At 34.4% G+C, this 115,343-nt stretch carries 111 protein-coding genes, 1 tRNA gene and 1 other RNA gene (1 of these 113 running past the window's edge); 59 read left to right on the top strand and 54 right to left on the bottom strand.

What is annotated here, in order from left to right:
- Positions 1 to 354, bottom strand: the start of a protein-coding gene (locus tag K8344_RS08020; protein ID WP_237608263.1) for a magnesium chelatase. It extends 1,110 nt beyond the left edge of the window; 354 of the gene's 1,464 nt are visible here — the first part of the coding sequence; its start codon is at positions 352 to 354; the stop codon falls past the left edge of the window.
- 73 nt (positions 355 to 427) lie between these two features.
- Positions 428 to 1,549, bottom strand: a complete 1,122-nt coding sequence (locus tag K8344_RS08015; RefSeq protein WP_237608213.1) for a vWA domain-containing protein — start codon at positions 1,547 to 1,549, stop codon at positions 428 to 430.
- 177 nt (positions 1,550 to 1,726) lie between these two features.
- Between K8344_RS08015 and K8344_RS08010 the strand changes: the two genes are divergently transcribed.
- Together K8344_RS08010 and K8344_RS08005 are read left to right on the top strand one after the other, a co-directional pair.
- Entirely contained in the window at positions 1,727 to 2,941 is a 1,215-nt protein-coding gene (locus K8344_RS08010; protein ID WP_237608212.1) for a bifunctional alpha/beta hydrolase/OsmC family protein, read from the top strand.
- Between the two features lie 131 nt (positions 2,942 to 3,072).
- On the top strand, positions 3,073 to 3,657 hold the full coding sequence (locus tag K8344_RS08005; protein WP_237608211.1) for a superoxide dismutase family protein: 585 nt from the start codon (positions 3,073 to 3,075) through the stop codon (positions 3,655 to 3,657).
- Positions 3,658 to 3,751: 94 nt separating this feature from the next.
- On the opposite strand, the gene lpdA is transcribed toward K8344_RS08005, so the two are convergent.
- Positions 3,752 to 5,155, bottom strand: coding sequence for a dihydrolipoyl dehydrogenase (lpdA, locus tag K8344_RS08000; RefSeq protein WP_237608210.1), 1,404 nt, complete (start codon positions 5,153 to 5,155; stop codon positions 3,752 to 3,754).
- Between the two features lie 168 nt (positions 5,156 to 5,323).
- Here lpdA and K8344_RS07995 point away from each other — a divergent pair, with 168 nt between their 5' ends.
- From K8344_RS07995 to purB, 13 genes are all read left to right on the top strand, one after another.
- Positions 5,324 to 6,526, top strand: a complete 1,203-nt coding sequence (locus tag K8344_RS07995) for an aminotransferase class I/II-fold pyridoxal phosphate-dependent enzyme (RefSeq protein WP_237608209.1) — start codon at positions 5,324 to 5,326, stop codon at positions 6,524 to 6,526.
- Positions 6,527 to 6,637: 111 nt separating this feature from the next.
- Positions 6,638 to 8,131, top strand: coding sequence for a Na+/H+ antiporter NhaC (nhaC, locus tag K8344_RS07990; protein WP_237608208.1), 1,494 nt, complete (start codon positions 6,638 to 6,640; stop codon positions 8,129 to 8,131).
- Between the two features lie 151 nt (positions 8,132 to 8,282).
- A complete protein-coding gene (locus K8344_RS07985) occupies positions 8,283 to 8,918 on the top strand; it encodes a peroxiredoxin (protein WP_237608207.1) in 636 nt (211 codons plus the stop codon).
- A gap of 3 nt (positions 8,919 to 8,921) precedes the next feature.
- On the top strand, positions 8,922 to 9,236 hold the full coding sequence (locus K8344_RS07980) for a thioredoxin family protein (protein WP_139855707.1): 315 nt from the start codon (positions 8,922 to 8,924) through the stop codon (positions 9,234 to 9,236).
- Positions 9,217 to 9,465, top strand: a complete 249-nt coding sequence (locus K8344_RS07975) for a DUF6952 family protein (protein ID WP_237608206.1) — start codon at positions 9,217 to 9,219, stop codon at positions 9,463 to 9,465. The genes K8344_RS07980 and K8344_RS07975 overlap by 20 nt, the downstream gene beginning before the upstream one ends.
- A 181-nt stretch (positions 9,466 to 9,646) precedes the next feature.
- Positions 9,647 to 10,147, top strand: coding sequence for a thiol peroxidase (gene tpx, locus K8344_RS07970; RefSeq protein ID WP_237608205.1), 501 nt, complete (start codon positions 9,647 to 9,649; stop codon positions 10,145 to 10,147).
- Positions 10,147 to 10,506 carry a diacylglycerol kinase family protein gene (locus K8344_RS07965; RefSeq protein WP_237608204.1) on the top strand — a complete coding sequence of 120 codons (360 nt, stop codon included), beginning with the start codon at positions 10,147 to 10,149 and terminating at the stop codon, positions 10,504 to 10,506. The genes tpx and K8344_RS07965 overlap by 1 nt, the downstream gene beginning before the upstream one ends.
- Positions 10,507 to 10,666: 160 nt before the next feature.
- Positions 10,667 to 13,048 carry an FtsK/SpoIIIE family DNA translocase gene (locus K8344_RS07960; RefSeq protein ID WP_237608203.1) on the top strand — a complete coding sequence of 794 codons (2,382 nt, stop codon included), beginning with the start codon at positions 10,667 to 10,669 and terminating at the stop codon, positions 13,046 to 13,048.
- A 1-nt stretch (position 13,049) separates the two neighbouring features.
- Positions 13,050 to 13,688, top strand: coding sequence for an outer membrane lipoprotein periplasmic chaperone LolA1 (lolA1, locus tag K8344_RS07955; RefSeq protein ID WP_185098772.1), 639 nt, complete (start codon positions 13,050 to 13,052; stop codon positions 13,686 to 13,688).
- Between the two features lie 10 nt (positions 13,689 to 13,698).
- A complete protein-coding gene (locus K8344_RS07950) occupies positions 13,699 to 15,138 on the top strand; it encodes an LptF/LptG family permease (RefSeq protein WP_237608202.1) in 1,440 nt (479 codons plus the stop codon).
- Positions 15,139 to 15,252: 114 nt separating this feature from the next.
- A complete protein-coding gene (gene ribB / locus K8344_RS07945; protein ID WP_237608201.1) occupies positions 15,253 to 16,401 on the top strand; it encodes a 3,4-dihydroxy-2-butanone-4-phosphate synthase in 1,149 nt (382 codons plus the stop codon).
- A gap of 144 nt (positions 16,402 to 16,545) precedes the next feature.
- Positions 16,546 to 18,189 (top strand): acyl-CoA carboxylase subunit beta, encoded by a 1,644-nt coding sequence (locus tag K8344_RS07940; RefSeq protein ID WP_237608200.1) that lies wholly within the window; start codon positions 16,546 to 16,548, stop codon positions 18,187 to 18,189.
- Between the two features lie 197 nt (positions 18,190 to 18,386).
- Complete coding sequence (gene purB / locus K8344_RS07935) at positions 18,387 to 19,730, top strand: adenylosuccinate lyase (protein WP_237608199.1); 1,344 nt, start codon at positions 18,387 to 18,389, stop codon at positions 19,728 to 19,730.
- Between the two features lie 76 nt (positions 19,731 to 19,806).
- On the opposite strand, the gene K8344_RS07930 is transcribed toward purB, so the two are convergent.
- From K8344_RS07930 to K8344_RS07915, 4 genes are read right to left on the bottom strand one after another with little or no spacing between them, the layout of a single operon-like run.
- Positions 19,807 to 20,346 (bottom strand): DUF4252 domain-containing protein, encoded by a 540-nt coding sequence (locus K8344_RS07930; protein WP_237608198.1) that lies wholly within the window; start codon positions 20,344 to 20,346, stop codon positions 19,807 to 19,809.
- A gap of 1 nt (position 20,347) precedes the next feature.
- Positions 20,348 to 20,887 carry a DUF4252 domain-containing protein gene (locus tag K8344_RS07925; RefSeq protein ID WP_237608197.1) on the bottom strand — a complete coding sequence of 180 codons (540 nt, stop codon included), beginning with the start codon at positions 20,885 to 20,887 and terminating at the stop codon, positions 20,348 to 20,350.
- 41 nt (positions 20,888 to 20,928) lie between these two features.
- Positions 20,929 to 21,369, bottom strand: a complete 441-nt coding sequence (locus tag K8344_RS07920) for a hypothetical protein (protein ID WP_237608196.1) — start codon at positions 21,367 to 21,369, stop codon at positions 20,929 to 20,931.
- Entirely contained in the window at positions 21,356 to 21,862 is a 507-nt protein-coding gene (locus tag K8344_RS07915; protein WP_237608195.1) for an RNA polymerase sigma factor, read from the bottom strand. The genes K8344_RS07920 and K8344_RS07915 overlap by 14 nt, the downstream gene beginning before the upstream one ends.
- A 193-nt stretch (positions 21,863 to 22,055) precedes the next feature.
- On the opposite strand from K8344_RS07915, the gene K8344_RS07910 reads away from it, so the two are divergent.
- Positions 22,056 to 23,450 carry a S41 family peptidase gene (locus tag K8344_RS07910; protein WP_237608194.1) on the top strand — a complete coding sequence of 465 codons (1,395 nt, stop codon included), beginning with the start codon at positions 22,056 to 22,058 and terminating at the stop codon, positions 23,448 to 23,450.
- Positions 23,451 to 23,506: 56 nt separating this feature from the next.
- Here K8344_RS07910 and K8344_RS07905 read toward each other — a convergent pair whose 3' ends face one another.
- On the bottom strand, positions 23,507 to 23,704 hold the full coding sequence (locus tag K8344_RS07905) for a hypothetical protein (RefSeq protein WP_165149786.1): 198 nt from the start codon (positions 23,702 to 23,704) through the stop codon (positions 23,507 to 23,509).
- 189 nt (positions 23,705 to 23,893) lie between these two features.
- Positions 23,894 to 24,346, bottom strand: a complete 453-nt coding sequence (locus K8344_RS07900) for a DUF4442 domain-containing protein (protein ID WP_237608193.1) — start codon at positions 24,344 to 24,346, stop codon at positions 23,894 to 23,896.
- Between the two features lie 363 nt (positions 24,347 to 24,709).
- On the opposite strand from K8344_RS07900, the gene K8344_RS07895 reads away from it, so the two are divergent.
- From K8344_RS07895 to K8344_RS07875, 5 genes are all read left to right on the top strand, one after another.
- A complete protein-coding gene (locus K8344_RS07895) occupies positions 24,710 to 25,210 on the top strand; it encodes a DUF4870 domain-containing protein (protein ID WP_237608192.1) in 501 nt (166 codons plus the stop codon).
- Positions 25,211 to 25,376: 166 nt separating this feature from the next.
- Complete coding sequence (locus K8344_RS07890; protein WP_237608191.1) at positions 25,377 to 25,715, top strand: PadR family transcriptional regulator; 339 nt, start codon at positions 25,377 to 25,379, stop codon at positions 25,713 to 25,715.
- On the top strand, positions 25,712 to 27,406 hold the full coding sequence (locus K8344_RS07885; RefSeq protein WP_237608190.1) for a PspC domain-containing protein: 1,695 nt from the start codon (positions 25,712 to 25,714) through the stop codon (positions 27,404 to 27,406). The genes K8344_RS07890 and K8344_RS07885 overlap by 4 nt, the downstream gene beginning before the upstream one ends.
- A 50-nt stretch (positions 27,407 to 27,456) precedes the next feature.
- A complete protein-coding gene (locus K8344_RS07880; RefSeq protein WP_237608189.1) occupies positions 27,457 to 28,176 on the top strand; it encodes a head GIN domain-containing protein in 720 nt (239 codons plus the stop codon).
- 128 nt (positions 28,177 to 28,304) lie between these two features.
- On the top strand, positions 28,305 to 28,736 hold the full coding sequence (locus tag K8344_RS07875) for a hypothetical protein (protein WP_237608188.1): 432 nt from the start codon (positions 28,305 to 28,307) through the stop codon (positions 28,734 to 28,736).
- 72 nt (positions 28,737 to 28,808) lie between these two features.
- Here K8344_RS07875 and trxB read toward each other — a convergent pair whose 3' ends face one another.
- On the bottom strand, positions 28,809 to 29,780 hold the full coding sequence (gene trxB, locus K8344_RS07870) for a thioredoxin-disulfide reductase (RefSeq protein WP_237608187.1): 972 nt from the start codon (positions 29,778 to 29,780) through the stop codon (positions 28,809 to 28,811).
- A gap of 236 nt (positions 29,781 to 30,016) precedes the next feature.
- Between trxB and K8344_RS07865 the strand changes: the two genes are divergently transcribed.
- Positions 30,017 to 30,090: transfer RNA gene (locus K8344_RS07865), tRNA-Pro, on the top strand.
- Positions 30,091 to 30,176: 86 nt separating this feature from the next.
- On the opposite strand, the gene K8344_RS07860 is transcribed toward K8344_RS07865, so the two are convergent.
- Positions 30,177 to 30,464 (bottom strand): hypothetical protein, encoded by a 288-nt coding sequence (locus K8344_RS07860; protein WP_237608186.1) that lies wholly within the window; start codon positions 30,462 to 30,464, stop codon positions 30,177 to 30,179.
- A 648-nt stretch (positions 30,465 to 31,112) separates the two neighbouring features.
- Here K8344_RS07860 and K8344_RS07855 point away from each other — a divergent pair.
- From K8344_RS07855 to K8344_RS07840, 4 genes are all read left to right on the top strand, one after another.
- Positions 31,113 to 32,030: a DUF5996 family protein gene (locus K8344_RS07855; protein ID WP_237608185.1), complete on the top strand. Its 918-nt coding sequence runs from the start codon at positions 31,113 to 31,115 to the stop codon at positions 32,028 to 32,030.
- A 116-nt stretch (positions 32,031 to 32,146) separates the two neighbouring features.
- Positions 32,147 to 32,758 carry a trimeric intracellular cation channel family protein gene (locus tag K8344_RS07850; protein WP_237608184.1) on the top strand — a complete coding sequence of 204 codons (612 nt, stop codon included), beginning with the start codon at positions 32,147 to 32,149 and terminating at the stop codon, positions 32,756 to 32,758.
- 23 nt (positions 32,759 to 32,781) lie between these two features.
- Complete coding sequence (locus K8344_RS07845; RefSeq protein ID WP_237608183.1) at positions 32,782 to 33,099, top strand: GNAT family N-acetyltransferase; 318 nt, start codon at positions 32,782 to 32,784, stop codon at positions 33,097 to 33,099.
- Positions 33,100 to 33,523: 424 nt separating this feature from the next.
- Entirely contained in the window at positions 33,524 to 33,664 is a 141-nt protein-coding gene (locus tag K8344_RS07840; protein WP_237608182.1) for a hypothetical protein, read from the top strand.
- A gap of 8 nt (positions 33,665 to 33,672) precedes the next feature.
- Here K8344_RS07840 and K8344_RS07835 read toward each other — a convergent pair whose 3' ends face one another.
- On the bottom strand, positions 33,673 to 36,660 hold the full coding sequence (locus K8344_RS07835; RefSeq protein ID WP_237608181.1) for a DNA polymerase III subunit alpha: 2,988 nt from the start codon (positions 36,658 to 36,660) through the stop codon (positions 33,673 to 33,675).
- Entirely contained in the window at positions 36,661 to 37,875 is a 1,215-nt protein-coding gene (dinB, locus tag K8344_RS07830; RefSeq protein WP_237608180.1) for a DNA polymerase IV, read from the bottom strand.
- Between the two features lie 295 nt (positions 37,876 to 38,170).
- Between dinB and K8344_RS07825 the strand changes: the two genes are divergently transcribed.
- The 6 genes from K8344_RS07825 to K8344_RS07800 all read left to right on the top strand — a co-directional run bounded on the left by K8344_RS07825 (position 38,171) and on the right by K8344_RS07800 (position 42,474).
- Positions 38,171 to 38,713: a DUF4287 domain-containing protein gene (locus K8344_RS07825; protein WP_237608179.1), complete on the top strand. Its 543-nt coding sequence runs from the start codon at positions 38,171 to 38,173 to the stop codon at positions 38,711 to 38,713.
- Between the two features lie 244 nt (positions 38,714 to 38,957).
- Positions 38,958 to 39,446, top strand: coding sequence for a MepB family protein (locus K8344_RS07820; RefSeq protein ID WP_237608178.1), 489 nt, complete (start codon positions 38,958 to 38,960; stop codon positions 39,444 to 39,446).
- Between the two features lie 56 nt (positions 39,447 to 39,502).
- Positions 39,503 to 40,165, top strand: a complete 663-nt coding sequence (locus K8344_RS07815) for a hypothetical protein (RefSeq protein WP_237608177.1) — start codon at positions 39,503 to 39,505, stop codon at positions 40,163 to 40,165.
- Between the two features lie 95 nt (positions 40,166 to 40,260).
- Positions 40,261 to 40,467, top strand: a complete 207-nt coding sequence (locus K8344_RS07810) for a hypothetical protein (RefSeq protein WP_237608176.1) — start codon at positions 40,261 to 40,263, stop codon at positions 40,465 to 40,467.
- A 185-nt stretch (positions 40,468 to 40,652) separates the two neighbouring features.
- A complete protein-coding gene (locus tag K8344_RS07805; protein ID WP_237608175.1) occupies positions 40,653 to 42,041 on the top strand; it encodes an MATE family efflux transporter in 1,389 nt (462 codons plus the stop codon).
- Between the two features lie 223 nt (positions 42,042 to 42,264).
- Entirely contained in the window at positions 42,265 to 42,474 is a 210-nt protein-coding gene (locus tag K8344_RS07800) for a hypothetical protein (RefSeq protein WP_237608174.1), read from the top strand.
- Between the two features lie 99 nt (positions 42,475 to 42,573).
- On the opposite strand, the gene K8344_RS07795 is transcribed toward K8344_RS07800, so the two are convergent.
- From K8344_RS07795 to K8344_RS07785, 3 genes are all read right to left on the bottom strand, one after another.
- On the bottom strand, positions 42,574 to 43,062 hold the full coding sequence (locus K8344_RS07795; RefSeq protein ID WP_237608173.1) for an MgtC/SapB family protein: 489 nt from the start codon (positions 43,060 to 43,062) through the stop codon (positions 42,574 to 42,576).
- Between the two features lie 224 nt (positions 43,063 to 43,286).
- Positions 43,287 to 44,051, bottom strand: a complete 765-nt coding sequence (locus K8344_RS07790) for a CDP-alcohol phosphatidyltransferase family protein (RefSeq protein WP_237608172.1) — start codon at positions 44,049 to 44,051, stop codon at positions 43,287 to 43,289.
- A 94-nt stretch (positions 44,052 to 44,145) separates the two neighbouring features.
- Entirely contained in the window at positions 44,146 to 45,636 is a 1,491-nt protein-coding gene (locus K8344_RS07785; protein WP_237608171.1) for an aminotransferase-like domain-containing protein, read from the bottom strand.
- 86 nt (positions 45,637 to 45,722) lie between these two features.
- Between K8344_RS07785 and K8344_RS07780 the strand changes: the two genes are divergently transcribed.
- Positions 45,723 to 47,612 (top strand): TonB-dependent receptor plug domain-containing protein, encoded by a 1,890-nt coding sequence (locus K8344_RS07780; protein WP_237608170.1) that lies wholly within the window; start codon positions 45,723 to 45,725, stop codon positions 47,610 to 47,612.
- Positions 47,613 to 47,760: 148 nt separating this feature from the next.
- Here K8344_RS07780 and K8344_RS07775 read toward each other — a convergent pair whose 3' ends face one another.
- The 3 genes from K8344_RS07775 to K8344_RS07770 form a co-directional block, all read right to left on the bottom strand.
- Positions 47,761 to 49,056 carry a T9SS type A sorting domain-containing protein gene (locus K8344_RS07775; protein ID WP_237608169.1) on the bottom strand — a complete coding sequence of 432 codons (1,296 nt, stop codon included), beginning with the start codon at positions 49,054 to 49,056 and terminating at the stop codon, positions 47,761 to 47,763.
- 220 nt (positions 49,057 to 49,276) lie between these two features.
- Positions 49,277 to 49,654, bottom strand: a complete 378-nt coding sequence (locus tag K8344_RS14250; RefSeq protein ID WP_338144595.1) for a PQQ-dependent sugar dehydrogenase — start codon at positions 49,652 to 49,654, stop codon at positions 49,277 to 49,279.
- A 21-nt stretch (positions 49,655 to 49,675) separates the two neighbouring features.
- Positions 49,676 to 50,557 (bottom strand): PQQ-dependent sugar dehydrogenase, encoded by an 882-nt coding sequence (locus tag K8344_RS07770; protein WP_338144594.1) that lies wholly within the window; start codon positions 50,555 to 50,557, stop codon positions 49,676 to 49,678.
- 202 nt (positions 50,558 to 50,759) lie between these two features.
- Here K8344_RS07770 and K8344_RS07765 point away from each other — a divergent pair, with 202 nt between their 5' ends.
- Positions 50,760 to 53,111: a TonB-dependent receptor domain-containing protein gene (locus K8344_RS07765; protein WP_237608168.1), complete on the top strand. Its 2,352-nt coding sequence runs from the start codon at positions 50,760 to 50,762 to the stop codon at positions 53,109 to 53,111.
- On the opposite strand, the gene K8344_RS07760 is transcribed toward K8344_RS07765, so the two are convergent.
- The 5 genes from K8344_RS07760 to K8344_RS07740 form a co-directional block, all read right to left on the bottom strand.
- Positions 53,106 to 53,558 carry a methyltransferase family protein gene (locus tag K8344_RS07760; protein WP_237608167.1) on the bottom strand — a complete coding sequence of 151 codons (453 nt, stop codon included), beginning with the start codon at positions 53,556 to 53,558 and terminating at the stop codon, positions 53,106 to 53,108. The genes K8344_RS07765 and K8344_RS07760 overlap by 6 nt on opposite strands.
- An 89-nt stretch (positions 53,559 to 53,647) precedes the next feature.
- Positions 53,648 to 54,868, bottom strand: coding sequence for a metallophosphoesterase (locus K8344_RS07755; RefSeq protein ID WP_237608166.1), 1,221 nt, complete (start codon positions 54,866 to 54,868; stop codon positions 53,648 to 53,650).
- An 82-nt stretch (positions 54,869 to 54,950) separates the two neighbouring features.
- Positions 54,951 to 55,337: a hypothetical protein gene (locus K8344_RS07750; protein WP_237608165.1), complete on the bottom strand. Its 387-nt coding sequence runs from the start codon at positions 55,335 to 55,337 to the stop codon at positions 54,951 to 54,953.
- A 57-nt stretch (positions 55,338 to 55,394) separates the two neighbouring features.
- Complete coding sequence (locus K8344_RS07745; RefSeq protein ID WP_237608164.1) at positions 55,395 to 56,246, bottom strand: universal stress protein; 852 nt, start codon at positions 56,244 to 56,246, stop codon at positions 55,395 to 55,397.
- Positions 56,247 to 56,400: 154 nt separating this feature from the next.
- Positions 56,401 to 57,033, bottom strand: coding sequence for a YceI family protein (locus K8344_RS07740; protein WP_237608163.1), 633 nt, complete (start codon positions 57,031 to 57,033; stop codon positions 56,401 to 56,403).
- 128 nt (positions 57,034 to 57,161) lie between these two features.
- Between K8344_RS07740 and K8344_RS07735 the strand changes: the two genes are divergently transcribed.
- Positions 57,162 to 57,932, top strand: a complete 771-nt coding sequence (locus K8344_RS07735) for a patatin-like phospholipase family protein (RefSeq protein WP_237608162.1) — start codon at positions 57,162 to 57,164, stop codon at positions 57,930 to 57,932.
- Here K8344_RS07735 and K8344_RS07730 read toward each other — a convergent pair whose 3' ends face one another.
- The 5 genes from K8344_RS07730 to K8344_RS07710 all read right to left on the bottom strand — a co-directional run bounded on the left by K8344_RS07730 (position 57,933) and on the right by K8344_RS07710 (position 63,127).
- Positions 57,933 to 58,697, bottom strand: coding sequence for an exodeoxyribonuclease III (locus K8344_RS07730; RefSeq protein WP_237608161.1), 765 nt, complete (start codon positions 58,695 to 58,697; stop codon positions 57,933 to 57,935). It lies immediately after the preceding gene.
- A gap of 183 nt (positions 58,698 to 58,880) precedes the next feature.
- Positions 58,881 to 59,459, bottom strand: a complete 579-nt coding sequence (locus tag K8344_RS07725) for a porin family protein (RefSeq protein ID WP_237608160.1) — start codon at positions 59,457 to 59,459, stop codon at positions 58,881 to 58,883.
- A 115-nt stretch (positions 59,460 to 59,574) separates the two neighbouring features.
- Positions 59,575 to 61,116: an acyl-CoA carboxylase subunit beta gene (locus tag K8344_RS07720; RefSeq protein ID WP_237608159.1), complete on the bottom strand. Its 1,542-nt coding sequence runs from the start codon at positions 61,114 to 61,116 to the stop codon at positions 59,575 to 59,577.
- A gap of 81 nt (positions 61,117 to 61,197) precedes the next feature.
- Positions 61,198 to 62,637, bottom strand: a complete 1,440-nt coding sequence (gene accC, locus K8344_RS07715; RefSeq protein WP_237608262.1) for an acetyl-CoA carboxylase biotin carboxylase subunit — start codon at positions 62,635 to 62,637, stop codon at positions 61,198 to 61,200.
- Entirely contained in the window at positions 62,633 to 63,127 is a 495-nt protein-coding gene (locus K8344_RS07710) for a biotin/lipoyl-containing protein (RefSeq protein WP_237608158.1), read from the bottom strand. Before K8344_RS07710 ends, accC begins: the two co-directional genes overlap by 5 nt.
- A 116-nt stretch (positions 63,128 to 63,243) precedes the next feature.
- On the opposite strand from K8344_RS07710, the gene K8344_RS07705 reads away from it, so the two are divergent.
- Positions 63,244 to 64,362 carry a PQQ-dependent sugar dehydrogenase gene (locus K8344_RS07705; RefSeq protein WP_237608157.1) on the top strand — a complete coding sequence of 373 codons (1,119 nt, stop codon included), beginning with the start codon at positions 63,244 to 63,246 and terminating at the stop codon, positions 64,360 to 64,362.
- Positions 64,363 to 64,513: 151 nt separating this feature from the next.
- Here the strand turns inward: K8344_RS07705 and lepB are convergent, their stop codons facing one another.
- The 6 genes from lepB to K8344_RS07675 all read right to left on the bottom strand — a co-directional run bounded on the left by lepB (position 64,514) and on the right by K8344_RS07675 (position 70,248).
- The gene (lepB, locus tag K8344_RS07700) at positions 64,514 to 66,073 is read right to left on the bottom strand and encodes a signal peptidase I (RefSeq protein WP_237608156.1); all 1,560 of its coding nucleotides are present in this window, start codon (positions 66,071 to 66,073) and stop codon (positions 64,514 to 64,516) included.
- Positions 66,074 to 66,196: 123 nt separating this feature from the next.
- Positions 66,197 to 66,907, bottom strand: a complete 711-nt coding sequence (gene dapB / locus K8344_RS07695; RefSeq protein WP_237608155.1) for a 4-hydroxy-tetrahydrodipicolinate reductase — start codon at positions 66,905 to 66,907, stop codon at positions 66,197 to 66,199.
- Positions 66,908 to 66,934: 27 nt separating this feature from the next.
- Positions 66,935 to 67,411 (bottom strand): DUF5683 domain-containing protein, encoded by a 477-nt coding sequence (locus K8344_RS07690; protein WP_420908349.1) that lies wholly within the window; start codon positions 67,409 to 67,411, stop codon positions 66,935 to 66,937.
- A 91-nt stretch (positions 67,412 to 67,502) separates the two neighbouring features.
- Complete coding sequence (locus K8344_RS07685) at positions 67,503 to 68,402, bottom strand: ParB/RepB/Spo0J family partition protein (protein ID WP_237608153.1); 900 nt, start codon at positions 68,400 to 68,402, stop codon at positions 67,503 to 67,505.
- Entirely contained in the window at positions 68,403 to 69,173 is a 771-nt protein-coding gene (locus K8344_RS07680; RefSeq protein WP_237608152.1) for a ParA family protein, read from the bottom strand. It lies immediately after the preceding gene.
- 190 nt (positions 69,174 to 69,363) lie between these two features.
- Positions 69,364 to 70,248 carry an SDR family oxidoreductase gene (locus tag K8344_RS07675; RefSeq protein ID WP_237608151.1) on the bottom strand — a complete coding sequence of 295 codons (885 nt, stop codon included), beginning with the start codon at positions 70,246 to 70,248 and terminating at the stop codon, positions 69,364 to 69,366.
- A gap of 180 nt (positions 70,249 to 70,428) precedes the next feature.
- Here K8344_RS07675 and K8344_RS07670 point away from each other — a divergent pair, with 180 nt between their 5' ends.
- Positions 70,429 to 71,055 carry an SDR family oxidoreductase gene (locus K8344_RS07670; RefSeq protein WP_237608150.1) on the top strand — a complete coding sequence of 209 codons (627 nt, stop codon included), beginning with the start codon at positions 70,429 to 70,431 and terminating at the stop codon, positions 71,053 to 71,055.
- Between the two features lie 68 nt (positions 71,056 to 71,123).
- On the opposite strand, the gene K8344_RS07665 is transcribed toward K8344_RS07670, so the two are convergent.
- Entirely contained in the window at positions 71,124 to 71,807 is a 684-nt protein-coding gene (locus K8344_RS07665; RefSeq protein ID WP_237608149.1) for a 2'-5' RNA ligase family protein, read from the bottom strand.
- A 174-nt stretch (positions 71,808 to 71,981) separates the two neighbouring features.
- On the opposite strand from K8344_RS07665, the gene pheT reads away from it, so the two are divergent.
- Complete coding sequence (gene pheT, locus K8344_RS07660; protein WP_237608148.1) at positions 71,982 to 74,408, top strand: phenylalanine--tRNA ligase subunit beta; 2,427 nt, start codon at positions 71,982 to 71,984, stop codon at positions 74,406 to 74,408.
- Positions 74,409 to 74,426: 18 nt separating this feature from the next.
- On the opposite strand, the gene K8344_RS07655 is transcribed toward pheT, so the two are convergent.
- Entirely contained in the window at positions 74,427 to 75,005 is a 579-nt protein-coding gene (locus K8344_RS07655; RefSeq protein WP_237608147.1) for a fasciclin domain-containing protein, read from the bottom strand.
- A 153-nt stretch (positions 75,006 to 75,158) separates the two neighbouring features.
- Between K8344_RS07655 and K8344_RS07650 the strand changes: the two genes are divergently transcribed.
- The 3 genes from K8344_RS07650 to K8344_RS07640 all read left to right on the top strand — a co-directional run bounded on the left by K8344_RS07650 (position 75,159) and on the right by K8344_RS07640 (position 76,479).
- On the top strand, positions 75,159 to 75,878 hold the full coding sequence (locus tag K8344_RS07650; protein ID WP_338144593.1) for a hypothetical protein: 720 nt from the start codon (positions 75,159 to 75,161) through the stop codon (positions 75,876 to 75,878).
- 126 nt (positions 75,879 to 76,004) lie between these two features.
- Entirely contained in the window at positions 76,005 to 76,247 is a 243-nt protein-coding gene (locus K8344_RS07645; RefSeq protein WP_237608146.1) for a putative signal transducing protein, read from the top strand.
- Position 76,248: 1 nt separating this feature from the next.
- Positions 76,249 to 76,479 (top strand): DUF2007 domain-containing protein, encoded by a 231-nt coding sequence (locus K8344_RS07640; protein ID WP_237608145.1) that lies wholly within the window; start codon positions 76,249 to 76,251, stop codon positions 76,477 to 76,479.
- Positions 76,480 to 76,574: 95 nt separating this feature from the next.
- On the opposite strand, the gene K8344_RS07635 is transcribed toward K8344_RS07640, so the two are convergent.
- Complete coding sequence (locus tag K8344_RS07635; protein ID WP_237608144.1) at positions 76,575 to 78,200, bottom strand: ABC-F family ATP-binding cassette domain-containing protein; 1,626 nt, start codon at positions 78,198 to 78,200, stop codon at positions 76,575 to 76,577.
- A 143-nt stretch (positions 78,201 to 78,343) separates the two neighbouring features.
- Here K8344_RS07635 and K8344_RS07630 point away from each other — a divergent pair, with 143 nt between their 5' ends.
- Positions 78,344 to 79,732, top strand: a complete 1,389-nt coding sequence (locus tag K8344_RS07630; protein WP_237608143.1) for a TlpA family protein disulfide reductase — start codon at positions 78,344 to 78,346, stop codon at positions 79,730 to 79,732.
- Positions 79,733 to 79,819: 87 nt separating this feature from the next.
- Here the strand turns inward: K8344_RS07630 and fsa are convergent, their stop codons facing one another.
- The 4 genes from fsa to ffs all read right to left on the bottom strand — a co-directional run bounded on the left by fsa (position 79,820) and on the right by ffs (position 82,222).
- Positions 79,820 to 80,473 carry a fructose-6-phosphate aldolase gene (fsa, locus tag K8344_RS07625; RefSeq protein ID WP_139855162.1) on the bottom strand — a complete coding sequence of 218 codons (654 nt, stop codon included), beginning with the start codon at positions 80,471 to 80,473 and terminating at the stop codon, positions 79,820 to 79,822.
- 63 nt (positions 80,474 to 80,536) lie between these two features.
- Positions 80,537 to 81,103, bottom strand: a complete 567-nt coding sequence (locus tag K8344_RS07620; RefSeq protein ID WP_237608142.1) for a hypothetical protein — start codon at positions 81,101 to 81,103, stop codon at positions 80,537 to 80,539.
- 24 nt (positions 81,104 to 81,127) lie between these two features.
- Positions 81,128 to 81,934 carry an SDR family oxidoreductase gene (locus tag K8344_RS07615; RefSeq protein ID WP_237608141.1) on the bottom strand — a complete coding sequence of 269 codons (807 nt, stop codon included), beginning with the start codon at positions 81,932 to 81,934 and terminating at the stop codon, positions 81,128 to 81,130.
- A 189-nt stretch (positions 81,935 to 82,123) separates the two neighbouring features.
- Positions 82,124 to 82,222, bottom strand: an RNA gene (gene ffs, locus K8344_RS07610) — signal recognition particle sRNA small type.
- An 87-nt stretch (positions 82,223 to 82,309) separates the two neighbouring features.
- Between ffs and K8344_RS07605 the strand changes: the two genes are divergently transcribed.
- Both K8344_RS07605 and K8344_RS07600 read left to right on the top strand, forming a co-directional pair.
- Positions 82,310 to 83,353: a glutaminyl-peptide cyclotransferase gene (locus K8344_RS07605; protein ID WP_237608140.1), complete on the top strand. Its 1,044-nt coding sequence runs from the start codon at positions 82,310 to 82,312 to the stop codon at positions 83,351 to 83,353.
- 176 nt (positions 83,354 to 83,529) lie between these two features.
- Positions 83,530 to 85,059, top strand: coding sequence for a hypothetical protein (locus tag K8344_RS07600; RefSeq protein WP_237608139.1), 1,530 nt, complete (start codon positions 83,530 to 83,532; stop codon positions 85,057 to 85,059).
- A 76-nt stretch (positions 85,060 to 85,135) separates the two neighbouring features.
- Here the strand turns inward: K8344_RS07600 and K8344_RS07595 are convergent, their stop codons facing one another.
- The 3 genes from K8344_RS07595 to K8344_RS07585 all read right to left on the bottom strand — a co-directional run bounded on the left by K8344_RS07595 (position 85,136) and on the right by K8344_RS07585 (position 87,588).
- The gene (locus K8344_RS07595; protein ID WP_237608138.1) at positions 85,136 to 85,633 is read right to left on the bottom strand and encodes a lipocalin-like domain-containing protein; all 498 of its coding nucleotides are present in this window, start codon (positions 85,631 to 85,633) and stop codon (positions 85,136 to 85,138) included.
- A 29-nt stretch (positions 85,634 to 85,662) separates the two neighbouring features.
- Complete coding sequence (locus tag K8344_RS07590) at positions 85,663 to 86,142, bottom strand: nucleoside deaminase (protein WP_237608137.1); 480 nt, start codon at positions 86,140 to 86,142, stop codon at positions 85,663 to 85,665.
- 171 nt (positions 86,143 to 86,313) lie between these two features.
- Positions 86,314 to 87,588, bottom strand: coding sequence for a serine hydroxymethyltransferase (locus K8344_RS07585; RefSeq protein WP_237608136.1), 1,275 nt, complete (start codon positions 87,586 to 87,588; stop codon positions 86,314 to 86,316).
- A 285-nt stretch (positions 87,589 to 87,873) separates the two neighbouring features.
- On the opposite strand from K8344_RS07585, the gene fahA reads away from it, so the two are divergent.
- Together fahA and K8344_RS07575 are read left to right on the top strand one after the other, a co-directional pair.
- Positions 87,874 to 89,154: a fumarylacetoacetase gene (gene fahA / locus K8344_RS07580; RefSeq protein WP_237608135.1), complete on the top strand. Its 1,281-nt coding sequence runs from the start codon at positions 87,874 to 87,876 to the stop codon at positions 89,152 to 89,154.
- Positions 89,155 to 89,308: 154 nt separating this feature from the next.
- Entirely contained in the window at positions 89,309 to 90,490 is a 1,182-nt protein-coding gene (locus K8344_RS07575) for a hypothetical protein (protein ID WP_237608134.1), read from the top strand.
- Between the two features lie 29 nt (positions 90,491 to 90,519).
- On the opposite strand, the gene ytxJ is transcribed toward K8344_RS07575, so the two are convergent.
- Complete coding sequence (gene ytxJ, locus K8344_RS07570; RefSeq protein ID WP_237608133.1) at positions 90,520 to 90,912, bottom strand: bacillithiol system redox-active protein YtxJ; 393 nt, start codon at positions 90,910 to 90,912, stop codon at positions 90,520 to 90,522.
- A gap of 228 nt (positions 90,913 to 91,140) precedes the next feature.
- On the opposite strand from ytxJ, the gene clpB reads away from it, so the two are divergent.
- The gene (clpB, locus tag K8344_RS07565; protein WP_237608132.1) at positions 91,141 to 93,741 is read left to right on the top strand and encodes an ATP-dependent chaperone ClpB; all 2,601 of its coding nucleotides are present in this window, start codon (positions 91,141 to 91,143) and stop codon (positions 93,739 to 93,741) included.
- 674 nt (positions 93,742 to 94,415) lie between these two features.
- On the opposite strand, the gene K8344_RS07560 is transcribed toward clpB, so the two are convergent.
- Positions 94,416 to 94,601 carry a CsbD family protein gene (locus K8344_RS07560; protein WP_237608131.1) on the bottom strand — a complete coding sequence of 62 codons (186 nt, stop codon included), beginning with the start codon at positions 94,599 to 94,601 and terminating at the stop codon, positions 94,416 to 94,418.
- A gap of 158 nt (positions 94,602 to 94,759) precedes the next feature.
- Between K8344_RS07560 and K8344_RS07555 the strand changes: the two genes are divergently transcribed.
- From K8344_RS07555 to K8344_RS07535, 5 genes are all read left to right on the top strand, one after another.
- The gene (locus tag K8344_RS07555) at positions 94,760 to 95,314 is read left to right on the top strand and encodes a SixA phosphatase family protein (protein WP_237608130.1); all 555 of its coding nucleotides are present in this window, start codon (positions 94,760 to 94,762) and stop codon (positions 95,312 to 95,314) included.
- Between the two features lie 66 nt (positions 95,315 to 95,380).
- Positions 95,381 to 95,848, top strand: coding sequence for an SsrA-binding protein SmpB (smpB, locus tag K8344_RS07550; RefSeq protein ID WP_237608129.1), 468 nt, complete (start codon positions 95,381 to 95,383; stop codon positions 95,846 to 95,848).
- 134 nt (positions 95,849 to 95,982) lie between these two features.
- Positions 95,983 to 98,466: a DUF5686 and carboxypeptidase regulatory-like domain-containing protein gene (locus K8344_RS07545; RefSeq protein ID WP_237608128.1), complete on the top strand. Its 2,484-nt coding sequence runs from the start codon at positions 95,983 to 95,985 to the stop codon at positions 98,464 to 98,466.
- 105 nt (positions 98,467 to 98,571) lie between these two features.
- On the top strand, positions 98,572 to 99,345 hold the full coding sequence (locus K8344_RS07540; RefSeq protein WP_237608127.1) for a dienelactone hydrolase family protein: 774 nt from the start codon (positions 98,572 to 98,574) through the stop codon (positions 99,343 to 99,345).
- A 64-nt stretch (positions 99,346 to 99,409) separates the two neighbouring features.
- Complete coding sequence (locus tag K8344_RS07535; protein WP_237608126.1) at positions 99,410 to 99,928, top strand: GNAT family N-acetyltransferase; 519 nt, start codon at positions 99,410 to 99,412, stop codon at positions 99,926 to 99,928.
- On the opposite strand, the gene K8344_RS07530 is transcribed toward K8344_RS07535, so the two are convergent.
- Positions 99,925 to 100,566, bottom strand: coding sequence for a protein-L-isoaspartate(D-aspartate) O-methyltransferase (locus tag K8344_RS07530; RefSeq protein ID WP_237608125.1), 642 nt, complete (start codon positions 100,564 to 100,566; stop codon positions 99,925 to 99,927). The genes K8344_RS07535 and K8344_RS07530 overlap by 4 nt on opposite strands.
- Before the next feature lie 326 nt (positions 100,567 to 100,892).
- Between K8344_RS07530 and K8344_RS07525 the strand changes: the two genes are divergently transcribed.
- The 7 genes from K8344_RS07525 to miaA are packed head-to-tail and all read left to right on the top strand — an operon-like array spanning position 100,893 to position 107,990.
- The gene (locus K8344_RS07525) at positions 100,893 to 101,861 is read left to right on the top strand and encodes a Gfo/Idh/MocA family protein (protein WP_237608124.1); all 969 of its coding nucleotides are present in this window, start codon (positions 100,893 to 100,895) and stop codon (positions 101,859 to 101,861) included.
- A 43-nt stretch (positions 101,862 to 101,904) separates the two neighbouring features.
- Complete coding sequence (locus K8344_RS07520; RefSeq protein WP_237608123.1) at positions 101,905 to 102,795, top strand: 3-hydroxybutyryl-CoA dehydrogenase; 891 nt, start codon at positions 101,905 to 101,907, stop codon at positions 102,793 to 102,795.
- A gap of 46 nt (positions 102,796 to 102,841) precedes the next feature.
- The gene (locus K8344_RS07515; protein WP_237608122.1) at positions 102,842 to 104,080 is read left to right on the top strand and encodes a DUF1015 domain-containing protein; all 1,239 of its coding nucleotides are present in this window, start codon (positions 102,842 to 102,844) and stop codon (positions 104,078 to 104,080) included.
- A 44-nt stretch (positions 104,081 to 104,124) separates the two neighbouring features.
- Positions 104,125 to 104,778, top strand: a complete 654-nt coding sequence (locus K8344_RS07510; protein WP_237608121.1) for a YggS family pyridoxal phosphate-dependent enzyme — start codon at positions 104,125 to 104,127, stop codon at positions 104,776 to 104,778.
- Between the two features lie 35 nt (positions 104,779 to 104,813).
- Complete coding sequence (locus K8344_RS07505) at positions 104,814 to 106,196, top strand: exonuclease domain-containing protein (protein WP_237608120.1); 1,383 nt, start codon at positions 104,814 to 104,816, stop codon at positions 106,194 to 106,196.
- A 32-nt stretch (positions 106,197 to 106,228) separates the two neighbouring features.
- Complete coding sequence (locus K8344_RS07500; RefSeq protein ID WP_237608119.1) at positions 106,229 to 107,083, top strand: ion transporter; 855 nt, start codon at positions 106,229 to 106,231, stop codon at positions 107,081 to 107,083.
- Positions 107,070 to 107,990 carry a tRNA (adenosine(37)-N6)-dimethylallyltransferase MiaA gene (gene miaA, locus K8344_RS07495; protein ID WP_237608118.1) on the top strand — a complete coding sequence of 307 codons (921 nt, stop codon included), beginning with the start codon at positions 107,070 to 107,072 and terminating at the stop codon, positions 107,988 to 107,990. The genes K8344_RS07500 and miaA overlap by 14 nt, the downstream gene beginning before the upstream one ends.
- A 34-nt stretch (positions 107,991 to 108,024) precedes the next feature.
- On the opposite strand, the gene K8344_RS07490 is transcribed toward miaA, so the two are convergent.
- The 6 genes from K8344_RS07490 to K8344_RS07465 form a co-directional block, all read right to left on the bottom strand.
- Positions 108,025 to 108,741 (bottom strand): response regulator transcription factor, encoded by a 717-nt coding sequence (locus tag K8344_RS07490; protein WP_139855135.1) that lies wholly within the window; start codon positions 108,739 to 108,741, stop codon positions 108,025 to 108,027.
- A 4-nt stretch (positions 108,742 to 108,745) separates the two neighbouring features.
- A complete protein-coding gene (locus tag K8344_RS07485; protein WP_237608117.1) occupies positions 108,746 to 110,269 on the bottom strand; it encodes a sensor histidine kinase in 1,524 nt (507 codons plus the stop codon).
- A gap of 121 nt (positions 110,270 to 110,390) precedes the next feature.
- Positions 110,391 to 110,966, bottom strand: a complete 576-nt coding sequence (gene coaE / locus K8344_RS07480; protein WP_237608116.1) for a dephospho-CoA kinase — start codon at positions 110,964 to 110,966, stop codon at positions 110,391 to 110,393.
- A gap of 13 nt (positions 110,967 to 110,979) precedes the next feature.
- Positions 110,980 to 111,930 carry a CdaR family protein gene (locus tag K8344_RS07475; protein WP_237608115.1) on the bottom strand — a complete coding sequence of 317 codons (951 nt, stop codon included), beginning with the start codon at positions 111,928 to 111,930 and terminating at the stop codon, positions 110,980 to 110,982.
- A gap of 26 nt (positions 111,931 to 111,956) precedes the next feature.
- Positions 111,957 to 112,958, bottom strand: a complete 1,002-nt coding sequence (locus tag K8344_RS07470) for a glycosyltransferase family 2 protein (protein WP_237608114.1) — start codon at positions 112,956 to 112,958, stop codon at positions 111,957 to 111,959.
- A gap of 75 nt (positions 112,959 to 113,033) precedes the next feature.
- A partial coding sequence (locus K8344_RS07465; protein ID WP_237608113.1) for a T9SS type A sorting domain-containing protein occupies positions 113,034 to 115,343 on the bottom strand: 2,310 nt, incomplete at its 5' end.

Raw genomic sequence — 115,343 nt, 5'->3', positions numbered from 1 at the left:
CCCTTCTTCTTCAATTAAATTTTTAGCATATCGAGATATTGGGCTATAAGGATCGTCATTTACTTCGCTACCTTCCACAATAGGTATATACTCGTCTAATAGCCCAACCATTTGTCGCGCTAACCGCGTTTTCGCTTGTCCGCGTAATCCAAGAAGATTAATATTGTGTTTAGACAGTATAGCTCGTTCCAATGCTGGAATTACTGTCAATTCATATCCGTGAATTCCCACAAACGGACTTTCTTTCTTCATAATTTTTTGAAGAAGGTTTCTGCGTAATTCTTCCTTTACAGATTTTGATTCATAACCTGACTTTTGAAGGTCGCCTAATGTCTTTATTTTAGTAATATCTATATTCATATCTGTTCTTTCTTAAATTTTTAAACCAACTAGGTGCTTTCAATTCTACTTCTTGGAAATAGCCTTTTTATCTTATTCTTTTTCTTCTATTAGATTCATAATCACTAAAAATCATTTCTCCTAATCCTTTCAATCCTGTGTAAAATGCCTTCCCTTGGTTTGCTGCTGTAAAATGTTCAATAAACTGCATTAAATAGGGATCCTCAGCAATCATAAAGGTTGTTATTGGAATGTGAAGTTTCCTAGCCTGAGATGCCATTGCGTAACATTTATTAACGATATACCTATCTAAACCATTGCTATTTTTGTAATAACGCCCATCGGGAAGTCGTACACAGCTTGGTTTTCCGTCAGTTATCATAAATATCTGTTTATTAGTATTTCTTTTTCTTCGCAACAAATCCATTGCCAATTGCAATCCAGCAACTGTATTTGTATGGTAAGGACCTACATTTAAATAAGGCAAATCTTTAATTTGAATTGGCCAAGCATCATTTCCGAATACTAAAATATCCAAAGTATCTTTTGGGTAACGGGTTGTTATAAATTCGGATAAAGCCATTGCCACTTTTTTAGCGGGGGTGATTCTATCTTCTCCGTAAAGAATCATACTATGACTTATGTCTATCATTAATACAGTACTCATTTGGGTTTTGTACATCGTTTCTTCAACAACCAAATCGTTTTCAGACAGTGTAAATTCACCCAAACCGTGATTAATCTGAGCATTTTTAAAGCTCTCGGTCATTGAAATCTGTTCTAATGAGTCTCCAAATCGATAGGAGCGAAATTCTCCTGCTTGCTCATCTCCTCTCCCTGTTTGTTTGGTGCGGTGGTTTCCAGCGCCACTTTTTCGCAGTTTTCCAAAGATTTGCTCTAAAGCTCTCTTTCGAAGCGCTCTTTCAGTTTTATCGGTAATTGCTAAACCTCCTTTCCCATCCACTTTAATTTCTTCGCGTAAATAACCTTTCTTTTTAAGATCCTCCACAAAATCATTCAGGGTGTAGTCATCGGTAGTTAGTTTATATTCGTCATCCAATTGCTTTAACCACTCTAAAGCTTCATCAACATCCCCAGAAGTATGCGTTATTAATTCTTGGAATACATCTAAGAGCTTTTCGAAAGGAGACAGCTCTTTGGGCGTGTGCTTGGTGAAGACAAATCCGCTTTTAAATACTTTTTTGTTCATCTTATAAATGTAACAGATTTGTTATTTAAATAAAACAGGTAAACGTTAAACTAGCATTAAAACTATTAATGAACGCTGTTGAATTAATTTATGGAAACTTCTGTTTTTCCTTTATAAAATACTTAATTTTAAAGTTACATATTTTTACAATTTGTACTTTAATCAAAAACGATTTTTATGAATATCCATAAGGTATCTTTTACTAATAAAGATGAAGAGCAATTAGCAGGTCGTTTAGAACTACCATTAGATCAGAAGCCTCATAACTTTGTAATATTTGCGCATTGTTTTACGTGCACCAAAAACTTAACTGCTGTAAAAAATGTTGGTCGGGCACTAACGAATGAAGGATTCGGAGTGTTGCGATTTGATTTCACAGGTTTAGGTGAAAGCGAAGGAGATTTTGAGAATACCAACTTTTCAGGAAACGTTGACGATCTTATAGAAGCAGCCAACTTCTTAGAAAACAATTATCAAGCCCCTACGCTTATCATTGGCCATTCGCTTGGTGGAGCTGCGGCCATTTTTGCGGCTTCTAAACTTGAATCTATAAAAGCTGTTGCAGTTATCAATTCGCCAAGTGATCCATCGCACGTTATGCATTTATTAAAGGATAGCGAACAAGAAATAACTAGAAATGGAAAAGCTAAAGTTAATTTAGGCGGTGTAGATTTCACCATAAAAAAACAATTTCTAGACGATCTAGAAAACAACACTTTAAAAGATGTTGTAAGTGATCTTAGAAAAGCATTGTTAATTTTACATTCTCCACAAGATAACACAGTTGGTATTAAAAATGCTGAAAAAATTTACATCGCCGCTCATCATCCTAAAAGCTTTGTGTCATTAGATGGCGTAGATCATTTACTTTCGAAAAAAGAAGATTCTAAGTATGTAGGTGAAGTTATTGCTGGATGGGCTTCGCGATATGTAGAAATACCTTCTGCCAAAGAAATAAGGAGTAAAAGTAAGGTTGCTGCTAGTTTAGGACAAGACGAGAAGTTTACCACCAATTTAAAAGTTGGCGATCATTATTTAATAGCAGATGAACCAAAATCTTTCGGCGGAAACAACTTCGGTCCTTCGCCTTACGAATTTTTATCTGCAGGACTTGCTGCTTGTACAGTTATGACAATACATATGTATGCGAGAAGAAAAAATTGGGATGTAGGCAATGTTTCCGTGCATATAGACTACTCAAAAGAACACGCTATAGATTGTCAAGAATGCGAAAAAGATTCTTCAAAAATTGACACTTTTAAGCGTGAAATTAAATTGGTAGGGAATCTAACCGATGAGCAAAAAACGAAATTGATGCAAATTGCAGATAAATGCCCTGTTCATAAAACGCTTCATAGCAAAACACAAATTATTACTAAACTTGTAGAATAATGCTTAAATATTAGTAGAATTCCGTTATTCATAAAAACTGCTAAGATTTTTTTAAAATCTTGTTTGTAGGATGGCGAAATCTTACCTTTAATGATTAATTAATAATCAACACAAACTAAAAAACTTTTTAAATGAAAAAATTAGGACTATTACTTACAGCTTCAGCAATGATAGCTTTTGTAGGCTGTAAAAACGAAAAAAAAGATGCTGATTCTTTAGAGGAATTAACCGAATCGGTTGAAGTGGAAGAAGTAAAGGAAGCTCCAAAAACGCTATCGGTAATGATGGAGTCTAAAAGTGGAAGTAATGCTATTGGTCAGGTTGTCTTTACTGAAGAAAATGGAGTAGTAAAAATGGACGCAAAATTTGAAGGTTTAACTGAAGGTACTCACGCCATTCATATTCACGAAAAAGCAGACTGTAGTGCAGATGATGGAACTTCAACTGGAGGTCACTGGAACCCAACTCATCAAAGACACGGTAAGTGGGGAGATGCCGAAGGCTACCATAAAGGTGATATAGGAAATATGGTTGCTGATGCTAATGGGATGGCAAAAATTTCTATGGAAACTGACGAATGGTGTATTGGATGTGATGATGAAAACAAAAACATTGTTGGGAAAGCTATTATTGTTCACGATGGTGAAGACGATTTTGTTTCACAACCAACAGGTGATGCTGGTGGACGTGTTTCTTGTGGAGGAATTATTGAATAATCCACAATAAGTCATATAAAGCAAAAAAGCATCTTGAAATATTTCAAGATGCTTTTTTTTATGGTTACTCACCATTTATCGATATCCACTTTTTCTAAACGTGAATAGCTCTGTCATCAGTCGCGGCAAGTGCAGCTTCTTTTACTGCTTCGGCATACGTTGGGTGTGCGTGACTCATTCTAGCAATATCTTCTGCACTAGCGCGGAATTCCATAGCTACTACAGCTTCAGCAATTAAATCGGCCACTCTGGCTCCTACCATATGTACACCTAATACCTCATCTGTATTTTTATCTGATAGAATTTTCACAAAACCATCAATATCACCACTAGCACGGCTTCTTCCTAAGGCACGCATTGGGAATTGCCCAGCTTTGTATTCAACTTTAGCTTCTTTTAGCTGCTCTTCTGTTTTACCTACAGAAGCAACTTCCGGCCAGGTATAAACTACACCTGGGATTAAGTTGTAATTGATATGTGGTTTTTGACCCGCTATAATTTCAGCCACTAAGGTTCCTTCTTCTGAAGCTTTATGAGCTAACATTGCACCTCTAACAACATCACCAATAGCGTAAATGTTGCTAATGTTTGTTTGAAGTTGGTCGTTTACATCTATCATCCCACGCTCAGTAACTTTTACCCCAGCGTTTTCAGCTTTTAATCCATCTGTATAAGGTTTTCTTCCTACACAAACTAAGCAGTAATCACCTTTAAAGGTAACTTCTTTATCTTTCTTATCGGTTGCAGTAATTACAACTTCTTTTCCTTTTTTAGAAACATCAGAAACTTTATGAGAAAGGTAAAACTTAACCCCTTGTTTCTTCATTGCCTTTGTAAGCTCTTTACTTTGGGCAGCATCCATTGTAGGAATAATTCTGTCCATATACTCAATAACAGAAACTTCTGCACCTAAACGTCGATAAACTTGGCCTAATTCTAGACCAATTACTCCACCACCAATCACCACTAGGTGCTTTGGCACTTCCTTTAAGCTTAATGCTTCCGTTGAAGTAATTACTCTATCTTTATCTAACTTAATAAAAGGTAGCGTTGAAGGTTTACTTCCAGTAGCAATAATTGTATTTTTTGCTTCGATGGTTTCGGTTTTCTTACCCTTAGTTATATCGATATGAGTAGCGTCTTTAAAAGATCCCATTCCCGTATAAACATCGATTTTATTTTTATCCATCAAATACACGATCCCTTTGGTAGTTTGATCTACAACAGAGGCTTTGCGCTCGATCATTTTTTTGAAATTAAGCTTAATATCGCCAGGAATTTCAATTCCGTGATCTTCGAAGTGCTTCATAGCATCTTCGTAGTGATGTGAAGAGTCTAATAAGGCTTTACTAGGAATACAGCCAACGTTAAGGCAAGTACCTCCTAATACATCGTACTTTTCTATAATTGCGGTTTTCATACCCAATTGTGCGCAACGAATTGCTGCTACATAGCCACCAGGACCAGAACCTATTACTGCTACATCATATTTTGACATCTTGTATGTGTTTTTTATTTGAAGATGCAAAGGTACAATACTGCTTAATAGTTTAAAAGTTTAGCGGTTTAAAAGTTAAAGTTTTATCATTAAAAAGTAATTGCTTTTATAATTTGACCACTCCTATAAATTTTCGCAAATTTGTGAAACAACAATAAAAAGACAATCATGGCATTTAAACCAGCAGATAAAATTCAAGATTTACAATACTTTGGAGAATTTGGAGGCGTTAACCCCTCTATATCAGATTCATCTACATACACATTTCTTTCAGCAAAAACTATGTTCGATACCTTTGAAGGAAATGCAGACGGATGCTATCTTTATTCGCGACACACGAGTCCATCAAACTTATACCTAGGGCAAGCACTTGCTGCAATGGAAGGCACAGAAACAGCAAATGTTGCTGCAAGCGGAATGGGTGCTATCACCCCTGCATTACTACAACTGTGTAAAGCTGGAGACCATATAGTTGCTAGTCGTACAATTTACGGTGGGACTTATGCATTTCTTAAAAACTTTGCACCGAGACTAAATATTGAAACTTCTTTTGTAGATATTACTAAACTTGATCAGGTTGAGGCTGCAATTACTGAAAACACTAAAGTTCTTTACTGCGAAACAGTGAGCAACCCATTGTTGGAAGTTGCCGATATTGAAGGACTATCAAAAATTGCAAAAAAACACAACCTTCAACTATTAGTAGATAACACTTTTTCACCATTAAGCCTTTCTCCAGCAAAACTAGGAGCCGATGTTGTACTTCACAGTTTAACAAAATTCATAAATGGAAGTAGTGATACCATGGGTGGCGTTACTTGTGGTACTCAAGAATTTATCGATAGTTTACGAAATGTAAACGACGGTGCAAATATGCTTCTAGGTCCTGCAATGGATAGTTTTCGTGCTGCTTCAATTTTAAAAAACCTGAGAACACTTCATATAAGAATCAAGCAACATAGCGAAAACGCTTTGTATTTGGCTGAAAAATTTGAAGCTGACGGCTTAAAAACCGTATATCCAGGTTTAAAATCGCATTCAGGACACGAGCTTTTTACTAAAATGATGAACAAAGAATACGGCTATGGTGGAATGCTAACAGTTGACGCTGGCAGCATTGATAAAGCGAATGAATTAATGGAGTTAATGCAAGAGCGCAATCTTGGTTATTTAGCTGTAAGTCTAGGATTTTATAAAACATTGTTTAGCGCTCCTGGATCTTCTACTTCTTCTGAAATTCCAGAAGACGAACAAAAAGAAATGGGGTTAAGCGATGGATTAATTCGTTTTAGCATAGGTTTAGATAACGACATTGAACGCACCTACACTATGATGCGTGAGTGTATGGTTAAAGTTGGAATATTAAAGTAAAATCTTATTTGTTTATAATTTTGAAAAGGGAACAGACAATCTGTTCCCTTTTTTAATTTGCGTAAGTTTTTTCAAAATCGTAACATTACATTCCTAAAAATAAATCACACCATGCAAAACCAAGACACTAAGCCTACCGACCCCAAAAAAGAAGACGTTGTTGAAAATTTTGAATTAAATATATGGGAGGCTTTAATACCCGTATTTGCATTAATAATAATGCTTTTCTACAATGTATCTGTAGCTTATGGTGATGATGCTCTAAGTGGAAGTAACCAGTTTATACTCTTAATGGGAGGAGCTGTGGCTGCGATTGTTGGTTTCTTCAACAAAGTTAAGTTCGACCAAATGATAGAAGAAGTGGCTTCCAACATTAAATCGACTGCTGGGGCTATTTTAATTTTATTAATGGTTGGAGCATTGGCAGGAACTTGGTTAATTAGCGGGATAATCCCAACAATGATTTATTATGGACTACAGATATTAAACCCGACTATATTCCTAGCTTCTTGTATTATAATATGTGCCATTATTTCGGTGGCAACTGGAAGTAGTTGGACAACGTCTGCAACGGTAGGTATTGCCTTGATAGGTATTGCAGATGCTATGAACATTCCACTGGGAATGACGGCTGGGGCAATTCTTTCTGGATCTTATTTTGGAGATAAAATTTCACCTTTAAGTGATACTACCAACCTAGCTCCTGCTATGGCAGGAACAGATTTGTTTACTCATATTAGATATATGCTCTATACTACCGTTCCTACATTAACTGTAACTTTAATTGTATTTATAATATTAGGATTTAATATTGATACTTCCGGAACAGCAGATACACAAGCTATTTTAACGTCTGTAGAAAAGTCTATAAACGTAAGTCCGTGGTTGTTTGTAGTTCCAATCGCAGTAATTATTATGATTGTTAAAAAAACATCTCCACTTATTGCCCTATTAATTGGTTCCTTGCTTGGAGGGGTAGCCGCATTAATTTTTCAACCAGACATTGTAGCGTCTGTTGGAGGAGGAACTTCTTTAACTTTTGAATCTGGCTATAAAGGAATAATGAACGCAATAACCGTTGACAGTTCTATTGCTACAGACAATGAATCTTTAGAAGATTTATTTTCAGCCAAAGGAATGTCTGGCATGTTAAACACAGTATGGTTAATTATTTGTGCTATGACATTTGGGGGAATTATGGATGCCATTGGTGCGTTATCCGCAATTAGTAGAGCGTTGTTGAAGTTGTTTCACACTACCTTCGGACTTTTTGCAAGTACTGTTGCAAGCTGTTTGGCTATAAACCTAACAGCAAGTGATCAATATTTAGCAATTGTTGTTCCTGGCAAAATGTATGCTCAAGCATTTAAAGATAAAGGTCTTGCACCAGAAAACTTATCTAGAACTCTCGAGGATAGTGGTACTGTAACTTCTGTATTAATCCCTTGGAATACTTGTGGTGCATACCATAGTGAAGTTTTAGGTGTGGACACGCTTCATTATGCAGGATATGCTATTTTCAACTGGCTGAGTCCATTTACTACTTTGCTTTTTGCAGCATTCAGAATTAAAATCAGACAGTTAGCTACAACAGAAACCGCTTAATTCACTCATAGCTTTTTCTTATTGTTAAAATTTTAACCTATCGACAAAACCTATCGGATTATAAATTAATCCATTGAGTATTTCTATTAAATATTAAGGTAGTTCTTATCTTTGTAAAAGAAAATTATTAACCTTAATAAACAATAAAATTATGTCATTAGTAGGAAAAAATTTCCCAAACATCGCAGTAGACGCAATGAACGAAATGGGAGATACTTTTAAGTTAAATGTACTAGAAGAAGCAAAAAAGAACAACAAAAAAGTATTACTTTTCTGGTATCCAAAAGACTTTACGTTTGTTTGCCCAACTGAGATTCACTCTTTCCAGGAAGCGCTAAAACAATTTGAAGATAAAAACACAATGGTAATTGGTGCATCTTGTGATACTCCAGAAGTACATTTTGCTTGGTTAAACACTCCAAAAGATGAAGGTGGAATTGAAGGTGTTACTTACCCATTACTTGCAGATACTAATCGTAACCTATCTAACGCTTTAGGTATTCTTGATATCAAAAACGAAAAGTTCGATGAAGAAACTGGTCTTTACACAGTAGAAGGTGATAACGTAACTTACCGTGCAACTTACCTAATCGATGAGGAAGGAAAAGTTTTCCACGAAAGTGTAAACGATATGCCACTTGGTAGAAATGTAAACGAATACCTAAGATTAGTTGATGCTTATACTCACGTTCAGAAAAATGGTGAAGTATGTCCAGCAAACTGGGAAGAAGGTAAAGAAGCAATGGTCGCTAACCGCGAAGGAGTTGCTACATATTTAAGAAATTAAGATATGGTAGTAGAGCTAAAAGATGATAGCCTGCAGCAATTTGTTTCTGAAGAAAAGAACGTGATAGTTCAATATTCTGCAGGATGGTGTGGCAATTGTAGATTGATGAAGCCAAAATTTAAAAAATTGGCGACAGAAACTGAAGGTTACAAATTCGTTATGGTAGATGCTGAGAAGTTTCCTGAAAGCAGAAAGATGGCTAATGTGAATAATTTACCAACTTTCGCAACTTTCAAAAATGGCGAATTAGTAAACCAAGTTCAAACGAATAAAGTTGAACCTTTAAAGAGTCTTATAGATGAAGTTACCGGTAATTAGACATATTCAGCGAAACAATTCATCAGAACAGATTGAAAGCTGTATTGAAGTTTTAGAATCGTTTAGCGAATACAATAGGATTACAGATGAAGAATTGGACGTTATTGGAGAGCTTATCACTAACCTATGTGGTGCAGTAGAAGTTCATAAAATGATTGAAGATGGAATGCCTGAGCGCGAAGCTGCTAATGCATTTGCACAAAAAGTAATAGGCTCTATAGACCGATAACTTTACAGTTTAGAATTCCAATTAAGGCCGTCTATATTTTTGGACGGCCTTTTCTTTTGTATATAGCATAGTAAACACACCAAATTTAACAATCGATTAAAAAACTCTTTTCTTTAAGAACTTGTTGATAGATTAACAGAAAACGAATTCTTATCTTTATCCCTCATTTAAAAGAAATACTATGGCACATATAAAATTAGGTGGAAAGGACATCGAAACAATTGGAAGTCTACCACAAGTTGGAGATTCGGCTCCAGATTTTGAATTAACTTCAGAAGATTTAAGCGCTAAGAAGTTATCAGACTACAAAGGATCCCGAGTTGTAATGAACATCTTCCCGAGTATTGATACTAACGTTTGTGCTACCTCAGTAAGAAAGTTCAACGAAAAAGCTACAGGATTAGACAACACAAAGGTGTTGTGCATTTCAAAAGACCTTCCATTCGCTCATAAGCGTTTTGTAAGTGAAGAAGAATTGAGAAACGTTAACAACCTATCAGACTTTCGCACTGGAGAGTTTGGAAAGAAATATGGAGTAGAAATGACTACTGGCGCTTTAAAAGGTCTTCTTTCAAGAGCGGTTGTTGTTGTAGATGAAAAAGGAAAAGTAATCCATAGTCAACTAGTTCCAGAAATTGGAGAAGAACCAGATTATCTTTCTGCACTAAAAACACTTTTATAATGTGGCAAACCTTTTTAGGTAAACGCCTTAAAGGAGCTGGTTATGCTATAAAAGGTGCTTGTTTATTGCTTCGCACCGAACCAAGCATCCAAGTTCAAGCTACAATAGGGGTATTAATGACTATTGCAGGTTTCTATTTTGAAATTTCCACTACGGAGTGGATGTTTCAAGTTTTTGCGATAGGATTAGTTTTAGGTTTAGAGGGGCTAAATTCAGCAATTGAAGGAATCGCAGATTTTATTCACCCTAATTTTCACACCAAAATTGGCTTTATAAAAGATATTGCTGCGGGTGCAGTATTCTTTGCCGCAATTACGGCTGTAATTATAGGGTGTATTATTTATATACCGAAATTTTAAAAATTCAGATTAATTTCCTTTATTTTAGAAGTTTATACTCGCAAAAAGTATAAACTTCTAATCCTTAATATTTAAAAACGATTTTAAAATTTGAAGTTTACTTTTTAAAAATTACAAGTTCTATATTTGTATTTTTGCAATAAAGACAACTGTTCCATTAATGGCCAAGAAAAAGAAAAAAACCACCAAGACACCTCGTAAAAAAATAAGTTTTAAGTTATCTAAACAACAGAAAATAATTTTAGGTAGCTTTTTATTTTTGTTAGGGGTTGCTCTTTTAATTTCATTTACCTCGTATTTCTTTACTTGGAAAATTGATCAAAGCGAAATTGGTATATTTAACGAACGTGAACTTCAAACAGAAAACTTATTAAATAAGTTTGGAGCTAACATAGCTCACTTTTTTATTTATGACGGTTTTGGGATAGCTGCCTATTTCCTAGCCATTCTCATTGGTCTTACAGGGATATATTACTTCTTTGATTTTGCCAAAAAACAACTGCTAAGATTCTGGTTTTGGGGATTATTATTAATGTTATGGTTCTCCGTTTTCTTCGGTTTCTTTAATGAAAAAACAACACTCTTTAGTGGAATTATTGGTTTCGAGGCAAACGATTATTTGCAAGATTACTTAGGATTAATAGGAACTATATTAGTGATGACATTTATTGCTATCATCTATTTAGTTGTTCGTCTTAAACTTACTCCTGAAAAAGTAATTGGCGCAATTAAAAAGTCTAAAAATGAGGTAATTTCAGAATTCAAATCAACCGAAACTACGCCAAAAGCGAAGATTTCTGAAGAAGGCAAAAACACAAATACTTCTAATACAGAAGAAGTGTCAGAACCCACAGAAGAGGAAACTTTTGAGGTTGTTGAAAAACCAACTCCTACTCCACCCTCACCTTCTAAAGAAAAACTTATTTTAAAATCTGAAACAGAAGGAGATGTTGAAATGGAGGTCGAACAAGCAGCTGAAGAAGAAGAGGTAGACACTTTAAGTGAAAAGCTTGTAAAAGACTATGGGGAATTCGACCCAAGATTGGAATTGAGCAAATACAGGTTTCCAACGCTTGAGTTATTACGCGACCATACTATAGGCGGAGCAATTACCATAGACCAAGAAGAACTTGAAGAAAACAAGAATAGAATTGTAGAAACGCTAAATAATTATAAAATAGGTATTGCAAATATTAAAGCTACTGTTGGACCAACTGTAACGCTTTATGAAATTGTACCTGATGCTGGAGTTCGAATTTCTAAAATTAAAAACTTAGAGGACGATATTGCTCTTTCACTTTCTGCCTTAGGAATTAGAATTATTGCTCCTATTCCAGGACGCGGTACTATAGGTATTGAAGTTCCTAATAAAAACCCTAAAATAGTTTCAATGCGTTCTGTAATTGGATCGGCAAAATTTCAAAATGCTGAAATGGAATTGCCAATTGCTTTCGGAAAGACAATTAGCAACGAAACTTTTGTAGTTGACTTAGCAAAAATGCCTCACTTGCTTATGGCAGGGGCTACAGGGCAAGGTAAATCGGTTGGACTTAACGCAATTCTTACCTCCCTTTTATATAAGAAGCATCCAGCTGAAGTAAAATTTGTATTAGTAGATCCAAAAAAGGTTGAGCTTACCCTATTCAACAAAATTGAACGTCACTTTTTAGCGAAGCTTCCAGATTCAGAAGATGCAATTATTACCGATACAACTAAGGTTATCAATACATTAAATTCACTTTGTATTGAAATGGATGCTCGTTACGATTTGCTGAAGGATGCAATGGTGCGTAACATTAAAGAGTACAATACTAAATTCAAAAACAGAAAACTAAACCCTAATGACGGGCATAGATTTTTACCGTATATCGTATTAGTAATCGATGAGTTTGCAGATTTGATTATGACTGCAGGAAAAGAAGTTGAAACTCCTATCGCTCGACTTGCCCAATTAGCTCGTGCCGTTGGAATTCACTTAATTGTAGCTACACAACGACCATCTGTAAATGTTATTACTGGTATTATTAAAGCAAACTTCCCTGCGAGAATTGCTTTTAGAGTAACAAGTAAAATAGACTCCCGTACCATTCTAGATAATTCTGGAGCCGATCAGCTTATTGGGCGTGGCGATATGTTGTACACTCAAGGTAATGAGCTAACTCGTTTACAGTGTGCATTTGTTGATACACCAGAAGTAGATGATATTACAGATTTTATCGGTTCGCAAAAAGCATTTCCAGATGCACACCTACTTCCTGAGTACGTGGGAGAGGAAGGTGGCACAACTCTTGATAATGACATAAAGGATCGCGATAAACTGTTCCGTGAAGCAGCCGAAGTTCTTGTAATTGCACAGCAAGGTTCCGCCTCATTACTACAGCGAAAGCTAAAGTTAGGGTACAACAGAGCTGGTAGAATTATAGATCAATTAGAAGCGGCTGGAATTGTTGGCCCTTTTGAAGGCAGCAAAGCACGATCAGTTTTAGTTCCAACTATTGACGCATTAAATCAATTATTAGAAAACGAAACAAAAAATATCTAAAATGAAAAAATTAAGCATTATTCTAATAGCTCTTTTTATCACTACATTCACACAAGCACAGGACGCTAAATCTTTACTTAAAGAGGTTTCTGAAAAAGTGAAAAGCTATGATAACATAGCGATAGACTTCAAATACAACTTAAACAATTCAAAAGAAAATGTAAATCAAGATACTCGTGGTGACGTAACACTTCAAGGAGATAAATACGTTTTGAATATGTTGGGGACAACTCGAATTTTTGACGGTAAGAAAATATACACTATCGTTCCTGAAGATGAAGAAGTAACTATTTCTTCTTACAACCCGAAAGATGACAAGGAAGTTACTCCTTCAAAAATGTTGACTTTTTACGAAAATGGTTACACTTATAAAATGGATATTGTTCAAAATGTAAAAGGAAGAAAAATTCAATATGTAAAGTTGATGCCAATCGACTCTAATGCGGAAATTAAAAATATTCTGTTGGGGATTGATGTACAGACAAAACACATCTACAAATTGATACAAACAGACAATCAAGGAACAAAATACACCCTTACAGTAAATTCTTTTAAGACAAACCTACCTGTTTCAAAAACCTTATTTACTTTTGACGAGGCTAAATACAAAAAAGACGGCTACTACATCAACAACCTATAAGCCCTTATAAGTGAAGATACTTGACAGGTACATATTAGTAACATTTTTGAAGACGTTTATAAGCGTCTTCATTATTTTAATGTTCATTTTTGTACTACAAACCATTTGGCTCTACATTTCCGAACTTGCAGGTAAAGACCTTGACTTTTGGATTGTAATGAAGTTTCTTTGGTTTGTATCTCCACGATTAATACCCTTAGTGCTCCCACTTACTGTTTTGGTAACTTCCTTAATGGTTTTTGGGAGTTTTGCTGAAAAGTATGAGTTTGCCGCCATGAAATCTACTGGGATTTCTCTGCAGCGAGCTATGGGAAGTGTAATAGGTTTTATAGGAATTCTTGCTATTACTGCATTTTTCTTCGCTAACAATGTTATACCTTATTCCGAATATAAATGGCAAAATTTAAGACGAAATATTTCTCAGTTTAAACCATCTATGGTTATTGCTGAAGGACAATTTAGTCAGATTGGAGATTTGTTTAACATAAAGGTGGAAAAGAAAACTGGTGACCGTGGTCAATTTTTAGAAGATGTTGTAATACATAAGAAAAATGAAGATAGACCTACGGGTAACTTTACTGTTATTATTGCAAATAAGGGTGAGTTAGCAAGTGAAGAAGGAAGTAACACACTTTCCTTAATTCTGAAGGAAGGAAACTATTACGAAGAAATTCAATCAAAAAAACCTGCCACCAAAAAGAGACAACCTTTTGCTAAAAGCTACTTTGAAGAATACTCAATAAATATTGACCTTACCGAGTTGAATGAAAAAGATATTGATAAAGACAACAATATCGACAACCAGAATATGTATAACAGTAGCGAATTAAGAGTTGAAATAGATTCGCTTTCTAAGAGTTATTCAAAGGATATTGAATCGTACACTAAAAATATGTACTACCGCAGTGGAATTGAAAAATTCAATGATATTAAGGTTGACGACTCTTCTGTTCCTCCTGCTATTAATAGCATATTAGAAATTTACAATCCTACTCATCAACATCAAATTATAAAATTAGCTTTAAACAATGCCAAAGGCACTGTTCAAGCGATAGACGCGAAAAAGGTTGAATTCAGGAACAAAACAAAGCGACTTAATAAAACAGAAATAGCCTTACACGAAAAATATGTTTTAGGATTCGCCTGTATCATTCTCTTCTTTGTAGGTGCTCCGCTTGGTGCTATTATCCGAAAAGGTGGAATGGGACTGCCGATGGTTGTAGCTATTCTGCTATTTTTAACCTATCATTTTATTGGTATTTTTGCTAAAAATAGTGCTGAAGATGGAACGATGCACCCATTTATTGCTACTTGGTTAAGTACCGCAATTATGTTCCCATTAAGCATATGGCTAACCTATAGAGCTACTACTGATCAAGGGATATTCGACTTCGATTCATTTATTCAACGGATTGGACGTTTGTTCAATCTTGTTAAGAAAAAGAAGTAGGTTTTCAACCAGTTTCGTTAGGATTCACATCATTTTTAATCCGAATAAAGAATACCTCTTTCTCATGTTTAGTTATGGGCGTTTCCATTATCTTTGCACTCACAATTTTAAGCTATGATTTCTACAAATAAAGAAAATTCCATTCAACTCAACACTATAGAAGAAGCCATTGAGGATATCCGCAAGGGTAAAATAATTATTGTTGTTGATGATGAGAACAGAGAAAATGAAGGTGATTTTATTGCCGCTGCCGAAATGGTATCGCCAGAAATGATAAATTTTATGGCCACTCACGGTAGAGGGCTTATTTGCGCATCTTTAACTGAAGAAAGATGTAACGAACTTGAATTGAACATGATGGTTGAAAACAACACTGTTTTGCATCATACTCAATTTACAGTATCTGTAGATTTAATTGGCCATGGTTGTACTACAGGAATTTCGGTTCACGACAGAGCAAAAACCATCAAAGCTTTAGTAGATGAAAATACTAAGAGTCACGATTTAGGTAGGCCCGGACATATTTTTCCATTACGCGCTAAAGAAGGTGGTGTATTAAGAAGAACAGGTCACACCGAAGCTGCTATAGATTTAGCTAGACTTGCTGGCTTAAAACCTGCAGGGATTTTAGTTGAAATCTTAAATGAAGATGGTACAATGGCAAGACTTCCTCAACTTATGGAAGTTGCTAAAAAATTTGACTTAAAACTTATTTCTATTGAAGATTTAGTGAAGTACCGAATGGAACACGATTCTTTAATTGAGAAAAAAGAAGATTTTAAAATCAATACTAAGTTTGGAGAATTTAGACTTAGAGCTTACAAACAAACAACAAACGATCAAATACATATTGCACTTACCAAAGGAAACTGGAAAGAAAACGAACCTGTTTTGGTTAGAGTAAATGCTACCTTAGTTAACAGTGATATTCTAGGAACCTTAACCAACAATGCAGAGCAGAAATTGGATGACATGTTTAACGTGATTAACAAGGAAGGGAAAGGTGCTATTGTATTTATCAATCAGCAAAGCCAATCTTTAAACCTTTTAAGCCGTTTGAAGGATTTAAAAGAAAAACAAAAGCCAAATGAAATTGCTAAAGCTCCAAGAATTGAAATGGACAACAAAGATTTCGGAATTGGCGCACAGATTCTTCATGATTTAGGTATTCATAAAATTCGTTTGATTTCAAATAGCGAACAAACGAAACGTGTAGGAATGATTGGTTACGGTTTAGAAATCAAAGAATACGTTTCATACTAAACCTTTCATTTACATGAAACCAACAAATAGAGCTGTCCACCTATTTTAAAGTTCGTTTTCATTAAATTACTTCAAAATAAAGTTTTCAGAGTATTCAAAACATTTTAAAGGCATTTTGTATTTTAGCCAAAACACCAATTAATAATGGATTTAGACTTCAATAAAAACGAAGACCACAATAAACTACTGGTTTCAGATTTAAAAAATAAACTTGCCAAAGTTAAGCTTGGTGGGGGTAAAAAAAGAATAGAAAAACAACACGCTCAAGGTAAGTTGACTGCCCGCGAACGTATTGATTACCTCCTAGACCAAAACAGCCCAAGTATAGAAATTGGTGCATTTGTTGGTGATGAAATGTACGAGGAATACGGCGGCGCACCAAGTGCTGGAGTAGTTGTGAAAATTGGTTATGTAAAGAAAAAACAATGTATAGTTGTTGCCAATGATGCAACTGTAAAAGCTGGAGCTTGGTTCCCTATTACAGCTAAGAAAAACTTACGCGCACAAGAAATTGCAATAGAAAACAGACTTCCTATCATTTACTTAGTGGATAGTGCAGGAGTATTCCTACCAATGCAAGATGAAATTTTTCCAGACAAAGAGCATTTCGGCCGTATATTTAGAAACAATGCAGTAATGAGTAGCATGGGTATTACTCAAATTTCTGCTGTTATGGGAAGTTGCGTTGCTGGTGGTGCTTACCTTCCAATTATGAGTGATGAAGCTTTAATCGTGGATAAAACAGGTAGTATCTTTTTGGCAGGAAGTTATCTTGTAAAAGCTGCTATAGGCGAAAGCATCGATAACGAAACTTTGGGTGGTGCTACTACTCACTGTGAAATTAGTGGAGTTACAGATTACAAGATGAAAGATGATAAAGAAGCTTTAGACACTATTAAAAATATTATGTCTAAAATTGGTTCTTTTGAAAAAGCTGGATTTAATCGCGAAAAAGCTGTAAAACCAAAAGAAAACCCTCAAGATATATACGGTATTTTACCTAAGTCTAGAAGTGAACAATACGATATGCGTGAAATCATTAAACGTCTTGTAGACGATAGTGAATTTCAAGAATACAAAGAAGGCTACGGACAAACCATCTTAACCGGATACGCAAGAATTGATGGTTGGGCAGTAGGTATAGTGGCTAACCAACGAACTTTGGTGAAAACTACAAAAGCTAAAACTAAACCTAGCGAAATGCAGTTTGGTGGAGTTATATATAGTGATAGTGCAGATAAAGCAACTCGTTTTATCGCTAACTGCAACCAAAAGAAAATTCCATTAGTTTTCTTACAAGACGTAACAGGATTTATGGTTGGTAGTAAAAGCGAACATGGCGGAATTATTAAAGATGGCGCCAAAATGGTTAATGCTGTAAGTAACAGTGTTGTTCCTAAGTTTACCATAGTAATAGGAAATAGTTACGGTGCAGGAAACTACGCCATGTGTGGAAAAGCTTACGACCCTCGATTAATTGTTGCTTGGCCTAGTGCTGAATTAGCAGTAATGAGTGGTAATAGTGCAGCAAAAGTACTTTTACAAATTGAAACCGCTTCACTAAAAAAACAAGGAAAAGAAATTACAGAAGAAGTAGAAAAAGAGCTTTACGATAAAATAAAAGCGCGTTACGACAAGCAAATTTCTCCTTATTACGCAGCTGCGAGATTGTGGACAGATGCTGTAATCGATCCTTTAGATACAAGAAAATGGATTTCTATGGGAATTGAAGCAGCAGACCACTCACCTATTACAAAACCATTTAATCTTGGAGTTCTTCAAGTGTAAAAGTCTAGTTTAATTACAGTAATAAACTTTACAAACATTATGGCTCCGATTCGTAAAAAACTGAATCGGAGTCTTTTATTTATATAAATAACAGCCAAGTGAACTTTTATCCTTTAATTTAAAGAATCTTAATAGATAATCTCACACCAAAAACATGCTTGCATTTTGTATATTTGCAACTTAAATTTTTTGAACCTATGAATTTCAAGGCACTACAAGCTATTTCACCTATAGACGGTAGATATACCAATCAAACATCTAGTCTTATTCCTTATTTCTCAGAAGAGGCGCTGATTCGTTATCGCGTACTTATTGAAATTGAATATTTTATCGCGTTAGTTGAATTAGATCTACCGCAACTAAAAGATTTTGATAGATCTCTTTTTAATAAACTTCGTGCCCTTTATAAAGATTTTTCGGTTGAAGATGCCCTAAAAATTAAGGAGACAGAGAAAGTAACAAACCACGATGTAAAAGCTGTTGAATATTTTATAAAAGAAAAATTTGATAATCTAAACCTTCAAGAATATAAAGAGTTTATTCATTTTGGACTAACCTCTCAAGATATAAACAACACTGCTATTCCGCTTTCTATTAAAGATGCGATTGTAGAGGCCTATACTCCACTTTTAAATGAATTGTTAGACAACCTTAAAAAACTAGCTAAAGAATGGGCAGATGTGCCTATGCTTGCCCGGACTCATGGACAAGCAGCTTCACCTACTCGCTTAGGAAAAGAACTAGATGTTTTTGTTGTTCGAATTGAAGAGCAGTTCGAAATTCTAAAGAATATTAAAAACGCCGCTAAATTTGGTGGTGCTACAGGAAATTACAATGCTCATAAAGTAGCATACCCAAATACAGATTGGCTTTCTTTTGGAAAAAAATTGGTTCAAGATACTCTTGGCTTACACCATTCTTTCCCAACCACTCAAATTGAGCACTATGACCATATGGCTGGGCTATTTGATTGTTTAAAGCGAATTAATACCATAATTATCGATTTGGACAGAGACATCTGGACTTATGTATCTATGGATTACTTCAAACAAAAAATTAAAGAAGGTGAAGTGGGAAGTAGCGCAATGCCACATAAAGTAAACCCAATCGATTTTGAAAATAGCGAAGGAAACTTAGGAATTGCAAACGCAATTTTTGAACACCTTGCAGCTAAATTACCTGTTAGTAGACTTCAGCGTGACTTGACCGACAGCACTGTGTTGCGCAATGTTGGCGTTCCTTTAGGACATACTTTTATCGCATTTAAATCTACACTTAAGGGTCTAAATAAGTTATTACTGAACGAACCTAAGTTTAAACAGGATTTAGAAAACAATTGGGCTGTAGTAGCTGAAGCGATTCAAACAATTTTAAGACGTGAGGGGTACCCCAACCCTTATGAGGCATTAAAAGGATTGACACGTACCAACGAACAAATAAATAAAGATTCTATGGCCAACTTTATAGAAACCTTAGATGTTCCTGAAAGCGTTAAAGAAGAGATGAGACAAATTACTCCAAGTAACTATACTGGAATTTAATATTCTACTTATAAAAGTAAAAAGGCTTCATCACAATTGCGATGAAGCCTTTTTAGCTTTATCAACCTACTGAAAATTAGTCTTTAAATATTTCACCTAAACCGCTAAACTTCGAAAAGTCTAAATCATTTTTATCAGCTCCTTTCACAAGTTTAAAAATTTCATCCGGACGCATATCATCCCCTAGAATTCTCAAAACCGCAAATCCACGATTGTCGTCGCTTGCAAAAACAATTAATTCATTAATAGCATCTTCTTCCCCAGTAAATTTTATAGTTGCATCCCACTGATCGTTATTAAATCTCGCAAGCTCCTTATATTGATCTTGGCGAAGAATTTGTTTAACCTCAATACGTTCACTTTCATAATTTACAGAATCACCACTAGATAAGGGATACGCTACAATATTTACTTTCTTAATTGTACTTAAAGTCTTTTTCTCTTCATCGGTAAAAGTGTTCTCCTTTCCTTGTAATAAACTTGCTGCAAGATCCATCTTTACAAAAAGTTCATCGTCTTGCTTTTCTACAAAGTATTTCTGAAGTGATTTTTCCGAGCACGAAACCAGAGTTAAGGCAACCAAAATTATAGATAGTGAATATTTAAGATATTTCATATTATTGTTTTTTAGCTTTATCAAGATCTTTCAATAATTCACTTCCAGGAACTTTTAAATCCTGCGTAAGTTTTGAAATTCTTTTTAAATCGATATTTCCAGTTATACTCATAATTACAGTAGTAGGTTTGCCATCTACCACTCCGTCAAGGTTCATTAGAAGTTCGCTAACATAGTTTTCATTTTGTCCTTCTTTGCTATAGAATTTCACATTTGTTCCTTCATCTTTTACACGCATAAGCTCACCTAGATTTTTTGAGCTACTTATGTACTTCGCAACAGTTTCATTCATCTTTTTTGCCGTTGCTGGATTTTCGGTGGTATAGATTTTAATATAGTCTAAATCGTTAACCATTTTTAAATACGCCTGAGCTTCTGGATCGCTTGAGTCTAAATCCATTTTACTCAATAATTTAAACATGTTTTTAGTTACAATTACAGATGTAACATTTTTCTCATCCTCTAAAAAGTCGAATGCATTTTGAGCTCCCGAAATAAATGGCGCAATAACTAGCGCTATTAATATTGCTGTTTTTTTCATAGTATATTTATTTTCGATTGTTGTTTCAAATTGTTTATCGTTTATTCAAATACTTTATCTTTTGCATTGCCAAATTGATTTACTAACGTAAGTCGCTCTGCGCCTTTATTAAGATTTTGTGAAAGAAGCAACATTGCTTTTTTACTCTCTTCAAAAGCAGCTAAAGCTTCTTTTTCTTCAGGTGTTAACTCATTGGATTGAGAAAAATAAACTCCTCCAACCAAAAAGGATAAAACCAATATTGCTACAGCTATATATTTCAAGTTTGTAAATGCCGCTGTTTCAGGTTTTGGCAAATTAATCTCTTGCTGAAAACGCTCCTTATGAGCTGCCTCTATACCTACAAAAATCGGTTTGTATTGAAGCAAATGTGTTGGCACATTTTCATTGAGAAAATAATCTCTAAGAATTTTCTCATCTTTTAAATTTGTTTCACCTTCAAAATAGGCATCAAGTAACTGTTCTATCTTAGCCAATTCCATAGTTATATTTTTTAATCATCAAATTTCTAACCTTTTTTCGAGCTCGGGATAATGCTACCCTAATTGCTGTTTCGTTGCTGTCCAATATCTTCGCTATTTCTGAAAATTCAAGTTGCTCAACATCGCGTAACTGAATAACAATTCGCTCTTGTTCTGGTAGATCTTCAAGAATTTTCAAAACCATAGCTACACCTTCATTTGCTTCTAAGTTACGCTCAATATTTCCACTTGTAGGAAAATTGGTGTGCACTAACTTCAAATTTGAAGCTTGTTTCGACTTCAACCTATCCAAACAAAAATTCTTTGTCATCGTCATTGCGAAAGCCTCAACATTGCCATAATTTTTAATATTTGTCTTTGCTTTCCACAATTTTAAATACACTTCTTGTACCGCATCTTCAGCTTCATCATTAGAAATCAAAATTCTTTTAGCTAAGCGATAGAGCTTATCCTTAAAAGGGGAAACGATTTCTAAAAATTCTACCTGATTCATAATCTACGCTTAGTATTTTGGTGCTCTATTTAAAAGACGAGTCAATTGAAAAAATGTTACTTTAATTTAATGATGATTTATTAAAACATTACATACCATTTTATAAACATCGGTCCTAAATGTTTATTTTTATCATTACAATATAATTCTTAATTTATTAGTTTTTATAACACTACGCCTATAAACCTTTTTTATGAAAATAAAACATTTTGCTGCAGTCCTAATGAGTTCGTTTCTTTTAGCTTCCTGTTTTAAGGATATGGATGATACCTTACAAACGGCTACTACGCTAGATATTCAAAATTTTGTATATCGTGGACTTAATTATTACTACCTCTATAAAGAGGATACACCAGAATTAGCGAATGACGCCTTTGCAAATAATGCTGAGAAAAATAATTTTTTAAAAACCTACGACTCTCCTGAATCTCTGTTCGCCTATTTAAAATCGTCGCAAGATCGATTCAGTAATCTATTTGATGACTACAATGTTATCGAAAATGCTTTAAACGGAATTTCCTTGAGCAATGGTATGGAATACGGCTTAGTTTATTATCCCGATGACAGCAACAATGTATTTGGATATGTACGTTATGTTCTTCCTAATACGGATGCCGAAGACAAGGAGTTAACGAGAGGAGATATCTTCACAACAATTGATGGACAACAACTAAATGACAACAACTACCAAGAATTATTATCAAGTGAAAGTTATACCATTGGCTTAGCAACTTATAATGGAACCGAATTTTTACCAACCGGAGAAACTGTTCAATTAACAAAAAACCAATACACTGAAAACCCAGTACATATAGCAAAAACCTTAGACGTTAATGGGCGCAAAATTGGTTATTTAATGTATAATTCGTTTACAAGGAATTATGATGTAGAACTTAATAATGCTTTTGGTGAATTTCAAGCCGAAGGAGTTACCGATTTAGTTTTAGACTTACGTTACAACGGTGGTGGATCTGTAGAAACTGCAACAGATCTAGCTAGCATGATTACAGGTCAATTTAACGGTGAATTGTTTTATCAGGAGTTCTGGAATGAAGACAGACAAGAAGAAAGAGCTGAAAATGGCTTATTCGACAACCAAATCAGTAATGGCTCTAGTACTAATAGTTTAAATCTAAACAAAGTGTATATCCTTACAACGAAACGTTCTGCTTCGGCAAGTGAATTGGTTTTAAACGGACTTGATCCATATATAAACACTGTACAAATTGGCGATACTACTACTGGAAAATTCCAAGCTTCGTTTTTACTTTACGACGCTCCGGCGCCCAGCTTTAGTAAACAACTTTCAGACCCTAGCCATACGTATTGCATGCTTCCACTAGTGTTTAAAACTGCAAATAAAAACGGCCATACCGACTTTATAGATGGATTGGCTCCAGATATTTATTTAAAAGAAAATTATTTAAATCTAGGGCAACTTGGCGATATTGATGAACCTTTATTAGCCCAAGCATTGCAAGATATAGCAGGAAGACCTGCGCCACTTCAAAAAAATGAGATTGAATTAAATGAATTTACCGATGGGAATGTTTGCTCACCTATGTATGGTAAGATGATTGGAAATTAAAATTATAGATGTAGTAATGTAATAAATCCCTCTTAAATTAAGAGGGATTTATTTTTTCATGTATTTAAATACATTAAACATTTATCGAGTTGGGGGTTCTGCTTGATAAGCGAATCAATCCACAATTTTAATTCCTCAATTTCATAAGGAAGTAAACGGGTTAACGCTTTTTTCAATTCTTTGCAGAACAAATTGACATCAAAACTGACTTTTGCAAGTACAGCTTTGGTATAATCAAACATTGCTCTTGCCATAGCTAATTAAAATTTAATAAATTAGATTAGGTAGAAGTTTAATCAATACGCGAAGGGTTTATTTTTAAATTCAAACTAAATATAAGAATTATAAGTCATCTAAAATTGTTTCTATAGGAGATTAACACTGTTAAAGATTTGTTAACTCAAAATTACCAAGGCTAACCCTTTACTATTCGGGAGATTAAATCATTTTACTTTTAGCGTCCACTCAAATTCAAATATAGAAACCGTATCTCCCTTCGAGTCTTTTCCTTCAGATTTCATCCAAATAGTTTGACCATCACCTGTAGCAATCGTTTTTTTAATTGCGTCATCTATTTTATCCCCATCATTACAATGAAACATAATTCTACCCTTTGCTTTCTTGGTGAAAGTAGCTTTATTATTTAGCACTAACATAGAAATCCCTTTGTTGCTTTTTTTAATTTTATCCATCACCATTGCTCCAGTACTCAATTCGGCAGCTATACCTTGAACAGCCCAAAACATTGAATTAAAGGGATTTTGATTTATCCATCGGTGTTTTACAGAGGTGACACATGTAGTATCTGTAATCGATTTTACTCGTACACCTGTAAAGTAAGCAGAAGGAAGCTTGAATAATAAAAATGAATTGATTTTACTCGGACTTAGTTTCATCAGAAGAATATTTTACACGAATATATTGATAAAAATAGTTTTATAGTTCTGTAAAATTAAAAACAAGTTTTTTATCCGTTGAAAATATCGTGTAGATCTATTTATTGCTATCTATGAATTTTACCACCTTACTTCAATTATTCTATTTAAGTTACTTTATCTCCTCAACATTTGATGAACACCTAGAAACACAAGCTTCAAGGCAACTATAATATTTCAAAACCCTAATATCCACCAACATAATTAATTTATTTAAACGTTTAAAAATCACATCCACTACTGTTAAAAAAATGTTAATTATAGTACTATGCGTAACATACTACTGTCTTTTAGACATATATTTGCATAAGACAATGTCAAGCTATGGAAACTACAATAACAGAAAATCAAAAAAATACGAGTGTTTTTATACACCTATCAACATTTTTAAAATACTTTTTCCCTTTTGCGAACTTTATAGCTCCTTTATTAATATGGACTTTTAATAAGGAACAAGCGTTTATAGATGATCATGGTAAACAAGCCATCAATTTTCAGTTAAGCACTTTATTATATACTATACTAATAGGACTTTTATGTCTGCCTTTAATTATAATCTTTGCTTCAGATATTATTTCGTTAGCAGAAAGCATCAATCTTAATGACGGCATGTTTTCCATCAACAACATTCAAAATTTATCTGGATATCTCTTATTGGTTAGCCTTGTAATAATAATGTTTCTGGCATTATTCGTTTTTGAAATTTACGCTGTAATCAACGCTTCTATTCACGCTTCACGCGGACAATTATATAAGTACCCACTTAACATTCCATTTATAAAAACTAACAGCCAAAAAATACATCAAGATGAGCACAATAGTTAATTTTCTTTTGGCTGCTACGATTCTATTTTTGGGAATTAGTACGCCAATACATAAGGAGTATGATGTGGCTTTGACTAATCAACAATGCCAAGAACAAACAAGCGCACTCCCCTATTCAATAATCATCAATAACGAACATGAGTTACACAAAACAAATAATTAAGAAATGAAAATCGAAAACACAAAAGCGCAGATGCGAAAAGGGGTTTTGGAGTTTTGTATCCTATCCATCCTAAAGGACGGCGAGGCCTATACTTCAGATATTCTTGAAACCTTAAAAGACGCAAAAATGCTTGTCGTGGAAGGTACAATATATCCGCTGCTCACAAGGCTTAAAAATGCTGGATTACTTGCTTATCGCTGGGAAGAATCTACCGGCGGACCACCACGTAAGTATTATAGCCTTACCGAAAAAGGTAAATTATTTTTAACCGAATTGAGCAACACCTGGAGCGAACTGCAACAGGCCGTAACCATAGTAACCAGCGAAAAAAACAAAAAATGAACAAGACAGTAAACATAAATTTGGCAGGCACTTCTTTTTATATAGATGAAGATGCCTTTGAGAAGCTTTCACGCTACCTAGACGCCATTAGAAAGTCGCTAAAAGGTGCTGATGGAAGAGAAGAAATAATGCAGGATATTGAAGCACGTATCGGAGAACTTTTCCTTGAAAAAGTCAAGAATCAAACTCAGGTTATTACGCAACAAACGCTAGATGAAGTAATTGCTATTATGGGACAGCCTGAAGATTATGAGGTTGACGATGAGATATTTGAAGATGCAAATTCCGATGCTTCATACAGCAATAGCAATACACGCAAACAACTATTTCGAGATATAGACAATAAGTTTATATCGGGGGTATCCTCAGGTATAGGTCATTATATAGGAATAGACCCTATATGGATTAGACTACTGTGGGTTCTGTTGGTGGTTGCAGGCTTAGGATCTCCAATATTAGTATATATTTTATTGTGGATATTAGTTCCTGCGGCGGTCACAACGTCTGATAAGCTGAAAATGAAAGGCGAGCCAGTGAACATTTCGAACATCGAAAGAAAGTTTAAAGAGGGTTTTGATAATGTGACAGATCGCGTAAAAAACGTCGATTACGACAAATATGGAAATAAGATAAAAACAGGTACCACGGGTTTCTTCGATTCCTTGGGAAACGTATTCGTCGGTCTTTTTAAAGTATTCGTAAAGTTTATCGGAATTATGATAATCATAATTTCATTATTCACACTTATCAGCTTAATAATTGGATTTTTTACCTTCGGGTCTATCGATTATTGGGGTAATAATGAAATAACGGAATACATTACAATGGTCGACACTACAAATGGATTAATGTGGCTAGTAGCACTATTATCATTACTCGCTATAGGGATACCGTTTTTTGCACTCTTTGTTTTGGGATTAAAGTTGTTGATAAGCAACTTAAAATCCATGAATTCAACAGTTAAAATACTACTTATTGTAGTTTGGGCATTGTCGATAATTGGATTGGCAGTAATCGGCATCAAGCAGGCAACCGAAAAAGCGTATGATGGTAATTTTATTCAAGAGCAAGCCCTATTAATTAAAACAGACGATACCTTACAGATATCAATGCGAGCTAATAAAGCTTTCAGTTATGAAGTTAGGCAGGATAGCGATTGGGAATTAAAGTACGATGAGAATGAGAAGCAGATTATCTATTCGACTGATATTTCTTTAAACATTAAAACTTCAAAAGATACAATTGGTAAAATAGTTATCGAAAAAGCTGCAGAAGGTAGTAATCACCTGAATGCAAAAAAGCGAGCCGAAGCCATTTCATATAATTATACTGTTGAAAATAACACTTTAATTCTTGATGGTTATTTTACTACAGATACGGCAAATAAATTTCGTGATCAAGAAATTGATATAACTATTTATCTACCTGAAGGAACTGTAATAAATCCAGATGAAACAATTCATTCTTACATAAAATACAATACAGAGTTAAACGAGATAAAACAATGGAGTAATGATGAACATTATTTCAGAGTATTAAAAGATTCATTTGAATGCTTGGACTGTCAATCACTTGAAGAATCTAAGAATGCTACCGATTCAACTAAAATCATAAATATTGAAATGGACTCTGTTTCAGCCCCTAAAAAGAACTGGGAGGAAGAGGTAAAAGAAGATTTCAAAAACATTTAACAGTCTAATACAACGTCTATTTCTTATTTAAACAATTAAACTAATCAATTATGAAAATATCAAAAATAATCACCCTTTTTGGAATTGCAGTGCTATTAAGCGCATGTAATTTTAATATCGATATTGGTGAAAAAGGAAATGGAAATATTGTAACTAAAGAACGTAGTGTTTCAGAAAATTTTGAAGAAGTTCGCGGCAGCGCTGGCTTGGATGTTTACCTTACTGAAGGTAGTGAATACAAAATTGTAGTAGAAGCCGATGAAAATCTTCATCAGTATATTGAAACCGATATTGAAAATGGAAAACTTCACATTACCACTTCAGAAAATATCAGAAGTTCTAAAGCTAAAAAAGTATACGTTACTTTTAAAGAGTTAAATACTATTGAAGCTAGCAGCGGTGCAAATGTAGTTGGAAATTCCGTTATTAAAAGTCAAAACCTCACCTTAAAAAGCAGTAGTGGCGCCGACTTAAATGTAGAAGTATTCGCTCAGGAGGTAAATGCTAAAACTAGTAGTGGAGCAGATATGGAAGTTTCCGGAAAAGCTTCCTTCTTAAATGCTGATGCTTCTAGCGGCAGTGAATTGAATGCGAAGAAACTATTAGTAATTAACTGTGAAGCTGAAGCGTCAAGCGGCGCTGAAGTAATTGTTAATGTTCGAGAAAATTTAAAAACGAATGTAAGTAGCGGAGGTGAAATTAACTACCACGGCAACCCATCTTCAATAGAAAGTAATAAAAGTTATTCAGGTAGTGTGAAAAAGATATAAGAATTGGAAAACAACACATTATAATCAAAAACCTAACATTTTCATAAGAATTTGTTAGGTTTTTAAAATTTAATACAATTTTAAGCGTTCATTATTCATAAAAATCGAAATTTGCAAAAACGATAATTATGAAAAAACTCCTTTTAATATTAGCGGTAGTAACATTATTTTCTTGTAATTCTGATGATGATGCAGGGAACGTAAAAACAGATGAATTTGAAAACATTAAAACCACGCTTCCGCAAGGAAAATGGAAAATAACTAAAATGGTAGACGGCACCTCAGATCACACGTCCGATTTCCAAAGTTTTTCATTTACATTTAATGAAGATGGTACCGTAACCGCTAAAAATGATATTTTAACCGAGCCAGGAACTTGGGCATATCAAAGCTCATCTAACAGTGGGGAAGAGTTGGTGCTTCAGTTCAGTGAAATGGAACCTTTTGACGAATTAAATGACGACTGGGATATTGTTTCGGTGAGTAATGTAAAAATAGAACTTTCAGATATAAGTGGTGGGGATGGAGATACTGAACTCTTAACTTTTACTAAAATTTAAATAGTTTGCTTATCATTATAAATAAAAATGCCGCAACATTTGCGGCATTTTTATATTAATCTATTCTGTAAATTACTCTGCAGTAACTTCAGATTCTGTTTCAATTGTTGCAAGATAACGTTCTGCATCTAACGCGGCCATACAACCAGTTCCAGCAGCTGTTACTGCTTGGCGATAGTCTTTATCTTGTACATCTCCACTGGCAAAAACTCCAGGGATATTTGTCTTAGTAGTTTTTCCTTTAGTGATGATGTAACCCGTCTCATCCATATCAATTTGTCCTTTAAATATGTCGGTGTTAGGTTTATGTCCGATTGCAATAAACAAACCTGTAATTTCTATATCAGATTTCTCTCCTGTTTGATTATTTACTATTCTTAATCCCTCAACCACAGAATCTCCTAGTACCTCGTCTACTTCAGTATTATATAGTACTTCAAGGTTTTTAGTGTTGTTTACCCTGTGTTGCATCGCTTTTGAAGCACGCATATAGTCCTTGCGAACAAGCATTGTAACTTTATTACAAATATTAGATAAGTAAGTAGCTTCTTCAGCAGCAGTATCACCAGCTCCTACAATTGCAACGTCTTGTCCTTTGTAGAAAAACCCATCACAAACTGCGCAAGCAGATACTCCACCCCCGCGTAATTTTTGTTCACTTGGAAGACCTAAATATTTAGCTGTAGCACCAGTTGAAATAATAACTGTTTCTGCTTCTAATTGAGTGCTATTATCTACAGTAATTTTATGAATTCCTCCAACTTTATCACTAAACTCTACGTTAGTAACCATTCCAATTCTAACTTCAGTTCCAAAACGCTCAGCTTGTTGTTGTAGCTGCACCATCATAGTAGGTCCATCAATACCTTCAGGATATCCTGGGAAGTTATCAACTTCTGTAGTTGTAGTTAGCTGTCCACCTGGTTCCATCCCAGTGTAAACAACAGGTTTCAAGTCTGCGCGTGCAGCATAAATCGCTGCCGTATAACCTGCCGGCCCAGACCCAATGATAAGGCATTTAATTCTTTCAATAGTTTCGCTCATGATATTCTCTTCAATAATTTTCGAACGGTAAAAATAGCAACTTTTAAAGGAAAAGACGTTTAATTTTTATTAAGATTTGTTATCTGAGTATTGGAAACTACTATTGTGCCTGAAATAAAATGACATTAAAACTCCTTTTCAATTTAAAAAGGTTGAATTAGGTTGAGTGTTTTACGGAATTTAAACCTCCCCTCTTGTAAAGATTTGGATTTTGGGTATTTTTGTGCTCTAATTATCGAGATGTAGCGCAGTCTGGTAGCGTACACGTCTGGGGGGCGTGGGGTCGCAGGTTCAAATCCTGTCATCTCGACAAGAAAAAACACCAAATAACACCAAAACCCTGTAAATCATATGGTTTACAGGGTTTTTAGGTTTTCGAATTCATAGCAGAAAGTATTACAATTCACCCTTTCTGACAAATTGGTAGTAATTACTTTTTTTCCCATCGATGATTCTTTCATCGTACAGCAATTCAAAATTATTTTCATCAAAAATTTCAAAAAAAACATCCCAAGAAATATTGTTTAAAAATTCTTTATTCTCGTGAAAATTGATTCTTAACATTTGCCCTGCCATAGACTTATTAGGTATTCCTTCTGTCATAGCAGGCACACCTTCTCGCTCTTCAACCCAATTTCTAATGGTTGTATGGTTGTCGGTTGTTTTTAATTGTTCTGAATTCATAATTTATGTATTTTAAAATATCTCAATCATATTGTCGATTGTCTGAGCTATTGGTAACGTCAGCCTGAATCATGATTACCTTGCCGATTTTAATTTTTAAGGTTAATAAAACTTCTTATCATAAAGTTAGCACTAATATAAAAATACTAACAATCATGTAATTACTAATTCTCAAAGGTTTAACAGAATTAAAGATTATTGGTTTTTAAAATTACCATATCTACGATAGTCAGGTAGTTATTAAAATTCGAATAATTTAAGAAGCAAATTACTAGAATCCAAACCCTTGTATTTGGAGTTGGCTTTACTAAAAATTGAAGCTAATTCACAAAATTTAATTGGTTTACAGTAGCCATGTTTTAATTATTTCCCAATACCTAATGTTTCAAATTTTGAAATAGGAGAATGTTTTGGGTTTCGAAAAAATAAAAATTGGATTGGATTAAATCTGTGCAAGCGAAAAGTGACCTTGCATTTAAGAAATATTTAAATTTATAAAACCCTAAACACGAAAACCATTGTCTCTTATTTTTTAAGGGCAAATCAAAAATTTAAGAAAGAGTTTAATAGTATATTTTGGTCAGCCTACACATATTGATTAACTTATAGACTCTAAATTCGTTTGCCTAATTATTTAAAAATAAATCTATGAAAAATGAAAATTGGCCTAAATTATCTTTTGATAAAGGAAAAGAAACCTATGAGACACTTCACTTATGGACCCAGATAATAGGAAAAATTAAATTGGAACTCAACCCTTGGATAAATCATTCTTGGCACACCACTCTAGAAATTACAACTCACGGCCTAACTAGCGGGCCTATTTTTGCCGAAAACAAACAAATTGAGATAAGTCTAAATTTTTTAGAACATCAGTTAACTATAGTTTCCAGTGAAAATGAAAAGAAAAGTTTTGACCTAAAAACTCTTAAAGTTTCTAGTTGTTACAATGAGCTTATAAACTATCTGAACGATATTGAAATTGACGTTAAAATAAACACCCTTCCCAACGAAATGGAAGACCCGCTTCATTTCCACGAAAACCATGGTGGCACTTATAATGAAGAAGTTGCTATCAATTTGCATATGGCCTTGTTGAAAGTGAACCGAGTTTTTTATGAGTATCGCTCACAATTTTTAGGCAAAAGCAGTGAAGTAATGTTTTTTTGGGGCAGTTTTGATTTAGTGGTTTCACGATTCTCAGGGAAAGAAGCGCCTTTACATCCTGGAGGTTTTCCTAATCTCCCAGATTGGGTAACACAGGAGGCATATTCACACGAAATAATGAACTGCGGGTTTTGGCCTGGCAGCGAAGGAACCCCATTTGCTGCGTTTTACAGCTATATCTATCCTGCACCAGATGGTTTTAAGGAAGCTACTTTGAAACCTAACAGCGCGTACTTTCATAAGGAACTTGGAGAGTTTATTTTAAAATATGAAGACGTTCAAAAAGCAGACAACCCCTCAGAAGTATTAATGGAATTTCTTCAAAGCAGTTATAACACCGCTGCCAATCTCGCTAAATGGGATAAGGAGAAGTTACAATTTAACTTGAAGAAAAATTAATCTCTTGTAGAAAAGATAAAGACTATTTACTATCCTAATTCTTAGATGGTAAATATATCGGTTACACGAAAACAATATTGAAAGATCGATTTTACATCTAAAACGAAACAAAAAATATGGATATAAATGTTCTTTATGTTTTTGATATGATTGGAACGGCTGCGTTCGCTCTCTCTGCGGTTATACCAGCTATACGAAAGGATATGGATCTTTTTGGAATATTTACAATTGCCTTTGTAACCGCAATTGGAGGTGGAACTTTAAGAGATTTACTCATTAGCGCTCCTATTGTCTGGCTACACAATATGACTTATGTTTATATTATTATTGGGACGGTAATTCTCGCGGTAATTTTCAGAAATAGATTGATTTATATGAGTGAATCTATTGCCTTTTTTGACACTATTGGCCTTTCTGCATTTACGCTAATTGGTATTGAAAAAGCAATGGACGCGGGTTACTCTGTACTTATATGTATTGCCATTGGAACAATGACGGCGTGTTTTGGTGGGGTTATTCGAGATACGTTTTTGAATAAAATTCCTGTAATTTTTGTAAAAGAAATTTATGCAACTGCAAGTATTGCCGGAGGAATTGTGTTTTTTTCACTTTTAAACGTACTTCCCAATACTTATGTATATGTAATTACTGGGTTGGTAGTTTTTGTAATCCGTAGTCTTTCAAAAAGATATCACATAACCTTACCTACAGTACAACTAAAAAAATAGCCTAATCAATAAAAGATAGAATTATGAAAACTGAATATACCAACATTCCTTTAGTAAAAAACGAAGAGAAAAAACGCTTTGAAATTGAGATTGACGGGCACTTTGCTTTTATCGATTATAAAGAACCTGGTGACAAAATCGCATTAATACACACTGAAACCGATCCAGAACTTGCTGGGAAAGGTGCTGCAGCTGCCGTTGTAGAAAAAACATTGCATTATCTGGATGAAAATAATATTGTACTGCTTCCTTTTTGTCCTTATGTATTCGCCTATATAAAGAAAAATCCAGAATGGAAACATTTAGTAAGTCCTAAGTTTAAGGGTTATGATAAACTATAATGTAGTTTGATGGTAATTATTAAATTATCTGACCGAGATAGTTAATTCGGGATCTCTAATGTCCCCCACTCCTTATCTTAAGTTTGATATTATAAAGCATTAGAAAATTAATTATTTCTATGGATAAAAGACTATCCTAAAGCGACTATGGTCGTGGCTTCGAGCACAGTCGAATACTTTTAGTTGCTGATAACTAACTAGATCTCGTCTGCGCTCGACCTGACAAATCATTTATTTCGTAGCTTTTAGACAGCTTCTTTTTTATAATTTTCTCAAACCTTGTAATTGGAAATATTTTTGGATTTTAATAAAATTTGGAAGTTTAATCTCTATTGGTCTTATAGACTTAATTTTATAATTTTATACTTTATAGGTAAAATTGATGCTTTGAATATCTAATACTTAAAAACCTAAATCTAAAATTATGGATGATAAAGAAAATAATACCCGCCCCGAACAACGACCTGTAGATCCTGAAAAAAATAATGCTACGCAAGAAAGAGAATATCGAAAAGATAAGAGAGCAGGGAAAATTGGTAATACGAAAAACGATTCAGAAGAATAGTTAAACTGTTAAAAAATAATATTCTTACTAGAGTTCTCAATTCCAGATTGCCGTGGGTCTGGTAAAAGATTTTGAAATTTTATTTTTTCTACAACAATAGATAAGTAGTCTAAATCATCAACTACCTTTCCTGTAATCAAATATACTCCGTTTGTTCTTATAGAATACTTCCGCGCAATTTCAGGAAAGTGAACTGTATCAAAAATCACTCCTTCGTAATCGATAAACGTCCCGAAAATCATAATATCGCCTTTACTAGTACCTGTCTGCTTGGCGGTAATCAACTTACCAAAAATAGAAATACGCTTTCCTATATTATAGGGAATGTCTTTAGCCAAACAATTAGGCAGGTTGTCTTTTTGAATTAAATTGAAATACCCCTTTAATGGAAAACCTATTAACTCCAATTCATCGTAAGCGTCAATTAAATGATTGGTAAGTATTTCTGGCAATGTAAAATTTACTTGCTTAGGCTTAAACAACAATAATGCAGTATCATCAAGCTTGTTTTTTGAAGATTTAAGATGAGCTTCCCACATTATTTGATGCTTATCTTTTCCTGTAAACCTAAAACAGTCTATTCGTATTAATGTTATTAATTGTTCGATACCAATAGGTACACGATCTATAAAATCATCAAAGTCCTCAAAATCGCCATACAATTGTCTCGATTTTAATATCCTCTCCACTACCCTTTCCTCCAAATCGCGTATTAACACAAATCCCAAGTAGATGGTTTTACCTTGAATTATCGTTTCATAAAAACTATTATTTATACATGGTTTTTCTACAATTCCACCCTGTAGAACTATTTCTTGTACATAGGTTTCAATAGAGTAAAATCCACCACCATTATTAAGCACGGCAACCATAAATTCTAAAGGGAAATATCGCTTTAAATATAAGCTCTGATAACTTTCTACAGCATAGGATGCCGAGTGGCCCTTAGCAAAAGCGTAACCCGCAAAAGCACTTACTTGATTCCACACTTCCATTGTTAGTTCTTCCGAATACCCTTTTTGCAGACAATTACTCTTAAACTTTTTCTCAACAGCGATAAATTCCTCCTTAGATCTAGACTTCCCACTCATCCCTCTTCTCAATACATCTGCTTCCCCCAAATCCAGTCCCGCAAAATAATGCGCTACTTTTAAAACATCTTCCTGATAAACCATTACCCCATAAGTTTCGTGAAGAATTTCTAATAAAACAGGATGACCGTTCTTTCGCTTTTCGGGGAATTTGTGCCTAATTATATATTCATTTTTCATTCCGCCATTGGTTACTCCAGGCCTAATAATCGAGCTTGCAGCTACCAGACCTAGATAATCTTGCGTGCGCAATTTGGTCATTAAAACACGCATGGCAGGAGACTCAACATAAAAAACGCCCATACAATCTCCAGTTTTCAACAATTCATTGATATTAGGGTCATTTTTAAATTGATAAACCTGATTAATATCTGCTACTTCTGCTTCAGGCTGATTGTACTTTATAATTTCCAGACATTCTTTTATCTTAGAAAGTCCTCGTTGCGCTAGAATATCAAATTTAAAAATGCCAACATCTTCAGATATATTCATATCAATCTGAACTGTTTGAAAGCCCTTTGGCGGCATAAATGTGGCAGCAAAATAGTTGATAGGTTTATTCGTAATTAAAATTCCTCCGGAATGAACACTTAAATAATTTGGAAACCCACTTATTAATTTCCCGTATTTCACAATTAGTTGAAAATATTCATCCGTTTTGGAAGCCGTTTTTCCACTTTGTAAAAATGCATCTATTTCGTGTTTTGGAATTCCAAAAACTTTACCTAGCTCTCGTACTACTGCCCGGTATTTAAATGTAACATAAGTGCCCATTAATGCAGTGTTTGGGAATTTCTGAAAGATATACCGTGTAATATCATCCCTATCGCGCCAAGAAAAATCTAGATCGAAATCGGGAGGTGAAGACCTATATATATTGATGAAACGTTCAAAATAAAGATCGAGCTCAATCGGGTCGACGTTTGTGATTTCAATAATATAAGCAACTACACTATTAGCACCACTTCCACGACCTATATAAGGGTAATTTTTCGACTTTGCATATTGCAATAAATCCCAATTAATTAAAAAATAGGATACAAAATCCATCTCCTTAATAGCTTTAAGCTCCTTTTCAATTCTATCATAAACAACCTGATCAGGATTTGGATATCGTTTTTCGAGATTCTCAAAAACCAATTTTCTCAAAAAATTAAAATCAGCATCTTTATCATCCAAATAACACTGTTGATTCTGATTCTCTCTTTCAGAATTGAATTTGAAAGCTACACTTGTTTCAGAAAGTAGACTCTTAGTGTTTTCAATTGCAAGAGGAAATTCTTCAAAGTGATTTAATATTTCTACTTTTGAAAACATCTTATCAGTTTTTAAACCTTGTTCTTCTTCAGGTAGTTTGCTTAACAAAGTGTTTAACCCAATTGCTCTCAATAATCTATGAGCGTTATAATCTCTTTGCCCGCGAAATGTAACCGTTTGTTGAATAATTAAATTTTCATAATTCCGATATTTCGAAAACTTCAGCTTTCTTAGCCCCACCACAGACACCCCTATATATTCATTTTCCTTAAATGAAGTTTTTTCCAACTCCATTACCTTTTCAAATGGATATATAATTGCACAATCCTTTAGGCTAGGACATAAATCAGGAAAGTCTTTTTTTTGATGTAAGTATTCGGTTAAATGTTCATTTAAGCATTGAAACCCTAAATTACTTTTTGCAATTACAACATATTGCTGATTTATTCCATTTCGAAAATCGACACCTACCGAAACCTTGATATTATATGCTGAAGCATTTTTAAGCACGCTCAAGCAAGCAGAAGTGGAGTTAATATCGGTAAGCGCAAACGAGTCAATATCATTTTGCTGCGCCAATTCCAGAAGCTCAATTTCTGAAATGGTACCGTAGCGTAATGAATAGTAACTGTGACAATTTGTATACATTTATTGCTTTCTATGTGCCAACAACAAAGGAGGTTCGCCATTAAAAGGATTGTGATTGCTACGAATAGATTTTACATCTAGCGTAGAAGCTCTCATTACAGCTCCGCTGCCAAATCGATTTCTAATTTTATCGAGTGATGCATATAAATTCAAATTCTTTAAATTGTCGTCAAACAAGTTTATTTGATAATGCCCCCCAGTAAGATGTGAGAAATTAACACCAATTAATCGCACCAAAATTCGCCTTTGATATATTTTATTAAAGAGACTGTGAATAAGCGGTATTAAAATATGATCGGCACTCGTAAAAGGAATTTTTAATTGTTTGCTATAAGTGCTAAAATCTGAATACCGTACTTTAACCGAAACACAACTTGTAAGCTTATTGCCCAACCGCAATTGATAAGCGAGTGTCTCCCCCATAGCAGTTAAACTAGCTTCAAGTTTTTTAATGTCTATGGTATCTTTATCAAAGGTTCGTTCGGTAGATATAGATTTTCGTTCGCTATATTGCACCACTGGGGTTTTATCAATACCATTGGCTCTATTCCAAATAAGTCTTCCGTTTTTACCCAACACCGAAACCAACATTTCTACAGGCATATTCTGAAGGGTGCGGACTTCGTGGATTCCCAAGTTTCGCAACTGTTGACTTGTAACTTTTCCCACCATCGGGATTTTACGAACAGCAAGAGGAGCTAAAAAATCTTTCTCAAAACCAGAATCAATTTTAATCTGATTATTAGGCTTTGCCTCTCCAGTAGCCACTTTAGAAACCACTTTATTTTTGGAAAGGCCGAATGAAATTGGCAAGCCTGTTTCTTTAATAATAGTGTGTCGGAGTTCTTTGGAAAATTTATAGTTTCCAAAAAAACGATCCATACCCGTTAAGTCGGCGTAAAACTCATCTACACTAGTTTTTTCAAAAACGGGAACTTGAGATTTTATAATTTCGGTCACCATATCCGAATATTTCATATAGGTGCTAGAATTTCCTTTTATAACAATAGCTTCTGGACACAGCTGCCTTGCCATTTTCATCGACATTCCGGAGTGTATTCCAAATCCTCTAGTTTCGTAACTACAAGCAGCAACCACTCCTCTATCCCCAATACCACCAACTAGAACAGGACGTTTCAATAAACGACTATCTAAAAGTCGCTCTACCGAAACAAAAAATGTATCTAAATCTAAATGTAAAATTGACTTTTCCATTGATTTCCTACTCGCTAAAACTATAAATTGAACAATACAAAACTATGGATTATTTCCATTAATTTGGAAATAATCCATGTTAAAAGATATTAACAGTAAAAGTGATATAGTGATATTTAATGGAAAACGAGGTAGTATAAAGCGTTAGCTTTAATATATTGTGATTTTGTTTCGTTCAGCTCACTTCGCTAGTGTCTATTTGGTTTGAATTGGTTAAATTAGTAGCCAAATCATGCAATCACTCTCACCGGAAAGCATGACCCACTAAAATCCGAAGAATCTAAAACATATTCCTATGGACAAAGCTCTCAAAACAATGATTGACAATATGCCTGAAAAAACAGGAAAATCATTAAGCGAATGGAAAGCAATCTTAAAAGAAAAATCTTTTGCCAAGCATTCAGAAGGTGTAAAATTTCTAAAAACTGAGCATAATGTAACTCACGGATTTGCCAATACCATCGTAACGCTTTCTAAGGATGAAAATACTTCTTCCGAAGATCTTATTGAAAATCAATATAGAGGTAAAGAAAATTTAATTCCAATTTATAAGGAACTCATTACATATATTAAATCATTAGGGGACGATGTGACTATAACCCCAAAAAAAGGAAGTGTAAGCATTATACGGAAAAGACAATTTGTATTAATTAAACCGGCTACTAAAACTAGAATCGATTTAGGTTTTAAGCTCAAAGATAAACCTACCACCGAAAGACTTGAGAATTCGGGACCATTTGGAACTATGTGTACTCATAGAGTAAAAATATCTGAACCGAACGAAATTGACAGTGAACTTAAGAAATGGATTAAAGAAGCTTACGAAAAATCAATGTAAACTACCTATATCGACCTTTCTGTCTAATTACTTCGATAGTGCGCGATTGCATCGCGTTCCCCTCCTAATTCCCCGTTCATACATAGTAGTAAAACACCGCAAAATCATTTAGCCATAAACCACCCCGCTACCTAAGAACCGAAACTTTCGAGGGCATCATCACGAAATTCGGATTTAGCATTTACCAAACCATACCCCAATAAAACCCAACAATCCCATACAAATAAATAGAGAGAACATTAAAATGAACAGCAATTTAAAAAAGATTGAAAGAGAAATATACGTCAAATGTTCTCTTCAAATTTCGGACTTAAAAAAAGAACCAGAAGGAAAAGAATATGATGCTTGCCAATTCAAACTTAACGGAATGAATATTATTTGTAGAAGTTCTAAAATTACACCTAAAAAAATTGGACAATTTGTAACTTTCTGGAAACGAAATAATGATGGAATAACAGAACCTTTTAACGAAAATGACAAGGTTGACTTTTATGTAATAAATGTAAATTCGGAAAATAATCTTGGGCAATTTGTATTTCCAAAATCTGAATTAATTAATAAAGGAATAATAGCAACAAAACTAAAAGACGGAAAAAGAGGGTTTAGAGTTTATCCTATCTGGGACAAAGCAGAAAATAAGCAAGCTAAAAAAACTCAAAAGTGGCAGTTAAATTACTTTTACGAAATAAATAATTCAACGGACTTAAATAAAGTGTCGGAATTATATAAATAACAACTATTAATACCCGCGCTGCTGCGCAATTATATTATACGCATCCCATAATTTGAATGAAAAATTCCATTTTAAAATATTCTATATTTCTCCTATTACTTTCTAGCTGTAGAATAATATATCCTGACATTAAATATGAGCCCATCAAGTTTGGTTCTTACTACTTTCCCACATATGATGAGGTGCAGTTTGAGGAGAAACAAAAAGAATCTGGAGAAATCAATCCGTGGATTTACACAGGGCCTAATGATTCTCTTAGTGAATTCACTAACCAATGGTACTCAAAACACCTTAATAGTCTTGGAGAACCTATCTTATACACCAAGACGAATAAACAAAAAAAGATTATAAGGTTCACGCATTTAGGCACTTGGTCCAATCCTTATTCCTATAGATTAGAGAAGAAAGATAAGGTGATAAAAATCACATACAATAAAACAAAAGGACTTGGTGGCTATAAAGCAGGTAGGAGAATTAAACACAAAACAAAGAAGGTAGCCTTGGAAAAATGGGAAGAAATAATTGAAAAAGTTGAAAATATTGATTTTTGGAGTATTGAAACTCACGACCCCAATATGGTTTTAGACGGAGAGGAATGGATTTTAGAAATCTTAATCGACGATCGATACCATTTTATAAGCAGAAATAGCCCAGATGTTTATGATGGAAAAGAATATGCGGAATTATGTACGCTGATAGCGAACTCGTTTAGCGAATAAAGTTATTGCTAACAAGAGTACAAACACTATTATAGAATAAGTATTTACCCAGAAAAACTGTATAAATAATATTCAAAAAATCAAAATCCTGCATTATGAAAAAAACAATTCTTATCAGCTTAATATCTTTAGGACTTTATGGCTGTAATATGAACCCTAACAAGGAGGCAAGAATACAGCAACTAGAAACTAAAACGGAGAAAAAATTTGAAGCGTTTAAAAAGCTAGAAAATAGAATTCTAACTCTTGAAAACGCAAATGCTAAACTCGAATCTAGGATTCTTAAATTGGAGAATCAATAATTAAGCGAAAAACACCAACAGTAACCGAGTTTACAGAATTCATGCTTAGCGATATTGAAACAGTTAATTAGGATTTCAATTTCTGAAATTCGAAACAAGCAATTTCTTTTTTGCAAACTGTAATCTTATAAGTATTAAGAGTAATTTAGGTATGTCTTCGAGAAGGTTATTATAATTTTGCCAAAATGACTGCTACTAAAAAGAATAAGTTAACAGAAGGGAAAATACTTAGTTCACTCATAAGTTTAGCGCTGCCAATAATTTTTGCCAATATTCTTCAATCTGCTTATCAGCTAATTGACACCTTTTGGTTAGGACGCCTAGGGGCGGATGCTGTTGCGGCTGTAAGTTTAAGTTTCCCTTTACTATTTTTAGTTCTCTCGCTGGGTGCTGGACTTACTTTGGCAGGAACCGTATTGGTAGCGCGGTACAAAGGTGCTGAAAATCAACGACAGGTAGATTTTAGTTCGTCTCAAAGTGTATTTTTTATTTTTTTAACTTCTATTGTATTAGCAATCATTAGTTATTTTGCCGCTGCCCCTTTAATGGAATTAATTGGTGCCGGTCCTGATATAATAGACGACTCAATACAGTATTTTAAGGTTTCCTCTTTAGGATTTGTTTTTCTGTTCTTATTTTTCATATTCCAATCCCTCATGCGAGGAATAGGAAATGTAATGTTGCCCGTGTATATCGTTTTGTTCACCGTAATTCTAAACGCCGTTTTAGATCCGCTTTTTATATATGGTTATGGATTTGTTCCCGGATATGGGGTAGCTGGTGCTGCCGTTGCAAGTGTAGCTACTCAGGCTATGGCTTCCACAATTGGCTTAATTATTCTTTTTAGAGGCAAACACGGAATTAAAATTTCGCTATCATCTATGTACTTCAACATGGAGAACTTAAAAAGAACTTTTAATATAGGTTTTCCAGCAAGTATAGAGCAGTCTACTCGTGCTTTGGGGATGACGTTTATGATGGTGATTGTTACGAGTTTTGGAAGCGATATAGTAGCCGCCTACGGAATTGGAGCTCGTATGTTAAGTTTTATCGTAATTCCTGCGCTTGGACTAGGAATAGCAACTACCTCTTTGGTGGGACAAAACATTGGAGCACTAAAGATAAAACGCGCCGAAAAAGCCGCTATTTTAAGTGCTAAAGTATCTTTTTTTGGTTTTACTGGATTAGGATTATTATTGTTTTTAGTTGCCGAACCTTTAACAACCTTTTTTATTCCAGAAGATCCAGAGGTAATTCAAGATGGAACTTTATTTATAAAAATAATGTCGCTGAGTTTTGGCTTTCTCGGACTACAGCAGGTAATGAACGGTACCTTTAACGGTTCAGGATTTACAAAAGCCTCTATGTTTATTTCTATAATGAGTCTGTGGTTGGTGCGATTCCCATTAGCTTATTTGCTTTCGTATACATTCGAAATGGGCCCCGAAGGTATTTGGTGGTCATTCCCGATATCCAATATAATAGCAGCTATTGGTGCTTTTACTTACTTCAAAACTGGTTATTGGAAAAAGCGCGTTATTCGTGATCGAAGTTTTTTAACATTGCAAGACTAAGCTTACAGTCAAAGAGTTTTATTCCATTCTAAAAAGATTTTTTTTCGCAAAAAAGTTAACAATTTAACTATCTTCTCTATATCCGTGTTAAAATATGTTAGTTAGAATTGTTAAGCGCAAAAGTTTTAATAGATTGTTGAATATACAAACCCATCAATTCAATTTAAAGAAATTTATTTGACAGGTTTTGAAGTAATTATTAATCTTATAAATGTTTCGAATTATGAAAAATAAAAAAACACCAATGCTCGACCCAAAAGTTAAAAATGAACAAGACATCGAAAAGCAAGATTCCCCCGCTGAACCAAATTCAAAACCCGATACCGTAAAAAAGCCTGAGAAAGATGATGCCGAAGATGTGCCCGAATCAAACGATCCTGTGGGATATAGTGAACCTAAAAGCATTAAAAAGTCACCATATAAAAAGGATTAGGGTGTAAAATATAAAGTGAGTTTATTTAGCAATAAGGAGAATACTCACATAATTATAGGTTGATTGTCTTAATATCGACAATGATTTTTGAAGGGCAGCTCAACCTACTTTTTTACCAATAACCCCAAAAATTAAGTTTACAAGCAGTACCGCTAAGGTAAGTAATACTAAATCGGTTACTAAGTATAAAGCAGCTAAACACCCGGCGGCTGCGCTACACCAAATTGTAGCCGCTGTAGTTAACCCTTGTACTGTTCCTCCTTTTTTAAGAATTACTCCTGCTCCTAAAAAACCAATGCCTGTAACTACCTGACTTAATACTCGGGTGAGATCTATAAATTTCCCACCTTGAAACTCTAAAGATAGGATAACAAACACGCAGGCTCCCACTGCCACTAACATATTGGTTTTTAAACCAGCATCTTTTCCTTTATACTCTCGCTCCAAACCTATTAATAGTCCAGCAACTATAGCTAATAAAATTTTGAATAAAAAATCTGGACTAAACGAAAAGTCCGGCTCCTCTCCTATTCCTGTAAGTATCTTTTCGGCAGTTTGTATGGCACTAAATAATAAGGAAATACCCATATCGTTACATTTTTAAATTATCAAATTAATCGAAAATTAAAATAATTATGTGCACTTATTATTACTTTCACTTTTAGAAGTAAAATTCTAAAAAAAAATTTGAAACAAGATAGGTCTACTTTCAAATTTCATATTATACGAATAAAGCTTTACGGTATTTACCAATTCGTTAAGTAGAGATCTGTAAAAAATATTTTGAATTCCTTCCTTCAACAAAAGATTGCCTAAAACATCAGTTTTCTAATAGCGATAAAAACGAAAACCATTATGGTGTACAATAAAAAGAACGGAAGAATAAACTCCTTAAGATTTAAATTCAACATTAGTGCTATTAACAATAATTGAAAACCGAGACCGAAGGTTGAAATCGCCGTCATAAACCAATTTGGAAATAAGCTACTTTGGCTCGCTTTTCGATCAAGCGTGTAAATAATTTGATCAAAAATTCCATAGCAAAACTTATATAGTGCGAACAGAATATTTACGTATTTCTGCTGCTCTCCTTCTAAGGCTATTGGCGTTTTTTTTTCAAACACTCTACTGGTGCTATCTCCATTGAGTTTATTCCGCAGAATAACATAATAGTAATTGTAAAGCGTGCCTTGCAATTGTAAACCAAAAAAGGCTAGAACACATAGATACCAAGGGGCGTTAGTAATATAGGCGATAGCTATAAATAGTATAGCATTCAAAATAATATCGGCTACAGAATCTAAATATCGGCCAGTATATGAAGGCTGTTTTTTTACTCGAGCTAATTCACCATCGGCAGCATCTAAAATTGATTTTAAAATCAGAAAGAACGCAGCCAACCAATAATAGCCTTGAACCACGCAATACACCCCAAAAAGGCCAGCGATTATAAAACTTATAGTCACATGAATTGGAGTAATAGAAGTGTTTTTTAAGGCGTTGGCAATGGCTTTAGCTATCGGGCGGCCATAGTCGGATAAGTCTAGGAATTTATGTTGTTTTGGAAGCTTAGACATTCAGTGCTGCAATATTGAGAATTAAATTCTAGTAAATGTAAGGTTTAATGTTTAAAGCCTATTTTCAATAAAAATAGGCAATTAAGAATGTAAACTAAAGTTCTATTTTAGAGATAGAAACCTCGTTAAAAGCATCTTTGAGTATTAATAATGTTTTTTCCATTTCATATTCGTTTAAATGTGCAAAAGACAATCTTAAAGCTGTTAAATCACGGTTTTGGTAGAGGCATAGACTCGGAATAAACAAGTCTCTTGTTCGTGCTTCTTTCTGTAACAATACAAGAGAAATGTTTTCTTTAAACTCAATCCAAAAAGCTAAACCCGACTCTGGAATTTTAAATTCAATTTTTTTTCCGAAGTGGTAAGTTAAAAGGTTTGCAAATAATTCTTTTCTTTCTGTAAGTATCTTTTTAGATTTTCTTTGATATCTGTGAATGTCACCCTGATGGATAATTTCTCCTAAAGCTTTTTGCTTCATTAAATCGGTTTTTCCAAAGACATTTAGGTACTTCGCTCCTTCTTTTAGTAAATCTTGTGGTCCGATTATGAAATTCATTTGAAATCCAGGTTGTAAAAACTTCCCGAAGCTGCCCATATATATCACACAATTTCCACCGTTTTTAGCAAAAAGCGTATCACTTTTACTTTTCTCCATTGAAAACTCAAAATCGGTGTCATCTTCAATAATGATGAAATTATACTCTTTTGCCAATTCTAATAACTGAGACTTTCGATTTTCAGAAAGGTTAACGCTAGTGGGGTATTGACACCTAGTATTTATATAAACCAAACGAATCTCTCCTGCTTTAAAGTTATTTTTAATAAAGTCTATATCCATTCCATTTCCATCTAAAGGAATGGTTTTCAATTTTGCTCCCGCTTGATTAAATATCATATTAGGGAGAAAATAACTGAGTTCTTCCACCAAAACAATATCGGCTGAATTAATCAACAATCGCGATAAGATTGAAAGTACTTGCTCCACGCCAGAAACAGGAAGAAGAAAATTCCTTGAAAGATGAAAGCCGCGAGTTAGATTTATGTAATTGCTTAGTTGGTTTCTAAAGAATACATTTTCATCATTCGAATTAGAATGTGGATTCAATTTGTTCTTTCGTTTTAAAACAGAAGCATAAAATCGAACAAGTTCTTCCGAATTAATTATTCGATAATCGGGTGTGCCATCGGTGAAATAATATTCTTCTACATTTCCTTCCAAAGGAGTATCTAAAATAAAATCTTTCCTGAACCGAAAATCAGCCTTTTTCGGTGGTTGCTTAAATGCGTTCTGCTTTAATGCGTTACTTCTAGAACTTTCAGGGTTTTTAACAAAGGTTCCAATGCCAGGAAGCGTTTTTACCCAACCTTGCTCTTGAAGTTCGGTAAAAGCGGCTACTATTGTTTTGCGATGAAGCTGTAGCGCTTCTGCTATTTTTCGGCTACCAGGAAGTTTATCTCCAGCTTCTAAATAATTGCGTTTTACTGCATTGATAAACTGATACGCAAACTGCATATAGATGGCTTCTTTACTCCTGCGATCTATTTTTATAATTGACTGAAATCGAACTTTAACTGGACTACTCATTATTTACAATATGGACTACCAAAATTAATGGTTTAATCCGAACCTTTGCGCCCAATTTTAGAAATAGTATAGTTTAAAAAATATTTATGAAAAACACATTAGTTGCTTTAGGATTAACGTCAGTATTTTCGATCACTGGGTTTACTCAGGAGAATGATAGTATTGCAGCTTCAAAACTGCAACAAAACACTTTAGAAGAAATTGTTATTCGAGGAAATCGTCTTGAAACACCTTTTAATAAAGTAAGTAGGGATATTCAAGTTATAACCCAAAAACAAATTGAAGCGCTTCCAGCCAAATCCCTCAATGAAGTCTTATCTTATATAAGCGGAGTGGATATCCGTCAGCGTGGCCCGTTTGGAACACAGACAGATATTTCTATCGACGGTGGCACTTCAGAGCAAACGCTAGTGCTTATAAACGGAGTTAAAATGCTTGATTCCCAAACAGCTCATAATATGATGAATATTCCTATTCCAATAAGTGCGATAGATCATATTGAAGTATTGAGGGGTGCAGCAGCTAGAGTATACGGAATAAATGCCCTTACTGGAGCTGTAAATATCGTTACTAAAAATAAAAATTATTCGTCGGTCACTGCAGATGTGAAAGCAGGAAGTTCTTTTAAAAGCAAAGAGGAAGGTGATGGTTCAGGAATTTACGGAGGTGGATCTATTGAGGTTACAGGAATTTATGGCACTGAAAAACAAAGCCAATTAATCTCTATTTCCCAAAGTAATTACAACGGACAGCGTTACAATTCAGGTTCAAAAAATACTCGGTTATTTTACAATGGCAATTATGATATTAACATAAACAACAGCCTTCACGCAATGGCGGGTTACACTACGAGTTTGTTTGGGGCAAACGGATTTTACGCTGCTCCTTACGATGTCAATTCAGAGGAGTTAGTAGAATCGTCTATTTTTAGTATTTCTTCAAAACATAAACTTGGTAATTTTAGCTTTTCTCCACGTATTAGTAACAGATATGGAGAAGACGACTACCGTTTTTATAAAGACGATTTAAGCAAAGCTCGTTCACAACACTACACCAACGCTTTGATGCTTGAATTTAATAGTAGTCTTGAAACTAAGATAGGAACTTTTGGGTTTGGCTGGGAATCGAGATTAGAACAGATAAACAGTTCAAATATCGGGCAACACAATCGAAATAACCACGGAGCTTATGGAGAATTAAAGAGCAGTATAGGTGAAAAATTGCAGGGTTCAGTTGGAGTTTACGCAAATTACAATACCGATTTCGGATGGCAGCTATATCCAGGAATAGATTTGGCCTATCAAATAAATGATAATTGGAAGGTTTCCACAAGTATTGGTTCGGGACAGCGAATTCCTTCATTTACAGACTTATATTTAGATCAACGTCCAGGGAATGTTGGAAATGAATTACTTCAACCTGAAAATGCTTGGAATTACGAAGGAAATATTCAATACGCCAAGAATAATTTTCAGGCAAAAGCGGGCTATTTTTACAGAAGTATTACAGACTTCATCGATTGGATGAGAAATGATTCTTCTGAACCATACTCACCAACTAACTTCGGTGAAAATAAGATGCACGGAATATTCGGTAGGCTTAAACAAGATTTTACCCTAAGAAACAATCAGTCTATAGGATACCAAGTGAGCTATAATTACCTGAACCCTTCTATAGAGACATCATCCGACAATCAATCTAAATATATCTTAGAGTCTTTAAAGCATCAATTTGTTGCAGGGCTTAATTATAGAAACAAAAACATTTCTTTAAATCTAGTAAATAGATGGTTAAAGCGCGAGTTAGCTAATGGGTACAATATCGCTGATGTTCGACTGAATTACCACCTACAGGATTTTCTAATATATTCTGAAGTGACCAATGTATTTAACGCATCGTACAATGAGGCTGGAGCAGTGCCAATGCCAACACGTTGGTTTAGCTTAGGTGTGAAATATGAATGGAGAAACATCTAAATTATAGAAGGTACAGTTTTTATAGAATTAACCAAAGTTCTAAATCCATTTTGTAATAAAAAAAATCACTCTCTTACATCCAATTTTAGATCTAAAAGAGTGATTTTTAATAGTTAGTAAATAACTAAAAGCTTTAGGATATGAGTTATTAATTTATCAAAAACTTGCCAGTCGTTTTTGAATCTCCTACTTCAACATAATAAAGATATACTCCAGAAGCCCAGTTTTTTGTAGGAACTGTAAAGGTGCTATTTATTCCGTTATCAATAGCTTTATGGTACTGTACTCTACTCATAACATCGGTAATTGTTAGCGTTGCTTTATTACCCAGTTCTTTTGGAAGCTGAAGGTTAACAAAATCACTGGCAGGATTTGGATATACAATTGCTTTTAATGTTGAAGGCAGTTCTTTTATACTTAATACCTCGGCTGGAATTGGAGCTTTATAAACCCCTCCTACATCTTCAAAGCTAGAAAATACTCCGCAATACATAGTTTCTCCATTGAAAACAAAATTCATCGGTACTCCGTAAAGATCGACTCCCGGCACAGGGGAGAACGCAGGGAATTCTTCGCGATAATCAATCCAAGTTTCCCCGTGATCTAATGTATAGTAAACCGCGTCGTGCACATGCCCCATAAAGAACGCGCCTTCGTAGTATTCTAAAATTCTAACTGTAGTTTGTATTCCGGCAGGAATTGGCATGGTTTCCCAATTCTGGAAGTCGGTGGTATATCTAATCGCATCTGGAATTCCACCTGCATTGTATGCCACATAAAAAGTATCGTTAACAACTAGTGAACTACCTGCATATCCGTAGTCGTCCACTTGTGACCAGACATCTGCTGTTTCATCGTATTTCCAAATTCCAAAGGCACCTACATTGTATAATTCCCCATTAAAAGATTTTAAACTATAAGTCCACTGCCCTCCGTTATCAGGATTGTCCACATCCCATAAAGATTCCTGATCGGTAAGATGCCAAGTTTCACCATTGTCTTCACTATAAACAACCCCCATACTTAAAACGGAAGCATATACTCTTCCGTTGTGGTATTCCATTGCATAAATGGCATCATTTTCAGTGGCAGAAGGAAGTAAGTCTTTAAAACTTACATTGGTCCAAGTTTCACCATTGTCGTGTGAAATAGCGACATTGCAATCTACACCGCCCATATAAACGCTTTCATCTTTTACAAGAGAAGATGTGTAGGCATAATCCGTAGCAGTAGCTTTTGTCCATGACGCTCCTTCATCTTGAGAGATGTAAATCCCACCTAATTCAGGATAAATATCTTCGGCAGCAATTAAGTTTCCATTTTCTGCTTGTCTTAACACCCAGGTACTTTTATCAAAACCTGTGGATTGCCATTGTGCAGTAAGGAGAGAAGTATTTAATAATAAAAATGCAACTAGTGCGAATAGTAAAGATTTTTTAATCATAGTAAGAGAGGAATTATTAGATTGTTAGTAATATTTTAAAATTTACCCGCTAACATAATAATTTATTACAACAGAATACGAGCAATTTTAAAATATTGAAATACTCTAATTTCGCATAATTACGTAAATTAAAGATTTCGAGAGTTTTAGCTGAATCTGTTTTAAATTTTGAATTCCTGAACCTTATCGTCTTTACAATTAAATATTTCTTACTCGCAAGCTATTTCCCTGTATATCTAACCCTCCATATATGATGGGTTTTATCGTCTGTAATCAACATTGATCCATCTGCTAAAACAACTGCTCCTACAGGTCTGCCGCGCACCTCATCTTTTTTTGGGTCAACTATAAAACCTGTTAAAAAATCCTCAGCTTTTCCTGAAGGCTTTCCATTTTTAAATGGAATGAAAATCACCTTATATCCTGAAAGTATATCTCTATTCCAAGAGCCGTGTTGGACTACAAATGCTCCGTTTTTGTATTTCTCTGGAAATGTATCTGCCGTATAAAACACTAACCCCAAAGAAGCAGTATGTGAACCAAGATCTATATCTGGAACTATAGCAGATTTTAGTCTAACATTGGGTGGTACCGGCATCCTAGGATCAAAATTGTTTCCCTAGTATGAATAAGGCCAACCGTAATACCCATCTTCCTGAACAGAAGTTAAATAATCTGGCACTAAATTATCCCCTAAGCCATCCCGTTCGTTTACAGTAGTCCAAAGAGTCTGAGTTGTAGGTTCCCAATCCATTCCTACCGGATTTCTAAGCCCTGAAGCGAATACACTAAGATTGCTACCGTCGGAATTCACAACTAATATATTAGCCTTCATCACCTCATGCTCCATTCCTTTTTCACCAATATTATCACCACTACCTACTGCTATATAAATTTTAGAATTATCTTCATTAGCTATAATATTACGAGTCCAATGCTGATTCACTTTCCCAGCCGGTAGGTCTACAACTTTTTGCCCTTTCGTCTTAATTTTTGTCTGTCCTGTTTTATAAGGAAAGCTCAATAGTGCGTCGGTATTTGCTACATATAAACAATCCCCTATTACTAGCATTCCAAAGGGCTGATTTAAACCTTCTTTTTTGGTTAGTAATATTTCTCTAAAATCAGGGAGTCCATCATTATTTGTATCTCGAAGTAATGTAATTCTATCGGCACTGGGTTTTAAATTGTTCGACCCTCCTGCACCAATAATCGCGGCACCTATTCGTTTTAAAAGACTATAATTACTATTGCTTTCAGCTACTAAAACATCGCCATTGGGTAATACATACATCCAACGTGGATTTTCAAAACCATCAGCATATTTCGTAACCTTAAAACCTTCAGGGCCTTTAGGAGTTTCACCATCTTTCCATCCTATAACATTAGAATAGTTGGAAACCGATTTTGTTTGAAAAGGTTCAGGTAATGGTTTTTCCTCTTGTGAAAAGACAGAAAACTGAACTAAAAGTAAAGCTAAAAGTGAGATAGACCTTTTCATTTTTTATGATTTAAACTATTCAATATTGAATAGTAGTAGGTGCCATTGAAGATATTGTATAACCTTAAAGCTTTCTCTTAACATATTGTTATTCTTTTAAATTAAATAAAAACAACTGATTTAAAAATTCGGTAAACTTTCTGCTTCTATTAGCCAGTTCTCTTCTTATTGCTTATTTTTAAATAGATTCGAAGCACTAAATATGAATAACACCTATTTACTCTCCCCATTTTTTAAGTCTCGCTATTCAAGCCTATCATTTTCTATTATCTCAATAGCATTTTTTTTCTTGGCCATTCTTTCCAACACAATAAATGCACAAGAGATTCAAGGCACTGTTTACTCCGATACTAATAAACCTATTGGTGGGGTGTCTGTATTCTTGAATACTAAAAAGCTTACGGAAACTAATAACGAAGGGAATTTTAGTCTTCCAAAAAATTATCAGCTTCCTATTAAGTTAAGATTGGAACATCCTAAATATTATATTAGTATAATTACAATTTCAGAAAACAACTCTACTTTTAAGCTATCTCCACTTTCAAAATCGGAAAACTTGGATGAGATTGTCTTAACTACAACTACCCAAAAGCAAACCTCGCCATCAGCAGAAATAATAATCCCAACTGGAAAAATAAAGACAGAGAAATTCGATGCGTATAGTCCTACTGAGTTTATTTCGGTGATCAATGAAACGCCTGGGGTATTTATCCAAAGTGGTGCGCTAAATATCAATAGAATTACTATTCGCGGAGTTGGGTCACGGACACTTTATGGCAGTAATAAAATTCGTGCGTATTTTAATGGAATACCTATTACTAACGGTGTTGGGGAAACTACCATTGATATGTTTGACCCAGAAGATTTACAAACGCTAGAGATTATAAAAGGGCCAAAGGCTACTCAATATGGTACCAATCTAGGGGGAACGCTTTTATTAAATTCAAAACAAGCTGTTGTAGGAGAAACATTTCTAAAATCAAACCTGAGTTTTGGTTCCTATGGCTTAATAAAGAATAATGTGAGCGCTGCTACCTCCACAGAAAAGTTTTCGTTGAATGTCAATTACGATCATCTCGAAACGAATGGTTTTAGAGAAAACAATAAATACAATAGAAATGGAATACTATTGACTACCAACTATATATTAAATACCAAAAATGAAGTTTCAATTTTAGTAAATTATATCGACTATAACGCGCAAATACCTAGTTCAATTGGCAAAACTGCTTTTGAAGAAGACCCCACACAAGCTGCATTTACTTGGGAAAAGGCACAAGGGTATGAAGACAATAAAATTCTATTAACCGGTTTAAGTTTTACGCATCATTTTTCGGATAACTTTACTAATAGCACTAGTGTATTTTACAATTATATCGATCATTATGAGCCAAGGCCTTTTAACATTTTAGATGAATTTACCAATGGTTTTGGAGGAAGAACAGTGTTCAATAAAGATTTTCGTTTCTTGGAAAGCAAAGCAAATCTAACTTTTGGAGGTGAATTTTATAAGGATCAATACAACTGGAAGACCATTGAAAACCTTTACGAAGACAACAATGGCAATGGAAGCTTAGAAGGCAGTTTATTAAGTGATAATGTTGAAAAAAGAGATAACCTAAACATTTTTGCCACTGTAATTATTCCCTTTACTGAAAAATTTAAGGGACAGTTTGGATTAAATTTTAATAAAACAAATTACAGTTTTAATGATGAATTTAATTTAGGTGAGGCCAATAAAAGTGCAGACCGAGACTTCGATCCAATTTTTGCGCCGAATATAAATCTGCTTTATCAATTTAGTGAAAACCTAAGTGCTTATTTTAATTTCAGTCGCGGATTTAATTATCCTTCCATCGAAGAAACCCTAACTCCTGAAGGTGTTATCAACCCAGAACTCGGACCTGAAAAAGGATTTAATTACGAAGTAGGAAGTGAAGTATTTCTTTTAAAAAGAAAACTATACTTTAAAGTAAACGCCTACCTTTTAGATATTGACGATTTGTTGGTGGCAGAACGTGTTGGCGACGATCAATATATCGGTAGAAATGCTGGAAAAACAGAACACAAAGGAATTGAATTACAACTCTCATACTTCCAACCATTAAGCTATTCTAGTTATATTTCACCCTATATCAATGCGGAATTCAACAATCATAAATTCATTGATTTTGTAGATGGTGATCGTGATTTTTCTGGCAACAAACTCACCGGAGTACCAGATAGAAAAGTGAATGGAGGAGTTAATTTTGGATTTAACAACTTCATTTTAAACACCAATTTTCTTCATATAGGCGAAATGCCTATGAATGATGCCAACCTGCTTTATTCAGAAAAATATACAGTCCTAAACGCTAAGACTTCTTATAAAAAAGAGCTATCCAAGGCTTTATCTGCAGAAGTGAATGTCGGTATCAATAACTTTACGAATGAAAAATACGCTTCTTCTATTTTGATAAATGCAACTGGCTTTGGCAACAGCGAACCTCGATATTACTATCCAGGAATGCCTCGAAATTGGTTTGGAGGAGTCAAGCTGAAATACAATCTATAATCCTGGAAAGAATCGACCTGAGCGTTTTTTATAATCAGTGTAGTTCGGGAATTTTTCTATAAGCCGCTTTTCTTCATATAAACTTTTAATATAAAACAACACAAAAAGTATTGTAGCGATAAGCAATCTATACCCAGAATCGGTGATTACAGCATAGCCGTAAAAAGCTAAAATCAACCCTGTATAAATGGGATGACGAACCAACTTATAAATTCCAGTTTCTATCAGTTTTGCGCCAGGTAACGGGCTAGGAAATGGTGATAGATGAATATTGAGATGTAGGACGGCAACCACCGTTATAAAGGCTCCGAAAATAAATAATAATAGTCCAATCCAAAATAATATCTCTGGAAATATTAGCGATAATACGTCAAAATCGAAAGCAAAAGCTATAATCAATAGGAATTGAAACAGCGCAAATAGTATGTCTTTGAGAGGAATCTTCAAATGGAGCTAAGATTAGTGGTGACTTTTTACAAAGATGTAAAAGATATTTCTATCAGACATTAATATTCAAACCTGACTTTTAAGAAAAATTATTCTGATTTTTTTAATGTGATAAGGGTAATCTCTGGACGCATCCCCATCCTACCTGGAAAGCCGAGCCACCCCAAACCACGTGTGACGTATAGATGTTGATTATTTACGGTGTACAAACCAGCCCAACGTTTATATTTATATTTAATAGGACTCCATTGTTTCCCCATAATATTAATTCCTGCTTGCATTCCGTGGGTGTGTCCCGAAAGTGTAAGCGCCACATCTGTGTATTTTATCACCTCTTCATCCCAATGAGTGGGATCGTGAGAAAGAAGTATTTTATAAGGTATATCCTCAACATTATTTAACGCTTTTAATAAATCACCATCCTGCCTGAATGGTGGAAGACCCCAATTTTCAACTCCCGAAATTGCAATTTCTTGATTATGTTTTTTAAGAATTACACTCTCGTTCAGCAAAAGTTTAAAGTCTATTTTATCATAAAAAGATTTAATTTCTTTAAAATTTTCAGTTTTGGCTTCTGGGGATTTCCATTTGCTATAATCGCCATAATCGTGATTTCCTAAAATAGCATATTTGCCAGTTTTCGCCGAGAGTTTTTTTAGGACATCATCCCATCCATTTAATTCCCAAGCGTAATTATTTACAAGGTCTCCTGTGAAAAAAATTATGTCGGCTTCCAATTCATTTATAATTCTAACGGCTCTTTCTAAAATTCTATAGCGATAATTGAAGCTTCCAAGATGAAGGTCCGAAATGTGAATAATTTTAAAATCATTGAACGTTTCAGGCAAATCTTTGTGTGGCACCTCAACACGGTAAACTTTATACTTATAAGCTCCTTTGAAGATAGCGTAAACAATAACGATAAATGGAAGAAATCCTGCAAGTAACCCTACTGTAGGAACAATTATTAAAGATTCAGTTTCAGAAAAAACATAATTTGAAAAATATAGAATGCTAATTATTATTACGAATAATATTTTAGGTGTAAATGAAGAAATTGTAAGACCATACAATGAAGATATTAACGTTTGCCTTTTTGTTACAGGCAAAGTTTCCATCTTAATCTTAAGAATTAATATCGCAGACACTAAGCCAATAGTAAATGTCCAAAATAAGATATTGATAGCCGTATTCAGCAATGGGGAGTCAATACGTTGTGTAATAGACTGCAGCCAATAAAAGGTGAGCCAATCTACACCCACAATTGCTACACACAATAAAAAAATTGTAAAAAGTGAATACGAACGCATTACCAATTTATTAAATTACATTCTTAAAGTTACTCAGTAGTATGAGCATTATAAAATAACGACAGAAAATTATAGGGAAAATTTAATATTGAATTAAATCATATCCAACATTTAATAGGTACAAGCCCATTAGAAATAACAGAACATAAATAACTTGAATTAATTTAAGACTTGTGAAATCAATTGCTTTTAATGCTAAAGATGGAAATGCGAAAAGCATTAATCCTTTCAATAAAGCTATCCAACCTATCAAACTCACAATTACCGTTGCGCTAGAATTCCAGATATTATGGAATAGAATATTAAGCAATCCTATTACAATAGCAATAAAGGCAACAAGTATCGAAAATTTCTCATCTTCTAGGAATGACAAAATTTGTTTTATTCGCTTGGGGTTATAGCTTAATATAAAAAAGAAGAATATTAAATACCAACCCCAAAACTTCGCTAAAAAAATAGATACATCCATAATTCCTAAATTTAATTAATTATCTCCTTTTTTGAATTATTTCCTTTATTAAAACTATTAATTAGCAAACTCAATTGAAGGTATAACCATCATTGGCATGTTTGTATGATATACCATTTGTCTAATTACAGGCTTAAAAAGCAAGTTTTCAAAAAAGGAATGTTTATTTTGAATCATCACTAAGAAATCAATTTTTTGCTTTATTTGGAATTGCTCCACAGCTTCCACTAAATCAACATCTTCTGCTGTGTGAAAAACGTGAGGATTATTTTTAAAAAGTAATCCCAATTTATTTTTCACATCCTCTTGAGACTTTTTCAACGGCTGCCCCAAGTATATATTTAAAATATTGAGTCGAGAGTTATGAAGTTCGCAAATAGACTTTAGCAAGTTTAAATTTTTATTTTGCATTGAGAATTTAAAATCTGAAGGAAATAAAATTTCCTTGGGCTCCTTATAAGTATAGTTTTCAGGGACAGCGATTACAGTACAATGTACTTTTTTTATAGTGAACATTGTATTTGTACCCAAGAAAACCTCTTTTGCACCAGTAGCTCCTTTAGTTCCCATAATTATTAAATCGATATTTCGATCCTTTACAACCGCTTTTATTTCATCGGTCAACAAATTGAATGATGACAGTCTTTTAAAGGAATGATTAGAATTATCATATTTCTCCCTTAGTTTCTCTTCTAATTCTAGCAATCCACTTTCAGAGTTTTTTCTGATAATTTCTTCTAACAATAATGAAGAATAACCCTCATTGAATGTAGCCATACTATAGGCTACAGGGGTATACGTATTTAATAGATAAAAAGTACACTCTTTGTTTTTATAAAGTTGTACTGCATATTCTATAGCGTTAAAAGCGTTATCAGAAAAATCTGTCGGGAGTAAAATATTTTTCATTCTATGAAGGTTTAGGTTATTTAGCTCGTTGCAACAAGCTAATTTAACCTATAAACCAAACGTTCACAATGACTTAAATCATATTGAAATGTTTAGAACACTTAGAAATGATAAAAAACTAAGTATATAAATTTTTAAGTTGTCGATAAGCTTACTAATTATTAGTATTCCTTAATGGTATTTTGATTTCCACATCTATCTCTGGCCAAAGTTTTGAAATACCATCACCCCCCTTAAGGTGTTCCACACATTCCATCTCTATTCTACTGAGTGCTTCCTCCCCTTTCCATTTTTTTAAATCTAGTTTAGTAAATATTGAAATTGTGTCATTCACCAATGAATATGTGAATGGAATATTTTTTGAGATTTTATTCATTTTTAACCTAACAAAGCCCTTAGACTCATTTACTTTTAAAATAGTTCCATTGATAGTTGAAGTATTAAACGCATCAAAAAAAGAACTTCTTAGTTTAAAATCTCTAATTGCATTCATCGCATCAACACTATGGGTAGGAATCGATATTCTTAATTTGGTTAAGAGATTTTCAACAGAACCAGATTTACTATGTTTTTTAATAGAATAATCATCAAAAGTTCCTGTAACGGCTATTTTGTCTGTAAATTTATAAGCTGTCCAAGCCACAGTTATTCCGGAATCATCAATAACGAAGGATTGATTTTTAGAAATTTCATTTTTGCCTTCCCTTGATTCTTTTGCAGAATTATTACAAGACCAAAACATAGAAATTATAAAAAGAAAAACAAGGGACCTTAAAATGAGTTTCATAAACAAATGATTATTAATGTAATACCTACAAATCTAGAAATTTAAAAATTCATTTAATATGACCTAAATCAAGTTTTGTTACTTTTGAATATAATTACTTTGTTAAGTAAATTAATTAAATTGACTAGATGGACAACATAGGATTAGTACTATCGGGCGGTGGAGCGAGAGGCGCAGCTCATATTGGAGCATTAAAAGCATTCGAAGAATACGGAATTTTTCCAACACACATTTCAGGAACTAGTATTGGCGCTATAGTAGGGGCACTTTATGCCGCCGACGTTCATTGGACTGAGATATTAAAGTTCTTTAAAAACACTTCTATTTTTCACACCAAAAGATTCGCATTTAACAAGCCAGGATTTCTAGATACCGAAAAGTTTTATGACGACCTCAACGTCTATCTCCCAAGGGATAATTTTGACAGTTTACAAAAGCCTTTATACATTACTGCAACAAATGTTTTAAACGGAAAATTAAAGATTTTCAGCAAGGGGCAACTTATAAAACCAGTAATTGCTTCTGCTTCATTCCCAGGGGTTTTTACACCTACAGAAATCAATGGTTCATATTATATCGATGGAGGAATTCTAAACAATTTTCCCGTAGAACCATTAAAAAAACACTGCGATAAGATTATTGGAGTCTATATCAATTCGCTTAAAAAGATTAGTATCAAAGATTTAAAATACTCATACAGTGTTGCCGATAGAGCCCTGAAAATTAGGGCTGCTTACGATTCAATAAAAAAGTTCCCAGAATGCGATTTAATTATTTCTCCTGAAGAAATTGGGGAGTTTGCCGTTTTCGGAATGAGCAATACAGACATCATTTTTGAACTAGGATATAACGCCACAATAAAAGCCTTAGAAGAAAATAAAAATCTTTTTAAAAGCTAATTACAGTTTCACTTCAAGCTTAATTGGGCAATGATCGGAACCGTAATATTCTGATAATATTTCAACATTTTCCACTTTTTCTAACAATTGATTACTTACCAAGAAATAATCAATTCGCCAACCAGTATTACGCTCTCTTGCTTTAAAACGATAGCTCCAATATGTATATGCAACTGTATCTGGATTAAAGTGTCTATAGGTATCTACAAATCCTTCGTTGAGCAGGTTATCCATCCCATCAATTTCTATTTGAGTATATCCAGCAGTTTTGTTGTAATTAGACTTGTCGTTTTTAAGGTCAATTGCACGATGTGCAACGTTTAAATCGCCACAAAGAATCACAGGTTTTATTTTTTCTAAAGCCTTTAAATAGTTTTTGAAATCTACATCCCATTTCTGTCTGTAATCAAGCCTTACTAACTTCTGACCAGAATTCGGAACGTAAACATTCACCAAAAAGAAGTCTTCAAACTCTGCGCATATTACTCGTCCTTCCTGATCGTGTTCTTCAACTCCCATATCGTAACTAACTGATATAGGTTCTATTTTACTTAAAATAGTAACGCCTGAATATCCTTTTCTTTCTGCAGAATTATAAAATTGGTGATAGTCCTTTAACTGAGATAATGCCTCAGCAACTTCCTCATCCTGAGCTTTAGTTTCCTGAAGACATAGAATATCTGGATTTATTTTGGAGATATCCTCGAAGAAATCTTTTTGAGTTATCGCCCTTACACCGTTTATATTCCAAGAGATTATTTTCATTGCTAAATTTTATTTTTGTAAATATCAGAAAGGAGAAAAGAATATCCAATAAATATGAAGATCAAATTTAACCAAGACAGTTAATAATCGTGAAGGAATTTGTAAAGGTAATTCCATCCATAAGGTTATTTGTATTAAAGGTGGTGGAAAGGCAATTAAACTATGCGCAATTATTTTAGTCAATCAAAACTTCTTTGCCAAACCAATTCCAAAAGAGAAATAGTTAAGTTTCGTTTCCGTTGAAACATTTTCAATTTCTATATCTGTTGAAAGAGAACGATATCTTAACATTGGTCGCAATGAAATTTTAGAAGCCAGCTCATAATCTATCCCTACCGCAAGTTGCCACCCAAAGCCATATTCTGTATCTGCAGTTATATCACCCGCGATATTTTCTAATTCTATGCGATTGTAAATAGCACCAGCTCTCGCCAAATAAGAAAATGAAGAGGTACCAATTGGACGATTAATTTGAAATCCAAAAGTGAACCCTTTTTCTAACAAAGTAATGTCCTCGTGGGTAAAAACATCATCACCTCTAAATTGATTAAAGCCCCAACCTGCATAAAAAGCCAAGTGAGGCATAATTTTATATGCGCCTGTTATCTCAAATCCATACCCGATATCTGCATCAGTATCACCTACATCACTCGTAGGGAAATTTAAACCAGGTCTGAACTCAACAGCCCATTTCTCCTGCGCAATGGTGGGGGTCGAGAATAAAAAAATAACAGACAGAATTAAAAGATAATATCTCCTCATAATTCTAAGATTTAACTTAATTATATCTCCAAATTACTGCGAAAAAAAACCTTTAACTATGACTTAAGTCAGTTAAAGGTTGTTAATCAACTATCTAAATAAATAATAGTAAAAACTACAAAGGAATATTCCCGTGTTTTCTATTGGGTCTCACCACATCTTTAGTTTCTAACATTGTGAATGCTTTTAATAGCTTTCTACGGGTTTCACGAGGTTGAATTACTTCATCTATAAATCCACGTTGTGCAGCTTTAAAAGGGTTTGCAAACTTTTCGGCATATTCGGCTTCTTTTTCTGAAAGTTTCAATTCAGGGTTTTCAGCTGCTGCAATTTCTTTTCTAAAAATAATTTCACTAGCTCCCTTTGCTCCCATTACCGCAATTTCAGCAGTTGGCCAGGCGTAATTCACATCTGCACCAATATGCTTACTATTCATTACGTCATAAGCTCCACCATATGCTTTTCTGGTAATAACAGTTACACGTGGCACTGTTGCTTCACTTAAGGCGTAAAGAAGTTTAGCTCCATTAAGAATAATTCCGTTCCACTCTTGATCGGTTCCTGGAAGGAAGCCTGGAACATCTACTAAAACTAAAAGAGGTATATTAAAACAGTCGCAGAAACGTGTAAATCGCGCTCCTTTTTTAGAGCTATCTACATCTAACACTCCTGCCAAACTCATTGGTTGGTTTGCTACAATTCCGATACTTCTACCACCTAATCTTGCAAATCCAACAATAATATTATCGGCATAATCTTTATGCACTTCAAAGAAAGAATCGGTATCGATAATTCCCTTAATCACCTCGTGCATATCGTATGGCTTATTTGAAGAATCTGGAACTATATTTTCCAATTCATCTCGATATTCATCAGCAGCTTTAAAAGGAAGTTTTTCTGGAGTTGTTTTATTATTTTGAGGCAGGTAGCTTAAAAGATTTTTCACCTGTTCTAAACAAACAATATCATTTGCAGCAGTAAAATGCGTTACCCCACTTTTTGTAGCGTGGGTTTTTGCTCCTCCTAATTCTTCTGAAGTAACAGTTTCATTCGTAACAGTTTTCACAACATTCGGACCTGTAACAAACATATAACTACTGTCTTGAACCATCAAGGTGAAATCGGTCATTGCTGGTGAATAAACTGCTCCCCCGGCACATGGTCCCATAATGGCAGAAATTTGAGGGATTACTCCTGAAGCTTGAACGTTTCTGTAGAAAATATCTGCATATCCACCTAAAGAGCGAACCCCTTCTTGAATACGCGCTCCACCAGAATCGTTTAATCCAATAACGGGAGCACCAACACTCATCGCGTGATCCATTATTTTACAGATTTTCTCGGCGTGAGTTTCTGATAAAGCTCCTCCAAAAACAGTAAAATCTTGTGCGAACACATAAACTAAACGTCCGTTAATTGCTCCGTAGCCAGTAACTACACCATCCCCATAATACACTTCTTTTTGCATATCAAAATCGGTGGTTCTATGGGTAACGAGTATGCCCATTTCTTCAAAAGAGCCTTCGTCTAAAAGATATTCCACACGCTCGCGAGCAGTTAATTTCTTCTTTTCGTGTTGTTTTGCAATTCTCTTTTCGCCTCCACCCATCTTGGCTTCAGCTATGAATTCTTGCAGTTTTTTATTATTGTCGCTCATAATTTTTGTAATTGACATCTATGCGAAATCTGGGGCTTCACGGTATTTTTTTACCGCAGAGGCGCAGAGGACGCAGAGACATTACTTCGGTAATTGAAGTTTTTCTGAATCTTTAAAATATTGTTTTAATGCAAATAGTGCCGCCACTTTTGCCTCTTCTTCATTAATAGCCTTAAGCTTGTCTTCGGAATAGTATTTCTTTACAAAATTAGTATCGAAATTTCCACTACGGAAAGCCTCGTGTTCAAAAACAAATTTTCCAAACGGAAGTGTGGTACTCACACCTTGAACATCGTAATTAGCGATTGCTTCAAGCATACGTTGCATTGCAGCGTTTCTTGTTTTTCCGTAAGTAATAAGCTTGGATAGCATAGGATCGTACTGAATTGGCACTTGCATACCTTCTGTAAAACCATCATCCACACGAATATTCTCACCACTTGGTGGTCGGTAAACTTCTAGTTTTCCAACACTCGGCATAAAATTATTAAGTGGATCTTCGGCATAAACACGAACTTCAAAAGCGTGTCCCTTAATTTTTATATCCTCCTGCGAAAAAGCAAGCTTTTCGTTATTAGCTACATTAATTTGCTGTTCGACTAAGTCGAGACCAGTAATTAATTCGGTAACTGGATGCTCCACTTGTAGGCGGGTATTCATCTCAAGGAAGTAGAAATTTAGATTTTCATCTAAAAGAAATTCCACTGTTCCCGCTCCAACGTAATCACAGGCTTTGGCAACTTTTATAGCCGCTTCTCCCATGGTTTTACGCAATTCTGGAGTAAGAACTGAAGATGGTGCTTCTTCTACAACTTTTTGATGACGTCTTTGAATACTACAATCGCGCTCAAAAAGATGAACTGTATTTCCAAAATTATCAGCTAAAACCTGAATTTCAATATGACGTGGAGAAGTAACAAACTTTTCAATAAAAACAGAACCATCGCCAAATGCATTTTCAGCTTCGCTAATAGCGCGTTTCATTTGGTCTTCAAATTCTTCAGCATTCTCAACTACTCGCATACCTTTTCCACCACCACCGGCAGAAGCTTTTATAAGAATTGGAAATCCAATTTCTCTAGCAATTTGTTTGGCTGCTTCAACATCTGTAATGGCTTCATCGGTACCAGGAACCATAGGAATATCATAAGCTTTTACCGCTTCTTTAGCAGCAAGTTTGCTTCCCATCACACGAATTGCGTGCGGCTTTGGCCCGATAAAAATCATTCCACTTTTTTCAACCTTCTCTCCAAACTCAGCGTTTTCACTTAAAAATCCATACCCTGGGTGAATAGCATCAACGTTTAAATCTTTAGCAACTTTAATGATGTTATCTCCTAATAAATACGATTCGTTTGAAGGAGGTGGCCCGATGCATACGGCTTCATCTGCAAACTTAACGTGTGGGGAATTTCTATCTGCTTCAGAATAAACTGCAACCGTTTTGATCCCCATATTACGGGCGGTTTTCATAATTCTTAAAGCTATTTCGCCACGATTGGCAACTAATATTTTCTTAATCATTTTTCTCTAATTCAATTAGCAGTTTTCCTTTATCTACCGTATCACCTTTAGCGATGTTTACAGTTTTTACAATTCCATCTCGAGAAGCTGTAAGAGTGTTCTCCATCTTCATAGCCTCAAGAACACAAAGGGAATCACCTTTTTTAACTTTATCGCCTTCAGCAACATTAACTTCTAAAATAATCCCCGGCATAGGTGCGTGGATTTCGTCTTCAAAGGAATCATTTCCTAAAGAAAGCCCCATTTCTTTTATAAGCGCATCCAAAGGTGTTCCTACATTAACACGGTAAATATTACCATTTACTTTTACGCTGTAGTTTCTATTAATGAAGTCGTTTTCTAAAAGTTCAATTTCGAAAGATTTGTTGTTGTGAAGTAAATGTATTTTTTGACCAGAAAGTTCGGTTTGGTCTATGTTCTCGGTATCTTTTTTGACAAGTTGGAATTCGTAATTCTCATCCACCGAAACGCTATAGCTTTCTTTCATAATTTTGAAAATTTTGGTTAAAGATAAGGTTTGTTTAGGTTTTCGACCAAAAGGAATTTCCTAAGATTTTAGAAATCACACTCATTTTTGGTATCTTTAAGCTAAAAGAAATAAAAATGAAGAAATACCTAGTTATTTTGTCGACCCTTATCGTTTTTACATCTTGTGGACAGCAGAAAAAAAAAGAAGATATAGCCTTAAAAACAAAACCCCAGACTTATAAAACTGAAATGTTTGTAAGCGACCTTTCAATTCCGTGGGGAATGACTTGGTTGCCTGATGGCAGTATGCTTATTACTGAAAAAGATGGGAGATTAATACACTTTAAAGATGGTAAGAAAATAGAAATAGCAAATATGCCTGCGGTATATGTAAATGGCCAAGGTGGGTTATTAGACATTAAACTACACCCAAATTATAATGAAAACGGGTGGATTTATATGACTTATGCTTCTGAAGAAGGCCCAGGGAAAGGAGGTCATACTGCTTTAATGCGCTGTAATCTAGATGGAGATTCGCTAACTAATATTGAGATGCTTTATAAAGCAAGCCCTAACTCTCCTGCAGGGCAACATTTTGGTTCTAGAATTGAATTTGATAAAGATGGTTATGTGTATTTCACCATAGGAGAACGAGGAGATAGAGAAGTTAACCCGCAAGACATTACTCGTGATGGAGGTAAAGTTTACCGATTAAAAGACGATGGTAGCATACCTGAAGACAATCCATTTTTCAACGAACCAAATGCTAAAAAGGCAATTTATACTTATGGAAATCGAAATCCACAGGGAATGGCTATTCACCCTGAAACAGGAGAAATATGGATGCACGAGCACGGACCAAAAGGCGGGGATGAAATTAATATTGTGAAGAAGGGTGCAAATTACGGTTGGATGGTAGTTACCTATGGGGTTAATTACAGTGGCACAGAAATCACAGATCAAACTGAAAAAGAAGGAATTGAACCACCTATTTACTATTGGGTACCTTCTATCGCTCCTTCCGGAATGGCATTCGTTACTAGCGAGAAATATCCTGAGTGGAAAAACAAATTACTCGTAGGTTCGTTGAAGTTTGCATATGTTGAACTGCTAACTCTTGATGGAGAAAAAGTAACCAAACGAGAAAAAATAGCTCAGGATATCGGACGAGTTCGAAATGTAAAGATTGGTCCGGATGGACTGATTTATATTGCAGTAGAAGGACAAGGTATTTACAGGTTAATTCCTGAATAAATAAAACCTATTCTCTTTAAAAAACAAAGTCGAGACCAATTTGATAGATCTCGACTTTGTCTTTTTTATTCATCCTAGATATCAGAATGGAGCCTAATATTCCACAATAATTAGTAAGGATTGAAGTTGAAAGGCTCGAACTAAATTGCTTTTACTTTTTAGTTCCTTTCTTTTTCTTTCTAAAGAAATCAAAAACGAACCAACCTATTACTACAATTACGAAATACATTAAATAAGACACTGGTTTTCCACTTCCACCTACTGTTGTGAAAACTCTATCCCAACGTACTTTTTTGTTAATTCCATCCCAGCTCATCCATACAAATACTGGTTTTCCTACAACGTGATTATAAGGTACAAAACCCCATGTACGAGCATCCTCACTGTTGTTTCGGTTGTCCCCCATCATCCAATAGTAATCCATCTTGAATGTATAATCGGTTAATGGTTGACCATTTAGAAGAACTTCCGTTCCTGATTGAGTAATTTTATTTTCAATTCCTATTTCGCTTCCTTCATAAACTTCTATAATACGCTTGTAGAATGGAAGAGTTTCTGGATTTATAGAAACTGTTTCTCCTTTCTGAGGAATATAAATTGGTCCGAAGAAATCATTATTCCAAGGATATTTTTGATCGTTTGGAAAAATGCCTGGATCCCACTCTCCTTTTTCACTTCTAAGACGCGTAATTTCAACCACATTTGGGTTGTTTTTTAGCATATTCATAGACTCTTCAGAAATAGCTGCAAAACGATATGTATTATTACCGAATCCATAACGATCGGTAATATCATATCGATTATAAAGCATTTCTGGGTTTAATTGTCCGTTTACCTTAACGTCATAAGCAAATTGAACTTTAGCACGGTCTGGAAGTTGGTTTTTCTCTCCATTAATATATACGTAACCATCGCGAATTTCTAGAGAATCTCCAGGGACACCTACAGCACGCTTTACGTAATTCGACTTTTTATCGATTGGCTTGTAGTAATATTTCCCATCACCATACTGCTGAAACGCGTTTACAGTATCTACAGGCCAATTAAATACTACAATGTCATTTCGTTTTATACTCTGAAAACCTGGCAATCTGAAATAAGGTAGTTGTGGTTTTGAAAAATATGATTTTTTATGAACCACAGGAATTGTATCGTGCACCATTGGAAATGCAACAGGCGTCATCGGGTTTCGAGCCCCATAATGAAACTTACTCACAAAAAGAAAGTCACCAACCAATAAGGTTTTTTCTAACGATGAAGTTGGAATTGTGAAAGGTTGCATTACATAAGTATGCACAACTGTTGCAGCTACAACGGCAAATAATATAGAACTCACCCACTCTCCAGTTGAAGTACGCGGTTTTAAGCTTCTATCCTTTATATGCGTAACATCTTGAGTGTAATTTATGTAATATATGTAAAGCCCTAGAGTAACTATCCCTAAAATTGTATCCGTAGTAGAATTACGTCCAAAACTGCGTAAGGTTTCAACCCAAACTACCGGAAACATAATCAGGTTAACAATGGGAATAAATAATAAAATAGTCCACCACCAAGGGCGATTAATAATTTTCATTAAAACCACAGCATTGTAAACAGGTACTGCTGCTTCCCAAGGTTTTCTACCTGCAGCCTTATAAAGCTTCCAAGTTCCTGCAAAGTGTATTAATTGAACTATTAAAAATAATATAAACCAACCTGTCCAACTCATAATTTGTAATTCGTTAAATTGTAATTCATTTAAACCCCTTATAATCTATACTGCAAAATAATAGGGATAGTATATTTTAATTTTAATTGAAATTGTACTAATACAACTACAATCTAAAAACTGTTAATCCGCATTTGTTAATCCTAAAACATCCTTCATTGAGAAAACACCTTTTTTATCTTTAAGCCATTCCGCGGCCAAAATAGCACCCTTCGCAAATCCTTCACGGCTATGTGCTTCGTGTTTTAAAGAAATTGTATCAATATTAGATTCATAGGAAACTATGTGGGTTCCTTTTACGTCTTCTTCCCTTTTAGCGGTAATTGATAAAACTTCGTCAGAAGTAGAATCTAGATTCCATTCTTTTTTACTGTTGTATTTTAAAATATTCTCAGCTATTGTTATTGCTGTTCCGCTTGGGGCATCTTTCTTTTCAAGGTGATGCGTTTCTTCAACAGACACATCGTACTCCTTCCATTGAGCCATCAACTTAGCCGCATATTCATTAATGCTAAAGAAAAGATTAACTCCAACACTGAAGTTTGACGCATAAATAAAACTTCCGTTACGCTTTTCGCATAACTTTACCATTTCATCATAACTTTCTAACCAACCTGTAGTTCCTGAAACTATTGGTAAATCTGCTTCTAAAGCTTTTTTAATATTACTTACTGCCGCTTCGGGGGAAGAGAATTCAATAGCAACCTCAGCGTCTTCTATATTACCTTCAGAAGATTCCACCCAACTTTTAAAAACAATTGAATGACCACTTTCTAAAGCTAATCTTTCAATAGTTTTTCCCATTTTACCATAACCGAGTAACGCTATTTTCATAATTTTCTATTCTCTATAAAACGACAACTATTTAAATCGATACGTCAACGACATTCCGTATTGTGGTTTTGCATTAAATTGATTGTAATTTAGGCTAGGTTGTAATGACAGGTCTTCACTCACTTCATATTGTTGTAAATGAGCATCTACGTTTGCATCAATAACATTAAGCAAATAGAAACCTAGGGTTACAATAATACTGTAACTCTTATTTCTTTGTGCTGATTTTTGAGCATTTATAAGTCTATCGTTTGAAATTCCTTGAAATTCATCATCTGTATAGCCTGCAAGTCTTCGCTTATAAGCATCTCTAAAACGATTATAGTCGTCGTCCTGCTGCTTATAAAAATAAACTCCGGCAGCCATTCCAGCATAGATAATAGGGATTTTCCAGTATTTTTTGTTGTAGGCTTGTCCCAATCCAGGGATTACTGCTGAGTAAAATGCAGCTTTAGCTGGAGCCAATGGATTGTATTCAACCTTAGGCTCGAGTGAATCTTTCACTACAATTACTTTTTCTTTCTGTACAGAAAGAGAATCAGCTGTCTGCGCAAACACTGAAGAAGCGAAGATTAAAAAAAAAATATTTAGGAGATTACTTTTCACTTTTAATTAGCTTCAAAATACGCTCGAAATCATCTTGATTTTTAAATGGCACAACCAACTGCCCTTTTCCTGACTTTGAAACCTTGACATCTACAGTCGTTTCGAAAAGATCTGTAAGTTCTTTTTTTGCTTTTTTAGCAAAAGGTGGCGCACTTGGTTTTGATGTAGTAGCTTTTTTATCAGGGTTTTTGAAACTTCTAACTAAAGCCTCCGTTTCACGAACCGATAAGTTCTGACCTAAAATCTTCTCATAAATATCAAGTTGATCAGATAAATCTTCAACATTAATTAATGCTCTACCATGACCCATACTTATAAAACCATCTCGCATTCCTGTTTGGATTATTGGATCTAGTTTAAGCAATCGCAAGTAGTTTGCAATAGTAGATCGATTTTTTCCAACTCTATCACTCAATTCCTCTTGGGTAACGTCTATTTCTTCAATTAAACGTTGGTATGAAAGTGCTATTTCAATAGGATCTAAATCTTGTCTTTGGATGTTTTCAACCAAAGCCATTTCTAGAGATTCTTGGTCGTTTGCAATACGAATATAGGCAGGTATTGTTTCTAAACCAATTAATTTAGACGCACGGAAACGACGCTCTCCACTTACTAACTGATATTTATTAAAGTCTAATTTGCGAACAGTAATCGGCTGAATTACACCTAGTTCTTTTATCGATGAAGCAAGTTCACGAAGAGATTCTTCATTAAAACTAGTTCGCGGCTGAAAGGGGTTTACCTCAATACTACCTAACTCCAACTCTACTATACTACCAACAACTTTGTCGGCATTTTTATCTTCAACAGATTTTATATCATTGGTAGGATCTTTCAACAGTGCTGAAAGACCACGACCTAATGCTTGCTTTTTTGTTGCCTTCGCCATTTATTCCGTTTCGTTTTTTTTGATTAACTCGTTCGCCAAACTTAAATAATTATCCGCTCCTCTGCTTGATGCATCGTAACTAATTATACTTTCACCATAACTTGGCGCTTCACTTAAACGTACATTCCGCTGAATGATTGTTTCAAAAACCATTTCATCAAAATGCTTTTTCACTTCATCTACCACTTGGTTTGATAGACGTAATCGTTGATCGTACATGGTCAACAACAATCCTTCAATATCAAGGTTTACATTGTGAATTTTCTGTACGCTTTTTATAGTATTCAAAAGTTTTCCTAAACCTTCTAACGCAAAGTATTCGCATTGAATAGGAATAATTACAGAATCTGATGCTGTAAGAGCATTAAGGGTTAATAGCCCTAAAGATGGCGCGCAGTCTATAAGTATATAATCGTAATCCTCTTTTAAACCTTCAATAGCTTTTTTAAGCATATATTCACGGTTCTCAACATCTACTAATTCAATCTCGATTGCCACTAAATCTATATGTGACGGAATTAAATCTAAATTAGGAGAACTTGTAGATATTATCGCTTCTTTTGCAGTAGCACTATGTTCAAGCAATTGGTAAGTACCTAGTTCTACAGTTTCAACATCAATACCCAATCCTGACGTAGCGTTAGCCTGCGGATCTGCATCTATTAGTAAAACTTTTTTCTCTAAAACGCCTAAAGAAGCCGCTAAATTCACAGAGGTTGTAGTTTTACCAACTCCTCCTTTTTGGTTTGCAATTGCAATTATTTTACCCATTAATTTACTTGAGATTTTAGCAGTTAAAAGTACAATTAATTATGTTGATAGAAAATCATTTTTGTTAACACTAAGTAAACAGACCCTCTATTTGAAAATGCAAAAATAAATAACACCAAATTCCAAACCTACTTGTTTAACAAGTGAGCTTGGAATTTGACTGTAATCTCGATTATTACCGATATAAAATTTATTTTTTTGTTTTTTGTGAACGAATCATAGCTTCAAGCATATCCCACATTTGTTGTGGAACTTCCTCAAGTTGATTCATTTGACCAGCGCCCTTTAACCATTCGCCACCATCAATAACAACAACTTCACCATTAATATATGCAGAGAAGTCTGAAACTAGATATGCCGCTAAATTTGCTAGTTCTTGGTGTTCACCAACTCGCTTAACGGGAACTTTTTTAGCTGGATCGAACTTTTCCTTTAAATCGCCTGGAAGCAATCTATCCCACGCACCTTTAGTAGGAAATGGCCCTGGAGCAATTGCATTAGAACGAATTCCGTATTTAGCCCATTCCACAGCTAGCGAACGCGTTAAAGCAAGCACACCTGCCTTCGCCGTTGCACTTGGCACAACATAAGCAGAACCTGTAAAAGCGTAAGTGGTGACTATATTTAAAATAGTTTTATTTGTTTCTTTTTTATCAATCCAATGTTTTCCAAAAGCTAATGTACAATTTTTGGTTCCTTTAAGAACGATATCAATAATGGTATCAAAAGCATTCGCTGAAAGTCTTTCGGTTGGAGAAATAAAATTTCCTGCAGCGTTATTTAATAGAACATCCACAGAACCGAACTCTTTTACCGATGCTTCAACCATAGCTTCTACTTCCTCGTAATTTCTAACATCACATTGCACAGGAAGCACTGTTCCACTAGTAGCAGTTTCTAACTCGTCTTTTACTTTTTGTAGTTTTTCAATATTTCTAGAGGTAATTACTACATTGGCGCCTAATTCTAAGAAATAGGTTGTCATTGCTTTTCCTAAGCCGCTTCCACCACCAGTTACTACTATTGTTTTTCCTTTTAACGCATCGTCGCGTAACATTTTTGAAGTATAGTCCATTGAATAATTTGTTTGAAGGTAAAGATAAGAACTAAAGTTATGAATGAAGAAATTAGTTATCAAGAATTAACAGTTGTAAATAATAATTTAAAGTTAATAAAGCGATAAATGATTGGTTTTAAAGCGTTAAATTATGTGAAATGCCTAGCCTACCAAAAGCATTACTCTTAACTTACCACTATGGAAAAAGTATTAGTAGCAGGTGCAAACGGCACCACTGGAAAAAAGATAATTTCAATATTAAAACAATCAGATAAGTATCAACCTTTCGCAATGGTTCGCAAACAAGAGCAAGTCGATGCATTTGAAAAAGATGATGTAAAAACTATCCTTGCTGATTTAGAACAAGATGTAAATGGTACTACTAAAGGCATGGATCGTGTTATTTTTGCCGCTGGTTCTGGCGGTAAAAACGTTAAAGACGTAGATCAGGAAGGAGCTAAAAAGCTTATGGACGCCTCTATAAAAGATGGGGTGAAGAAATTCGTAATGCTAAGCTCAATGGGTGCTGATAATCCAGAGATGTCTTCTGAACTGAAAGACTACCTAAAAGCTAAGCAAAACGCAGACCAACATCTAATGAATTCTGGACTTGAATACTCAATTGTACGTCCTGGCGCGCTGAACAATGAGGCTGGTAAAGGTAAAATTGTATTAGAAAGCAAGCTAAATCAAGAAGGTGAAATATCCCGTCAAGATGTAGCTGAAACTTTAGTTGGATCACTAGAGAGTTCTGTGGCTAGAAATAAAACTTTTGAAATTTTACAAGGTGATACGCAAATTAAATCTGCTTTAGAGAAGATTTAAAATTTAGAATGCAAATACTAAAAAGCACGTAATTTACTTTACGTGCTTTTTTATGAAATTTAGTGAAACTATTCTGATGTCCACAAAAGTTTTTGAGCAGTTCCGTGATCTCCTAATTGATATACAGCTAAGGATGATGGTAAGAATGGTATAGGTTTAAAAACAGTTTCAGATAAGCTATCCAATAAAACTTTATGAGCTACCCCTAAACTTATGTGGGGATCAAAATTTTCGTAACTGTATTTTTCAACAAAAGCAGGCACGTAATCTACAGTAAAATCACTTATTTCACTTCCATCTGGATTTTGAACAAATGACTCTTGAGACCCATCTTTAACCATATACGGCTTTACAAGCTCTATCGTTTTTTTATGAAGATCAACTATAGATTTGGTTCTACTATGCCTAATCATTGCAAAACTCTCCTCAGTATCACGAGAGTAATATAAACTTTCGGTGTAAATAGTGTCATTTTTAATTGTTTCGAAAAGACCCTCAACAGCCTTATTAACCTTCGACAAATCTTTTTCATTTATAAAACATTGCAACAGTGTTATATGTGGAATGTGGTTTTTGTCAAGCTTTATCGTTTCAGGGTTATTTTGGTGGATTAAAGTATTTAATTGAAGTGATTGCGCTTGCATTGCTTCAGAAGGTGTTAACAGCACATCAATTGCAATTATTTTGTCATTCTTAGGAACACAGGATAAAACCATTATAGAAGTAGCTATTAAAAATGCGATATTTTTCATATTTCAAAACTAATATTTATCGATTAGATTTTGATTAGAAAACTGTATCATTTTGATTCCCCAACACCTAAACCTCTTTTCAAAAATAATATCGCAAACAATAAACAATTAACTAGACACATAATACCCGATAATATTATCTTTGCAGACTGTGTAAACTATTTTATCTAGAATATGACAATTTCTTACAACTGGCTACAGCAATTTATTGATCTTCCTTGGGACGCTGAAAAAATAGCAGAACTATTAACCGACCTTGGTCTTGAAGTGGAGGGAATAGAAGAATTTTCTTCTGTAAAAGGCGGATTAAAAGGTGTTGTGGTAGGTCACATACTTGAATGTGAACAACACTCTAATGCCGATAGATTAAAAGTAACTAAGGTAGATATTGGTGGTAAAAAGCCTTTACAAATAGTTTGCGGTGCACCAAACGTAGCCGTAGGCCAGAAAGTTCCTGTTGCTACTATTGGCACAACTTTATATGACGCCGAGGATAAACCTTGGGAGATTAAAAAAGGGAAAATTCGCGGAGAATCAAGTGAAGGAATGATTTGCGCTGAAGATGAACTAGGAATAGGAGAATCTCACGAAGGAATTATGGTTTTAGACAACGATTTAGTTCCTGGTACTCCTTTGTCTAAAATTTTAGAAGTAGAAAACGATACTATTCTCACAATAGGGCTTACTCCAAATCGCGCCGATGCAATGAGCCATTGGGGTGTTGCTAGAGATTTAAAGGCTGGGTTGTTACAGAAAGGTATCGCTAAAAAGTTAGACACTCCTTCTACTAGCAGTTTTAAAATAGAAAACCGAGTATTAAAAATTGGTGTTCAAGTAGAAGATAGCACTCTTGCTCCAAGATACTGCGGAATTACAATTAGCAACATTAAAGTAGAACCATCTCCAGCTTGGCTTCAAAATAGGTTAAAATCTATAGGAGTTGCTCCCATTAACAACGTGGTTGACGTTACTAACTATATTCTTCACGATCTAGGACAGCCTCTTCATGCCTTTGATGCAGCCAAAATATCAGGCAATAATGTAATTGTAAAAACATTACCTGCAGGAACTAAGTTTACAACTCTTGACGGCGTTGAACGCGAACTCCACGAAGAAGATTTAATGATTTGCGACGCCGAAAAACCAATGTGTATTGCAGGAGTTTACGGCGGTTTCGATAGCGGAGTAACTGAAAATACCACAAGTATTTTCTTAGAAAGCGCATATTTCAATCCTGTGAGTGTTCGTAAAACAGCGAAACGCCACGGCTTGAGCACCGATTCGTCTTTTAGGTTTGAAAGAGGTGTTAATCCAAATATCACCGATTATGCACTGCGTCACGCGGTGATCTTAATAACTCAATTAACTGGCGGTCACGTTTCAAGTGATTTAATAGACATTTATTTAAAGAAAATTGACGACCACCAGGTTGTGTTGAATTTTGAAAAGACCAATAGAATTATTGGTGAAGAAATTCCTCAAGAAACAATTAAAGACATACTCACTTCTTTAGAAATAAAGATTAATAATTTTACTGAAACGGGTATCGGGATGACTATTCCGGCATATAGAAATGATGTAACTCGTGACGTTGATGTTATTGAAGAAATATTAAGAGTTTATGGCTACAACAACATAAACTTCACCCAAAAATTAAATGCGTCTATTGCTCCTATTACACCAGGTCAAGATTACAGTGTTCAAAATAAGATAGCACAACAGTTAACAGGACTCGGATATAACGAAATGCTTAACAATTCACTCACAACTCCTAAATACAGTGGAATGAGTGAATCGATTAAAGATAACTTCAATGTTGAAATGCTCAACCCATTAAGCAGTGATCTTTCAGTTATGCGTCAATCGATGTTGTTTTCTGGATTAGAAACGATTGCGTATAATGCAAATAGAAAGAATAGCGACTTAAAACTTTTCGAATTTGGGAAAACATACCATAAATTCCCAGGAGGTCATATAGAAAATAAACACTTAGCATTATTTATCACTGGTTTCAAAACGCAAGGAAATTGGGCTTTACAAGAAGTAAACACTAATTTCTTCTTCGGAAAAGGAAATGTTTCATCTATATTAGAACGACTAGGGATAAATAATTACTCCGAAGCTACTACAGACAACGATATCTTCTCTGAAGGCATTGCTTTTAAAAAGAACAAGTCTACGATTGTGGAATTTGGAATCGTAAAGAACAAAATTGCTAGCGAGTTAGATGTTGATGCAGAGGTTTTTTATGCAGATTTTAATTGGGATGAAGTATTAAAACTAATTCCATTAAAAACACTTAAGTTCCAGCCTATCCCAAAATACCCAGGTTCACAACGTGATTTTGCACTTTTATTAGATGACTCTGTAAGCTTTGGCGAGTTGCGAAATGCGGCGTTTAATACCGAGAAAAAAGTATTGAAAGAGGTAACGCTATTCGATGTTTACAAAGATAAAAATCTACCGGAAGGCAAAAAAAGTTATGCACTGTCATTTACTTTTGAAGACAAGTCCAAAACATTAACCGACAAACGGGTTGATAAAATAATGGAAAAGCTTAAAAGAACATTTGAAAATGATTTCGGCGCAACTCTAAGATAACTGAGTTTAATTTAAAACTTACTCTTCTTCAGTCGGGAACACTAATCCATCCACAATATGGAAAAATCCGTTTTTGTGATAGAAGTCTGATGCTATTATTGTAGCAGTTCTATTTTCAGAATCTATAAGTTGTAGGTTGCCATCTTTTTCCCTAATAGCTAGGTTTTGGCCATTTAGAGTAGAAAGGTGGGCTGTACCGCCATTTTTTAAAACAGCCATTTTTAAACTGTGACTATCCAATCTACCAGGTACTGTAAGAAACTTTACAAGAGATTGTGTTATTGATTTATTACTGATAATCGAATCTCTACTCTGTTCTTCAACTTTCAAAAAAGCATCATCTACAACAGCAAAAATGGTTATCATTTCCTCTTTTTCAAGTTTTGCCTGCAGCTCTTCATCATTAAATATTTCAGAAAGAAAGGTAAACGATTTTGTTTCTGAGATATTATCAATAAACGATTTTGTAGAAGTAAATGTTATATCATTCCATTTTTTAGAAACTTCTACTTTTTCAGCAGAAAGATATTTTTGGGCAACAGCGGAAGTAGTTAAATTGATTACCAATAGAAGTAATAAGACATTTTTGAATGGCATAGCATAATTTTTATAGGTGTAAATATAGCAAATACAACAGCAAGTTTGTGAAAATCAATTTACAGCTATACTATTTAATAAATTCATAAAGTATTTAAATTATTTGTTTTGATGAAATCTTGTGCTTAAATTTATTCATCCATAAGCTCCGCAATGATGTTTTCAAAAACAAATATCGAACAAAAACTTCGCAATTATCGTTCAAAACGTATCGACGAAAACTCTATAATGGATGAAGTCTGCCGTATTTTTTCCATCAACGAAATAGAACGATCTCAAATTGTTTCACGGTTACAACAGCAATCTAAGGAACAGGAAAATGCGTTTTCATTCGATTCTGTAGATGGCAAACGAATTTATCATATTGAAGATATAAAAAAGCTTTGTATAAACTACAGATTACGCTTTTTAGATTCACATTATTTTAAAGGAGACTTTCCAGAAGAGGCTGTTTCAGAAATACGAACTAGGGAAAAGGAACATAACACTAAACTTAAGAACTTTAAAATTGTTGCTCCTGCTAAGCTTTTAAAGCTAGAAAATGCTGACGACCCACTACTTTTTGCTCCTATGGGGAATGACTTTTTTTATTTAATACACAAGTGGGGAAACGATTTACACCCCTTCAGAAAATTTCTGATGTGGCCATATAAAAGCTTTGAAAACATTGTATTTACAGTAGTTGTTATTAGCATTTTACTCACAATTTTAGCGCCTATAAAAATGTTAACCTCCAACCCTAGTATTGGGCTTTACATATTTTTAGCTTTTTACATTTTTACAGCACTTGGAGGAATTGTAATTTTCTATGGTTTTTCAAAAGGTAAAAATTTTAATGGCGCTATTTGGAACAGCAAATATTACAACGCTTAAAATCCACTAAATTCTACCTTCTAAAACGGACATCCATCTTTTTGTGAAATTTTTCACACATAATTTATACCCGAATTTGAAAATAAGTTAGTAATTTAATAATCTAATCTATAAACACATACAACCATGTCAGATAATTTAGAAGAAACAATTCGCATATACACTGGTTCAGATATTATGGCCCAAGCTCTGGTAGAAAGATTAGAGAATGTTGGAATCACTCCTATCCTTCGAGATGACGAACAAAGCGGAGTTATGTTTGGTTCTGGGAGTAAGTTTGACGACCAAGTTCGCATCTTTGTTCGTAAGGATGAACTTTCCTTAGCACAACCTATTGCAGATACCTTTATTGAAGAAACAAAAGAATAACATGGCCAACACAACAAGAATTTATACTGGCCCAACACTTATTGCAAAAGGATTAGTTGCACGATTAAATGAAATAGGAATTAGTCCTATAGAAAGAAACGATCATGACAGTAGCTTAAGGGCTGGTCTTACTATGGGTATTGCAAATCAAACGATGGTTTTTATCCGAAAAGATGAAGCGCAAAAAGCACAACCTATAATTGATGAATTCCTCAAAGACATTGAAGAGTAACAGAATTATTTAAATATAGCTTTCAATTTAAGAAAACATAAAAACGGTCTAACTTTTATAGTTAGACCGTTTTTATAGTTGTTAGAGATAGTTAATTAAGCTTCAACAGCATACATTTTGTCTCTTAATTCCTTAATTTTCTTATCGCTCATATACTCATCAAAGTTCATATATCTGTCTATTGCTCCATTTGGAGTTAGTTCGATTATACGAGTACCAACAGTTCTAGCAAACTCGTGATCATGAGTAGTAAGAAGAACAGTTCCTTTAAAGTTTTTAAGTGAGTTGTTAAATGCAGTAATCGACTCCAGATCTAAGTGGTTTGTAGGCTCATCAAGCATTAACACGTTTGCACGCATCATCATCATTCTACTAAGCATACAACGTACTTTTTCACCTCCAGAAAGCACATTACTCTTTTTCAATGCTTCTTCTCCACTAAACAACATTTTTCCAAGGAAACCTCTTAAAAACACCTCTTCGCGTTCTTCTTCAGTTTTTGCATATTGACGCAACCAATCTACTAATGACAGATTATTTTTGAAGAAAGCATCATTATCTAAAGGCAAATAGCTTTGGTTTGTAGTGATACCCCATTGGAAAGTACCACTATCAGCTTTCATATTATCATTTAATATCTCATAAAAAGCTGTTGCAGCACGAGAATCCTTTGAGTAGATAACTACTTTATCTCCTTTAGCTAAGTTGATATCGACATCTTTAAAAAGTACTTCCCCATCAATAGATGCCGAAAGGTTTTCTACATTTAATATTTGATCTCCTGCTTCGCGTTCGCGTTCAAAAATAATTGCAGGATAACGACGACTAGAAGGTCTGATATCTTCAATATTTAATTTTTCAATCATTTTCTTACGAGAAGTTGCTTGCTTACTTTTGGCAACGTTCGCACTAAATCGCTGAATAAATTCTTGAAGTTCCTTCTTTTTCTCCTCTGCCTTTTTATTCTGTTGAGCACGTTGACGTGCCGCTAACTGGCTACTTTCGTACCAAAAGGTATAGTTACCGCTGTAATGATTTATTTTTCCAAAATCGATATCACTAATATGCGTACAAACAGCATCTAGGAAGTGACGGTCGTGAGATACTACAATCACACAGTTATCGTAATTTGCTAGGAAACCTTCAAGCCAACTAATTGTTTCGTAATCTAAGTCGTTTGTAGGCTCATCCATAATAAGCACATCTGGATTTCCAAAAAGTGCTTGTGCAAGAAGTACACGTACTTTTTGTTTACCATCAAGATCCTTCATTAAAGTATAGTGTAGACTTTCATCTATACCTAGGTTTGAAAGCATTGCTGCAGCATCACTATCAGCATTCCAACCATTCATTTCTTCAAAGGCAACTTGAAGTTCGCCAATTTTTTCGGCATTCTCGTCTGTATAATCTTCGTAAAGCTTATCTATCTGAGTTTTTATTGAAAACAACTCTTTGTTTCCTCTTACAACTGTCTCAAGTACGGTAAATTCATCATACGCGTTGTGGTTCTGTTCTAGAACCGACATACGTTTTCCTTTTTCTAAATGTACATGCCCCGAAGTAGGCTCTTGTTTGCCTGAAAGTATTTTCAAGAAAGTAGATTTACCAGCACCATTAGCACCGATAATTCCATAAATATTCCCTGTGGTAAATTGTGTATTTACATCATCAAATAAAATACGTTTACCAAATTGAACCGAAAGATTTGAAACTGAAAGCATAAAATTCTGTATTTTGCGCAAAAGTAGCTAATTAAGCAACACTCTAAAAAATATTAAAGCCCTAAAAACCCTTTTAACCTTCATTTAACATTAACCATCAAAAGGCTCTGCTATCTTTGTGTGTTAATCTAATTCTGTTTCATTTGTTTAGAAAACTACTTCTTTTACTTTCTGTTCTTGCACTGTTCTCCTGTAAAAATAAGGAGGAAAACACTGTGCAGTCTACCTATATACGTGGGCAGATTATAAACCCTACGCTAGATTACGTTATATTTTCTAAAGGAAACATCGTTTTAGATACGATTCCTCTAGACGAAAATAACTTCTTTGAATATTCTACCGACAAAATTAAAGCTGGATTACATCTTTTCAGTCATAGTGAAGGTCAGGTGTTTTACATTGAACCAGGCGATAGTTTATTAATTCACATCAACACTATAGATTTTGACGAATCCTTAGCTTTTTCAGGAAAAGGCGGGGACCAAAATAACTTACTAATTGATCTTTATCTAAAAAATGAGAAGGAAAATCAAAATCTTCCTAAATGGTATTCCCTTTCTTCGGAGGAATTTGAAGACAAAATAGATTCTTTAAAAGCTATTAAACTTCAGAGCTATGAAGAATTTATAGCAAATAATAAAGTTTCTGAAAACTTTAAAGACATTGCGCTTTCAAACATTGAATATGATTATTATTCAAAAAAGGAATTATACGGAGCTGCAAATAGAAATACACCTACTAGGTTATCTGATGATTTTTTCGATTACAGAAAAAACATAAATTTCAATAAAAATGAATTGAAATTTTATTATCCATATTATCGTTTTCTAAATCGATATTTTGAAAACATGGTTTGCACAAAATACAGTGCAAATGAGGTAATAGATAGAAATTCATTCGACTACAATTACAAAAAAATCCATATTATAGACAGTGTAGTAGCTTCCGATTCTATTAGAAATAGACTTTTACGCTACAATACAATTATGTATCTCTTTAATGCACAAAATGAAGAAGAAGAAACTCGACTTTTTGAAGCATACAAAAAGATGAATACAGATAAAAAATATTTGAATGAAGTTGAACAAGTTTACAATGCTTCAATTCAACTCATAAAAGGGAAGAAAATCCCTAATGTTTTGTTGGTTAATACCGAAAACGTATTAAATGAGTTAACCAATGTTATTAATGCCCCTACTGTGTTGTTTTTCTGGAGAGGGCAACCTGCAATTCAGCACAGAAACCTGCACAAACGCGCTTCCGAGTTAAAAGCTAAGTTTCCACAATACGATTTTATAGGTGTAAATACAGACAGGCACTTTAAAAAATGGAGAGACATTGTTTACAAATCTAAATACGATTCTAAGTTTGAATATCAGATAGAAAATCTAACTGATGCAGAGAAAAAATTCATATTAAGATACATCAATTACGTAATTGTTATCGATAAAGATGGAATTATTTTGGATGGTAAAACCAATATGTTCAACTTAGATTTTGAAGATCAATTACAAGCTTTCTTAAATGAATAACGCTTCAATAAGTTGTTTTGAACCAACATATTAAAGCGTTAATATTATATTTTGAGACCTTTAATCTCAATATTTATTGAAGTCTCATTAATTTCCTTTTTTATAATCTTCAAGAAACTTTTCCAAACCAATATCGGTTAGTGGGTGTTTTAGCAACCCTTCTATAGAAGATAAAGGACCGGTCATAACATCTGCTCCTATTTTAGCACAGTTAATTACATGCATTGTGTGACGAACAGATGCTGCTAAAATCTCAGTTTCAAAACCATAGTTATCATAAATTAATCTAATATCTGCAATTAATTCCAACCCATCAGTTGAAATATCGTCAAGTCGTCCTATAAATGGAGAAACATAGGTCGCTCCAGCTTTTGCAGCTAATAATGCCTGTCCTGCAGAAAATACCAAGGTACAATTTGTACGAATACCGTGATCGGTAAAGTATTTTAATGCCTTTACACCGTCTTTAATCATTGGAATTTTCACAACAATTTGCGGGTGTAACTCGGCAAGCTCCTCACCTTCCTTCACCATACCTTCAAAGTCTGTTGCGATTACTTCTGCAGATACATCTCCATCTACAATGTTGCAAATATCTACATAATGCTTTAAAATATTATTTCGGCCAGTAATGCCCTCTTTAGCCATCAATGATGGATTAGTAGTTACGCCGTCTAGCACACCTAGGTCTTGTGCTTCTTTTATTTGGTCGAGGTTTGCAGTATCAATAAAAAATTTCATAAAAGTGGTTTCAAATTAATTATTGTAAAAATAGTGAAGAAATGATTGATAAATAGACATTACTTAGTTTTTATTAAGCCCACAAGTAATATTATAGGTTCCGATTATTAGCGTAATATCTGGGATTACCTTAAAGACATTATTTTCAATTTTACTAACCAATTCGGGACAATCCTCTATAAAAGGAAACAATATTGATTTCGCTTTATTACTACCAAACCTGCTTGTCTCAATTTTAGTCAATTTTTCCTGATTTTTATCTCGAATGAAATATTGATAATCCGTATTATATTGATTATTTGTTATTTGTTGGTAGAGTTCTAATTTACCAATGACGATTTGTTCAACAATCTGAATTTTTTTATCTCCTATAACCGGAAGGAAACGTAGCTTAGTTATACTTCCAGATTCTTCAGTTAATAATACTGAGTCAAGTAGTTCAATCTTTATTTTGTTAAACCTTTCTCCAACTTTTTTGTAATATTTGAAATTTTTATTGTGGTAAGTCCCTCTCATTTCAGAAATTACTTCTCCAGATTTCAAATAGATTGTACATGGTCGTGTGATTTGTGAAAAAGCAATTGAAGGTATTATTGATGCTAAAAGAAAAATATAAAATTTTAGTTTCATATTATTTGTATTAATCCTAAAGTATCATTTCAACCCGTAATGCTTCAAAAGCAATCGTTCGTAAACTCTATCTGGCAATACGCGTTTTAAAACAATAGAAAATTTTTGCAAAGGAGCTCCTACCTTATAGTGTATCTTAGGGTTTGGAGTTTCAATAATTTTATGAACTACTTTTGCCATTTCTAAGGGATCACCGCCATTATCTACATGTTCATCCATCATCTTTAAGGTGTTTCCGTAATCCCTTTTATAAGGTGAATCATCCAAAACTGGAGAGTGATACCTACCTGCAGCAATATTAGTAGCGAAATCACCTGGTGCTATATTGGTCATTTTTACACCAAATTGCAAAGTTTCCATTCGCATTGCCTCTATAGTAATTTCTAAAGCAGCTTTGGTTGCAGAGTATATTCCACGATATGGAAGTCCCATGTACCCAGCTATAGAGGTGATATTTAATATATGTCCTCCGCCCTGTTCTCGCATATGCGGCATTATAGCCTTAATCACATTAATAGGCCCGTAAAAATTGGTTTGAAAAGCCTTTTTAATCTCAGATTCTGGAGTTTCTTCAATAGGTCCCGTGATTCCAACACCGGCGTTATTTATAACAACGTCAATCCTTTTTGATCTGTCGATTATTTCAGAAATAACATCCTCAATAGATTCAGTATCGTTTACATCCATCTTTAATAACGGAAATACCGAACTTGAGATTCTATTAGGATTTCTACTTGTTCCGTACACTTGGTAACCACGTTTTGATAAATATTCGCCAATAGCCTTACCAATTCCTGAAGAACCGCCTGTGATTAGTACTGTTTTAGACATAAAATTTTGTTGAAAAGCAAAGGTGCGTTTATGCAATCAGTTTTCCAAATAGTTTTTGCAAAAAGGCACTAGAAGCAAAACTGCTGTGCTGTAAGGAAAAGGTTGAGTTGGAGATAATTTTTAGAATCTATTCTATTTCCCTTTAGAATTTTTTTGAGCTACCTTCAGAACGAAAGTTTATCGCATAAAAAATGGCAAGCTACCTACATCACACCGCTACGACCATTTACCTTTGCTGCGTTCCCGCCCTGGAGGATTCAACAGGAGCTGGTTGTGTAGGACTTGCCGCTGCAAAGATAAAGCTTTTTCAAGTTTTTCCAAGTATTTTCACATTTCAATTTTAATAAATACCTTGCAGAAAAATTATCGTGAATCATGAAAATCTATAACACTTTAGTTCCTACGCTCTTACTGCTTTTTTTAGGTAGCTGCGGAAATAATTCTGAAGACAAAAAAGATGCTTTTTCACTCGAAATTAACGAGCCGAAGAAGACATATACCACCGAAGATGCTATTTCTTTGACAATGAACAACAAGAAAAGTTTAAAAATAGATTCTATCGCCTACTTTTTAAACAACGAAAGGATTGAAGCTTCTGGGAAAATCATATCACTTACTGGACAAAAACTTGGAGAGAAAACGTTATCAGCCAAAATTTATAGCGATGGTGATGAATATGAAGCATCAACAAAACTCCTTATTTTATCTTCAATAAAACCAAAGCTATACACATATAAAGTTATTGAAACCTATCCGCACGATATAAATGCATATACTCAAGGTTTAGAGTTTAATGGTGACATTCTATACGAAAGCACAGGGCAATATAAAGAATCTACCCTTAGAAAAACCGACTACAAAACGGGTGAGGTCTTACAAATGGTAAAACTTGCCGATCAATATTTTGGTGAAGGACTTACCATATTAAACAACAAAATTTACCAACTCACTTGGAGAGAAAACACTGGCTTCATCTACAATTTGGAAACCATGGAACAAACTGGAACTTTTGTTTACGGTAAAAGTAAAGAAGGTTGGGGACTTTGTCAGGATGGAGTAAACATCTATAAAAGTGACGGAACAGATAAAATTTGGACCTTAAACCCAAACACACTTGCCGAAAAAGACTATATCGAGATTTTCACAAACACTAGTAAAATCAGCAGTGTTAACGAATTAGAATGGGTAGAAGGAAAAATTTACGCGAATGTATATCAACAAGGTTCAATCGCTATTATCAACCCTAAAAATGGGGCGGTAGAAGGAGTAATTGATCTTACCGACCTTAAAGATAAAGTGACGCAGCACCCAAAACTAGATGTCCTAAACGGGATTGCTTATAAAGGTGAAGAAAACATACTTTACATTACTGGTAAAAACTGGGATAAACTTTTTAAAATTGAGATTATCGAAAAGTAAAAAACCCTTATAATTTTAAGTAACTATTTTTCAACTGCGAATTCACTAAGCAAATTTTGAATTCGTGGTTGATTTTTTTTACAATAATATTTTACAAAATAACCTTTCAAAACTTCTTTTAGCATTACAATAATAAGCTTCATAAAAAGTTATATTTTTACCAAAACTTTATTTGAATGAGGTATTTATACGGATTAGCAATTTTGAGTTGCTTAGTGCTATGGAGTTCGTGCCGAAACGACTTTGAAACTGTTGCAAGTACTGGAAAGTTAGAATTTTCGAAGGACACAGTTATGTTAGACACTATTTTTTCTAACATTGGTTCAAGCACATATAATTTAAAGGTTTATAATCGAAGTGATGAAGACATCAACATTCCTACTGTTCGATTGAAAGAAGGAGAATCTTCAAGTTACCGACTTAATGTAGATGGTATGCCTGGTAAAGTATTTGAAAATGTTCAAATACTTGCCAAGGACAGTATTTTCATATTTATTGAAACCACCTTTGACGTAACAGGAGTACCTACAAACCCTGAAGAATTTCTTTATACTGACCAACTTCTTTTCGATACCGGCGGCAATGAACAAAAAGTAGAATTAGTTACTTTGGTGAAAGATGCTGTTTTTCTATATCCAGAAAAATATGAGGACGGTACTTACGAATCTCTCAACTTAGGTATGGACAGCGATGGCAATGATATACTTGTAAAAGGATTCTTCCTTGACGACGACGAGCTTACATTTACAAATGAAAAACCCTATGTAATTTATGGTTATGCAGCTGTACCAAGTAATAAAACACTTATGGTTGAAGCTGGTGCTCGCGTTCATTTTCACGCAGGAAGCGGAATTATTGTTGCTGAAAATGCTACTATGAAGGCTTTGGGCGCACCAAGTTTGGACCGCGAGGCAATGGAAAATGAAATTATTTTTGAAGGGGATAGATTAGAACCTGGTTTTGCTGATGTTCCTGGACAATGGCTTACCATTAGATTTACAAGTGGAAGTGTAAATAATGAATTCAATTACACAACTATAAAGAATAGTACAGTTGGATTATTACTTGAAGACAGTCCTATTACTTTAAAAAACGTACAGATTTACAACAGCGCGAACGTTGGTTTATTAGCGCGAACTGGAGTAATAGATGCTGAAAATATGGTAATAAGCAATAGTGGACAATCATCATTAGCAGTACAACTTGGCGGAAGTTACGAGTTTAGACATTCTACATTTGCTAATTACTGGAACAATGGATTCCGTACCTTCCCTACAGTTTCATTAGACAACAGTCTAGAAACCGAAGAGTATATTTTTGTAGCGGATTTAGTAAAAGCTAATTTTACCAATTGTATTATTTATGGAAGTGAGCGTCGTGAATTTTCATTGTTAAAAAATTCGGAAGCTGATTTCAATTTTAACTTCACCAATTCGTTGTTGCGATTCGAAGATCCTACAGGGGAATTTAGTGACAACCCTATTTACGATTTTGAAAACCCTCAATTTTATACCGATTCAAAGTTCAATATAGAACCTATGTTCCAGGACACTACACTTAACAATTACAATATTGAAGCCGGAACTTCAGGAGCTGATAATATTGGTAAAAATAATGTAAGCCCAAACATAGATTTAAACGGAAATTCTAGAAGTACTCCTCCGGATGCAGGAGCTTATGAGGCTACTGTTTTTCCTGAACCTTAAATTTTAAAACATTTATTTTCAATAAAAAACCCATCTCTAGAATGGGTTTTTTACTGCACTATTTTTAATGAAATTGTTATTTAACCTTCAACCATTTTAGTTTTAATCTTGAATTTTTTCGTTCTACAGGTTGCATAATTAAAGTATCGCCAACAAAGTAAAACCTTCTTTGGGCTGTAAGTCCAAATTCGGAAGGGTTTGAATGCGATAGTTTGTAATGAGACACAATACTATCTGCTTCAGAAACTTTATAATTTCCCATATAATAATAAGATTTAGTAATGTGCTTTAAAGCCTCTAATGAAATGGAATCTGTAAAATTTGGAAATTCTATATCTACATTTTCGTAACCATTATCATAAAGATGTAGTGCTACATGATTGTTGTTACCATATAATAGATAACCATCCATCCCACCGCGGTAAGGACTCCAAGTATTAGTTGTAGTATCTCGCACCTTCATACCTTCCAGTTTCCAAAGCCCCGTAATAGATGGATTATTATATCTTTCATTTTGACAGGAGATTGAAGACCATAAAACTGCGGCGACAACGATGTATTTAATTTTATTCATTCACTAAAAGCTCAATTCAAAACAATTATTTAGTAATCCACTCTCCCCTCTTTATCTTCCCATTTATTAAAAACGACTCTACCTTCTTCTCTATTTAGATTGATAAATTTTACGTTTCTATCTTCAATATTCTTATCTATTTCATCATAAATAAAATGGTCGTCGAAACCTATTTCAGCTGCGTCTTCTTTAGTACAAGCATAATACACAGCTTTTGGTCGAGCCCAATAAATCGCACCTAAGCACATAGGGCAAGGTTCGCATGAGGTGTAAATAATACAATCATCCAGCTGGAATGTATTCAGTTTTTCACAAGCCATACGAATAGCTACAACCTCAGCGTGAGCAGTAGGATCGTTACTTGATGTTACTTGATTATACCCTTCGGCGATGATTTCACCATTCTTTACTACTATGGCTCCAAAGGGACCACCAGCATCAGCATTCATCCCTTTTTCAGAAAGTTCAATCGCTCTATTTATAAATTTTTTATCTTCTTCTGTAATCATTACAATCTATTTTTAAAAAAAAGTTCTAATTGTTTTTAGTACCTATTAGAAAGTTTATCTATCGATCTAATTTATTCAGATTTAAGTCTATAAATCTATTATAAAAAACAACTCTCCAACCATACTTAGATATATTCCTAAGAAAATTAGAGAGTTGTTTTCTAGAAGTTATTACATTTTAAAAAGTGGTAAACCAGACATCATCTTGTTAACTTCTTCGGCAATGCTCTCTAATTTAGCTTCATTATCGTGATTCATAATTACCTCATCAATTAAGTCGACAATTTTACCCATATCTTTTTCAACTAAACCACGTGTTGTAACGGCTGCAGTTCCAACTCTAATTCCACTTGTTACAAAAGGTGATTTATCATCAAAAGGCACCATGTTTTTATTTACTGTAATATCAGCTTTGCTAAGTGCTTCTTCTGCCTCTTTTCCAGAAATATTTTTATTTCGAAGGTCAATAAGCATCATATGGTTATCTGTACCACCTGAGATAAGATCGTAACCTTTATCAACAAAATGCTGAGCCATTACTGCTGCATTTTTCTTCACTTGTACCATATAGTGCAAGAACTCATCAGTTAATGCTTCACCAAATGCAACTGCTTTAGCCGCGATAATGTGCTCTAATGGCCCTCCTTGGTTTCCTGGAAAAATTGCACTATCCAAGATACTACTCATTTTACGAGGTTTTCCGTTTTTCAGTTTAATTCCAAACGGGTTTTCAAAATCTTTCCCCATTAAAATCATACCTCCACGAGGTCCGCGTAAAGTTTTGTGTGTTGTAGTAGTTGCAATATGGCAATATGGTATTGGATCACCAATAATACCTTTAGCAATAAGACCTGCTGGGTGGGCTATATCTGCAAAAAGGATTGCACCAACTTTGTCTGCAATCTCGCGAAAACGCTTGTAATCCATTTCACGTGAATATGCAGAAGCTCCAGCGATTATCATTTTTGGCTTTTCTCTTAGTGCAATTTCCTCAACCTTATCGTAATTGATGAGTCCAGTTTCTTTTTCAACACCATAGAAAACAGGGTTGTAAAGTTTACCAGAGAAGTTTACAGGTGAACCGTGCGTAAGATGACCACCGTGAGAAAGGTCAAAGCCTAAATATTTATCGCCTGGGTTTAAGCAAGCTGCAAAAACAGCGGTATTTGCTTGTGAACCACTATGTGGCTGCACGTTTGCATATTCAGCTCCAAAAAGTGTTTTTGCACGATCAATTGCTAGTTGTTCCACTTCATCAACAATTTCACAACCTCCGTAATAGCGCTTACCTGGATAACCTTCAGCATATTTATTAGTTAAAACCGATCCAGCAGCCTCCATAACTTGGTCGCTTACAAAATTCTCTGAAGCTATCAGCTCCAAACCATTTTTCTGTCTTAGTTTTTCCTCTTCTATGAGTTCAAAAATCTGTTCGTCGCGTTTCATAGTAAAATTTTATTATTTGAAATAAGGGTTAAATCATGTGTTTATTTTCAAAAAAATAAGCTCTTCAAACCTTTTGTAAAGCTAATATTTTTATTGAAAGTTAATTAATTCCAAAAATAGCAAATCCAATTGGTAACTGTCGTGAAATATATATATTTGATGAAGAATTTAATGAACAAAACATAAGTTACAAACTATTCTTATTCCATAATTAATTCCTTGAATTTCAGTAATTCGAATAATTTTTACTTAGTTTTATTTCACAACTATAAAAGATATTAAAAAATGCCTATAACAGCTAATGACCCTAATCGAAAAACCTGGCTCGAAACTAATCCAGATACAGATTTTCCAATTCAAAATATCCCTTTTGGCGTTTTCTTAACCAGAGATGATATTATTACTATCGGCACCCGTATAGGAGACTATGCTATAGACCTAGGTGCTTTACATCAACTAGGCTATTTCAAAGGAATTGACCTCACTGATGATATTTTTCTTCAAGACACATTAAATGATTTTATAAGTGATGGAAGAAAAACTTGGCGTTTGGTACGTAATCGAATTGCCGATATTTTCGACAAAGAAAATCCTGAACTTCGCGATAATGAAAATCACAGAAAGCACATTCTATTTACTATGGATGAAATAGAAATGCAACTTCCTGTACAAGTAGGAGATTATACCGATTTTTATTCAAGTAAAGAGCACGCCACAAATGTTGGTACAATGTTTCGCGGAAAAGAAAATGCTTTAATGCCAAACTGGCTTCACATTCCAGTGGGATACCACGGAAGAAGTTCGTCTATAATACCTAGTGGAATTAATGCTCGTAGACCGTGGGGACAAACTATGCCTGAAGGAGCTACCGAACCTGTTTTTGGTCCGTCAAAACTAGTTGATTTTGAGCTTGAAATGGCTTTTATCACAACTGATGCCAATGCTTTGGGTGAACCAATTCCAGTAAACGAGGCTGAAGACTACATTTTCGGATTGGTACTTTTTAACGATTGGAGTGCTCGTGATATTCAAAAGTGGGAATATGTTCCTCTTGGACCATTCTTAGCGAAAAACTTCGCTTCTTCTATATCACCTTGGATTGTAACCTTAGATGCACTTCAACCTTATAAAGTAGAAGGTCCAAAACCTGAAAGAGAACAACTACCTTATCTTCAGTATAAAGGAAATAAAAGCTACGACATCAACCTCGAAGTTTATATCGCTCCAGAAAATGCAGCCGAAACAAAAGTTTCTACTTCCAACTTTAAATATATGTATTGGAATATGGCTCAGCAACTTGCGCATCATACTGTAAATGGATGTAATGTAAATAGCGGTGATATGATGGGAAGCGGAACTATTTCTGGACCAACTCCAGATTCTTATGGATCAATGCTAGAACTTACTTGGCGCGGTGCTAAACCTATCACCCTTTCGGATGGTACAGAAAGAAAGTTTATAAACGATAATGACACCGTTATTTTAAGAGGATTCTGTAAAAACGACAAGGTACGCATTGGATTTGGAGAATGTAGAACAAAACTACTCCCAGCGATAAAGCAATAAAAATTTAATATTATTAAACCACGGAAACGCTAAAATGATAACACATTGGTGTTTTCGTGGTTTTTTATTTACACCAATTTATATACAATTAAGTATTTATCTAAAAATTGGTCCTACTATTGTATTTTAGCTTTCACAACTAATCCAAATTATTATGAAAGCTTATTACATTCTTTTATTTACAGTACTTTTAAGTTTTTCTTGTAATAGCGTAAAACGAACTGAGAGATTTGTTTCTCAAGGAAATTACGATGAAGCTATAAATCTTGCGGTTAAAAAACTTAAAAAAGATAAAACCGCTAAAGAATTCGACAAACACATCAAACATTTAGAGGTTGCATTTTTAAAAGCTACGGATAGGGACTTGCGTGAAATTGAATTTCTTAAAAAAGATAAATCAACTTCTAGTGCTAAAAAAGTTTACTACACTTACTTAGACTTAAAAGATCGTCAAAATAAGATTCGCCCCCTCCTACCGCTACATAGTCGTGAAATGGGACGGAAAGCAAATTTCATATTTTCCGATTATTCAAATGAAATACTCAATTCAAAAGAAAATTATCTAAAAGCGCTGTATCAAGAAGCTCAATTATATTTAAATAGTAATTTGAAAAGAGATTTCCGTAGTGCGTTCAATGTTTTGTGTGAAATAGACGAAGTACAACCAAATTATCGCGACGTAAAAAAACTTAAAGAAGATGCCCATTTTTATGGAACTGATTTCGTTTTAGTTGAATTAAACAATCACACAGGGCAATTTATCCCATTTAGATTGGAACAAGATTTATTAGATTTTAACACCTACGACTTAAATGAATTTTGGAAAGAATATCACGGAAAACCTGAGCAAGAAATTAACTACGACCTTGGTATAGATCTGAATTTTCAATCAATTCAAATTTCTCCTGAACGTATTTCCGAAAAACAATTCACTAGAAAAGAACGTGTAAAGGATGGCTACAATTATAGATATGACAGAGGTGGAAATATTATTAAGGACAGCCTTGGCAACCCAATAAAAGTAGATAAGTTTAAAGATGTTTCAGCCTTAGTAACTATTACCACGCAACAAAAAAGTGTATTTGTTGGAGGTGAAGTAGTCTATAAAGACTTAAACAATAAAAGGAGGTTAAAAAACTTCCCTCTTTCAGCAGAATTTATTTTTGAAAATGTGTTTTTAAAATACCGTGGAGACAAACGTGCATTGTCTAATGAAGACATGCAACTTCTAACCAATCATTTTATAATTTTCCCAAGCAACGAGCAAATGGTTTTGGATGCTGGCACAGTTATAAAGGATAATTTCAGGGAAATTCTAATAAACAATCCATTTTAAATATAGTAATTAAAAACACTAAACTATAGCTAAACAAATTTTGTGAGATCTGCAGCATCAATGCCATTATGTGAATCGTGGTGCACCACTACTTCATCCTTAATTACAATAAGCTGTGGGCTTTCGTGGTTTACTTTAAACCGTGCTGCAATTTCATTTGAAATATCTCGGTTTTGCAACAAATCAAGAAAATATAATTTTAGCTGGTCGTCATCTAAGCTATAATTTTTTTCGAACATCTTTAGGACGCCACGACTCACACCACAACGGGTAGAGTGTTTAAAAATTGCAACTGGTTTTGTTTTAGACTGTGCTACCAAATCGTCTAACTGCTCCATTTTACCTAAAACGTGCCAAGGAGTTTCTACTATTTCCTCTTTAGCAGCATCTCTTGGTGATTTAAACATATCAAAAAGTCCCATAATAATTTCTTTTATACAAAGCTACAAGTTCTATTGTCATAAATATCTAAATGAAATGATAAAAGCTAAATACTACAGTCATAATGTCTGTTAAATAACTGATTATTACAGACAATTTGTCTTAATTTTATAATGGCTTTGTATTTGTAATTCCACTATGCACAACAACTTTCGCTCTTTAAACAAAGCCGAAAGAAATAAATAAAAAGCAACAAAAGAATATTATATATGAACTTTAACAATTTTACCATAAAAAGCCAGGAGGCCATCCAAAAAGCACAGCAGATTGCGCAGGGATTTGGCCATCAGCAAATTGAAAATGAACACATACTCAAAGCTATATTTGAGGTGGATGAAAATGCCACACCTTTTATTTTAAAAAAATTAAATGTAAATCTTGTTACCCTTAAACAGATTTTAGAAAAGCAACTAGAAAGCTTCCCTAAAGTTTCTGGTGGTGATATTATGCTTTCACGAGAAGCCAATACAGCTGTACTTGAAGCGAGCAATATTGCTAAAAAAATGGGCGATGAATTTGTTTCTATTGAACATCTTCTTTTGGCAATTTTAAATTCTAAAAGTGCCATTGCCCAAAGTCTGAAAGACCAAGGAGTAACCGAAAAAGGGATGAAAGCTGCTATTCAGGAGTTACGCGGTGGAGAAAAAGTAACTTCACAAAGTGCTGAGGAGACCTATAATTCATTAAGCAAATACGCCAAAAACCTCAACCAACTAGCTCGTGATGGCAAGATGGATCCAGTAATTGGTCGTGATGAAGAAATTAGAAGAATTTTACAAATTCTTTCTAGAAGAACCAAAAACAACCCAATGCTTGTTGGAGAACCAGGAACTGGTAAAACTGCAATTGCAGAGGGTCTTGCTCACAGAATAGTGGACGGGGATGTTCCTGAAAATTTAAAGACTAAAGAAATTTATTCACTAGATATGGGTGCGTTAATCGCCGGAGCCAAATATAAAGGAGAATTCGAAGAGCGATTAAAAGCTGTTATTAAGGAAGTAACTTCAAGCGAAGGAGACATTGTTCTTTTTATCGACGAGATACATACCCTCGTCGGTGCTGGAGGCGGACAAGGTGCAATGGATGCCGCAAACATCTTAAAACCAGCATTAGCCCGTGGTGAATTACGAGCTATAGGAGCAACAACCTTGGATGAATACCAAAAATATTTTGAAAAAGACAAAGCCTTAGAGCGTCGATTCCAAAGAGTTGTTGTAGATGAACCAGATACTGAAAGTGCAATTTCAATATTACGTGGAATTAAAGAAAAGTACGAAACACACCATAAGGTTCGTATTAAAGACGAAGCAATTATTGCAGCCGTTGAACTTTCGGAAAGATATATTACAAACCGATTTCTTCCAGATAAAGCCATTGACTTAATGGACGAAGCAGCTAGTAAGCTTAGAATGGAAATCAACTCTAAGCCTGAAGAATTAGATGTTTTAGACAGAAAGATAATGCAACTTGAGATTGAAATTGAAGCGATAAAACGTGAAAACGACGAAGTTAAATTGAAGGCTCTACATTCAGATTTAGCCAATTTAAAAGAAGAACGAAATGAACTTAATGCAAAATGGCAAAGTGAGAAAGAAGTTGTAGATAATGTTCAGAATCTGAAAAAGGAAATAGAAGAGTATAAATTGGAAGCTGAACGCGCTGAACGAGATGGCGATTTTGGAAAAGTAGCAGAGCTTCGTTACGGAAAAATTAAAGAAGCCCAAGAAAAGCTTACCAAACTTGAAACGCAATTGGCGGAAAATGACGAAAGCACATCTTTAATTAAAGAAGAAGTTACACGAGAAGATATAGCTGAAGTTGTTGCAAAATGGACTGGAGTTCCAGTTACCAAAATGCTTCAAAGTGAACGTGAAAAACTTTTGGTTTTAGAAGATGAGCTTCACAAACGAGTAGTAGGTCAACACGAAGCAATAGTTGCAGTAAGTGACGCCATTAGAAGAAGTCGCGCAGGATTGCAGGACGAAAAAAAACCAATTGGTAGTTTCTTATTTTTAGGTACAACTGGTGTAGGTAAAACCGAACTAGCTAAGGCCTTAGCTGAATATCTATTCGATGATGAAAGTGCTATGACGCGAATTGATATGAGTGAGTATCAGGAAAGACACAGTGTGAGCCGTTTAGTTGGTGCACCTCCAGGATATGTGGGATATGACGAAGGTGGACAATTAACCGAAGCTGTACGTCGTAAACCTTATAGCGTGGTGTTGCTCGACGAAATTGAAAAAGCACACCCCGATACATTTAATATTTTATTACAGGTTTTGGACGAAGGTAGGTTGACAGACAACAAAGGACGATTAGCAGATTTTAAAAACACTATTATTATTATGACTAGCAATATGGGGAGTCAGATAATTCAAGAGCGTTTTGAGGCTGTTAAGGACCCAGAAACAGCAATGGAAGGTGCCAAAACTGAAGTATTAGCATTATTAAAACAATCAGTTCGTCCCGAGTTCTTAAACCGAATTGACGATATTATAATGTTCACTCCGCTTTCTAAAACAGATATTCGCAAAATCGTGGAGCTTCAATTGAAAGGCGTGTCTAAAATGTTGCTGAAACAAAATATTGTTTTAGATGCTACACCTGAAGCTATAGGTTATTTAGCTGAGAAAGGGTTTGATCCGCAATTCGGAGCAAGACCAGTTAAAAGAGTTGTACAACGAGAAGTGCTAAACGAGTTATCGAAAGAAATTCTTGCGGGTAAGATAACTACCGAAAGTATTATACTTTTAGATAGTTTTAATGATAATCTTGTGTTTAGAAATCAAGAGAACTTAGTAGAATAACTCAGTTTTTCTATCCTATAAAATCCCTCAAACTTAGGTTTGAGGGATTTTTTTATTTAGGATAAAGATTTATACATAATTTGTATTCCGCTTCAGTTATCATTCCTGCTCTTGTCAAACCATTAAAATTCGATAAATTTTTGAAATAGTCGCTAATCTTTCTTCTGTACAAATATGATTTTGAGTTCTATCTCTTTTTTTATTCTCCACCTAACGCTCCGTTTCACAACTCAGACAACTACTTCAATTTAGGAAAAATATTTCTAGACAAAACAGTTCGAACTTGATGGGTATAAACGCCAAAAATTGCGCTACGATTTTGTGGGGCTAATGTTACTTCCATTTCATAATAGGTCGTTAATGCGGTAATATTTATTACATACTTCCTTAAAATTTACAATATTATTGTTCCAATATGCAATATCACATTTACATGCTTAAAATAAATCTGCTTTAAACAAATCTCAGTTAAGGTTTCTTTCTAAAACCCACTACCAACTTCAAAGTAAATAAGGCCTTTACTGTAAAGTTGTAGCGAAGTTATTATAAAAAGGTATTAGTGAAAATAGAGCAACTAATTAATGTTAATCAACAGAAAAACCCATCGAAATTCTACTATAAGAATTTTGATGGGTTTGGCTTCAAATAAAGCAGTAACTATAGTTTAGAATAAACTACCACTTATCGATCATATCTTTTAACTGTTCTTTGGTTTTTCCAGTTTTTTCCTGAAGGCGACCAAGTAGTTCATCAGACTTTCCTTCTGTATACATTAAATCATCATCGGTAACATCTGCAAATTCTTGCTTAAACTTACCCTTTACTTGATTCCATTTTCCTTTAAATTGATCTTCATTCATAGCTTTTAGATTTTAGGTTAATTAAATATTCTTTGTTTGATATCATAAAATTACAGATCTTATGTAAACATTTATATTAATGAAACCCTAAAGATTCTTTGAAATAAGTTATAACTTTACTAACAAGTCTTAATTGATGTTATTTAAAACTCAACACTATGAAGCAATTTCTATTTTTAATGATTTTTATGCCGCTTTTTACATTTTGCGGTCAAAAAAAAGAAAAAAATAACGAAAAACAGTCTTCAGAAGAAACTAGTGAAGTAGAAACCCCATTATATAAAGCAACATATTATTTAATTCGTCACGCCGAAAAAGACAGAACAGATCCTGAAAATGAGGACCCTAGTCTTAACATAGATGGAATGGTGCGTGCAAAAAATTGGGCAAAATATTTCGAGACCATCAAAATAGATGAGATTTACATAACTAAATATATTAGAACCAAGCAAACAGTTTCTTTCATTGCACAGCAAAAAGCAATTTCTCCCAAAATTTACAATCCAAACACCTTATACTCTGTAGACTTTCTAAAAGAAACCCATGGAAAAACAGTTCTCATTTCAGGTCACAGCAATACCACCCCTATGCTGGTAAACAAGCTTATAGGAGAACAAAAATTTATAGAGATGGATAATGGCGATAATGCAACACTTTTCAAGGTAACTCTCGATGGAAACAACCGAAACGTAGAAACTTTAAAAGTGGAATAATATCTTCTTTTCGGATTTTATAATAATATTTAGAAATTCTTCTTTATTCCTTCTATTTTTGCATCTATGGCAATTCAGAAAAACGTAAAAATTAAAAATCGTAAAGCTAGGTTTGAGTATGAGATTCTCGATACTTTTACTGCAGGCATTGTTTTACGCGGAACCGAAATAAAAGCCATCCGGGAAGGTAAGGCCTCGATTGCTGAAAGCTTTTGTGAATTCAATAGTAATGGTGAACTCTTTGTCATAAATATGACTATTCAAGAGTATAGCCACGCTACACATTACAACCACAGCCCTAAAAGTGAACGAAAGCTTCTTCTCAATCGAAGTGAATTAAAGAAGCTTGGAAAAGAAGTTAAAAATTCTGGATTAACTATTATACCCTTAGTACTTTTCACTAATAACAAAGGGTTAGCTAAAATGGATATCGCTCTTGCTCGCGGTAAAAAACTATACGATAAAAGGGAAACCATAAAAGAGAGGGATACCAAAAAACAACTTAGCAGAATTAAGAAATCCTTTAATAATTAGTTGCTTTCACAATTTTAGCATCTTCGTATTCTTCTTACTAAAAGAAGTTTTGATTACATTTCCGATAACAATACTTTAGCAAGATGTAAACTTTTTTATTAGTATTTTGCAATAACTAATCTTCCAAAATACTGATGAAAATAAAATTACTTCTTCTAGTTTTTCTCTTAATTTCAAAAACTATTTCTGCTCAGATAGTAGGAAAAGTAACCGATACTCATGGTGCACCACTACCCTATGTAAATATTTATCTTCAAAATAGCTATATAGGAACCACAACAAATGACGATGGTAACTACTCTTTAAATGTATCTGATAAAAAAGAATACAAAGTTTCATTTCAGTTTTTAGGTTATAAAACGTTAACCAAAAATATTACGGCCACCTCTTTTCCATATATTTTAAACATTTCACTTGAAGAAGAAACAACAAGTTTAGATGAAGTAATTGTAAACACTTCAGAAGATCCAGCCTATCGCATTATTCGCAAGACAATTGAACAGCGTAAAGAAAACTTAGAAAAACTAAGCGAGTACACTGCAGACTTTTATTCGAGAGGACTGTGGCACGTGGAAGATGTTCCAGAGAAAATTTTGGGACAAGAAGTTGGTGATTTTGATGGGGCGCTAGACAGTACACGTACAGGAATAGTTTACCTATCGGAAACTATTTCGGAAATAGCCTATCAAAAACCTGATAAATTCACTGAAACAATTATTGCAAGTAAAGTAAGCGGTAACGATAACGGATTTAGCTTCAACAGTGCGCAAAGTGCAAACATTTCGTTCTATGAAAATACGGTAGAACTTAATGCTGCTCTCGTTTCGCCAATTGCAAATAACGCCTTAAACTACTACAATTATAAACTCGATGGAGTTTTTTATGAAGGTGTCAAGCTTATCAATAAAATTAAAGTTACACCTAAACGACCTAAAGACCGAGTTTGGTATGGATATCTTTATATAGTTGAGGATGACTGGCAACTTTACGGCGTAGAACTTTCTACTACAGGAAGTGCAATTCAGATACCTTTTGTAAGTGATTTACTAATTAAACAGAATTATAAATACGACACCGATTATGATTTCTGGGTTAAGCTTTCCCAAACCATTGATTTTGGATTTGGCCTATTAGGAATGAAAGGAGATGGCCGTTTTATTGCTGTATATAGTAATTACAATTTTGAGCCTGAATTCACTAAAAAGACATTTACCAACGAAGTACTTTCCTTTAAACCAGAAGCCAATAAAAAAGATAGTCTATTTTGGAAAGGAATTCGTCCAGTGCCATTAACCAATGAAGAACTTAAAGATTACATTAAGAAAGACAGTCTTCAAGTATTGAGAAGCTCGAAACAATATTTAGATTCTATAGATGCTAAATCAAATAAACCTGGAGTAATGAGCCTATTAACCGGCTATACTTATAAAAACTCATACAACAAGTGGTCGGTGGGATACGAAGGGCCATTAAGAGGAATAAACTTCAACACTATACAAGGTTGGAACAGCAAAGCTGGGCTAACCTTTTTTAAATGGTACGACGATAACCAAACAAACACACTATCGGCAGCCGTTAGAGCAGATTATGGAATTGCCGAAGACCGACTTCGATTTACAGCTGGCATTCTTAGAAACTTCAATTGGAAGAACAAGTTGCGTTTTTCACTTTCAGGAGGAAGCAAGGTTGCTCAGTTTAACGATGAGGAACCCATATCTCCACTAATAAATACAATCGCCACCCTTTTCTTTGAAAGAAATTACATGAAGCTTTACGAGCTTAATTACGGACGTCTAACCTATAGTCAGGAAGTTATTAACGGATTGCACTTATATGCATCTGTTGCTTATGAAAACCGTAAACCGCTTTTTAATAATACCAACTATGTTACAATTCCGAATAAGGATGTAAGTTACACAAGTAATAATCCGCTATTTCCAAACGACTTCACTAATACTGCAATTGCAGAACACAATATTGTAAAGAGTAAGTTACGAGCTCGAATTAATTTCGCTCAAAAGTATTTTTCAAATCCTGATATGAAATTTAATATTGGTGATAATAAATTTCCTGAACTTAATATTTCAGTAGAAAATGGAACCGCTATTACCGAAAGCTACTACGATTATACCCACTTGGAAGCAAGTTTAAATCAATCAATCTCTTTAGGAAACAAAGGCCAGTTTTATTACAATTTAAAAGGGGGCACCATTGCAAACGGTGAAGGAATTTCATTTATAGATTACAAACATTTCAACGGAAACCAAACAAGAGTGGGCACTTCACCAAACTACACTAATGTTTTCAACCTAATGCCATATTACGAATTTAGCACCAATAAAAGTTATTTTGAGGGGCATTTAGAACACGACTTCCGCGGATGGATTTTAGGTAAAATTCCAGGAATAAATCAGCTAAACCTCAACTTAGTGGCAGGAGCACATTTTTTAAGTACTGAAGAAAGAAAGCCTTATTCTGAAGTTTCAATCGGTATTGACAATCTCGGTTTTGGAAAATTTAGGCTCCTACGCGTAGATTATGTTCGCTCCTATTACAACGGTGGTAGTGAAGGCGCTTTTATATTTGGTTTAAAGTTTATAGACCTTTTAAGACTATAAGTATTCAACCTATCTAATTCATTATTAGCGTATTATTTTTTTTGTTATTATATTTCATTGTGATGAAATTGACAATAGCGAAAATCATTTCTTTAAAAATAAAAGATGAAAATTACATTTAAACTCCTGCTCATATTTTCGCTTTTTACAAGCTGTATCCCAATGCAGAAAGTACCAAAAGATGCGAAAATGATCGATTTTTTTCATTTTCAAAAAGCTGATAATTACGATGCTTCCAAATGGGCTGTTTTCCTACCTGGAACTGGAGGTTTGAGGATTTTTAAAGATACTTTGCATTATTTTAACGTGGCTAAAAAGCTGAATGCAGAAGGTATTTCTGTTTTATTGGTCGATAACGTTGCAGCCTATAAAGCCTCCCATAGAAATGTTGATGAAGAAGAGCCCTCTCAAATAATTTGGACGCTAAAACAAGCCCTAAAATGGGCTAAGGAGAGCGAAAGAATCGATCCAAAATCTAAAGGAAGCATTGTAGGTTGGTCGCGCGCTGGTTTAGGGCTAATTCCTTTAGCCAACGACCAAGTTCAACTAGAGGAACTAAATATTAAATCAATTGCAATGTTTTATCCTGCAAATGGATATGAATTGAAGTTAAAACCAAAGGTTCCAGTTCTCATTATGACAGGAGGAAGAGATAAAATTGTAAAAGTTAACGACATTCTTGAGAACATGATTGCTGAGAATGTAAAAATTCAAGTTTATGACGAAGCATACCATGGATATGATGTTGAAAGTCTTAAGAAAGGTAAGTATTACAGGATTATTCCATTTATAACTAAAAAGCACTATTTATTAAAATATAACCAAGAAGCCGCAAATGATTCATTTGAGGAATTGATTGAGTTTTTAAAAAAGCACTGATTACATACATTCACTTTGAGTGTAAATCCGTTTCAAAAAGATATCATCATTTAGATTAGCACTTATGGCCACCCCCTTCCCTATCCTAAACACCGAACGTTTGCATCTACGTGAGATAAATCTTTCGGATGTAGATAGAATTCACTATTTCCGTTCAGATAAGGAAATCACAAAATTTATAAAAAGATCGGAGCCGCAAACTTTTGAAATGGCGGTGGCACATATTAAAAATATTAACAGCCAATTAAAGAAAAATCAGTCAATAGCTTGGGGGATAGTTTTACAAGGTTCAACAGAATTAATTGGCTCAATTTGTCTTTGGAATTTTTCAGAAGATAAAAAAACTGCAGAGGTTGGTTACGACCTAGATCCTAAATTTCAAGGCAAAGGATTTATGAGCGAAGCCCTAAAAGCAGTTTTAAATTATGGCTTCACTCAAAGAGATTTTGAAACCATTGTTGCTTACACCGATTACAGAAATATTCCATCAAAAAACCTCTTAAAACGCTTTGGATTTATTCCAAGCCACACTTTAAAAGATACTGACAACCAAAACAATGAAGTGTTTTACTTAAACCGTTAGTTTTTGTCTTCTAGGAGAGGTACGAATCGGAATTCTCCGTGCTCTTCTTTCACAAATTCGGCCTCAGATTTACGAGTAAACACCGTCATTATCTGAACATTGTCACCAACAGGAATCACTAATTTCCCTCCAATTTTCAACTGAGCTAATAAAGGATTTGGCACAAAAGGTGCACCTGCAGTAACTATAATTCCGTCATAAGGAGCCTCCTCTTCTAACCCAATATACCCATCACCAAAAATCATTCGCTTTGGTTTATAACCTAATTTCGGAAGGAACAATTTAGTTTTTTTAAAAAGCTCGTTTTGCCTTTCAATGGTAAAAAGAGTCACTCCTAATTCTAAAAGCACGGCAGATTGATATCCGCTTCCAGTTCCAATTTCAAGAACTTTATCTCCCTTTTCAACTTCTAAAAGTTCTGTTTGTCTAGCTACAGTATAGGGTTGAGAAATAGTTTGATCTGCTGCAATGGGAAAAGCTTTATCGGTATAGGCGTGATCTACAAAACTAGAATCCATAAAGAGATGTCTTGGAATCTTACTTATAGCCTGCAAAACATTATTATTTACAATTCCTTTCTTTTTAAGAGTTTCAACAAGCCTCTTCCGCATTCCTTGATGAGTAAAGGTATCTTTCACATTATTAAATTTTAGTTCCGAAGAATTCGGGATAAACAATTTCGTTACAAAATAACCAAATAAGCTTTATAAGCCTTAATTTGCGAGGACCAAATTCCAAAATAAATTTCAATATTCAAAAACCAAATCCTCATCACAACCACTAAAACATTCCAACTTAATGATTTTCATTGGCTGAACTTACAATTAAACTTATCAACATACAAAATCATAGTCTTGGCTCCTAAAGTTCAAAATTTTAAAACACTTAAACAACGTAACTTTTAACCTCTTCAACTTTTAAACTTTCCCTTGAAAACCCTTACATTTGTGAAAAACACACGTCAATGTTAAAAGCTGGAGTTCTAGGTGCTGGACACTTAGGAAAAATACACTTAAAACTACTGCAACAATCATCAAAATACGAACTTGTTGGTTTTTACGATGCAGATAAACAAGCTTCGGAAAAAATAGAATCTGAGTTCGGCTATAAAAGTTTCCTAACTATGGAAAGCCTTATAGATGCTAGTGAAATGATTGTGGTAGTAACACCTACAAGCACACATTTTGAATGTGCTAAAAAAGTTCTTAATGCTAAAAAACATCTTTTTATTGAAAAACCTATCACAGAAACCGTTGCGCAAGCAGAGGAAATTCGTGATTTAGCTAAAGAGATGAAAGTTCGCGGTCAGGTTGGACAAGTTGAACGTTTTAACCCTGCTTTTCAAGCTATAAAAGACAACATCCACAACCCGATGTTTATTGAATCGCACAGACTGTCGGAATTTAACCCTCGCGGAACAGACGTTTCTGTAGTTTTAGACTTAATGATTCACGACATAGACGCTATTTTAAGTGTAGTAAAAAGTCCTGTTAAATCGGTAAGTGCGAGTGGAGTTTCAGTAATTAGCGAAACACCAGATATTGCAAACGCCAGAATTGAGTTTGAGAACGGTTGTGTAGCAAATTTAACAGCCAGTAGAATTTCACTTAAAAAAATGCGGAAAGCGCGATTCTTTCAGCGTGATGCATATATTTCTGTAGATTTCTTAGAGAAGAAATGTGAAGTGGTAAAAATGAAAGAAGCAGCTACAAAACCTGATGATTACGCAATGATATTGACTAATGCAGAAGGCGTAAAAAAGCAGATTTATTTTGAAAACCCTCAGGTTGAAGAAAACAATGCTATTTTAGATGAACTTGAGAGTTTTTACGATGCTATTAAAGCAGATAGAACACCTGAAGTATCATTAAAACAAGGTACTGAAGCATTGCGCGTAGCAATGTTGATTATAGAGAATTTCAAAAAAGTATAAAGAACATAAGTTGATACACGAATTATAAATTCAAGATTTTAAAATGAAAAATATAGCAGTAATAGGTGCTGGAACAATGGGTAATGGTATTGCCCACACCTTCGCACAATTCGATTACAAAGTAAACCTAATTGATATTTCACAAGAATCTCTAGACAGAGGAATAGCAACTATCACTAAGAACCTAGATAGAATGGTTGCAAAAGAAAAAATTTCAGAAGAGGACAAATCACGTACGCTTAACAACATTACAACTTTTACTGATTTAGAAAAAGGTGTTAAAACAACAGACTTAGTTGTAGAGGCTGCTACAGAAAATGTAGATTTAAAGCTTAAGATTTTCCGCGATTTAGAGAATTTCTGCGACGAGAATACTATACTAGCAAGTAACACATCTTCTATTTCAATTACTCAGATTGCTGCAGTAACTAAAAGACCTGAAAAAGTGATTGGTATGCACTTTATGAATCCAGTGCCGATAATGAAGTTGGTTGAAATCATTAAAGGATACAGCACTAGCCAAGAAACCTACAAGGTTATTGAAGACCTTTCTAAAAAGTTAAACAAAGTTCCTGTTGAAGTTAACGATTATCCAGGTTTTGTAGCAAACCGTATTTTAATGCCAATGATTAATGAAGCCATCGAAACGCTTTATAATGGTGTAGCAGGTGTTAAGGAGATAGATACAGTTATGATGCTAGGAATGGCGCACCCAATGGGGCCTTTAGCTCTGGCCGATTTTATTGGTCTTGACGTTTGCCTTTCAATCTTAAACGTAATGTACGACGGCTTTAAAAACCCTAAATACGCACCTTGTCCATTATTGGTAAATATGGTTATGGCTGGAAAGCTAGGAGCTAAAAGCGGAGAAGGATTTTACGACTATAGCGAAAATAGAAAAGCAGAAGTTGTTGCTGCCATGTTTTCAAAATAGCATTAAAGCGATCTGCTAATTACAATCATTCATAGAATTTTAATAAATGGCCAGAATTATTCCCTTCAAAGCTGTTCGCCCAACACGGGACAAAGTGAGTTTACTCGCCGCACGCTCGTATGAAAGCTATACAGCTTTGCAGGTAGAGTCGCGATTACGAGATAATCCATTTTCGTTTTTACATATTGTAAACCCAGGTTTTCGATATCACAAGGAGATTTCTGGTGAAGAGCGTTATGGCTTGGTGAAAAATCGCTATTTAGAATTTAAAGAAGATGGTATCTTTATGCAGGACGAAAAGCCTTCCTTTTATATTTATAAAATTGTGAATCGTGACGGCTTAGTTTTCAATGGTTTTGTGGGTGCAACTAGTGTTCAAGATTATGAAAACAACATAATTAAGAAGCACGAAGACACTCTTGAATACCGAGAAGTAGCTTTTAAAGAATATTTAAAAACTGTAGGATTTAATGCTGAAGCTGTACTCCTTACCTATCCAAATAATCAGGAGTTAACAGACATTAAAAAGTTGGTGATGCAAAACAGACCCGAGTATGAGTTTACAACAACATACCGAGACACGCATTACCTATGGAATGTAGATGATGAGGAGCTTTTGAAAAAAATTCAGGATATCTTTAAAAAAATTCCATCCTTGTATATAGCAGACGGACATCACCGTTCGGCATCTTCTTATCTTTTAGCGAAAGATTTAAAAGAAGAAAATCCGCATCACACTGGAGAGGAGCCATATAATTTTTTTATGAGTTACCTCATTCCTGAAAGCGATTTAAAAATATATGAATTCAATAGGTTGGTTAAAGACTTAAATGGATTGACAAAACAAGAATTTTTAATAAAACTGGATGAGTATTTTAGAATCGAAAACCGAGGGATGGAATACTATAAACCATCTCAAGTGAATCATTTTAGCATGTATTTAGATGGAGAGTTTTATTCCCTTCACCTTCGTAAAAGCAAATATAAAATTACAAATGCTCTTGATGCTTTAGATACTCATATTTTATATGTTACAATTTTAAATCCTGTTTTAGGGATTGAAGATTTACGAAAAGACAAACGCATTGAATATTCACACGGTAAAAAAGATTTAGCTTACGTTAAAACGGTTGTAGATTCAGGGGAATTTGCTGTAGGGTTTGGTGTGTTACCTGTTACCACAGAGGAAATGCGGAAAATAGCAGATGAAGGCTTTAAAATGCCCCCAAAAAGCACTTATATTGAACCAAAACTCCGAAGCGGAGTTACGGTTTATGAATTCTAATTACAAATGAAATAAAGAGGGAAAGTTAAAGAAGAAAGAGAAAAATGATTTCAGAAAAATTAAAGAATTTAAAGAGTAAGTTGCCTAACGAAGTAACTTTAATTGCGGTTTCCAAAACTAAACCTGTATCAGATTTGATGCAAGCCTACAATTCAGGTCATAAAGATTTTGGCGAAAATAAGGTTCAAGAAATGGAGTCTAAATGGCAAGAAATGCCAAAAGACATCCAATGGCATATGATTGGACATCTGCAACGCAATAAAGTAAAGTATATAGCTCCATTTGTAAGCCTAATTCATGCAGTTGATAGTCTAAGGCTTTTAAAGGAAATAAACAAGCAAGCCAAAAGAAATGAAAGAGTTATTGAGTGTTTGCTTCAAATAAAAATTGCAGAAGAAGACAGTAAGTTTGGAATGGATATATCCGATGCAGCTGCGCTACTCCACTCTGAGGAATTACAAAGTTTTAAAAATGTGAAAATTGTTGGTTTGATGGGAATGGCAACATTTACAGACGATGAAAAGCAAATTTCACAAGAGTTTCAGAGACTAAAAAAAGCCTTTGACCAATTCAAAATTGAAAATTCAGAATTGAAAATCTTGAGTATGGGAATGAGTGGTGATTACGAGATTGCAATCGAGAATGGCAGCAATATGGTGCGTGTAGGCAGTGCTATATTTGGCGAAAGAAACTATTAGTACAAAATTAAATTATTGAATAGTAAGTAAAGTAGATGTACGCAATTTTAGATATAGAAACGACAGGAGGAAAATATAATGAAGAAGGCATTACAGAGATTGCAATCTATAGGTTTGACGGTCATAAAATAGTTGATCAGTTTTCGAGCTTAATTAATCCGGAAAGACCCATTCAGCCTTTTGTGGTTAACCTTACAGGAATTAACAATGAGATGTTACGCCAAGCACCGAAATTTTATGAAGTAGCCAAACGTATCATAGAAATAACAGACGATTGTATTTTAGTAGCACACAACGCACTTTTCGATAATAGAATATTAACCACTGAATTTGATCGTTTAGGTTATCCTTTCGAAAAACAAACGCTTTGTACTGTTGAATTGGCAAAAAAGTTAATTCCAGATATGCCTTCCTATAGTTTAGGGAAATTAGTACGTGCATTAGGAATTCCACTTACCGATCGCCATCGCGCTCAAGGGGATGCAAAAGCAACAGTTTCACTTTTCAAAATGTTGTTAGCTAAAGACACTTCAAAGCAAATTATTAGCGAAACAGTTCGGAAAGACCCAAAGAAAAAATTAAATTCTAAATTACTCAATCTTATAGAAAACATCCCTTCTGAAGTCGGTGTTTACTATATGCTAAATGAAGCGGGTGATGTTATTTATATAGGAAAGAGCAAAAATATCAAGAAAAGACTTAGCCAACATTTTACTAGCGAAAATCGAAAGTCGAAAAAAATTCAAAAGCAAGTTAAATCGGTTAACTTTGAAAAAACAGGAAGTGAACTAATAGCGCTTTTAAAGGAATCTGAAGAAATTAAACAAATTAAACCTATGTTTAATCGTGCCCTTCGCAGATCTTCCTATACACATCAGCTTACTTCATTTGTAGATAAAAACGGTTATATAAATTTAAGTATTGAAAAAGCTGATGGTCGTAAAAAAGCTATACTTACGTTTAGCAATTTTCAACAGGCAAAATCGGAACTTTTTAAAATTACTGAAGAGTATAACCTTTGTCAAAAACTAAATGGTCTTTATGATTCTAAAAATCAGTGCTTCAACTACACTATCAAGGAGTGTTATGGAGCTTGTATAAATAAAGAGCCGGCAGAAGAATACAATGTGCGTGTTAAAGCATTTCTAGAAAAGAAAAGTTTTGAAAACCAAAATATGTTGATAATCGATCGCGGACGAGATGTAGAAGAGCGTGCTGTTGTTTTAATTGAGGATGGAAAGTATAAAGGTTATGGATTTTATAACTTAAACCATCAAATTAATAACCCTGAAATACTAAAAACGATTATTAACCCGATGCAAAACAACCGAGATGCACAACATATAATACAGAGTTATTTAAGAAGTAAAAAAGTATTAAAAACAGTGAATCTTTCAACTAACTCGATTAATAAGTAATCATTGCTTATTTTTATAGTTCAGATAGTTATATGAAACCATCAAATAAAAAATCCTGGCGTTACAGGCTACACGAAATTATCTATGAGGCAGATACACCCATGGGTAAGCTATTCGATATAGTGCTACTCATTCTCATTCTGCTAAGCGTATTGATTGTAATGCTAGAGAGTGTTAAATCTATAGACTTAAAGTACCACAATTTATTTTATATAATTGAGTGGACAATAACTATCTTTTTTACAATAGAATACATAGCTCGAATAATTTCAGTAAAAAAACCTAAGCACTATATATTTAGCTTTTATGGGATAATAGATTTTTTATCTACAATTCCACTATATCTTTCTTTCATTTTAGTAGGTAGTAATTATTTGTTAACCGTTAGAGCCTTACGTTTACTTCGTGTATTTAGAATTTTGAAAATTACCCGTTATATCGGAGAAGGGAATAAACTTAAGAAGGCGCTCATAGAAAGTAGACCTAAAATATTTATTTTCATTTTCGCAGTGTTAATTGTTGCAATTATTGCTGGAACTTTAATGTACCTAATTGAAGGAGAAGCGAGTGGTTTTGAAAATATTCCCGTGAGTATTTATTGGTGTATTGTAACGCTAACTACCGTAGGCTTTGGGGATATTGCTCCAGTAACTCCAGCTGGAAGACTTTTAGCAACTTTAATTATGATACTTGGTTACGGCGTTATAGCAGTACCCACTGGTATTGTAAGTGCTCAGTATGTAAGAAAAATTCCAGACGATTACGTTCATGTAAATACATTATCTTGTAGAAATTGCCTCGAACAAAAGCATAGAGACGACGCAGAATTTTGCCATAAATGCGGGCATAACTTAAATGAAGAACCAAGTCAAATTGAAAACACATAATAATCCCTTGCTTATTTGTATAGTTGGACCTACAGCTATCGGAAAAACAGCAATGGCAATAAAACTAGCGCAAGCTTTTTCTGCTGAAATAATTTCGGCCGATTCTCGACAGTTTTTTAAAGAAATGAACATTGGAACAGCAGTTCCCTCGCAAGAAGAATTGGCAGCTGCTACGCATCACTTTATTCAAAATAAAAGCATTTTTGAAGATTACTCTGTAGGTGATTTTGAAAGAGAAGCAGTAGCTTTTTTAGACCAGTATTTCAACTGTAAGAATATTGCTATACTGGTTGGTGGCTCTGGGTTATATGTAGATGCCGTAGTAAATGGTTTGGATCATTTTCCTGAAGTGCCATTAGTAGTGAGAGAAAAACTAAATGCTGAACTCGGTGAAAAAGGTATTCAATACCTTCAAAGCGAACTTAAAGAAGTAGATCCATCTTATTATAAAAAAGTAGATATTAACAACCCACATAGATTAATACGCGCTTTAGAAATTTATATAGCTACGGGAAAACCATATTCTTCCTTTTTAAAGAAGGATTCTATTAAAAGAAATTTCGACACGATATTTATTGGCCTAGAAGCCGAAAGAGAAATAGTTTACGACCGTATAAACCTTCGTGTTGATAATATGATTTCTGAAGGTCTCATAGAAGAGGCCCAACAACTGTATAATCACAAGGAAAGGAATGCGCTTCAAACGGTAGGATATCGAGAGCTTTTTGAATATTTTGATAATAATATTTCTAAAGAAGAAGCTATTTCAGAAATAAAGAAAAACACACGCCGATTTGCAAAGAGACAAAACACATGGTTTAAAAAAAACAAAAATATCCACTGGTTTGATTATAAAACAGACGCTATTAAAATCATCAATTTTATAAATGAAAAAAACGCCTTATAAAGGCGTTTTTTTACACACATCTTATTCTAAAATACTAGTTATCCACTTCGCTTTTTACAACTAAACGGAAACCTTCCCCATGAATATTAATGATTTCAACATCTTCATCTTTCCCGATATACTTACGCAGTTTTGCAATATATACATCCATACTTCTCGATGTGAAATAATTATCATCTCTCCAGATTTTAGTAAGTGCCAATTCACGAGGCATTAAATCGTTTTTATGTAAAGCCAAAAGCCTTAACAATTCGTTTTCCTTTGGAGATAATTTAATTGGAGACTCCTCTTTATAAGTTAAGAAACGCAACTTTGAATTGAGGTGGAAATTACCAATCTCGAATTCAAACTGTTTACTGTCTGCAATACTATCTGTAGCTTTTCTTTGAATAATCGCTTTTATTTTCATTAAAAGCACTTCACTATCAAATGGCTTGTTTAGGTAGTCGTCTGCCCCCACTTTATATCCTTTAAGCACATCCTCCTTCATAGCTTTCGCTGTTAAGAATATAATTGGCACATCTTCGTTTTTTTCACGAATTTCTTTCGCTAATGTAAATCCGTCTTTATACGGCATCATTACGTCAAGTATGCAGAGATCAAAATCGTCTTTTTTAAATTTTTCGAAACCTTCCATCCCGTTTTTGGCGTGAGTAACGTTATAATCGTTCATTGCCAAATAGTCCTTTAATACTGTTCCAAAATTTGGATCATCTTCCACTAGAAGGATCTTTTTGTTTTCTGTTTCCATAATTCTAAGATATTAAGTGTAATTTTATTATAAATGTGCTGCCTTTTCCTTTTTCACTTTCAACATAAATTTCGGCATCGTGATCATCCAAAATTCGTTTTACGTAAGCTAGACCTAGGCCATGTCCTTTTACGTTATGAATATCGCCAGTATGTTCTCTGTAAAATTTTTCAAAGATTCTTTTTTGTACTGCTTTCGACATCCCAGTACCTTGATCACGGATTTTGAGAATCACACTGTTTTTTACGTTTTCCGAGTAAATATCAATTTTAGGTTCGTCGTCAGAGTATTTTACTGCGTTGTCTAACAAGTTAACAATAACGTTTGTTAAATGCGATTCGTTAGCTAACACCGCAGATTTAAGTGCTCCATAATGTGTTTTTATATAACCTCCTCGATCTTCAACAATTAAACTTACGTGGCTAATTGCATCCTCTACTACTTCTTGTAGGTTAACACGTTCTTTTGGTAGATCCAACTCGTTCTTATCTAATTTTGAAATTCGAAGAACATTTTCAACTTGCGCGTGCATCCGTTTATTCTCTTCTCTTATCATCCCTAGGTAACGCTCTAAAAACTCTTTATTATCCTTTACTTTCGGGTTCCTTAGTGAATCTAATGCAAGGTTAATTGTTGCAATTGGAGTTTTAAACTCGTGAGTCATGTTATTTATAAAATCTGTCTTAATTTGAGAGATTTGTCGTTGTTTATAAATTTGAGAAATCGCACTAGAATAAGCAAGAATAATAACCGCAGTAAAGACCAAGGAAAGGATTGCCATTCCTAAAATACTATTCCAAACAAGTTTTTCCTTACCTGAAAAGTTTACATATAACTCGTAACTAGCTTGATTGCTATTTTCAAAGAGCGGAACCATGTAAGTGCTTTCTTCATTATACTTAAAGTTTTTAGTTCTTACTTTGGTTTCTAATTCATTACTGTAAACAGCAAATTCGAACTTGGTATTTAGTCCTCGTTCATTCAATTCTTTATTTAATAAATCCTTTATTTCAGAAACACTTATTCTTTTATAAATTGGAGTAAGTGTATTAATCGTACTTACAAAATTCTCGAATTGTTTTTGTTCATAATCCTTTAATCTAGAAAAAGATTCGACCCTTGTTTCCGAAACTGTATTCCCATCCATTCCAGATGATAATTTAGTTTGCGTTTTCCGATTTGTTAGCTTTCTAAATTGAATAGTATCAGAATCTAAATTTAACAGTCCAGATGAAAGCTTAAAATCTTGCTCTAAAATACCATCGGTAAAAATGTATGTTTCATTGGTTGCTTTATTCTGAATCTTATAAGCCAACTCAGTAAAACTCACATTATCTGGCACTTGAATACTATCTATATAAGGCATATAAAGCTTGTAATAAGCTTCAGTTTCTTTTAGTTTAATTTCTTTAGCTACCGACAAAAGCACTTGCTTTGCGGTAATTGTAAATTGATCAGCCTTAGTACTATATGCATTGGAAATCCAATAGCCCTGTACAAAAACTATCCCTAATAATGAAAGGCTCATAAGAGCTATGAGTAAAACAAATAGCTTTTTGTTCATAGCCCCAAAAATAAGATTTTAACATTTAGCGCTTTGTTCATTTAACCAAATGTTAACAAAAGACAAGGCGAGATTTAACGTGGGTTTAACTAAGGTAGATGTGAATATCGTTTACTAGATTCTGAGTGTCTTCTAAATCAATGTTTTCGATAACAATATCTGCTAATTCTCTCTTTTTAGAATCAGGCCATTGATTTTTAATTCGTGCTTCTACTTGGCTTTTTGTAACACCATCGCGCTTCATAACACGAGCAATTCTTACTTCTTCTGGAGCGGTGACTAATATTACTACATCACAATTTTTATAACTTCCGTTTTCGAAAAGAATAGCGGCTTCTTTAATTACGTAATCACTTGTTTGTTGTTCTCGCCATTTATCGAAGTGTAAGCCAACTTCAGGATGAATTATAGCATTTACACCTTCTAACAAGTTTTTATTGTTGAAAATCTTATCCGCAACGAATTTTCGATTTAGTTTATCGTTTTGATAGGCTTCATTCCCGAGTAATTTTATTAGTTTTTCACGGATAATAGGGGAAGAATTCATTAGTTTTTTCGCTTCAATATCAGCGATATATACAGGAACACCTAAAGCAGCAAACATTTTTATAACAGTTGTTTTTCCACTGCCAATACCTCCAGTAAGTCCAACTATTTTCATTTGTGCTATTGTTTTATTTTACGATTAAAAGATCAATTTTTTTAGGTTCGAAAACTATGTTGTAAATATTTTCAGGTTTAGATTCTAAAAATGGAATCATAAACTTTCCTTCTTTATTCATTTTTGAATAGTCGCAAACAACCCTAAAATTCTCTTTTTTAAGATCGGCAAACTCCTCTACAGAAACGTCAAATTTTAGTGTGATTGTAGATGGCACTAATTTAATTTCAATATTAGGCGGAAGATTTACAATTTCAACCGGTAATGTAAATTCTCCTTGGGAAAACTCTGCTACTTTAAGATTTGCAGTAACCTCTTGAGGCTTAACAGCAATAACGTCTTTTGATGGTTTACTTATAGCTATTTTTCGTGAAATATTCCTATCTACATTTTTAATTTTAATATGCTCTGTCTCAACATATTTTATATCGTTTATAAGCTTTTTGGGACCAGATATTAATACCGAATCGGGCGTAAATTTTAATGAATCAACGGCCTTAAATCCATTTTTATACGAGATAGACTTTAAAGCTTTAATTGGAACGCTTTTGAGCACAATTGGATCTAGTTGCACTTTTAAGTCTTCAATGGAGAGGTTTTTGATAGCTCTGCTACTTCCAAATTTTAATCCTATAAGCCCTACGAGGTTCTTGTTAGGTATTTCGAAATTAAACTTTTTGTTGTCTAGGTAATCTTCGATATTTATTTCTATTGAAGGCTTCTTAACTTTGTAATATAATATTTCGAATCCATTTGCTGTAAGATCAAAATCAACATCCCGAACTGTATTTTCTGATAAAGCTGTAGTCTCAGGAATATTTAAATATTCAATTTTGGTATTTAGTGAAGCTGTAAACTCTCTGCTAAATTTTGTAAAAACCCAAAATATAGTTGCTAGGGTTAAAAAAAGTAAAAAACGCTTAACTTTTTTTTTATTAAGGTTTCTAAAAATTCCCTTGAACATATTTAAGTGATTATTAATTTATAAAGTTACTCAAAAAATAAAGATGGAAATTGCTCTTGTGGATCTTTATTGAGAAGTCCAATAAAAATACTCGACTTTAAAAAAGCTAAACCATACCCAAAAAACTGAATAAAGACTGCTATTACAGATAAAATACCAATATAAACACTTTTATTCTTAATAGATGAATCAACCAAAATTAATACAAGATAACCTACCAATGGTACGCCAAGATAAGGAGATAAAAATAGTGCTCCCAAGATTGAAGCTAAAGTAAATAACACAAATAAAGTTGGAAACCAAAAGGTGATTTTTGCTGATGAAGGATGCCATTTGCTCAGTATTGGTCTTACCATTCCGAATTTCTTAACCTGAATATGAAATTTTTTCCAAGAAATTCTTCTTTTGTGAAACACATATGCATTAGGAAGAAAAACAGTTTTGTAGCCAGCTTTTAAAATACGTTGTGATAGATCAGGATCTTCACCTGGATGAATTTTACCGTACCCTCCTGTTTTCTCAAAAACCTCCTTTGAAATTCCCATATTAAAACTCCTAGGTTCAAAAGAATTAACACTTACTTCACTACCTCTTATTCCTCCCGTAGTAACAAAGGATGTCATGACGTAATTTATAGCTTTTTGCAGTGGTGTAAAACTTTGGTGCGCTGCATCGGCCCCTCCGAAGCAATGGTAAAATGAATTTTTTAAGAATTCATCAACGGCGGTAAGGTAATGCGTCGGTAATAAACAATCGGAATCTAGTATTATAAAATAATTTCCTTTGGCCCTTCGCATACCATAATTTCGAGATTCTCCAGGGCCAGAGTTTTCTTTAAAGTAGTATGAAATATGAAGCTTATTTGAAAACTCATCAACCACCTCTTCCGATGTTATTGTAGATCCATCTTCTACTATTACAATTTCAAAATCTTCTGAATAATCAAGTTCAACAAAACTATTCAATAGTTCTCTAACCTCCTGAGGGCGGTTGAATACAGGTATAACAAATGAGTATTTTAACAACATGTGGCAAAGTTACTCAAATAAAAAAAACCACCCGCTTTCGCAGGTGGTCTTTAAATAAAATTAAACTATTAAAACTTAATTTTTAATAACCCTGTAAGATCCAGTTTGTCCATTAGCTGTTACTCGCATAATGTATGTACCAGTACTAAGGCTTGAAACATCTAATTGTGATGTCGTAGCATTAATTTGGGCATCAATCACTCTTTGTCCTAACATATTGAAAAGAGCAACAGACTCAATGTTGTCTACGCTGTTCATATTCAATATTGTGGTAGTTGGATTCGGATAGAAAGAGAATCCTTCAATAGTATTGTCAGCAATACCTAAGTTGGTTCCATCAATAACTATATCAGTTTCAGCACCATTATTTAATACAAAAACATAGTATGCTTGTCCTGCTACAGTATTAATAGATGCAGAGGTACCTGGAGCACATTGGTTAGTATTTTGGTCTACCAATGTAAGATCAGTTTCTACTGCATTCTCGTTAGGTGCAGTATAGAAAGTTACTGAGCTAGCTCCTCCTGGAGTTACGATGGTTGCAGTTGCAGTTCCATCTCCAGTTGGCACAAAGTTATACCATACTCCGTTTGCTCCTGTAAGATCACATCCATTAGGATTACCATTCTCTGTTGTAGCCGCAGGCATATTAACCTGAGGATCTGTATAAGGGAATCCTATTTCGTCTACATCTATAGAATTAGCAATTTCATCGTTTGGTGGTGGAACTGGTGCACATGTAATATCAGCTTCCCAGCCTGAATACGCAAATGACCCATCACTCATAAATACGAAGGTAAGCGCTCCACTTGGATGTGTAGATGTGAATGGTCCTGGAATAGTACTACCCCAATACCCTCCTGGAGGGAATCCACCGGTTGTACCAGGATTTCCACTAGAAATAATAGGAGCAGTTGCATCAGGTCCATCATAAACATATAATGCATCCCAATTAGCTTCCGTTTCAAACGATAAGAAAGTTACAGTAACAACATCTCCAGAAACATCAGGAACTATTGTAGTTGTAATATTTGCAGAGTTGCTATAATCTCCATTTGGACCTCCATCATCGTAAAATTTATCACCACAAGCTGGAGGAGTTGCAAATGTAACAGGTCCTGCATGAGTACTCAAGCCATCTACGGTTCCACAGTCTGCAACAACATAGAAGTCATAATTCATTCCACTTGTTAGACCTGTAGCAGTTGCAGAAGTTGTTCCTGAAGGAGTAGTCCCTGTAACCACTGGTGTATCTGTAGTTGGATTTGCCCCGGCATCAAAAATGGACCAGATATAACCATTACTAGCATTTGGTTCGCCAGTCCAAGATAAATCTACAGACGTTGGAGTAATGTTAGTTACTGTAAGGAATGTTGGTTCCGGACAAGTAGGTGGGTCTAAAGTCTCTCCTACAGATGCCCAAGCAACTTGAGTAGTAGCTGCAGTAGTTACGATAGGACCAATTAAAGTAGTCATACCTGTACTTAAATCGACTGAACGCCATTCTGCTTGAAAAGTATCACCATTAAAAGCAGCCATATAAACCGTATCGGTTGTAGGGTCCCATGCCATACCTTGTCCAAAATTCGCAACAAACCCAATATTACCAATCGGTGTTGATGCAGCAGTTGCAAGGTCTACTGAGTGGAAAGTATCAGTAACTAGATCATAAGTGTACCCTACTCCATTACCGTCAATTGCAAGTGCAATTGGAAAGTCTGTAGCTGGCATACTCATAGCTCCAACCAATGTAGCGGTAACTGCTACGGGGTCTATCGTATAAAGGCTGTTGCCGTTAAGCGCATAGAGGATTCCAGTAGTTTGGTCGAATTCCATTCCAACCCAGTCACCAGGAATATTACCTAGCGCAGTATAAATACCTGTAACAACATCGAAAGAGTAGAAATCACCTCCGTTGTCTAGCACGTATCCTGTTGTTGGATTTGCAGGATCAATTGCACCCGCATTTTCAAAATTAACTGTTACTGGAGATGACCCAAAAACTTCAGTATTCTGAGGCGTCGCTACTCCAAAACCTATTAATTCTAGGTTTCCATTATTAATACCATATACGGTAGTTAATGGACCTGGTCCACCACCGCCACCAATTGGCTCACAAGTACCCTCAAAACTATATACACCTTCTAATGTTGAGTCAATTACAAATCCTCCACCTAGACCATCGTCATAAGCTTCTCCATATCCAATAACTCCAGCAGTAGAATTTTCCCAAAAAGTATTACTTCCGTCTGTTGGCTCAAGGGATAAACCTATCCAATAAGTAGTATCTGCACCATTTTGTCCAGGCAGATCAACATCAGCTATATCAAGTACAACACTCCAAGCATCAAATCCAAAGTTACTTCCAATAACGGTTTGTGAATC

This window comes from Aequorivita xiaoshiensis (genome assembly GCF_022008395.1).
Lineage (GTDB): Bacteria > Bacteroidota > Bacteroidia > Flavobacteriales > Flavobacteriaceae > Aequorivita > Aequorivita xiaoshiensis.
Note: the sequence above shows the minus strand (reverse complement) of the source record. Positions and strands in the feature narration are given on the sequence as shown.

Coding starts and splice junctions, on each gene's coding strand:
- K8344_RS07905 (WP_165149786.1), bottom strand. CDS start 23,704: ATGGCAAGAGCAATGTTTGATTATACCAAAGCTGTACTTGCAAAAGTC.
- K8344_RS07670 (WP_237608150.1), top strand. CDS start 70,429: ATGGAAAAAGTATTAGTAGCAGGTGCAAACGGCACCACTGGAAAAAAG.
- lpdA (WP_237608210.1), bottom strand. CDS start 5,155: ATGTCAAAATATGATGTAGCAGTAATAGGTTCTGGTCCTGGTGGCTAT.
- K8344_RS07645 (WP_237608146.1), top strand. CDS start 76,005: ATGTCAGATAATTTAGAAGAAACAATTCGCATATACACTGGTTCAGAT.
- K8344_RS07755 (WP_237608166.1), bottom strand. CDS start 54,868: ATGCGTTCGTATTCACTTTTTACAATTTTTTTATTGTGTGTAGCAATT.
- K8344_RS07650 (WP_338144593.1), top strand. CDS start 75,159: ATGATGTTTTCAAAAACAAATATCGAACAAAAACTTCGCAATTATCGT.
- purB (WP_237608199.1), top strand. CDS start 18,387: ATGAATTTCAAGGCACTACAAGCTATTTCACCTATAGACGGTAGATAT.
- K8344_RS07980 (WP_139855707.1), top strand. CDS start 8,922: ATGGTAGTAGAGCTAAAAGATGATAGCCTGCAGCAATTTGTTTCTGAA.
- trxB (WP_237608187.1), bottom strand. CDS start 29,780: ATGAGCGAAACTATTGAAAGAATTAAATGCCTTATCATTGGGTCTGGG.
- K8344_RS07545 (WP_237608128.1), top strand. CDS start 95,983: ATGAAAATAAAATTACTTCTTCTAGTTTTTCTCTTAATTTCAAAAACT.
- K8344_RS07910 (WP_237608194.1), top strand. CDS start 22,056: ATGAAAATAAAACATTTTGCTGCAGTCCTAATGAGTTCGTTTCTTTTA.
- lepB (WP_237608156.1), bottom strand. CDS start 66,073: ATGAGTTGGACAGGTTGGTTTATATTATTTTTAATAGTTCAATTAATA.
- K8344_RS07915 (WP_237608195.1), bottom strand. CDS start 21,862: ATGAATCAGGTAGAATTTTTAGAAATCGTTTCCCCTTTTAAGGATAAG.
- K8344_RS07535 (WP_237608126.1), top strand. CDS start 99,410: ATGGCCACCCCCTTCCCTATCCTAAACACCGAACGTTTGCATCTACGT.
- K8344_RS07850 (WP_237608184.1), top strand. CDS start 32,147: ATGGATATAAATGTTCTTTATGTTTTTGATATGATTGGAACGGCTGCG.
- K8344_RS07605 (WP_237608140.1), top strand. CDS start 82,310: ATGAAAATCTATAACACTTTAGTTCCTACGCTCTTACTGCTTTTTTTA.
- K8344_RS07995 (WP_237608209.1), top strand. CDS start 5,324: ATGGCATTTAAACCAGCAGATAAAATTCAAGATTTACAATACTTTGGA.
- K8344_RS07600 (WP_237608139.1), top strand. CDS start 83,530: ATGAGGTATTTATACGGATTAGCAATTTTGAGTTGCTTAGTGCTATGG.
- K8344_RS07735 (WP_237608162.1), top strand. CDS start 57,162: ATGGACAACATAGGATTAGTACTATCGGGCGGTGGAGCGAGAGGCGCA.
- K8344_RS08010 (WP_237608212.1), top strand. CDS start 1,727: ATGAATATCCATAAGGTATCTTTTACTAATAAAGATGAAGAGCAATTA.
- K8344_RS07655 (WP_237608147.1), bottom strand. CDS start 75,005: ATGCCATTCAAAAATGTCTTATTACTTCTATTGGTAATCAATTTAACT.
- K8344_RS07810 (WP_237608176.1), top strand. CDS start 40,261: ATGAAAAAAACAATTCTTATCAGCTTAATATCTTTAGGACTTTATGGC.
- fahA (WP_237608135.1), top strand. CDS start 87,874: ATGCCTATAACAGCTAATGACCCTAATCGAAAAACCTGGCTCGAAACT.
- K8344_RS07875 (WP_237608188.1), top strand. CDS start 28,305: ATGAAAAAACTCCTTTTAATATTAGCGGTAGTAACATTATTTTCTTGT.
- K8344_RS07730 (WP_237608161.1), bottom strand. CDS start 58,697: ATGAAAATAATCTCTTGGAATATAAACGGTGTAAGGGCGATAACTCAA.
- K8344_RS07520 (WP_237608123.1), top strand. CDS start 101,905: ATGAAAAATATAGCAGTAATAGGTGCTGGAACAATGGGTAATGGTATT.
- K8344_RS07795 (WP_237608173.1), bottom strand. CDS start 43,062: ATGGGTATTTCCTTATTATTTAGTGCCATACAAACTGCCGAAAAGATA.
- K8344_RS07675 (WP_237608151.1), bottom strand. CDS start 70,248: ATGGACTATACTTCAAAAATGTTACGCGACGATGCGTTAAAAGGAAAA.
- K8344_RS07855 (WP_237608185.1), top strand. CDS start 31,113: ATGAAAAATGAAAATTGGCCTAAATTATCTTTTGATAAAGGAAAAGAA.
- K8344_RS07805 (WP_237608175.1), top strand. CDS start 40,653: ATGACTGCTACTAAAAAGAATAAGTTAACAGAAGGGAAAATACTTAGT.
- fsa (WP_139855162.1), bottom strand. CDS start 80,473: ATGAAATTTTTTATTGATACTGCAAACCTCGACCAAATAAAAGAAGCA.
- K8344_RS07880 (WP_237608189.1), top strand. CDS start 27,457: ATGAAAATATCAAAAATAATCACCCTTTTTGGAATTGCAGTGCTATTA.
- K8344_RS07900 (WP_237608193.1), bottom strand. CDS start 24,346: ATGAAACTAAGTCCGAGTAAAATCAATTCATTTTTATTATTCAAGCTT.
- K8344_RS07720 (WP_237608159.1), bottom strand. CDS start 61,116: ATGAGCGACAATAATAAAAAACTGCAAGAATTCATAGCTGAAGCCAAG.
- K8344_RS07750 (WP_237608165.1), bottom strand. CDS start 55,337: ATGGATGTATCTATTTTTTTAGCGAAGTTTTGGGGTTGGTATTTAATA.
- K8344_RS07635 (WP_237608144.1), bottom strand. CDS start 78,200: ATGCTTTCAGTTTCAAATCTTTCGGTTCAATTTGGTAAACGTATTTTA.
- dinB (WP_237608180.1), bottom strand. CDS start 37,875: ATGGAAAAGTCAATTTTACATTTAGATTTAGATACATTTTTTGTTTCG.
- K8344_RS07490 (WP_139855135.1), bottom strand. CDS start 108,741: ATGGAAACAGAAAACAAAAAGATCCTTCTAGTGGAAGATGATCCAAAT.
- K8344_RS07960 (WP_237608203.1), top strand. CDS start 10,667: ATGGCCAAGAAAAAGAAAAAAACCACCAAGACACCTCGTAAAAAAATA.
- K8344_RS07930 (WP_237608198.1), bottom strand. CDS start 20,346: ATGAAATATCTTAAATATTCACTATCTATAATTTTGGTTGCCTTAACT.
- coaE (WP_237608116.1), bottom strand. CDS start 110,966: ATGAAAATAGTTGGACTTACTGGAGGTATTGGCAGTGGAAAAACAACT.
- K8344_RS07895 (WP_237608192.1), top strand. CDS start 24,710: ATGGAAACTACAATAACAGAAAATCAAAAAAATACGAGTGTTTTTATA.
- K8344_RS14250 (WP_338144595.1), bottom strand. CDS start 49,654: ATGCCGGTACCACCCAATGTTAGACTAAAATCTGCTATAGTTCCAGAT.
- smpB (WP_237608129.1), top strand. CDS start 95,381: ATGGCAATTCAGAAAAACGTAAAAATTAAAAATCGTAAAGCTAGGTTT.
- K8344_RS07840 (WP_237608182.1), top strand. CDS start 33,524: ATGGATGATAAAGAAAATAATACCCGCCCCGAACAACGACCTGTAGAT.
- K8344_RS07975 (WP_237608206.1), top strand. CDS start 9,217: ATGAAGTTACCGGTAATTAGACATATTCAGCGAAACAATTCATCAGAA.
- K8344_RS07725 (WP_237608160.1), bottom strand. CDS start 59,459: ATGAGGAGATATTATCTTTTAATTCTGTCTGTTATTTTTTTATTCTCG.
- lolA1 (WP_185098772.1), top strand. CDS start 13,050: ATGAAAAAATTAAGCATTATTCTAATAGCTCTTTTTATCACTACATTC.
- ytxJ (WP_237608133.1), bottom strand. CDS start 90,912: ATGGGACTTTTTGATATGTTTAAATCACCAAGAGATGCTGCTAAAGAG.
- K8344_RS07920 (WP_237608196.1), bottom strand. CDS start 21,369: ATGGAATTGGCTAAGATAGAACAGTTACTTGATGCCTATTTTGAAGGT.
- K8344_RS07510 (WP_237608121.1), top strand. CDS start 104,125: ATGATTTCAGAAAAATTAAAGAATTTAAAGAGTAAGTTGCCTAACGAA.
- K8344_RS07595 (WP_237608138.1), bottom strand. CDS start 85,633: ATGAATAAAATTAAATACATCGTTGTCGCCGCAGTTTTATGGTCTTCA.
- tpx (WP_237608205.1), top strand. CDS start 9,647: ATGGCACATATAAAATTAGGTGGAAAGGACATCGAAACAATTGGAAGT.
- nhaC (WP_237608208.1), top strand. CDS start 6,638: ATGCAAAACCAAGACACTAAGCCTACCGACCCCAAAAAAGAAGACGTT.
- K8344_RS07825 (WP_237608179.1), top strand. CDS start 38,171: ATGGACAAAGCTCTCAAAACAATGATTGACAATATGCCTGAAAAAACA.
- K8344_RS07785 (WP_237608171.1), bottom strand. CDS start 45,636: ATGAGTAGTCCAGTTAAAGTTCGATTTCAGTCAATTATAAAAATAGAT.
- K8344_RS07640 (WP_237608145.1), top strand. CDS start 76,249: ATGGCCAACACAACAAGAATTTATACTGGCCCAACACTTATTGCAAAA.
- K8344_RS07845 (WP_237608183.1), top strand. CDS start 32,782: ATGAAAACTGAATATACCAACATTCCTTTAGTAAAAAACGAAGAGAAA.
- ribB (WP_237608201.1), top strand. CDS start 15,253: ATGATTTCTACAAATAAAGAAAATTCCATTCAACTCAACACTATAGAA.
- K8344_RS07505 (WP_237608120.1), top strand. CDS start 104,814: ATGTACGCAATTTTAGATATAGAAACGACAGGAGGAAAATATAATGAA.
- K8344_RS07940 (WP_237608200.1), top strand. CDS start 16,546: ATGGATTTAGACTTCAATAAAAACGAAGACCACAATAAACTACTGGTT.
- K8344_RS07820 (WP_237608178.1), top strand. CDS start 38,958: ATGAACAGCAATTTAAAAAAGATTGAAAGAGAAATATACGTCAAATGT.
- K8344_RS07885 (WP_237608190.1), top strand. CDS start 25,712: ATGAACAAGACAGTAAACATAAATTTGGCAGGCACTTCTTTTTATATA.
- K8344_RS07615 (WP_237608141.1), bottom strand. CDS start 81,934: ATGTCTAAAACAGTACTAATCACAGGCGGTTCTTCAGGAATTGGTAAG.
- K8344_RS07540 (WP_237608127.1), top strand. CDS start 98,572: ATGAAAATTACATTTAAACTCCTGCTCATATTTTCGCTTTTTACAAGC.
- K8344_RS07790 (WP_237608172.1), bottom strand. CDS start 44,051: ATGTCTAAGCTTCCAAAACAACATAAATTCCTAGACTTATCCGACTAT.
- clpB (WP_237608132.1), top strand. CDS start 91,141: ATGAACTTTAACAATTTTACCATAAAAAGCCAGGAGGCCATCCAAAAA.
- K8344_RS07860 (WP_237608186.1), bottom strand. CDS start 30,464: ATGAATTCAGAACAATTAAAAACAACCGACAACCATACAACCATTAGA.
- K8344_RS08015 (WP_237608213.1), bottom strand. CDS start 1,549: ATGAACAAAAAAGTATTTAAAAGCGGATTTGTCTTCACCAAGCACACG.
- K8344_RS07775 (WP_237608169.1), bottom strand. CDS start 49,056: ATGATTAAAAAATCTTTACTATTCGCACTAGTTGCATTTTTATTATTA.
- K8344_RS07985 (WP_237608207.1), top strand. CDS start 8,283: ATGTCATTAGTAGGAAAAAATTTCCCAAACATCGCAGTAGACGCAATG.
- pheT (WP_237608148.1), top strand. CDS start 71,982: ATGACAATTTCTTACAACTGGCTACAGCAATTTATTGATCTTCCTTGG.
- K8344_RS07835 (WP_237608181.1), bottom strand. CDS start 36,660: ATGTATACAAATTGTCACAGTTACTATTCATTACGCTACGGTACCATT.
- K8344_RS07585 (WP_237608136.1), bottom strand. CDS start 87,588: ATGAAACGCGACGAACAGATTTTTGAACTCATAGAAGAGGAAAAACTA.
- K8344_RS07705 (WP_237608157.1), top strand. CDS start 63,244: ATGAAGAAATACCTAGTTATTTTGTCGACCCTTATCGTTTTTACATCT.
- K8344_RS07800 (WP_237608174.1), top strand. CDS start 42,265: ATGAAAAATAAAAAAACACCAATGCTCGACCCAAAAGTTAAAAATGAA.
- K8344_RS07685 (WP_237608153.1), bottom strand. CDS start 68,402: ATGGCGAAGGCAACAAAAAAGCAAGCATTAGGTCGTGGTCTTTCAGCA.
- K8344_RS07620 (WP_237608142.1), bottom strand. CDS start 81,103: ATGAAACTAAAATTTTATATTTTTCTTTTAGCATCAATAATACCTTCA.
- K8344_RS07745 (WP_237608164.1), bottom strand. CDS start 56,246: ATGAAAAATATTTTACTCCCGACAGATTTTTCTGATAACGCTTTTAAC.
- K8344_RS08005 (WP_237608211.1), top strand. CDS start 3,073: ATGAAAAAATTAGGACTATTACTTACAGCTTCAGCAATGATAGCTTTT.
- K8344_RS07500 (WP_237608119.1), top strand. CDS start 106,229: ATGAAACCATCAAATAAAAAATCCTGGCGTTACAGGCTACACGAAATT.
- K8344_RS07575 (WP_237608134.1), top strand. CDS start 89,309: ATGAAAGCTTATTACATTCTTTTATTTACAGTACTTTTAAGTTTTTCT.
- K8344_RS07740 (WP_237608163.1), bottom strand. CDS start 57,033: ATGAAACTCATTTTAAGGTCCCTTGTTTTTCTTTTTATAATTTCTATG.
- K8344_RS07665 (WP_237608149.1), bottom strand. CDS start 71,807: ATGAAAAATATCGCATTTTTAATAGCTACTTCTATAATGGTTTTATCC.
- dapB (WP_237608155.1), bottom strand. CDS start 66,907: ATGAAAATAGCGTTACTCGGTTATGGTAAAATGGGAAAAACTATTGAA.
- K8344_RS07475 (WP_237608115.1), bottom strand. CDS start 111,930: ATGTTCAAGGGAATTTTTAGAAACCTTAATAAAAAAAAAGTTAAGCGT.
- K8344_RS07815 (WP_237608177.1), top strand. CDS start 39,503: ATGAAAAATTCCATTTTAAAATATTCTATATTTCTCCTATTACTTTCT.
- K8344_RS07680 (WP_237608152.1), bottom strand. CDS start 69,173: ATGGGTAAAATAATTGCAATTGCAAACCAAAAAGGAGGAGTTGGTAAA.
- K8344_RS07590 (WP_237608137.1), bottom strand. CDS start 86,142: ATGATTACAGAAGAAGATAAAAAATTTATAAATAGAGCGATTGAACTT.
- K8344_RS07925 (WP_237608197.1), bottom strand. CDS start 20,887: ATGAAAAAAACAGCAATATTAATAGCGCTAGTTATTGCGCCATTTATT.
- K8344_RS07965 (WP_237608204.1), top strand. CDS start 10,147: ATGTGGCAAACCTTTTTAGGTAAACGCCTTAAAGGAGCTGGTTATGCT.
- K8344_RS07560 (WP_237608131.1), bottom strand. CDS start 94,601: ATGAATGAAGATCAATTTAAAGGAAAATGGAATCAAGTAAAGGGTAAG.
- K8344_RS07485 (WP_237608117.1), bottom strand. CDS start 110,269: ATGAGCCTTTCATTATTAGGGATAGTTTTTGTACAGGGCTATTGGATT.
- K8344_RS07555 (WP_237608130.1), top strand. CDS start 94,760: ATGAAGCAATTTCTATTTTTAATGATTTTTATGCCGCTTTTTACATTT.
- K8344_RS07515 (WP_237608122.1), top strand. CDS start 102,842: ATGGCCAGAATTATTCCCTTCAAAGCTGTTCGCCCAACACGGGACAAA.
- K8344_RS07470 (WP_237608114.1), bottom strand. CDS start 112,958: ATGTTGTTAAAATACTCATTTGTTATACCTGTATTCAACCGCCCTCAG.
- K8344_RS07525 (WP_237608124.1), top strand. CDS start 100,893: ATGTTAAAAGCTGGAGTTCTAGGTGCTGGACACTTAGGAAAAATACAC.
- K8344_RS07780 (WP_237608170.1), top strand. CDS start 45,723: ATGAAAAACACATTAGTTGCTTTAGGATTAACGTCAGTATTTTCGATC.
- K8344_RS07890 (WP_237608191.1), top strand. CDS start 25,377: ATGAAAATCGAAAACACAAAAGCGCAGATGCGAAAAGGGGTTTTGGAG.
- K8344_RS07710 (WP_237608158.1), bottom strand. CDS start 63,127: ATGAAAGAAAGCTATAGCGTTTCGGTGGATGAGAATTACGAATTCCAA.
- K8344_RS07770 (WP_338144594.1), bottom strand. CDS start 50,557: ATGAAAAGGTCTATCTCACTTTTAGCTTTACTTTTAGTTCAGTTTTCT.
- K8344_RS07765 (WP_237608168.1), top strand. CDS start 50,760: ATGAATAACACCTATTTACTCTCCCCATTTTTTAAGTCTCGCTATTCA.